Genomic DNA, 115343 nt, shown 5'->3' with positions numbered 1-115343 from the left:
ACGACGCACGCCACACAGACGATCCTCGCCGCGGGGGCGATCGACACCCCGCGTCTGCTGCAGCTGTCGGGCATCGGTGATCCCGCGCGCCTCGCGGCCGTCGGCATCCGCCCTCGCCACGACCTCCCGGGCGTCGGCGAGAACTTCCAGGACCACCCGCTGATCCTCGGCATGAACTTCCGCGCCCGCGCCGACCTCGGCCCCGTGATCGGCAACGGCGGCGGCACGATGGTGAACTGGCAGAGCTCGCAAGCGCGCGGACGCCCCGACCTCCACGCCGTGATCGCGCATGGCTCACGCGGCGACGACGCCCTCCACGCCGCGCACGACCTCTCCGGTGAGCGGGTGTTCGCGCTCGTGCCGGGGCTGTATCACTCGCGCAGCGTGGGGTGGGTGCGGGTGCGGTCGGCCGACCCCGACACGGCGCCCGAGATCCAGCCGAACTACCTCGCCGATCCGGCCGACCTGGCCGCGATGGTCGACGCCGTGGACGCCGTGCAGGATCTCGTCGCCACGTCCGCGTACGCCGAGCTCGCCGCGGGGCCGATCACGCCGGCGGCCGGGCTGTCGCGAGAGACGCAGGAGCGGTTCGTCCGCGAGAACGTGGGCACGTTCTTCCACTGCTCGGGCACGGCCCGCATCGGCGTCGACGAGCTCGCGGTCGTCGATCCGGGTCTGCGGGTCCGGGGGCTCGAGGGGTTGTGGGTCGCCGACGCTTCCGTCATGCCGACGATTCCCACGAGCAACACCCAGGCGCCGACGATCGCGATCGCCGAGCGTGCCGCCGAGCTCCTGCGCGCGGCCGGTCGCTGAGCGGCGGCGTGGGTCAGCGCTCGAGCAGCGCGTCCAGCGTCAGGAAGGCGGCACGGAACTCGGCTCGCAGCCGCTCCTTCTCGTCCTCGCCGCAGAACGCCATATCGATCCCGGCGAGGGCGATGCGCTTCGCATCCTCGGCGTCCAGGCCCAGGGCGGTCAGCCCTTCGCGATACTCGCGCCCGAGGTCGGTGCGGAAGAAGAGCGCGTCGTCGGTCGACACCGAGATCGGCAGACCGGCGTCGACCATCGCCCGGATGCGGTGGCTCTCATCCAGCGTCCACCCCGAGCAGATCGTCGTCGACCAGGGTGTCGTGGCGAAGCCGATGCCGCGCTCCTGTGCCAGGGCCAGGACGGCGGGGTCGTCGACGACGCGGTACCCGTGATCGAGGCGGTCGCACTCCAGCACCTCGATGGCCGCGCGCACATTCTCCGGGCTCGACGACGGCGTCTCCCCGACGTGTGCCGTGCGCCGCAGCCCCTGGGCGCCGGCCAGCGCGTATGCCTCCGCGAAGCGCAGGGGGTCCTCGGTGTTCTCGGGCGTCAGGTCGTCCTGGCCGATACCGACCACCTTCGGCCGCGGGTTCGCGATCATCTCTCGGACGAGCTCGACCGCTGCCTCGCCCGACTCGCGGCGGTTGATCGCCACGACCACACGGAAGCCGACGCCGAAGTCGCGTTCGGCGCGCGAGAGCCCCGCGATCACGGCGTCGATCACCTCGGCGTACGACAGAGGGGATGCGTGGTGCGCGAAGTACTGCGGGTTGACGTAGTACTCGCGGTAACGCAGGTTCCCGTCGCGCACCGCGTCTTCGACTCCTTCCCACGCCACCCGGGCGATGTCCTCGGGGGTGCGGAGGACCTCGTGGGCCACCCGCCAGCCGCGCAGGAAGTCCACGAGATCGTCGAAGTCGAACAACTTCTCGACGTCGTCGGTCCACAGCGGTACGCCGTATCGCCCGGCGAGCTCGTGGAGCGTGGACGCCCTCATGGTCGAGGTCAGGTGGCAGTGCAGCTCGGTCTTCGGCAGCAGGTGCAGGTAGTCGGGCAGCGAGATCACGCGTCGTCCTCTCTCGGGCGCACGGACGCACCCTGCTTCACCACCACGAGGCGGTACATCTCACCCGTTGCCGACCACCAGCGATGGGTGACACCGCCGGCGTAGTAGGCCGAATCGCCGACGCGCAGGTGCGTGCGCGCGCCGTCGAGCTCGAACACGACCTCGCCCTCGACGACGTACGCGAACTCGTCCTCTCCGTGCACGAAGGTCTCGCCCGGTTCGATGTTGGCGCCCTGCACCTCGAGCGGATGCAGCGGTCGCTCGCTGTGGACGAGCATTCGCGCGGCGCCCGCGCCGAACGACGCATCGACCGCTTCTTCGTCGCGACGATGCACCTCCACGGCCACGTCATCGGAGGCGGGGGCGTCCGAGGCGCCGATGAGCTCGATCGGGCTCGTCTGCAGAGCCACGGCGATCCGCCGTAGCGACGACAGGCTCGGGAGCGCGAGGCCGCGCTCGAGCTGGCTCAGGAACGGATGCGACAGAGCGGTGGCCTCCGCCAGTTGCACGAGCGTCATGGATCGCGCGTGACGGACCTGGCGGATGTAGGCGCCGAGCCGCTGATTGGCAGCCGCCTCGTCCGCCACGACCGCGGATGCGTGAGCGGAGGCCGACGTCACGGCGGTCAGCTCGCGAGTGCGACGCCGTGGGTGGCGGCATACTCGCGGACGGCGGTCACGTACGCATCCCGGCGAGAGGGGGACAGCCACGACGCCTCGAAGGAGTTGATGGCCAGCTGAGCCAGATCCGCCGCCTCCAGCCCCGCCTTCTCGGCCAGGGTCACGTAGTTCTCCGCCACGTACGCCCCGAAGTAGGCCGGGTCGTCGGAATTGACCATGACCCGGACGCCCTCGCGCAGGAGGCTGACGATCTCATCGGCCTTCATCTGGCTCGTCACGAACGAGTTCGACACCGGGCAGGTGGTGAACCCGAGGCCGCGCTCCTTGGCGAGGGCGACCAGAGCCGGATCCTCGACGATGTTCGTGCCGTGGTCGATGCGGTCCACGCCGATCTCCTCGATCACCGCGCGGATGTTCTCGATCGAGCCGACCTGGTCGATGTCGCAGTGCATCGTCAGAAGGAAACCTTCCGACTTGGCGCGGGCGAAGACGTCTGCGAACTTCGCCGGGGGGTTGTCGCGCTCGTCGGAGTCGAGCCCGACACCGATGATCCAGGCCTTGTAGGGGAGGGCCTCCATGAGCGTGGCCATGGCGTACTCGGCAGAGAAGTCGCGGAGGAAGCAGAGGATGAGCTCGGCCGAGATCCCCAGCTCCCGGCTCGCGCGCACCGCGGCCCGGCGGTACCCCGTGATCACGGTGTCGAACGGCACGCCCCGGCTCGTGTGCGCCTGCGGGTCGAAGAACATCTCGACGTGCACGACGCCCTGCTCTTTCGCCTTCTGCAGGTAGGCCCAGGCGAGGTCGTGGAAGTCCTCCGCGGTCTGCAGCACACGCATCGCCGGGTAGTAGACGGCGAGGAAGCTGGTCAGGTCGGTGAAGTCGTAGGTGGCCTTCACCTCGTCGACGGTCTTCTCCGCGAGCTCGATGCCGTTGCGGGCGGCGAGCTCGAACTTCAGCTCGGGCTCGAGCGTCCCCTCCAGGTGCAGGTGCAGCTCGGCCTTGGGAAGGCCGAAGGCGAAGGCGGTGATGTCGGTCATGGAGTACTCCGGGGAGGGGCGGGCGATGCCGCGCGGATGGGTCGGAAGAAGGTGAGGCGTGTTGCTGCCCCAGGCGTCAGGTACGAGCGGCCATGCCCATTCTCGTCAGCACGACGGACTCGAGGATCTGCACGAGGTTGTACAGCACGAGCGCCGTTCCCGTGACCAGGACGACCGCCGTCCACACCGCCGAGAACTGCGCACCGGCGATGTAACCGCCGACGGCTCCGCCGATGCCACCGCCCACCGCGAGCCATTCGGCGAGCAGAGCCCCCGTGATGGCGCCCGGCACCGAGATGCGCACCGCCGCGAAGAACTCCGGCAGCGAGTTGGGCAGGGCGACCTTGCGGAGGCGCGTCCAGGCGCCCCCGCCGTACACGGTGACGAGGTCGTTCATCTGCGGCGTCGCGGACTTCAAACCGAAGACGATGTTGACCAGCGCCGGGAAGAGCACGACGATGCCGCCGATGACGGCGACGGAGGCGAAATCGCGTCCGAAGATGAGGATGATGACGGGCGCCATCGCCACCAGCGGCACCGAGCGCAGGAGCATCGCGAGCGGCATGAGCGCGTGCTCGATGCCCTTGCTGAGCTGGAACCCGGTCGCCACGACGAGGGCCACGAGCAGCCCCGCACCGAAGCCGACGGCGGAGTGGCCGATGGTCACGCCGAGCTGGCCGAACAGCTGCGCGCGGTTGGCCTCGGCTGCGGGAACCGTGAACAGGAAGTTCCAGACGTCCAGCGGTCCCTTGCCCACGTACGTCGAGATGCCGAACAGGCTGAGCGCGCCCACCCAGATGACGATCACGGCGACGATCGTGAGGACGAACGTCAGCAGGCTCCGCCCCAGCGCCTGACGGGTTGCGCGGCGCGTGGCCCGCCGGATGTCGGCGGACAGATCGGAGCGGGGGGCCGCCGGAGCCGGCTCGGCCGCCGGCGGCGTCTTGAGGACGACGGTCATCGGATCGTTCCCTTCGACCAGGGCGCGACGGCCCGCGAGATCAGACCCAGCAGACCGTAACCGGCGAGGGCGACGGCACCCGAGACGAGGGCGATGTCCCACACGCGCGGCGCGTTGAGCGCCTGCTGCGCGGCGATCATCGCGGGACCGACCCCGACGGTGATCTTGCCGAAGAACTCGCCGAGAACGGCGCCGAGGAACGCCGCGGGCACGGCGATCTGCAGGGCGTTGAGAATCGCGGGCAGCGCCGCGATGAGACGAACCTTGCGCAACTGCGTGAGTCGGGAGCCGCCGTACACCGTGATGACGTCGAGGCTCGCCCGGTCGGCGGCTTTCAGGCCCAGGAGGGCGCCGACGACGGTCGTGAAGAAGCAGCTGAGGGCCGCGAGGAAGATCGCCGTCGTCGACGGCTGCCCGGGCTGGGGGAGAGGTGCGATGACGATGAGGAGCAGGCCCAGCGCGACGATCGGGATGCAGTACGTGATGATCGCGATCTGCATCACGACGCCCTCCAGGCGCGGCACGATGAGCACGAGCGCTGACAGGAGGAGAGCGAGACCGTTGCCCCACAGGTAGCCGGTGCCCGCCTCAGCGAGGGTGACGCTGAGGTTGCGGGCATAGAACTCCCACCCGGTCGCCCCGAACTCGAGGACGACCTGCAGCGGGGTCGGGATGGCCTGCACCCCGCCCGGTCCGACGTTCGAGAACACCGTCGCGGCGAGGATCCACCACAGCACGATGATCGCCACACCGCCGATGAGGCCGGTGACCCACGCCGGGAGGCGCACGTCTTCCCACTGGATGGCCCGGCCCTTGCGGACCTCAGTGGTCATCGGCGGCGGCGCCTCCCACGCCGAAGAGCAGTTCGGACGCCTGATCGACGTACGCGTGGAACTCGGGCGTGCGCATCATCTCGGGTGTCCGAGGCCGCGGGAGGTCGATCTGCATGACCTCCTTGATCCGGCCGGGCCGCGGGCTCATGACCGCGACCTGGTCGGAGAGGAAGATCGCCTCCGAGATGCCGTGGGTCACCAGCAGCGTCGTCGCGGGCTTCTCGGTCCAGATGCGCAACAGCTCGAGGTTGAGCTTCTGCCGGGTCATGTCGTCGAGCGCGCCGAAGGGCTCGTCGAACAGAAGGACCGAGGGCTTCATGATCAGCGAACGCGCGATCGACACGCGTTGGCGCATACCGCCCGACAGCTGAGCCGGTTTGGCCTTCTCGAAGCCCTTGAGCCCGACCAGCTCGATCATCTCGGCGACGTACGCCTTGTCGACCGGCTTGCCGGCGACCTCGAACGGCAGCTGGATGTTGGACTGGACGCTGCGCCACGGCAGCAGCGCGGAATCCTGGAACGCGATGCCCAGCTCATTGCCGCGACGCAGCTCCTTCGGGCTCTTGCCGTCCACCCGGGTCGTGCCGCTGGTGGGGTCCTCGAGCCCGGCGAGGATGCGCAGGATCGTGGACTTGCCGCACCCGGAGGGGCCGAGCAGGGCGAGAAACGTGCCCTTGTCGGTGTGGAGGTTCGCGTCTTGGAGCGCGACGACGCTCTTGCGTCCCACGCTGAAGACCTTGTTCAGGTCGGTGATCTGGAGGCCGGTGCCCAGGCTGTTCGCCTGGGCACCGGTCTGGAGAGCCGTATCGGTCACGATGGCTTCTTCCCGCGGGGTGGTCAGCCCGCGTAGTTCTTCAGGTCGGGGTTCTCTTCGTAGACCTGCTGCAGCAGGCTCAGGTCGAACAGCTGCGACGTCTCCAGGGTGAGACCCGCGTCGGCGAGGCTCTTCACGGTCGCCGCCTGCAGGTCGTCGCTGATGGAGAACAGGCCGTTCGCGGCCGTCTCGTCGGAGACGATCAGTTCGTTCTGCGCCTTCGCACCGGCGAGGGAGTTCTCGGGGTTGAGGTCGAGGTCCTTGCCGTACTGCTCGACGGCCAGGCGCGAGCCCTCCGCCGGGTCCTTGAGTGCGTCGGTCCAGCCGCGGATCTCGGCCGTGAGGAACGCCTTGAGCTTCGCGGGCTCGTTGGCGATCGTGTCGTCGGTCGCGACGAAGGTCTCGGCCACGAACGGCAGACCGTTGTCGGCGAACGGGAGGTTGCTCACTTCCAGGCCCTGCGACGCGACCGTGATGGACTCATTGGTCAGGTAGGCCATGAAGCCGTCGACCTCGCCGTTGACGAGCGGGGCCGGGTCGTACTGCACCGGCACGATCGTCAGCTCGCTCGGGTCGACCCCGTTGGCCTTGAGGAACGCGTTGAACAGCGACGTGTTGGAGTCCTGGATGCCGATCTTCTTGCCCTTGAGGTCGGCGACGGTGGTGATGTCGCCGCCGCTCTTGAGGGAGAGGATCGTGAACGGGTTCCGCTGGAAGGTGGAACCGATGATCTTCACCGGCGCACCTTCGGACGCCACGGCCGAGCCCACGGAGACGGCGTCGCTCAGCGCCACGTCGGCGCTGCCCGAGAGCAGCTCGGCGACGCCGGTGGAGGGACCGGGCACGAGGTTGACGCCGGAGAAGCCGGCGTCGGTGAAGTAGCCCTTGCTGTCGGCGAAGTACTCACCGGCGAATTCTTCGTTGAGGATCCAGCTGAGCTGCACGGTGAGGTCGCCGTAGCCGTCCACGGAAGCGTCGGCCGAACCGCCGCTCGAGGTGCTTCCTCCGCTGCAGGCGGTGAGGGCGAGGGCAGAGATCGCGACACCTGCGAAGGCCGCGACGACGCGCTGCGCGCGTCGAGAGGAAAGGAACGTCATCTGCTGTGTCTCCTGTGTGCTTGTGATGCGACATCGGGTGGGTGCGCGGCACCCAGACACTCGATGCCAACGCGCCTGACGCTACGCAATGTAGATTTCACGAACACTGGCGCGGATGTTTCGCGGCCGTTACACCCGTGCGATTCCGACCCGGATCGGCTTCGCCTCAACGGTGCGGGCGGTGACGGGACGACGCGGATGCCGCTTCCCGTGCGCCGTGCGCAGGATGCGGGCCCCTCCTCCCCGCTCCTCCTCTGCGCAGCACCATCCCCAGGGCGGGCTCCGGACGGCGGTGGTGTCGGTGCTCCGGGTTACCGTGGACGGGTGACTTCTTCCGGCGCCGCCCCCGAGCCCTTCGCCGACGCGCCGACCGAGCCGTTCGGCGGCTACGACGACCCCTATGCCGACGTGGAGTGGGACCCCGATCTGTTCGGTCCGCCGGACGACCTCGATGCCCCGCCGCCGCCGGTCGATCCGACCTCGGCGTTCGCCCGCGCCGCGGCGGCCACCGGCACGGCTCGCGAGCTCCCCGCCGTGCGCGACTTCACGGGCCGCGACCCGCGCGAGGTGCTCCACGAGGTCTACGGCTACGACGCCTTCCGCGGTGACCAGGCCGATATCGTGCAGCACGTCGTCGACGGGGGAGACGCCGTCGTCCTCATGCCCACCGGTGGGGGCAAGAGCGTCACGTACCAGGTGCCCGCGCTCGTGCGTCCGGGCACGGGACTGGTGGTCAGTCCGCTGATCGCCCTCATGCACGACCAGGTCGAAGCGCTCATCGCCAACGGTGTGCGGGCGGGCTACCTCAACTCCACCCAGGCTCCGGCCGAGCGTCAGGCCGTCGAGCAGGCCTACCTCGCCGGCGAGCTCGACCTCTTGTACGTCGCGCCCGAGCGCTTGAACGGCGCGCAGACCCTGGGGCTGCTCGCGCGAGGTCGCCTCAGCGTCATCGCGATCGACGAGGCGCACTGCGTGTCGCAGTGGGGCCACGACTTCCGTCCCGACTACCTGGCGCTCGGAGACCTCGCCGACCGGTTCCCCGGCGTGCCGCGCATGGCGCTCACCGCCACCGCGACCCCCGAGACCGCGAGAGAGATCGTCGAGCGCCTGCGACTGCGTGACGCCCGGGGGTTCGTCGCGAGCTTCGACCGCCCCAACATCCAGTACCGCATCGACGCCAAGGTCGACCCGCGCCGCCAGCTCGTGCAGTTCATCAAGGCACAGCCTGAGGGATCGGCCGGCATCGTCTACGCGCTGAGTCGCAAGAGCGTCGAGCAGATGGCGGCGTACCTCTGCACCCAGGGGCTCGACGCCCTGCCGTACCACGCGGGACTCGACGCGTCCGTCCGCGCCGCGAACCAGTCGCGGTTCCTCCGCGAAGACGGCGTGATCATGGTCGCCACGATCGCGTTCGGCATGGGGATCGACAAGCCCGACGTGCGTTTCGTCGCCCACATCGACCTGCCCAAGTCGGTCGAGGGGTACTACCAAGAGACGGGGCGCGCCGGACGCGATGGCGACCCCTCGGTCGTGTGGATGGCCTATGGCCTCGGCGATGTCGTGCAGCAACGCCGCATGATCGACCAGTCGCCCGGCGACCGCTCCTACAAGATGCGACTCGGTCAGCACCTCGACGCCATGCTCGCCCTCTGCGAGACGGTCGGATGCCGCCGGCAGAACCTCCTCGACTATTTCGGGCAGCGCTCCGAACCGTGTGGCAACTGCGACACGTGCCTCACCCCGCCCGAGACGTGGGACGGTCTGATCGCCGCGCAGAAGCTGCTCTCGACGATCGTTCGTCTGCAGCGCGAACGCGGTCAGGCGTTCGGGGCGGGGCACCTCATCGACATCCTGCGCGGCGCCAAGACCGAGCGCATCTCGCAGCAGGGACACGATCGCCTCAGCACGTACGGCCTGGGAGCCGACCTCTCCGACCAGGATTGGCGCAGCGTCATCCGTCAGCTCCTGGCGCGGGGCATCATCGTCGCGCAGGGCGACTACGGCACTCTCGCCCTCAGCGAGGCGTCGGCGGGCGTGCTGCGCGGCGAGACGCCCGTTCCGTTGCGACGCGATGTCCTGGGTCGCGCCGGTGGGGGCGGGAGCAGGCAGCGCACCTCGCGCACCGACGATGTCGCGCCCGCCGACCGCGACCTCTTCGAGGCGCTCCGTGCGTGGCGCGCCGAGAAGGCTCGCGAGCAAGGGGTGCCGGCGTACATCGTCTTCGGCGATGCAACGCTGCGCGCGATCGCCGCGGCGCGCCCCGCGGCCATCGACGATCTCGACGGCATCACCGGCATCGGCGCGAAGAAGCGCGAGGCGTACGGCGACGGCATCCTGACGGTTGTCGCCGCGAACTGACGCGTGCGTCCCGGTCCCGTCGACGGACTCAGCAGCCGGGGCTCGAGTCAGTGACCGGGGCTCGAAGGAGTGCTCCCGTGACTCGTCGCGTGAGCCGGCTGAGCCCGTTGAGGCCATCGGGCATGTTGCTGCGTGCCCTGCCGCGCGAGGTGGCTGAACCGCCGGTCGTCCTCGGCGGGGCGCACAGCCTCGGCACGGGAATGTTGACCACCCACAACGACCTCGCCGCCTGCCTCCCGGCACGATTGGCGATACTCCACAGGTCGTTTGCCGGTGCGTTGTGGGACTCCTACCGTGGAGGCATCCCTTTGCAACGTCGAAAGGTGCCGAAAATGACCGACGCCGCCGTCCGTCCCACCACGCCCGCCACGAGCACGCGCACGCCTGTCGGAGGTGCACCCGCCGCCCCGCACTCCGCGGCGGAGGCCTCCGAGGCGCGTATCGACATCGACCGGGTCACCGACCTGCTGCTCGGAACCTGGGGCGACACGCGCCGCCAGGCACGCGAGATGCTCAAAGACCCCGCCCTGTGGCGCGACGACAGCCTGGGGATGGACGCCCATCGCGAGCGCACGCTGAGCCAGCTGCACCTGCTCGTGCAGAACAAGGCCGTGCACCGCGCTTTCCCGAAGCGCTTCGGCGGTGAAGAGAACAACGGCGCCAACATCGCCGGCTTCGAGGAGCTCGTCGCCGCCGACCCGAGCCTCCAGATCAAGTCGGGCGTGCAGTGGGGTCTGTTCGGCTCCGCCGTCCTGCAGCTGGGCACCGCCGAGCACCACGAGAAGTGGCTGCCCGGCATCATGAGCCTCGAGATCCCCGGCGCGTTCGCGATGACCGAGACCGGCCACGGCTCCGACGTCGCCGCCATCGGCACCACGGCCACCTATGACCCCGAGACCGAGGAGTTCGTCATCCACACGCCCTTCCGGGGCGCGTGGAAGGACTACCTCGGCAACGCGGCGCTGCACGGCAAGGCGGCGACGGTGTTCGCGCAGCTCATCACCAACGGCGTCAACCACGGCGTGCACTGCTTCTACGTGCCCCTGCGCGACGACGAGGGCTCCTTCCTCCCCGGCATCGGCGGCGAAGACGACGGTCTCAAGGGAGGCCTGAACGGCATCGACAACGGTCGCCTGCACTTCGACCACGTCCGCGTCCCGCGCACCAACCTGCTCAACCGCTACGGCGACGTCGCCGCCGACGGAACGTACTCGAGCGACATCGCGAGCCCCGGCCGGCGCTTCTTCACGATGCTCGGCACCCTCGTGCAGGGCCGCGTCTCGCTCGACGGCGCCGCCGCCTGGGCCTCGGCCATCGGCCTGATCATCGCGATCACCTACGGCAACCAGCGCCGCCAGTTCGACTCGGGCAGCGGAACCCCCGAGGTCACGCTGCTCGACTACGGCAAGCACCAGCGCCGCCTGCTTCCGCGCCTGGCGACGACGTACGCCGAGATCTTCGCGCACGACGAGTTCCTGCAGAAGTTCGACGGCGTCTTCAGCGGCGCGCTCGACACCGACGCCGACCGCGAAGACCTCGAGACGCTCGCCGCAGCGCTCAAGCCGCTGTCGACCTGGCACGCCCTCGACACGCTCCAGGAAGCGCGCGAGGCGTGCGGTGGGCAAGGCTTCCTCTTCGAGAACCGCCTCGTGGGCCTGCGCGCCGACCTCGACATCTTCGTGACCTTCGAGGGCGACAACAACATCCTGCTGCAGCTCGTCGGCAAGCGCCTGCTCGCCGATTACGCCCGTCAGTTCAAGGGCAAGGATGCCAAGCAGCTCGCCGCCTTCGCGGTCGGGCAGACCGCCGGAAAGCTCTTCCACGGTGCAGGTCTCCGTCAACTCGGCCAGGCCGTGACCGACCTCGGGTCCACGGCCCGCTCGGTCGAGAGGGGTCTCCGCGCCGAGCAGCAGCACGAGCTGCTGGCGGGTCGCGTGCAGCAGATGATCGCCGACATCGCGGGGCGCTTGCGCCCGGCATCCAAGCTCTCCCGCGAAGATGCGGCCGCGCTCTTCAACGAGAACCAGGCCGAGCTGATCGAAGCGGCTCGCGCTCACGGCGAGCTGCTGCAGTGGGAGGCGTTCACCGACGCGCTCGCGCGCCTCACCGACCCCGGCACCCGGCAGGTCGTCACGTGGCTGCGAGACCTCTTCGGGCTGCAGCTCATCGAGAAGCACCTCGCGTGGCACCTGATCCACGGGCGCCTGTCGACCCAGCGTGCCGCTGCCGTGTCGAGCTACATCGATCGCCTGTGCGCGCGCCTTCGCCCGCACGCGCAGGACCTCGTGGATGCCTTCGGCTACGGGCCCGAGCACGTGCGCGCCTCGATCGCCAGCGGCGTCGAAGACGACCGTCAGAATGAGGCCGCGGCGTACTACGCCGAACTGCGCGCCTCGGGCAACGCGCCTGTGCCGGAGAAGAAGCCGGCGAAGTAGGCGCGCGCGGGCGGCGGCCGTGGGGGACCGCCGCTCGCGCGCTTCACACCCTGCCCGGCGCGGGGCACCAGAACAGGCGATCTGCCGAGAACAGGACGAATCCGTGAGGATTCCCCTGTTCCGGGCAGATCGCCTGTTCTCGTGACGGCGGCCGGCGTGCGCGCCCGAAGCTCTCCGCGGCAGCTCCCCATCGCAACGACCCACACCGACACGCGAGCGGGCCCGCCCCACCCCGGAGGGGGACGGGCCCGCGACGAGCATCAGCGCAGAGTGAAAGGCACCGTCGTGGCGTTGCCCGCCACGTCGTAGACGACGAGCGTGTTCTCGCCCGACACGGCTCCGAACACCCCGGGAGCGACGAAGTTCACGTCGGACCAGGTGTTGTCGACGAGGTCCTTCACGACCCCGTTGATGACCGCGCGGTCGATCTTGCCGGCGTCGTAGAGCTTGAAGCTCACCTTGTCGTAGGCCTCGGCAGTGCCCTGGGTGAACTCCGCCCCCTGCTTCACCGTGACCGTCGGGGCCGTGGTGTCGACGTCGCCGGCGGCGACCACGCGGACATCGTCGACGAACCCCGTGTTGTCGCCCTCGGTGGTGGTCGCCACGAACGAGATGGTGTGCTCGCCCTGCGTCACCGTGAACGGTGCCGTCTCGTAGTACTGATACGTGCCCCCGACGGGGATGTAGTGCCCGAGCGTCTCCCCGTCGACCTGCACGTCGAACTCCTGCTGGCCGCCGTAGCCGACACGGTTGGCCGCGGCGAACGTGATCGCGAAGGTCCCCGCCGGGAAGACGACCGTCTGGTCGATGCGGCTGGCGAGCCCCGAGTCGCTCTTCAGGTACGCCGTCCGCTCGCCCTGCGGGGCGGGTGAGGCCGGAACGAACACGCTGTTGTTGTGCTGGATGCCGGCGCGGGCGCTGAACGTCCAGCCGTTCACCATCGGGCCGTTGGCCGTCCCCCCGGTGGCGGGACGCTCGAACCCGGCGTTGAGGATGCTCACCAGCGGCGGCTCCTCCGACACGTCCGGGTTGACGAAGCAGCGGTTGTCGCCGCCCGGGTTCGGGTCGGAGCCGAACGACGCGACCGCGCAGTCCACGCCGTCGGTGAAGGTGCCGAACACGAACTGCCCGTCCGAGCCGAAGGCGACGTTCGCCTCGCCCTCGAAGGCGCACTCCCCGCCGTCGGCGTACTGGCAGAACGTGTATCCGTCGGGGGCGTTCTGCACGTCGCTCACTTTGTAGAGGCGGGAGGTCACGCCCGACGCGTCCGCGCCGGGAGCGATCGCGACGGCACGCAGGTACGTCGTCTTGAGCGCCTCCAGGAAGATCTGCCCGGTGTACGGGGTGGAGGATGCCGTGGGCTCGCTGCCGTCGGTCGTGTAGAAGATCTGCGCGTCGGGGGTGGCGCTCGTGATGGTCACGGCTTCGATCGACGGGTAGACGCCGCGTTCCAGGCTGAACACCGGGGCGTCCGTCACGCCGGGCGTGCTGGCCGGGGTGACCTCGACCTGGGCGACGCCGTATTCGCCGTTCGGGAGGGTCGCCCGCACCGCGACAGTGCGCTCGGTGGTCACCGACGGGGCCGTGAACAGGCCATTGGCGTCGATGCTGCCGTTGTCGGTGCCGACGACCGACCAGGTCGGCGTGCCGGTGCCGTCGATGACGTTCGCGCCGAGCTGCACCTGGCCTCCTCCGGCGACGGCCGTGCGGACGGGCGTCATCTCCACTTGTGTGGCCGCGGGGGCCGTGGTGTAGATCGCGTAGGTGTGCTCGTCGCCGATCTCGGTGTCGGTGAAGGAGTTGGCATCCGGGGTCAGCGTTCCGCTCGATGCCGGCAACAGGGCGTTCTCACCGGGCTGGGCGATCGCGTCCGTATAAGCGATGCGGGTGAAGGCGTCGGTGGCGTTCCCCCCTTCGAACTGCACGCGCACGTCTTTCGCGGAGCCCGACTGCGTCTCCACGAGCACGGTCAGCTCGCCGTCCGGCGCGCGGAAGGCGGTCGCGCGGACGTCGTCATCCGAGACCTCGGTACCGAGCACCGTGCTGTGCGTGGGCACGTAGCGCATGAGCGGGCCGGCCTCCGAGAACGCCGCCGTGGGTTCCAGACCCAGGATGAGCGAGTCCCACAGGTTGTACGAGCCGTTCGTGTCGCCCGCCGGGTCTCCGGTCATGACACCGTTGAGCTGCCAGATGAGGTTGGAGTGCACGCCGTCGTTGGCGCTGCGGATGATGTAGTTCGCGTAGCCGGTCTCCCAGACGCTCGTGCCCGGGTTGGTCCAGCCCATCTCGGAGAGGTTCAGCGGAGCATCGCCGATGACGGCTCGGCGCTGGGCGATGGCATCCCCCATCGCGTCGTACGACTCGCCGTACAGGTGGAACGAGTACTGATCGAACACGTCGCCCGCGTTCTCGGCCATGTACTGCGTCCAGGCGACGGCGTTGACCTCTTCGGGGCCCCAGATCTGCACGTCGTCGCGCAGGCCGTCGGCGGTCAGGCGGTCGCTCACCGCGCGAGCCATGTCGGCGTAGTAGGCCTTCTCGTCACCGGGGGCCCAGAAGTCCCAGCTCCCGTTCGGCTCGTTGTAAAACGTGAGGTGGTCGACGTTGTCGTAGCCGCGATCGAAGAGGTTCTTCAGCAGGGCCGATGCCGAAGCGCCGTACGCGGGCAGGTCGGCCGGCGCGGAGATGTAGGGGTCGGGGGCACCGGGGATCGTGAACCAGTCGTGGACGCGCGCGCCGACCTTCCACCCGAAGTTCAGCTCGACCTCGGTGCCCGCGTCGCGGAACGCGTCGAGGTAGCGGTAGAACGCGAGCATCTCGGGGCTCTCGAAGTCGTACTGTCCCTTTTCGAGTTCCATCCAGTCGATCTGGAACCAGATACGGGCGACCTTCGGCTGCAGGGTGTGGATGCGCTCGACGTCGACCTCCCAATCGGCGTCGTCGTAGCCGTACTTCGTCGTGCCCTCGAGCAGGCTCCAGGGGATGACGTTGACGCCCACGCCGAGGTAGTCCTCCTGCACGGTCTGGTCGAGGTGGACGGTGACGGTGCGCTGCTCGTCGGCCGCGGAGGCCGCCGTGGGAACGAGCAGGGCGGCGGCGACGACGCTCGTCGTCGCGGTCAGGGCGAGGGCGGTGCGCCGTCGTCTCATGAGTTCTCCTATCGCCGGTGATGGGAGGCGTCGCGGGGGATTCGAGGGACGAATCGGTAGTGAAGCTACGCCGGGGGTGACGTGAGTGACATTATGTGGCGTTCCTCCTCGGCGCAAGAGGCGGAACGGCGGGCTTCTTGCGGTCATCCGTCGGAATGTTCTGTAGTTGGGCTACCAAGAACCACTAATTTCAGTTACTTTACTTAAACCTCGCCAGACGGTGGGGAAGACGGTCCGGCACGGTGAAGTGCCGGGAGAGGAACGACGATGATCCTGCGTAGCTCTCGGCGAGGTCTGGCCCTCGTCGCTGCCCTCGGTGCGACCGCCATCGCCCTCAGCGGGTGCGTGTCACCCGGGGGCGACGAGAAGGGCATCTCGATCGCCACCGGTTCGCTGGGCGACATCACGAAGAACTTCAACCCGTTCTCGCCCAACGTGCTGCAACCCACCCTCGGAGCGATCTACGAGCCCCTGTTCTTCTACAACACGATCTCGGCGGGCGACCCGGAGCCGATGCTGGGCACGGAGTTCTCGTGGAACGACGACGCGACCCAGCTGACCATCGAGCTGCGCCCGGACGTCACGTGGAGCGACGGTGAGGCGTTCACCGCCGACGACGTCGTCTTCACCTACGACCTGCTGGCTCAGACCCCTGAGATCAACACGATCGGCTACGCCGGAGAGGCTGCGGCGGTCGACGACGACACCGTCACCGTGACCTTCCCCGAGCCCTCCCTGCCCATCGGCCCGGAGCTGATCGGCCGCACGGCCATCGTGCCCGAGCACCTGTGGAGCGGGTTCGACGACGTCGTCAACTTCGTCAACGACCAGCCCGTCGGCACCGGCCCCTTCACGCTCGCCAGCTTCACCCCGCAGAGCTACGTGCTCTCGCGGAACGAGTCCTACTGGCAGCCCGACAGGCCCCAGCTCGAAACCCTCCGTTACGTCTCGTTCGCGAGCGGCGACGCCGCGATCACGGCGATGACGAACGGCCAGCTCGACTGGAACACCGGTCTCGTCCCCAACTTCGCCGAGCAGGTCGAGAACGACCCGTACCTCGAGCAGATCAACACCCCCATCAACCAGACCACGTGGGTCGCGTGCGCCGAGGCCTCCCTCGGATGCTCGGGCCCGCAGACCGACCCCGCGGTACGACTGGCCATCAGCGCGGCGATCGACCGACAGGAGATCATCGACATCGCCTTCGAGGGCCTCGGCGGCGCGGTGTCTCCGGCCCTGCTGCTGCCCGAGCGCGACGCCGATCTCATCGCCCCCGACCTGACGGTGCAGACCCCGCCGAACGCCGACGTGGAGAAGGCCGCCAGCCTCCTCACGAGCGCCGGTTGGACACGCGGAAGCGACGGCTTCTTCGCCAAGGACGGTCAGAAGCTCAGCGTCACCGTGCAGGTGCCGCAGGAGTGGACCGACTACGTCACCGCGATCGAGGTGGCCTCGCAGCAACTCGCGTCCGCCGGTATCGACCTCCAGCCCGAGGCTCTGCCGGGAGCGCAGTGGAACGAGCGACGTTTCTCCGGCGATTTCCAGTTCACGATGGACGGCGTCTACCAGGGCCCGGCCCCCGACCCGTACTACATCTACGCGACGTACTTCACGACGGATGCCACGGCGCCGGTGGGCCAGCAGGCGCCCACGAGCTACTCGCGCTACTCCGACCCGGCGGTCGACGACCTCGTCGCCGCGGCCCGTGTCGAGCTCGACCCCGACAAGCGCAAAGCGACCTACTTCCAGATCCAGCGCGTCATCTCGCAGGCCATGCCCTACATCCCCGTGCTCGTCGTCCCCACGGTGACGTACTACAGCACACGCAACGCCACCGGGTGGCCGACCGAGGACGACCTGTACGCGTTCCCGGCATCCTGGTCGATCTGGAACCTCGGCGTCGTCACCGCCCGTCTCCAGCCGGCGGCCGCGCAGTGATCGGGTCTCGTCCGCGGGCGGGGCGCGGGGGTGAGAGCGGGTGAGGTACTACGGCCAGAAGCTCGCGTTCTACGCCATCGCCCTCTGGGCCGCGCTCACGTTGAACTTCTTCCTCCCGCGTCTGTTGCCCGGCAACCCCGTCGACATCATGCTCGCGAAGCTGGCGCAGAAAGGACCGGTGAGCCCCAGCGCGCGCCAGAGTCTGGAACTCCTGCTCGGCACGAACGACCACCGATCGCTGTGGGAGTCGTACCTGGGGTACCTGGGCAACGTCGTGCGGTTCGACTTCGGGCCCTCGATCACCTGCTTCCCCACTCCCGTGCAGGATGTCATCGGGCAGGCCCTGCCCTGGACGATCGTGCTCGTGGGGGTGTCCACTCTGCTGTCGTTCGTCTTCGGCGTGACGCTCGGCACCCTGGCGGGGTGGAAGCGCGGGGGGTGGCTCGACAACTTCATCCCCGTCACGACGATGCTCCAGGCGGTGCCGTACTTCTGGATGGCGATCCTGCTGGTGTACCTGCTCGCCGTGGTCTGGCGCATCTTCCCCGCGTTCGGCGGGTACGACATCTACACGACCTCCCCGGGGTGGACGTGGTCGTTCGTGTCGAGCGCGATCGTGCACGCGACGCTGCCGGCGGTCACCATCATCATCAGCTCAGTCGGCGGCTGGATGCTCGGCATGCGCAACATGATGGTCGCCACCCTCTCGGAGGACTACATCACCACGGCCGAAGCGAAGGGGCTGTCGCCCGTGCGGATCCGTCAGCGCTACGCGGCCCGCAACGCCGTGCTCCCTTCGGTGGCGGGGTTCGCCCTGTCGCTGGGCTTCGTCGTCTCGGGGTCGCTGGTCACCGAACAGGTGTTCTCGTACCCGGGGATCGGCTACTCGCTGCTCCAGGCGGTCAACAACAACGACTACGCCCTCATGCAGGGACTGTTCCTCGTCATCACCCTCGCCGTCCTCGGCGCCAATCTCGTCGTCGATCTGCTGTACGGGGTCATCGATCCCCGCACACGGGTCCGGAGGTAGCCATGTCTTCGCAATCCGTGACCGCCACCATCGCGCAGCTCTCGCCGCGTCGGCGCGGGCGCCGTCGTCTGGGCGGCAAGCTCGTCGCCGGCCTCTCGATCACCGGCGCGATCGTGGCGTTCGGTCTCATCGCGCCGCCCTTCGTGGGTGATCCGTTCCTGATCCGCCCGATCGGCATCACGCCCCCGAGCGGAGAGTTCTGGCTCGGCACGACGCAGAAGGGCCAGGACATCTTCGCCCAGCTGGCCGTCTCGACGACGAACTCCCTGCTGATCGGTGTGAGCGTCGGCATCCTGAGTCTCGTTCTCGCCGCGTTCTTCGGCATCGTGGGCGCCTACCTCGGGCGCTGGCTCGACGAGGGCTTCTCGCTGATCACCAACATCGCGCTGGTGATCCCGGGGCTACCACTCATCATCGTCATCTCCAGCTACGTCGAGGATCGCGGCCTCGCGGTCGTCGCGCTCATCCTCGCGTTCACCAGCTGGGCGGGTGGAGCACGCGTGCTGCGGGCGGTGACGCTCAGCCTGCGCAGCCGGGACTACGTCTCGGCGGCCCGCGTCGCGGGAGAGAAGTCGTGGCGCATCATCGCGGTGGAGATCCTGCCGAACCTCCTGCCGATCCTCGCCTCCTCGTTCGTGTTCGGAGTGGTCTCGGCGATCCTCGCCGAAGCGGGACTGTCGTACCTCGGGCTCGGCGTCTCGTCGGACTACACCTGGGGTCGCATGCTCTACGAGGCGCAGATGGGATCGGCGCTCCGCTCGGGAGCGTGGTGGTGGTTCGTGCCGCCGGGTCTGTTGATCGCTCTCCTCGGCGCGGCTCTATCGTTGATCAACTTCGCGCTCGACGAGATCGTGAACCCGAAGCTGCGGGCTCCGCGTCGTGTGCGTCCCGTGAAGGCCACCGCATGAGCGCCCCCGTGCTGCGCGTCGACGACCTGCGCATCGACTACCTGGCCGAGCCCGTCGTGCACGCCGTCCGCGGGGTGAGCTTCGACCTCGCCCGCGGCGAGATCCTCGGGATCGCGGGCGAATCGGGCTGTGGCAAGACCACGCTCGCGTACGGCATCACCCAGCTCCTGCGGCCGCCCGCGCAGCTCACCGGGGGCGAGGTGACCTTCCTCGCCGGGGGCGAGTCGATCCGCGTCGACCTGCTGCAGGGCTCCGCGCTGCGGGCCTTCCGGTGGGACCGCATCTCGATGGTGTTCCAGGGCGCGATGAACGCCCTCAACCCGGTGCTCCGGGTGCGCGCGCAACTGGATGACGTGCTGACCACGCACCGTCCGTCGATGACCGCCGCCGAGCGTCGCGCACGATGCGCCGCGCTGATGGACGTGGTCGGCGTTCCCGCCGAGCGGCTCGAAGCCTTCCCGCACGAGCTCTCGGGAGGGATGCGACAGCGCGTGATGATCGCGATGGCGCTCCTGCTGGATCCGCCGATCATGATCATGGACGAGCCGACCACGGCTCTCGACGTCGTGGTGCAGCGCGACATCCTGCGCGAGGTCACGCGGCTGCGCGACGAGCTCGGCTTCGCGGTGATCTTCATCACGCACGATCTCCCGCTGCTGCTCGAGGTGAGCGATCGCATCGCCATCATGCGCGCCGGCGAGATCGTCGAGCTTGCGCCGACCCGAGAGCTCTACGAGAACCCGCGTGAGGACTACACGCGCGAACTGCTCGCCGCCTTCCCGAGCCTCACCGGCGAGGGCTGGACGGGACGACACCCGGAGGAGACCTCATGAACGCCATCGAAGCGGTGGGTCTGACCAAGACCTACGGGAGCGGGCGGCACGCTGTGGCCGCCGTGAAGGGTGTCGACTTCGCCCTCTCGGCCGGGCGCACCGTCGCGCTGGTGGGCGAGAGCGGCAGCGGGAAGTCGACCGTGGCGAAGATGCTGCTGCAACTGGAACGTCCGACGTCGGGAGAGATCCTGCTCGACGGGCACCGACTGGGCACGCGGGGAACCGACCTCCGGCGGTTCCGGTCGCACGTGCAGATGGTGTTCCAAGACCCGTTCGCGTCACTGAACCCGTTCCACACGGTGCTGCATCACCTCGCGCGCCCGCTCGTGATCTCGGGACGTGCGCGGGGGCGCCGCGCGGTCGCCGAGGCCGCCGAGCACCTGCTCGAGCGGGTGCACCTGAGCCCCGGCGCCGACTTCCTCGCCCGTCGCCCGCACGAGCTGTCGGGCGGGCAACGCCAGCGCGTGGCGATCGCCCGCGCCCTCGCGCCCGGCCCGAGGGTGCTGATCGCCGACGAACCGGTGTCGATGCTCGACGTGTCCATTCGCCTGGGTGTTCTCCGCCTGCTCGCCGACATCCAGCGGCAGGAGGAACTGGCACTGCTGTACATCACGCACGACCTGGCGACGGCGCGGCACTTCTCCGACGAGATCCTCGTGATGTACCGCGGCGAGATCGTCGAGGCGGGCGCGGCCGACGACGTCATCCTGCGCCCCCAGCACCCGTACACGCAGCGGCTCGCGGAGGCCGCTCCCGACCCGCGGCGGCGCTTCGCGACACCGTCATGATCCGGCGGTCGCGGGTGCGACAGCCACGGCAGGGGGCGGAGTCGTCCGGACACGATCCGTGGTACTGCTACAGGGTGAGCCTCGACACCGTGCAGCCTCCGCCTCGCGTGAGCGGCGGCGGGCTCGGTGGCATCCGGGTCCGTCTCTCGCGGGACACGACGTCCGCGCGCTGCCCGGGCGGAAACCGATGACGGATGCCGATCGCGCGGCGACGCGGCCGCCCACCCGCAGTGTCGTGCTCGAGTTGATCCGTGCGGAGGGTCCCATCAGCCGCACCGAGCTCGCAGCCGCCACATCCCTGACGCCCGCATCGATGACCACCGTGGTGCGCGAACTGATCCGCGACGGTCTCGTGACGGAGGTCGGGCAGGACGCCCCCACGCGCGGCAAGCCCCGGACGCTGCTCGAGGCCCGCCCCGATGCGCGCTACGCGGTGGGCGTGCTGCTCGGCTTCGCCTCGACGTCGTATGTCGCGGTGAACCTCTGGGGCGAACTCGTCGCCCAGCGCGACGGTGCCGGGGCGGCGAACGATCCGCCCGCGACCGTGGTGCGTCGCGTCGCCGACGAGGTGCGCGAGCTCATCGCCGAACTCGACGTCGATCCCGCGATCGTCACGGGCGCGGGAGTCGTCGTGCCCGGACCGATCGACAGCGTGCGCGGTACCGCGGTGCAGCTGCCCGCCGAGCGGCCGTGGTCGGACTTCGGTCTGCGCGCCGCCCTGTCGGAGGCGATGGGGTTGCCCGTCGTGATGGAGAACGACGCGACCGCCGCAGCGGTGGGCGAGTACTACTCACGGGCGACCCGCGGCGAGGCCACCTTCGCGACGATCCACATGGGGATCGGCATCGGGGCCGGCATCGTGATCGGTGGGGAGCCGCTGCGGGGGGCGAGCGCGAACGCCGGCGAGATCGGGCACCTCTCGGTCGACTTCGACGGTCCACTGTGTCACTGCGGAAACCGTGGATGCCTCGAGCTCGTCGCAGCCCCCTTCGCCGTCGAGCTCGCCTACGCGCAGCGCACCGGCCGCTCGCTCGCCTGGGCGGAGGTGGTCGACGCCGCGTTGTCGGGGGCCGACACCGACGCCGTGGCCGTGCTCACGCGCGCCGCGGACGCCCTCGGCGTGGCGATCACGGGGCTCGTGAATCTGCTCGACGTCGGTCTCGTCGTCCTCACCGGCGACGGCTTCGGCGCTGCCGCGGAGTTCTTCGCCGCGCGGGCGCAGGAGAGTGTCGATCGGGCATTCTTCGCGCGGCGCACGCACCCCGTGCGCATCACGGTCTCGGCACGCCCCTCGGGAGCTGCGGCGCTCGGCGGGGCCGCCCTGGCCCTCCGCGCCGCGCTCGCCGGCTGAGGCGCGGTCGCGGCGGGGCGGGTCCGGGGCGTGCCGTCGTGCGGAGGTGGGCCGTGGCGCGCCGGTTCGGGATGCCGCGGGGCGGCGTGTCGGGGGTGGGGTCCGCGTGAGGGTCCGGGGTCGGTCTGCGGTCGTGCGGTTCTGGCCTGGCCGGGGTCGGCGGGGCGGGGCGTGCCGTCGTGCGGAGGTGGGCCGTGGCGCGCCGGTTCGGGATGCCGCGGGGCGGCGTGTCGGGGGCGGGGTCCGCGTGAGGGTCCGGGGTCGGTCGGTGGTCGTGCGGTTCTGGCCTGGCCGGGGTCGGCGGGGCGGGGCGTGCCGTCGTGCGGAGGCGGGCCGTGGCGCGCCGGTTCGGGATGCCGCGGGGCGGCGTGTCGGGGGCGGACTCCGCGTGACGGCACGGGGCCGCCGCACCCTGTGCGCGACGGCCCGGTGACGGCTCAGTCAGCTCGCGGCGACCGCCGCCGACGCCTCAGCCGACAGGGTGCGCACGGTCTCGGCATCCTTCGCCGTGAGGGCGGCGGCGGGGACCATCCACGAACCGCTTACCGCGAAGACGTTGCCGAGCGAGAGGTACTCGGCCGCGTTCGTCGCCGAGACGCCTCCCGACGGCAGGAACCGCACGTCGGGGAACGGACCGCCGAAGGCGCGGATCGCCGCGGGGCCACCCACGGGACCCGCGGGGAACAGCTTGAGGTGGTGGAGTCCCGCGGCGATCGCGCGCTGGATCTCGGTCGCCGTCGCCACCCCGGGGATGAACGGGATGCCGAGGGTCGCCGCGCGCTCGGCGACGGCATCGTCGAACCCGGGCGAGACGAGATACGTCGCCCCCGCGTCGACGGCCGCGTCGACCTGCGCGACCGTGGTCACCGTGCCGGCGCCCACCGCGAAGCCGGACCGCCCGGCCACCGCGCGGATCGCGTCGAGCGCGGCGGGCGTGCGCAGGGTGATCTCGGCGGTCGGGATGCCACCGGCGGCGAGCGCGTCGGCGAGGTCGGGCGCGAAGGATGCGTCGTCGAGGACGACGACGGGGACGATGCGGCTGCCGTGCAGCACGTCGACGCCGCTCATGCGTCCTGCGAGGTCGGGGCGACCACGATCTCGCGGAAGCTGACGTGCTGCGGGAGCTGGTACGCCGTGAGGATCGCGTGGGCGATGTCGTCGGGGACGAGTCCGCCGCCGATGCTCTGCTTGTACTCGCGGTAGCCGTCGAGCACGTCACCCTCGCCGGTGTTGCTGAGCAGGGCGGTGTCGACCATGCCCGGCGCGACGAGGAGCACGCGCACGCCGTGCGCGGCGTTCTCTCGGCGCAGACCCTCGGTCATCGCGTGGACCGCGTACTTCGTGCCGTTGTAGACGACGTGGTTCTCGTAGAGCTGCTTGCCGGCGATCGAGCCGATGTTGACGATCGTGCCGCGGCGGCGGCTCTGCATGCCGGGGAGGACCAGCTGGCTGTTCTTCACCAGCGCGACGCAGTTGACGTCGAACTGCTCCTGCACGAGGGCGGGATCCTGCTCAGCGACGGCCGACAGCGCCATGAGGCCCGCGTTGTTGACGAGGAGGTCGACCGGGCCGAAGCGCTCCTCGGCGCGCGCGATCGCCGCGGCCACCGCGGCGGTGTCGGTGACATCGGCCTCGGCGAGCTCGGCATCCGGAAGGTCGAGGGCCTGCATCGGGGCGAGGCGCCGCGCGATGAGCAGCAGGGGGTGTCCGGCGGCCGAGAAGGCGCGGGCGGTCGCGGCACCGATCCCGGAGCTGGCTCCGGTGATGACGACGAGGGGCAGGGCGGTCATGCGTTCTCCTGGGAGGGGGCGGATCGGGCGAAGAGCAGCGCGGCGTCGGCCGCGGCGGCGTAGCGGTCGCGGAGGGCGGCGTAGGCGCGCACTCCGTCGGGATCAGGGGTGAGACGCTCGACGACCTCGTGCGCGTCGTCGGCCGCGGCGAGCGAGGACCACACACCCGAGCCGGCGAACACGAGCGCCGCGGCGCCGAGGGTGGCGGCCTGCTGGTCGACGGTGGTGCGCAGCAGAGCCGTGTCGAGCACGTCGGCGTAGACACGGTTCCACACCGCCGAACGACTGCCGCCGCCGGAGATCAGCAGATCGGTGTCGGCCGGCAACCCGCTGAGGGAGCGGATGTGACGCAGGCTGCGGTCGAGCGCGAAGGCGATGCCCTCGATGCACGCGCGCACCAGATCTTCCGCCGCGGTGCCGAGTTCGATGCCGGTGAGCGTGCCCCGGACACCGCTCCCGCCCTCGAGCGGCGTGCCGCCCGCGAGCGTCGGGACGAGTACCGCCCCGCGAGCACCGCGCGGGCTCGCCGCAGCGGCGTCGATGAACGCTCCGATGTCGGCGCCGGGGCGCAGGACGTCGCGAAGCCACGTGAGGGTCGTGCCGCTGCTGAACGTCGAGAGCGCGCTGATGTACAGGCCCGGCACGGCGTGACGGAACACGTAAGGGCGCGTGGCGACGTCGAGGACGGGTGCGCTCGAGGCCACGGTCATCCAGCTCGACGACCCGAGGGCGGCGTAGATCCGGCCGTCGGTGGTCCCCCGCGACCCCAGCGCCATCGCCGCGTTGTCGACCGCCCCCGCGTGCACCGCGATCCCCGCGGGGAGGCCGAGCGCTTCGGCGGCCGCCGGACGGAGCGTTCCGACGATGTCGGCGGACTCGCGAGGCGTGGGCAGGAGCGAGCGGTCGAGCTCAGCCGCGTCGAGGATCGCGTCGTCGTAGTCGCCGCGGGTGAGGTCGTACGCGCCCGTCCCGGATGCCATGGAGTGGTCGGTCGCGATCTCCCCGGTGAGCCGGAGGGTGATCCAGTCCTTCGAGCCCAGCAGCGCGCGCGTGCGGGCCCACCCCTCGGGGTCCTCGGTGCGAAGCGTCTGCGCCTTGAACACCGGGTACAGCTGCGCGCCGAAGCCGTTCCCGGTGCGCAGGTACCACTCGTTCTCGTCGATACGGTCGAAGATCTCGCCCGTGCGACCGCGGGTGTCCGACCAGATCGGGGTGTCCCGGGTGACCAGCTCGCCGCCCGCGTCGACCTGTACGACGCCCAGGCTCTGCCCCGAAAGGGCGATGCCGATGACCGCGTCACGGACGTCGGCGACCTCGGCGATCACGGTGCGCGTGGCCGAGACCACGGCATCCCACCACTCCTCGGGCCGCTGTTCGGCACGACCGGGACCGGGATGCCGCGTCGGATACGACACGACCGTCTCGGCGATCGATCGACCGTCGGCCGACCAGAGCGACGCTTTGCAGCCCCCGGTGCCGAGGTCGAGAGCGAGAGCGAGGGGACCCATCGATCAGCGGGTGGCCAGCGCGAGTTCGCTCAACCGCTCGAACGAGGGGCCCGAGGTGGGGATATCGAGGTGGAACACCTCGGCGATGACCTGCGTCCAACCGTGCACGAAGTAGATCCAACCATCCTCGACCTGCAGGCGGCGCTCGGCGCTCTGCGCCCGCGCTTGATCCAGGAAGACGAGATCGCCGCGGTAGTTGAGGTCCCACGCGACGCCGTCGAGAGGGAAGACGGCGTCGTCGGGGAGCGGCGAGCCGGGCGCGTCTTTGCCGAGACCGGTGGCGTTGACGACGAGCGAACGCGGCGCGAGGTCGGCGAGCACGCGCGCGTTGTCCGCCGGGGTGGGGGTGAGGTGGTACTCGAAGAGCGTGTCGGTCGGCAGCGAGGCGTGGATCTCGCGCAGGTGGTCCAGGCGCGCGGCCGAGCGGTTGGTGACGATGACGCGTGCGGGACGATCGAGGCCGCGTTCCTGCCGCGAGAGGTACCAGCTGATCGCGATCGACGACCCGCCCGCCCCGAGACACAGAGCGTCGGCCGGGCCCTGCGACCAGAAGCCCGCGGGCAGGAACGCGTCGAGCGCGAGCCCGCTCGAGATCGGGTCCTTCGCGTGACAGATGAGCCGGCCGTCGCGCTTGGAGATGCAGCTGGTCTCACCCATCAGCGCGGCGAAGGCGTCGATCTCGTCGAAGAGATCGCGGCACGCGGCGAAGAGGTCGATCTTGTGCGTGGTCACCAGGGCACCGAGGCTCAGCGGGTCCTCCGCGATGAAGCGGACCACGGCGCGGTAGTCGTCGGCGGGCGCGTGCAGGGGCAGGTCGATGCCCTGGAGCACGGCATCCTCGAGTCCGAGGTGAGCGGCCCACCGGGGGAAGACGTGCTGGATGGAGGAACTTCCGGTCGTGACGCCGATGAAGTAGAGAGTGGGAACCGTCGCCGGGCGCAGCGTCGAGGCGGTCAGGGTGGGAAAGGTCATCGCGAGTCCTTCGTTGCAGCGACCGCGGCCAGCGCGGCGGTGGCGTTCATGCCGAATCGGGTGACGCCGAGTTCGGCCATCGTGCGGACGGTGTCGAGGTCGCGGATGCCGCCGGCAGCCTTGAGTGCCGCGCGACCGTCGGCTCGTTCGGCGATGAGGCGGATGTGCTCGATCGATGTCGGGACCCCCGACCAGCCGGTGCCGGTCTTGATCCACGGCACGCCCGCTTCGACCGCGGCGTCGACGCCGCGGCGGATGTCGTCGTCGTCGAGGCGTCCGACCTCGAGGATCGCGCGCAGCGGCACGCGGCCGTCGACGACCTCGACGATCGCCGCGAGCTCGTTCGTGACGTAGGCGTCGTCGCCGGAGCGCAGGCGTCCGATCGCGACGACGACGTCGAGCTCTTGCGCGCCGAGGGAGAGGAGTTCGGATGCCTCGGCCACCTTCGTCGCGGTCGTGGCACCGCCGCTCGGGAACGACACCGGCGAGCCCGCGAGGACGCTCGTTCCTTCGAGTCGTTCGCGCAGGTAACCCAGCCACTCGGGCAGGACGTGGGCGCTCACGAAACCGCCCGCGACCGCCTGCCGGACGAGCTCGTCGATGTCGGCGCGGGCGTGCTGCGCCTGGACGCAGCTGATGTCGATGTGCCGAGCGAGGTCGGCGAGGACGGGACCGGGATCAGCCACGGTAGCCTCCGTGATCGGGGTTCGGCCGGGTCGTCCAGGCATCGCCGTCGGCGACGACCAGCTGTTTCATCCCGCCGGCATCGGCGATGATGCCGTAGTCCTGGCCCGCCTCGGTCGCATAGGTGAAGAGCGTGACGAGCGTGTCGTCGCCGACGTTGACGCTGCGATGGATCCAGCCGCCGGGGACGTGCACGACCACCCCGGATGAGATCGGGAGGGCGCGGGAGTCTCCGTCGATCGACTCCAGCAGCATGACGCCGGACCCGGCGACGCCGTAGTAGAGCTCGGCGAACTCCGACTGCGCGTGCAGGTGCCCACGTGTCATCGCGAACTCGTCGCCGATGCGTCCGGGTTGCAGCACGCTGAGCCCGATCGTGAGGGCGCCTCGGCCCGTCTCGGGGGTGCTGCTCTCGACCCAGTACACCGGCTCCCCGGTGTCGCGGGAGACCGCCTCGGCGTAGGCCGCGTCGTCGCGGTAGACACCGGCGAGGTCGGGCAAGTGCTTCTCGTAACGCTCCGAACCTCCGTCGAGGAGGCCCCGGGCGAAATCGACGGTCATCCGGGCCGGTTCGGCCAGTCGTGCAGCGGCGCACATGAAGTCGTTCCCTTCGCCGACGACCGGGGTGCGTCGTCGTGAGTAGTAACACTACAGAATCCGGGCACGTTTCGACAATCCCGGCGGTTTCGACCGCGCTTCCGCGAGTCTGCGCGTAGTCCAGCTACTTCTCGCGCGGTGCGCGGGCCGGATCGGGGGGGCGAGCGGAGGAGATATGTCGAGCGGAGGGCGTGTGAGCGCTCCCTCCTCCTCCGCTCGCCGGATCTCCTCGCCCCTCGCCCCGCGCCCCGGCGCGCGCGTTCATGCCGGGGCCGGCAGCCGGGCATCCTTCGCCGTGCGTCGGCGCTCGGTCCTCGTCCCGGCCCGCCTGGGCTGAGCGGAGGAAAGAAGTCGAGCGGAGGGCGGGGGAGCGCTCCCTCCTCCTCCGCCCGCCAGATCTCCTCCCCCCGCGCCCCGGCGCGCGCGGCGGCCCTGCCCCGCGCGTGCTCGACGCTCGCGCCCCCGCGGCGCCCCCGGCTGGCGCGCGGCGCCGCGGCTCAGCGCCAGGTCAACCAGGCGGCGGGGTTGCGGCGGAGCACGGCGTCGGCGAGATCGTCGCCGCCCTCTCGGCGCAGGCGCGGCACGAAACGGTCCCCGAGGTACCGCAGCCCGGGCATGCCGCCGTAGGCGATGTAGCGAGTACGGCGGGCCACGTCGCCGCCGAGCAGGATGCGGTCCGTTCCTCCGGCCGCGGCGGTGGCGATCAGGCACGACAGCACGACGGCGTCGGGGTGCTCGCGCGCCCGGGCCGGACCGTCGTAGCCGAGGAACGCGCCCGTCGCCGCGAGCTCGGCGTGCAGGACAGGGTCGGGGTTGCGGTCGATGTGCGCCAGCGCCACGCGATCCGGTCGCACGCCCACGGCCCCGAGGGCCTCGAGCGCCTCGAACGCCGCCGTCCCGTGCTCGAGGTGGACCATCACCGGGGCGCCCGTGGCCTGGTGCGCGCGACCGATGGCCTCGATGGAGCGGGCGGCGATGGCATCCAGTCGCCAATAGCCCATCCCGGCCTTGAGGACGCCTGCGCGCACCGCGGGGTCACGGGGCTCGCCCGGTTCGGCGGCGCCGCGCTCCAGATCGTCTTCGAAGGCCGCCGCGAGCGCCTCGACGTCGGCGGATAAGAGGGGATGGCCCTCGCCGTAGTGCTCGCGCCGATGCAGCCCGGTGGTCAGCACGACCGTCACCCCGGTCGCCTCCGCGATGCGGCGCGCGGCCGCCGGGCGACGGCCGAGGCCGAGGGGCGTGGCATCCACGAGAGTTCGGAATCCGGATGCCGCGAACTGCCGGGTCTCTTCCGTGCTGGCCGCTTCGTCGTCGAGATCGTCGCCCGGGAGGAGCGGTGACACCTGGAACAGGTGCTCGTGGTAGTCGACGTTTCCGAGTGAATCCGGGGCGACGTCGCCGGTGACCGTCCGGACGTGGCCGGTCATGCGGGGATCGCGACCGGGTGTGCGGGGGCCTCGCCGCGCAGCAGCGCGACCATGTCGGTGGTGGCCATGCGGCCCATCCCGTCGACGCCCTCGCGCGTCTGGGCGCCGAGGTGCGCGGTGATGATCACGCGATCGGCGAGATCGTCGGCGAGAAGCGGCGAAGCGGCCTCGCCCACGTTCTCGATGGCCAGCGTGTCGGCGGCGTACGCCGCGACGCGGCCGCGGCGGGCCGCGCGCGCCACGGCATCCTCGTCGACGAGGTCGGCGCGGGCGGTGTTCACGAGCAGCACCGGGCGGTCGGCGGCGGCGAGCCAGCGCTCATCGATGACCTGTCGACCCCCTGGCGCATGTAGTGTCACGACATCGCAGCGGGTCGAGAGGGTCTCGGTGTCTGCGCGTTCCACGGTCTCGAAGAGCGGATCGCGGGCGTCGACCCAGGGGTCGGCACCGAGAACGGTCGCGCCGAAGGCGCGCAGTCGCTCGGTCACGAGGCGTCCGATCCGGCCGAGACCGACCACTCCGACCGTCAGGGCCGACAGCTCACGGGCCGGCTTTCCCGACCAGTCACCCGCGCGCACCCGACGGTCGGCGGCGGGAATTCCGCGCAGTGCCGTCAGCAGCAGGGCGAGCGTGTGCTCGGCCACCGCGGCGGAGTTCGCTCCCGGGGTGTTCGTGACCGGGATGCCGCGCGCCGCGGCGGCGGCCAGGTCGACGCTGTCGACGCCCACGCCGTACCGCGCGATGCCGCGGAGTCGCGGGGCCAGATCGAGATGCGCGGCGGTGACCGGGCCGGTGCCGGCGATCCACCCGTCGGCCTCGGCGAGAAGCGGCGCCAGCTCGGCCAGGTCGTGCGACGAACCGGCGCGCACGACGCGGTAACCGGCCTCGGCGAGGACCGTCTCGGGGTCGTACTCGCCCGACCCGAACGAGCGGGAGGTGACCAGCACGACCCCGGTCACGCGTCGCCCTCGGGGGTGTCGTTCTCGGCGTGACGCATCGCGGCGAGCTCGCTCTTCATGCGGCGCACGGCCGCTGTGTGCTCGGGGGAGCGGCGCAGGGCGACGCCGGTTGCGAGGATGTCGATGACGACGAGGCCGGCGAGACGGCTCGTCGACGGGGTGTAGACGTCGGTGTCTTCGAATGTCCGCACGACCAGGGGAATATCGGCCATCTCCGACAGGGGGCTGACGCGGCCGGTCAGCGAGATCACCGTTCCGCCGGCCTTGTGGGCGGCGTGGGCGACCGTAAGCGTCTGCTCGGTGTGCCCGGTGTTCGAGATCGCCACGGTGACGCTGCGCGGCCCCGACATCGTGGCGGCGATGAACTGCTGGTGGAAGTCCTCCGGCGCCTGGCAGGGCACGCCGAAGAGCGGGAACTTCTGCTGCGCGTCCTGCGCGATGATGCCGCTGGCGCCGAAGCCGATGAAGAGGATGTCGCTGGCATCCAGGATCGCTTCGATCGCGCGCTCGACGGCGGCGGGGGCGAGTGTGCGGCGCGCGCGGTCGAGGCTGGAGATGGTGTGGTCGAAGATCTTCTCGGCCACGTCGCCCGACGAGTCGGACGAGGTGATGGTCGAGTGGGTGACCGGAAGGCCGAGGGCCAGGGTCTGCGCCAGCTGGATCTTGAAGTCCTGGAAGCCCTCGCACCCGACCGAGCCGCAGAAGCGCATGACGGTGGGTTCGCTGACCTCGGCGGCTTCGGCGAGACCCGCCATCGTGTACTGCGCGGCGCCCACCGGATTGTCGAGGACGATCGCGGCGACGCGCTGTTCGGAGCGGCGCAGATGCGGCAGCTGACGGGTGATGCGCTCGAGAAGTGTGTCGGTGGACTCTTCGCTGGCCTGCTCGACGTCGAGGGTCATCGCGAGCTCCTTCCATGTAGTATGGCTACATCTTAGCCGATGCGGGCTCGCCCGCACAGCGCGAGCGCACAGGAGGACGACGATGTACCGACAACGGCTGGAACTCACCGATCGGGTGGCGGTGGTCACGGGAGGCTCCCGCGGCATCGGACTCGCGGTGGTCACCGCTCTCGAGGAGTTCGGCGCGACCGTCGTGATCGCGGACGTGCTCGATGAGGCCGGTACCGCGGCCGCGGCATCGTTCGAGGGCGGGCGCGTGTCGTATGTGCATCTCGACGTCACGGATGCCGCGGAGGTCGAGCGCGTCTTCGCCGACGTCGCGGCGCGTCTCGGTTCGGTCGACATCCTCGTCACCTCGGCCGGCATCGCCAACCACCAGCCCTCGCTGGAGCTCGAGCGCGAGACCTGGGATCGGGTGCTCGCCGTCAATGCGACGGGGACGTTCTGGTGCGCCCGCGAGGCCGCGCGCCACATGCAGGAGCGCGGCGGCTCGATCGTGGCGATCGGCTCGATGTCGGGTGAACTCGCCAACGCCCCGCAGCGTCAGGCCGCGTACAACGCCTCGAAGGGGGCCGTGCACCTCGCCGTGAAGTCGCTCGCGATCGAGTTCGCCGAACAGGGCATCCGCGTCAACGCCGTCGCCCCCGGCTACGTCGGCACCGAGCTGACCAAGGAGGGGGTTCCGAGCGACTGGTGGGACGACTGGGTGCGCCGCACCCCGATGGGCCGCCTCGGCGCTCCGGAAGAGATCGGTTCTCTCGTCGCGTTCCTCGCGTCGGACGCGGCGTCTTACATGACCGGCTCGGTCGTGCTGATCGACGGCGGCTACTCGGCCTGGTGAGGTGAGCCGCGCGGGCGCGCTGGCGCTGCTGTTGCTGCGCTCTCGCGCGCTGCCGCGAGCCACGCATAAACGCTGTTCGCGCGCATAAACGCGCTCTCCCCGTGTTTATGCGCGTGAATCGCGTTCATGGGTGAGCCGCCGCCCCGCCGTGCTCCGCTCCGCACCGCCGTCGCGCCGTCGCGATGCCCCGCCGTCCCGCCGTCGCGATGCCCCGCCGCCCCGCCGTCGCGCCGCCCCGCCGTCGCGCCGGCGCGTCGCGGGAGCGATCCCGCCCTCGTTGGACGACATCGCCGCGTGGCTCCGGGCCCACGCGCGGCCCTCGTCGTGAACACCAGGGCCCCGCGCCCCCGCTCTCAGCCCAGCGCCACCCGCACCTCGTGCCTCCCGGCCTCGATGCGGCGGCGGAGCCCCGGCAGCTCGATCTCGGCGCGCACGCCGATCGGCACCTCGCACGACAGCGCCACCTCGCCGTCCTCGACGCGCCACTGCACCGACAGCTCGCCGTACGGCGTGCGTACGGCAGCGGACGCCGACGACAGAGCGGTCCCGAGCACCTGCGGGGCGATGCGCGCCTCACGCCAGCCCGGCGCGACGGCCTCGAGTCCGGCGACGTCGGCGTAGAACCAGTCCTCGATCGTGCCGAGGAAGTAGTGTCCGCGCGAACGCGATTCTTCCTTCCAGTGCTCCCAGAGCGAGGTCGCGCCGTTCTCGACCCAGAAGCCCCAGCTCGGGAACGTCGTCTGCAGCGCGACCCCGACGGCGACGTCGGCGTGCCCGAAGCGGGTCAGCTGGGGCAGCAGGTGCTTGGTCGCCAGGGCCCCGGTCGACAGGTGGTGGCCGCGCTCGACGACGTCGGCGGCGAGGCGGTCGGCTGCGCGCCGGCGGTCGGCCTCGGGGAGGATGTCGAAGGCCAGGGCCAGCGCGGTGTGCGCCTGGCGGTAGCCGTCGTCGCCCCGGCCGCGGAGCTCGGCGGTCTCGGCATCCCAGAACTCCGCGAGGAATGCGGTGCGCGAGCGTGTGGCGCTGAGCTCCCACTCGCCCGGATCCTCGCCGAGGACCCGCGCCATCGCCGCCGCGGTGTCGCACATCGCGACGACGAAGGCGGTGGCCGCAACACGGGTGTCCTCGGGGGCGTTGCCGCCGCCCGGGTCGGTCTCGGGGCTCACCCAGTCGCCGAGGGTCGTGTCGAAGAGACCGTCGACGCCCCGGCTCAGCTCGAACCGCAGGTAGTCGCGCGCGTCGGGCCAGACGTCGGCGAGCACGCGCGCGTCGCCGCGCAGCCGATAGATGTCCCACGGCACCAGCAGCAGCGCGGAATGCCAGGTCGGCGCGGGCGTCCAGTCCATGCGCCACCCGCCGTGCGGGGCGATCACCTCCGGCGCTCCCTCCCCGTGCCGGGATGCCGCGACGTCGGCGACCCACTTGGCCAGCAGCTCGTGCGTGTCGAGGTTGAGCAGCATCATGCGGGCGCCGACCATGCCGTCCCCCGTCCACCCGTTCTTCTCGTACTTCGGGGTGTCGGTCGGAATGCCGTGCAGGTTGTTGAGGATCGTGCGCACCGTGAGCTCGTGCAGGGTGTTCAGCATCGGCGACGACGTCTCGAAGCGGCCCGTGCGCGCGGCGCGCGTGTGCACGACGCGCGCACGTAGCGTGGGCAGCTCTCGAGCTCGCACCTCGACGTGCTGGAACCCGTGCCAGGTGAATCGCGGATGCCACCGCAGTGGTCGATCCGAGAGCGTCACGCGATCCGTCTGGAACCGGCCGTCGAAGTACCCCTTCTCATCGTCCGAGTTCGGCGTGCCGTCGGCGCGGAGGCTCTCGCCGAAGCGCAGCTCGATCTCGGCGCCGGGGTCGGCTTCGGCCTCGATCTCGACCCATCCCGCGATCACGCGGGGGAACGACACGACCCAGCGGTCCTCACCGAGCGGCGACACCTGCGTCGGTTCGAGCAGCTCACCCTCCACGATCGGAGGCTGGCGCTGCACGACGGGGAGCCCGCGCGGCCCGTCGACCTCGCGGGCCACGCCCCATCCGGTGTCGTCGAACCCCGCGGTGCTCCACCCCGGTTGCTCGAGACGGGCGTCGTAGTCCTCGCCGGCATACAGATCGTCGAAGCGCGTGGGCCCGTCGGTGCTGCGCCACGCGGAGTCGCTCACGACCACGCGCTCGCCGCGGCTGTCGCGCAGGAGCAGCAGCACGCGCGTCGAGGGATCGGCGTGCCAGGGCGCCGTCTCCCAGTTCCACGTGTTGCGTCCGCGCATGCCGTAGAAGCCGCGGCCGAGTTCGACGCCGATCGCGTGGCGGCCGGGCGTCAGCCGGTCCGTGACGTCGATGACGGTGTACTGCGCGCTCACCTCGTAGTCGGTGAAGCCCGGTCCGAGCACGCTGTCGTCGGCGGGCGTGCCGTCGAGCTCGACACGGGCCAGACCCCCGGCCCCGACCACGAGGTACGCCTCGTCGGGGGCGGCATCCACGTCGAATTCCGTCCGCAGCAGGGGCGCGGCCGCGTCGTCCTCGGCGCCGCCGATGGAGGCCGCGCCGCGCCACTCGTCGTCGAGGACGCCCGTGACGAAGCTCCCCGTCGCGGCGGCGTCGCCGGCGGTCGTCGTGACGACGACGCTCCACGCGTATCGGCGGAGCGAGGCGAGGGGCGGGCCGTCGTACGCGACGTCGACACTCCGGTCCGATTCGACGGGACCGCTCTGCCAGATCGTGCCGACGGCGTCGCGCACGCTCACCCGGAAGGACAGCTGTCGCACGCCGTCGACGTCCGAGCGCAGGGTCCACCCGAATCGGGGCGCGCTAGACACCCCGACCGGGTCGAGGGCATGTTCGACGGTGAGGTCGCCGACGGCGATCACGCGGCGTCTCGCAGAGCGCGCAGCTCGGGGGCGTCGCCCCACCGGGCATCCAGCGCGGCGTCGACGGAGGGATGCTGGGCGAGGAAGGTCGCGAGGGCGACCGGGCGGTCCTGCGGACGCGTCTGCTTCTGGTTGATCTCGCCGAGCAGGCTCCACCGCCGGTCTCCGCGCTCCGTGGGCTCGGCGAACGCACCGGCGTAGGACGTGTAGTCGAACACCTCGACCGCGTCGCCGACCTGCACGACACCGAGACGGAAGTCGGCGCACATGAACCACGTCACGGTCTCTCCCGCGCGCGAGGCCTGCACGCCGCTGCCGCTCTGCTGCAGGAGGTAGGCGAGGTCTTCGTTGTCGGCGTGGTGGGCCCGCCACTCGTCCCCGAAGCGGCTGATCGTCGCCACCTCGAGATCGCTCCACCGCTCGCGCAGACCGCCGAGCCAGCCCGCCCAGGCGTCCAGCGTCGTGGGGTCGTGCGCGAGACCTCGGGCGACCTCGCTGATCTCGTAGTTGACCGTCAGCCATCCGAGGCCGTTGCGCGCGACGTTGCGCTCGTTCAGGTGGGCCTCGCTCGTGGCATCCAGTTCTCTCAGGGCGTCCGCGCGGGGAAGGCGGTGCAGGGTCTCGATCGGGCCGAGTCCGAGGCGGGAGTTGTACTCCGACGACATGCCGGCGGTGCGGGCGGCGACGAGGTCGACCGTCCAGCCGTCGAGCTGCACCGCGTCGATGCGGTCATCGCCGCGACCGGGCACGAGGAAGTGGCTGCGCGAGGGGTAATAGGGGTACGCGAGCGAGCCGTCGCCGTCTTGCAGATCGATGTCGAACTGGCTCCAGATGTTGCCCTGGACGGTCCGGATGCCGAGGTCGCGGGCTCCCGCGATGTTCGCGGCCGAGAGGAACCCGGCCACCAGCGCCGTGGTCGGCCGGTCGAAATGCGTGTGCAGCAGGTCGACCGCGTCGGAGATGTCGCGGGCGACCTCGTCGCGCGTGCCGTAGAGGTTGGCGAAGAATCCGCCGGGAACGAACGTGATGTCGTCGCCGTGCTCGGCGGCCAGGCGGGCGAGCGTGCGGCGAATGTCGCGGTAGCGCGGGGACTCGTCGGTGAGCGCACCCCACGACAGTGCCCACGTGAGGGAGGCGTCGGGCACGGCGCCGCGCACCGCGTCGGAGAAGCGCTCGACGAGGGCAGCGGAGTGAAGCTCGGTCTCGTCCTCCCAGAGGGAGGTGTCCCGTGTCGCCTCGATCTGGTGGCGACGCACGATGGTGTTGATGGTCAGTCGTCGGCCGAGCGGCGGGCGTGTATCCATGGGGCCTCACCCTATCGACGGACAGGCGTCGATGAGTAGTTCCACTAGCCGTTTCGGGCGAGTAAGTCGTCGTTACGCATTCGATATGGGCGAATGAACCGATTTTGTGTAGTCTTGCTACCGACAGTACGTCGCGCGGAATGGACCGCGCGGCGATCGACGGAGATAAGGGAGTGGCCATGACGAAGTGGCTGAGGCACACGGCGGTAGCGGCGGTCGCACTGACCACCGTAGGCGCGCTGAGCGGCTGTGCGGGAGGTTCCAGCGGCGGCCCGACCGAGCTCAGCTTCATGATGTGGGGCGACGGCGGTGACACGCAGACCGCGTACGAAGACGTCATCACCGCGTTCGAGGCCGCGAACCCCGACATCACGATCAACGCCGAGTTCTTCAACACGAACGACTACGACAACATCCTCAAGACCCGCCTGTCCGGCGGTGCCGGTCCCGACGTGTACGGCTTCGACCTCGGCAACATCGACACCTTCGTCGCCGACGGCTTCGCCGCCGATCTCTCCGACGGTGGCGAGAGCTACCTGTCGAAGCTCACCCCCGAGGCTGCCGCGGACAGCCAGCGCGCGGGCGGGACGTACAACCTGCCCATCTCGCTCTCGGGCAACGGCATCATCTACAACAAGGCGCTCTTCGAGAAGGCCGGTATCTCCGCCCCGCCCACGACGTACACCGAGCTCCTCGCCGACTCGAAGAAGCTGTCCGACGCCGGCGTCATCCCCTTCGCCATGAGCGCGCAGGACAACTGGTGGCCGCAGTTCATCGTCTACTACGCCCTCGCCGAGCACGGTGCGAACGAGGAGCTCGGCGCGCAGATGGCCGCGGGAGAGACGACCTTCTCCGAGAGCGAGGCGTGGGCCGAGTCGCTCGACGTCGTCCGCGATCTGACGCCCTACTACATGCCCAACCCGGTCGGCACGAGCCAGACGGCCGCACAGTCGGCGTTCCTCGGCGGGCAGGCGGCGATGTTCCCCGCGACGTGGATCCTCTCCGATGCCCGCGAGGCCGGCCTCGACCTCGGGTACATGAACTTCCCGACGGTCGATCAGCCGAGCAACGACCTGTGGGGCACCTACCAGGTGCGCTTCGGCGTCAACCCGAACAACGGCGACGCCAAGCTCGCCGCCTCGCACAAGTTCCTCGACTTCTTCCTGCAGGACGACACGTACAAGACGTTCCTCGACAAGGTGAAGCTCTTCCCCACGACCGAGGGTGTCGAGATCGGCGCCGACGTCGACCCGCTGTTCCCCGAGATGCAGGCGGCCTGGGAGGGCAAGACCTTCGTGGCGGCGTTCTCGCCGACCGACCCGAGCATCCAGGACGCCCTCCTGGTGGGACTGCAGAACATCATCAGCGGGCAGAAGGACACCCCGCAGGTCCTCGCGGACCTCGACGTGGCCCTCGAGCAGTACCGCGCCAACAACCGCTGAACACGCGAACCGCCCCGCCCCGCGATGACGCGCGGTGCGGGGCGGTTCCCTTTTCGGAAGGACATCCCCCATGCCCCGTTCCCTGCCCTTGACGGCCGCGGCCGCGACGGCACTGACCGCCCTCGCCCTGGCATCCCTGACCGCATGCCAGTCCGCCTCGAGCGAGACGACCACCCTCAGCTTCCTCATGTGGGGCGACGGCGGTGACACCCAGAAGGCCTACGAGAAGGTCATCGACGCCTTCGAGGCTGAGAATCCCGGCGTCACCGTCAACGCCGAGTTCGTGAACACCAACGATTACGACAACGTGCTCAAGACGCGTCTTTCCGGCGGTGCCGGCCCCGACGTCTACGGGTTCGACCCGAAGAACCTCACCGACTTCGTCCGCGACGGCTTCGCCGCCGACCTTTCGGGAGCCGACTTCTTCGCGCGTCTCGACGACGCCGCGGCGCAGGAGGCCCGTCGGGGAGCGGAGGGGGATGCCGCGTACTCCGTGCCGATCTCGCAGTCGGGCAACGGCATCATCTACAACACCGCGCTGTTCGAGAAAGCCGGCATCACGGAGGTGCCGCAGACGTACACCGAGCTGAAGGCCGCGGCCGAGAAGCTGTCGGCGGCCGGCATCACCCCGATCGCGATGAGCGCCCAGGACAGCTGGTGGCCACAGTTCATCGCGTACTACGCGATGGCTCAGCACGTCTTCCCCGACGACCCCGACGCGGTCGAGCAGCTGCTCGCGGGGGAGCGGACCTTCGCCGACACCCCCGGCTACGCCGAGGCGCTCGAGGTCGTGAAGGACCTCGTGCCGGCCTACATGCCCGACCCGCTCGGGACGAACCAGTCGGCCGCCAAGTCCGCCTTCCTGACGGGGCAGGCGGCGATGTTCCCGGCGACGTGGATCCTCTCCGACGCGCGGGCGGCCGGTGTGGAGCCCGGCTACATGAACTTCCCGACGCTCGACGCCGACGTCGCCGACATGTGGGGCAGCTATCTCGTCGCGTGGGGGATCAATCCGGGCAACGATCGCGTCGAGGCCGCCGAGAGCTTCATCGACTTCTTCTTCCAGGAAGAGGTGTACACCGATTTCCTCACCTCGGTGAAAGCGTTCCCGACCACGACGGGGATCGACGTCTCGGCGAACGACCCCCTCTTCCCCGACATGGTCGCGGCCTGGGAGGGGAAGACCTTCCGTCCCGTCGTGATCCCGGCGCACCCGCAGCTGCAGGAGACGCTCCTCGTGGGGATGCAGAACCTCATCGCGGGGCGAAGTGATGTCGACACGGTGATCGGAGAACTCGACGCGAGCCTCGCCGAGATCCGCGCCAACGCGGACTGACCGACGCCGACGACAGTCCGAGACGAGAGCCCCCGCCGGCGCGCCGGCGGGGGCTTCGACATGCCTTCTCGGTCCACTCGACGGTAGCGCGGCTACGCGATATCCGTCGATCGGGCCGGAATGAGGGTCTCGCATGGGCAGGACCGAGGATGCCATGTAGTATGGCTACACAACGAGACCAAGGATGTGCTTGTGACTCCGCTACTGACGATCGCCGACGATCGTGCCACCGTGTCATTCGACCCCGAGACGGGCGGCATCGCCCGCGTCGATGCCCCGGGGATGGCGCGCGAGGCCGCGACGCCGGCCTCTCTGTTCGTCCTCGAGGTCCCGCGCGGCGGCGACCGGACTGTCGTCGTCGAGACCTCCGCGCAGACGCTCACACGCGTCGAGCACGACGGCGATCACGCTCTGCGCCTGGTGTGGACGGACCCGGTGACGTCCGCGGGCGAACGGCTTTCGGGCGAGATCGCGGTGACCGCGCGGGTCGCCGACGGCGCGGTGCGCCTGGGGTTGTCGTTCCACCTCGACGAGGGCGGCGTCGAGGCCGTGCGCTTCCCGTCGCTGCGGGGCATCCGTCCCGCCGAAGGCTCCCTCGAGCTGCGCGGCGTGGACTACTCGACGGGCACGCGCGTCTCCCTCCTCCCGGTGTTCGACTCGAACGCGCCGTACTGGGGCACGACGTTCCCCGACTACGCGAGCGGCAACCTCCGCCCCGAGCTGGTCGGCACCCCGACCTCGCCCTTCGTCGTGCTCGCCGGAGACGCCGGCGGCCTCACGATCCAGCCGGCCGAACGCACGCTCGCCTTCATCGGGTGGCGCGCGAGCCTCGAGCCCGGCTTCTCCGACAGCCTCCTGCGCCGCGGGGGTGCGGATGCCGCCGTGACCCTCGACGCGATCCACTTCCCCGAGGGAGCGGGCATCGAGGCCGAGCTCCCCGAGATCGCCCTCGTCCCCTACGCGGGGGAGTGGCCGAACGGTCTCACCGCCTACCTGCCCACCCAGGACCCGACCCGGCGGAGCGCGGCACCCTGGCTGCAGGAACCGCGCTCGTGGCTGCAGGTGCAGGTGATGTCGACCGAGGGCGAACCTCGCTACGACTTCGACGACCTCGTCGACATCATCGAGGAGTGCGCCCGCGAGGGGATCGGCGCGATCCAGATCGTCGGGTGGAACGAGGGCGGTCAAGACGGTCTCGTGCCGCAGCACCGTCCCGCCGCCAAGCTCGGCGGTGAAGAAGGCCTGCGCCGCGCGCTCGCCCGGGCGCGCGAGCTCGACGTCGCCACCGTCCTGTACGTGAAGTAGGTCTGGGTCGAGAAGCCCGGTCCTCTGTGGGAAGAACTCGCACCGTTCGTCTCGCGCGACCCGAACGGTCAGCCCTACGCCCAGCCCGGCCCGGTGTACCACTCGTCGCGGAAGCGCTACGGCATCAACACCCCCTGGTACGTCCCGCTGTGCTTCGGCGTGGAGGAGCTGCGGCGACGCTTCGCCGACGAGGTCGCCGACATGGCGGAGTGGGGGGCCGATGGCATCCTGGCCGACGAGTCGCTCTATCACGGCCGCGCTCTGCTGTGCTTCGCCGACGATCACGGTCACCCCGTCGGCGCGAGCGCGTTCACGTGGGATGCCGCCTTCGTGGAGGACATCCGCGCGGGACTCGGCGACCGTGCCGACACGTTCGTCATCGCGGCCGAAGGCGCCTACGACGACCAGTTCGCGCACTACGACGTCTCGTACTTCCGCAGCGCCTCGCCGACCCACCGCCCCCTCGGGCGTCAGCTGCGCCCCGACGCCCGCATCGTGACCGCGCTGACGGGGTTCGACGACCGCTCGATGGTCGCGCAGTGTCTGCTGTACGGCTACGCGATGAGCCTCGAGCCGTACAACTTCAAGGGTCGACCGGGCGACATGCCGGCGACCGTGGCGCTCGCCCGACGGGCCGACGCCCTGCGCGACCGCCACCGCGACGTGCTCTGGAACGGGCGCATCCTCGTCGATCACGACGTCGTCGCCCACCGGCCCGACGGCTCGGTCCACGACCTCCTCACCGTGTGGGAGGGGGCCGACGGGACCCGTGCCGTCGTCGTGGCCACCTACGGCGACGAGACCCTGTCGCTTCACCTCACCGGCTCCGGTCTCGGCGCGGCCGAGATCGACGACCTCGACGGACACCGCGCTCGTGTCGTGGACGGGCGCATCGACGTGCCCGCCCGAAGCGTGATCGTCGTCACCTCCCTCTCTGACCCGATTGGATCGCTATGAGCAGCACACGCGTCGAGGACCCACGGGTCCTCGCCCTGGACGACCCCACCGCCACGCAGGCGGTCACGACGCGCTCGCTGAAGGCGCGCCTGTGGACCGGGCGTTCCACTGCGGGCAAGTTCTGGATCGCCGTCGCCCCCGCGCTGGTGCTCTACACCGTCTTCACGGTGTACCCCATGGGACAGGTGATCGTGGCGAGCTTCACCGACGCGCGGGGGTTCAACCGCGCGTGGGAGTTCGTCGGTGCCGACAACTTCGTGCGCATCTTCTCGGGCGACCCCGTGCTCATGGAGGCGATCGGGAACACCGCGATCTACGGGTTCTTCAAGATCATCGTCCAGACGATCCTGGCGTTCCTCATCGCCGTGCTCCTGCATCGCCAGCTCCGGCTCGGAAACATCTACCGCGCGATCTTCTTCGCCCCGATGGTCATCTCCCCCGTGGCGATCGTGTTCACGTGGAGCTTCATGTACGACCCCACCACGGGAACGTTCAACACGCTGCTGCGCAGCATCGGGCTCGGCGGGCTCGCACAGGACTGGCTCGGCAACTACGACCTCGCTCTGTACAGCGTCATCCTCGTCGACCTGTGGAGCGGTCTGGGCTTCAACGTCGTCATCTTCCTCGCGGGGCTGTCGACGATCCCCGGTGAGATCCTCGAGGCGGCCAAGGTCGACGGCGCGCGCGGGTGGAAGGCGATGCGCTTCATCACGATCCCGCTCATGATCCCCTCGATCGGACTCGTGCTCGTGCTGTCGATCAACGGCGCCCTGAGAGCGTTCGACACCGTCTACCTGATGACGCGGGGCGGGCCGGGCAACTCGACACAGCTGTTCATGACGCAGGTGTTCCAGGAGGGCTTGGTCAACAACAACTTCGGCTACGCCTCGGCCATGGCCGTGCTGGTGCTGATCGTGCTGATCGCGATCGCCGCCGTGCAGAACAGACTCAACAACCGCGTCGCTGCCGAGGAGGGCAACCGATGACCACGAGCACCAGCGCGAACCCGCGCTTCACGACGCGCTCCGCCCTGCGCTTCGCCCGTCGCATCCCGATCAATCTGCTGTTGATCGTGCTCAGCATCGCGATGATCTACCCGATCGTCATCATCGTCATCACCGCGTTCAAGCCGAACCTCGAGGTGCTGACCAACCCCACCGGGCTGCCGCAGGCGCCGACCTTCGACAACTTCGTCACCTCGTGGCAGGATGCCGGCTTCACCAACCTCTTCTTCAACTCGGTGCTGCTGACGGTCACGAGCATGACCGTGGCGACCTTCGTCGCGGCCCTCGCCTCCTACGCGATCGTGCGGCAGGCCACGAGGATCGGATCCGGGGTGTATCTCCTGCTGGCGGCCGGTATCTTCCTGCCGATGCAGCTCGCGCTGGTGCCGCAGTTCCGGGTGGTCCGCGACCTCGGCCTCATCAACAACTACGCCGGTGTGATCCTCATCTACATCGCCGGCGCGCTGCCCTTCGGCGTCTTCCTCATGGCGGCCTTCATGCGCCAGGTCCCGAAAGAGATCGTCGAGGCCGCGGTCATCGACGGCGCGGGATACTTCACCCTGTTCCGTCGCATCTTCCTGCCGCTCGCGCGTCCCGCGATCGCGACGTTCTGGGTCCTGCAGGGCGTGGGCGTCTGGAACGACTACCTCGTGCCGCAGCTGCTGCTCACCGATCCGTCGAAGCGCACGCTGACCACCGGCGTCCTCTACTTCAAAGCGCAGTACCTCGCGGACTGGGGCAACATCATGGCGGCCGTGCTCATCATGAGCCTGCCGATCCTGCTGCTGTTCGTCTTCGCGCAGCGCTTCTTCGTCAGCGGACTGTACGCCGGGGCGGTGAAGTGAGGGCATGACCTCGCTCGACGACCGCGAGCGGGTGCGATCGCTCGCCTCGCCGCTGTATGGCGACCGCTGGGTGCAGGAGCACGCGAGCCTCCCCGTCTCGTCTCCGGCGGCGTCGGGGACGAGCGGGGGGCCTCTCGCGACCGATCGCGACACGATCTCGCTCGACGGCGAGTGGCTGCTCGCCGGGGCGCCCGCGGGTCGCGAGTTCGCGATCGAGCGGTGGTTCGGTGGACAGGCCCCGCCCGCGCCCGTGGGGTGGCATCGCCCCGACACCGACCGCTCGACCTGGATTCCGGCCACGGTGCCGGGCACAGTGCAGGCCGCGCTCACCGCGGCGGGCGAGATCCCCGACCCGCTGCTCGACGACAACACCTACGTCGAGCTCACCGAGCACGGTGTTCCCCGCGAGTGGCCCTGGTACTTCCGGCGCACACGCGTCGAGGAGCAGCAGTGGTGGTACGCCCGGCGCATCGACGTCCCGGCCGACTGGCGCGGGCACCGAGTGCGCCTGACGTTCGACGGCGTCGACGACGCGGCATCCTTCTGGCTCAATGGTGAGCCGATCGCGCGGCACTCCGGCATCTACGGCGGGCCTGATATCGACGTGACGACGCTCCTCCGCGGAGACGGCACCGACGAGATCGTCGTGCGTCTCGACGCGCCGCCGCGCGACTGGCACGGGGTGCTCAAACCGTCTCCCGGGTGGGGCTGGCACTACGGCCACCTCATCTCGATCGGGATCTGGCGCGGGGTGCGGCTCGAACGCGTGCCCGACCTCGAGCTCGACGACCTGTTCGTCTCGACCGTCCACGCCGCCGACGACGACGCGCGCCTGCGCGTGCAGTGGGATCTGATCGCGCACACCGACAGCGGTCCCGCTCCGACCCGCGTGCGCGTGCTCGACCCCGAGGGCGAGGTCGTCGCCGACGTCACGGCGCAGGCCGTGGCATCCCGAGGCACGTCCCGGCACGCGATCGAGATCGACATCCCGGATGCCCGCCTGTGGTGGCCCTTCGGCTACGGCGCGCAGCCGCTGTACCGCGTCGAGGCGAGCGTCGACGGCTCCGCACGCTCGACGACCGTCGGCGTCCGCACCGTCGAGATGCGCCCGCTCCCCGAGGTGTCGGGCGACGACGTCTACGACTGGCAGTTCGTCGTCAACGGGCGGCCGCTCTTCCTCAAGGGCGCCAACTGGTGCTTCACCGACCCGATGGCCCGCCGCGGCTTCGAGATCGACCGGCACATCCTCGATCTCGTCGTGCGCGCGAACCTCCAGATGCTGCGGGCGTGGGGCGGCGGCACGATCGAGAGCGACGCCTTCTACGACGAATGCGACCGCCGCGGCATCCTCGTTCTGCAGGAGTTCCCGCTCTCGTTCGGCCTGGATGCCACCGGAGCCACCCTGGCGACCGTGGACGAGCAGGCGTCGCGCATCGTGCGGCGGCTGCGGTCGCACCCCTCGCTCGTGATGTGGGGCGGAGGCAACGAGAACCCCGACACGATCTCGGGCGACGATCTGCTCACCGTCATCGGCACGCGCGTGCGGCAGTACGACCCGACGCGGCCGTTCCACCGCACCGATCCCTGGGGAGGCAGCGAGCACTACTACGGCGTCTACCACGAAGGGCAGCCCGTCGAGGAGTACGCGACGCACGTGCCGCCGGTGTTCGGGGAGTATGGACTGTCGAGCCAGTGCGACCTCGACAGCATGGCGCGCTTCCTCGATCCGGCGCTCCTGGAGCAGTGGCCGCCGCCCCCGCACGGCGCGATCGTGCAGCACCAGGCGCAGTTCTCGCTCTTCGACCTGTTCAAACAGGCGCGGTACGCGCACTACGGTCCGCTCACCGACTGGGCGACCTTCGTGGAGTACTCCCAACTCGCGCAGGGCGACGCCCTCCGGTTCGCCTCCGAGCGCCTCCGCGCCCACGCCGGCACCCGTACCGCGGCGTACTGGTTCTACAAGGTCGGCGAGGTGTTCCCGGGTGCCTCCTGGGCGATCGTCGACTACTACGGGCGCGCGAAGCTGTCGTACTACCGCGCGCGGCAGTTCGGTGCGGCACGGTCGGCTTTCGCGGTGTACGACCGCACGTCGCTCGCCGCGGGCGAGGTGTTCTCCGCCGAGGTGCACGCGGCGAACGACACCCCCGACCCGCTGGCCGCCACCGTCACCGCCCGCCTCTACGACGCCCGGTTCCGCGTGATCGTCGAGCGCGAGGCATCCGTGGATCTGGATGCCGACGCCCACACGCTCGCCTTCACCCTCGAGGCCGAGGCCCCCGACGAGGGGCCGCTCGTACTGGCCGTGTACCTGCGCGGCGGGGACGGCAGCCGGATCTCCTCGGCCTGGTACGCGCTGAACGCCCAGCCGCGCAGCGCCGAGGTCGAAGCCCTCGAGGCCGAGCCGCTCGACAGCCTGACCGACCGGCCGATCGAGGAACTGCTCGAGCCGTACGCGACGGGGCCGGCGCCGCTGAAGGAGCAACCGCGCACGCGGCTGGAGGCCCGCATCGGCGACGGCGTGCTGCACGTGCGGAACGCCGGCGAGGTTCCGGCGCCGATCGTCGTCATCGACGGCTTCCCCACCGCCCCGGGGGCATGGCTCGACGACAACGCCTTCGGCCTCGAGGCGGGGGAGGAGCGTGACGTCGCTTTCTCCCTGGCGGGCGCCGACTGGCCCGACGCGCGCGTACGCGCCTGGAACGCGGATGCCGTGGCGGTGACGTCGTGACCGTGCCCCGCATCCTCGCCACGTGCGGCGGGTGGGCCGACGCGTCGTGGGGCGATGTGCGCTTCGGTCCCCTCCTGCGTTACGCGCTCGACCTCACCGGGGTCGAGGGCCGCCCGCGGGTCGTCTTCGTCAACACGGCCGGCGGCGACCAGCGCGTCGACGAGGGACGAGAGCTCGCCGCGGCGATGGCGGCGGGAGTGGATGCCGTGCACCTGCGCCTCTTCGGGCGAACCGCCGTCGACCTCGACGACGTCGTCGGCCCCGCGGATCTCGTGTGGGTGGGCGGCGGCAGCGTCGCGAACCTCCTGCCCGTGTGGCGGACGCACGGGCTCGATGCGGTGCTGCGCCGCGCGTGGGAGGGCGGGGCGGTGCTCGCGGGAACCTCGGCCGGCGCCCTGTGCTGGCACGAGGGAGGTCCGACGTCGGGATTCGGCGAGATCCGCACGATCACCGACGGCCTGGGCTTCATCCCCGGCTCGCTCGGGGTCCACTACGACTCACAGGTCGAGCGTCGCCCCGCTCTGCACACGGCCGTGGGTTCGGGGCAGTTGCCGGGCGGGTTCGGCCTCGACGAGGGCACCGGGGTGCTGTACGAGGAGGCGCGCGCGGTGGACTTCGTGACCGAACTGCCCGGGGGGCAGGTGCATCGTGTCGATCGTGTCGGCGACGGCGACGGCGACGGCGACGGCGTAGTCGAGGAGGCGGTGGCGACCCGCGCGCTGTGACGCGGCAGCCGCGGCGTCCTCAGAACAGCTGCCACGAGAACAGGGGATGCGCCCAGAACAGGGTGTCTGCGCGCGCGGCGGCCTGTTGCCGGGGCATCCCCTGTTCTGGTGACACCGTGCGGCGTTCGGGCTCGGCCGTGGCAGCCCGTGTCGGAGACCACCCGTAGCCTGTCGGCATGAGCGACCTCACGACCGGTTCCGACGGCATCGTCCGCTGTGCGTGGACCGGCGCCGATGCCGAGTACCAGCGCTATCACGACGAAGAGTGGGGCACCGCGCTGCACGGCGATCGCCCGCTGTTCGAGAAGATGAGCCTCGAGGGCTTCCAGGCGGGACTCGCGTGGATCACGATCCTGCGCAAACGCCCCCGCTTCCGCGAGGTGTTCCACGGGTTCGACCCGGCGGCGGTCGCCGCGTTCGGCCCTGATGACGTCGACCGGTTGCTTCAGGATGCCGGCATCATCCGCCATCGCGGAAAGATCGAGGCGGTGATCGGCAACGCCACCATCGTCGCCGACATGCCGGAGGGAGAACTCGACGCGCTGATGTGGTCGTTCGCTCCCGCGACGCACGAGCCGCCGACCTCGTTCGCCGAGGTGCCGGCGGTGACGCCCGAATCTACGGCGATGAGCAAGGAGCTGCGTCGCCGGGGGTTCCGCTTCGTCGGCCCGACCACGATGTACGCCCTCATGCAGTCCTCCGGCATGGTCGACGACCACGTCGCCGGGTGCTGGCGCGCGGCGGCCTGAGCCCGGCCGGGGTCGGCGTCGGCCCGGCGGCGGTCAGGCGCGCGATACGGCGCAGCCTGGCCGCTTCGGCGTGGCGAGAAGATCAGTCGGGCGGTGACGCGGCCTGCTGCGCCTCGAGCTCTCTCAGCCGACGCAGCTTCGACCAGGGGACGAAAGCGATCCAGGCGATCGATGCGATCGAGGCGCCCATGATCATCGAGGAGATGTCCATGGCTCGACGCTACGGAGCGTTCGGCGCGGGCACCTCCCTCGGACGACGGAGATGCGCCCCACCCGCTAGACTGATGGGCGGAGCTTTCGCTCCGCGCGTCGTCGAACGCACCGGCCCCCTCTCTCAGGGCCTTTGACCTTCACGGCGAACGGATGCGCCACCCGGCGCCTTCGCCCATGCGGCCGCAGCATCGCGGCATCCCGAACCGCCGTGTGCTTCCGCGCCGCGGCAGGAGTATTCATGACGTCCCAGACTTTCGCCGACCTCGGCGTGCCCGCCCCCCTCATCGACGTTCTCGCCACCCAGGGCAAGAACGAGCCCTTCCCGATCCAGGCCGACACCCTGCCCGACACGCTCGCCGGTCGCGACGTGCTCGGCCGCGGCAAGACCGGCTCGGGCAAGACCCTCGCCTTCTCGCTGCCGCTCGTCGCGCGGCTGGCCGCGAACACCGACCGCCGGCGGGGCCGCAAGCCCCGCGCGCTCGTGCTCGCCCCCACCCGTGAGCTCGCCAACCAGATCGACGAGGTCATCAAGCCCCTCGCACAGCCCTTCGGTCTGGTCACCACCACCGTCTACGGCGGTGTGAACCAGAAGCGTCAGGTCGACGCGCTGAACGCCGGCGTCGACATCCTCGTCGCGTGCCCCGGTCGCCTCGAAGATCTGATCGGTCAGGGCTTCGCGAACCTCGGCGACATCGAGATCACCGTCCTCGACGAGGCCGACCACATGGCCGACCTCGGCTTCCTCCCCGGCGTCACGCGCCTGCTCGCCCGCACGCCCGCCGACGGCCAGCGCCTGCTGTTCTCGGCCACGCTCGACAACGGCGTGGACAAGCTCGTCAAGCGTTTCCTCCGCAACGAGGTGCTGCACTCGGTCGACGAGGCGCACTCGCACGTCGCCGCGATGACCCACCACGTGTTCGCCCCGGTCGACGCGGATGCCAAGAAGGACCTCGTGCAGACGCTCGCCTCCGGCACCGCGCGCCGCATCCTCTTTATGCGCACCAAGCACCAGGCCAAGAAGCTCGCGAAGCAGCTGACCGCGTCGGGTATTCCCGCCGTCGACCTGCACGGCAACCTGTCGCAGCCGGCCCGCGACCGCAACCTCGCCGCCTTCGGCGACGGCCGCGCCAAGGTGCTCGTGGCCACCGACGTCGCCGCCCGCGGTGTGCACGTCGACGGTGTCGAGCTGGTCGTGCACGTCGACCCGCCCGTCGAGCACAAGGCGTACCTGCACCGCTCAGGCCGCACCGCCCGCGCGGGCTCGGCCGGCGACGTCGTGACGATCATGCTCCCCGAGCAGCGTCGCGACACCCTCGACATCCTGCGCAAGGCCAAGATCTCGGCGGCGCCGCAGCAGGTCACCTCGACCTCGCCCGAGGTCGTCGCCCTCGTCGGCGAGGTGGCCCCCTACGTCAAGCCCGAGCCGGTCGTCGCGCAGCCCCAGGGCGGCGGACGCTCGCAGGGCGCCAACGCCCAGCGCAAGCGCGCCGCGCGTGCCGAGGGGCAGCAGCCCTCCACCCGCTCGGGTGCGCAGGGCGGCGGCGGTCGTCGTCGCTCCGCGGGCGCTGCGGCGACGGATGCTCCGGCTGCCGGTCGCGCGGCCCAGGGCGGCCGCGGTGGCCAGCGCTCCGGCGCGGGTCGTGGTCAGGGCGGCACGCAGCGCACCGGTTCGGGCGCCGCGCGTCCGCAGGGTGCCGGGCGCTCGGCATCCGGTGCCCCCACGACCGGCATGGTCGTCGGTGCCCGTTCCCCGCGCACGAACCGTCGCGCCCAGGGCTGACCCTTTCTCCCGGTGCCCCCGCAGATCCGTCTGCGGGGGCACCGTCGTCCCTTCCTCGACCGGCGCCGGCGGGAGTCGTGCGGAGCCGTCCTGCGGAGCGCCGTCGCGACACGCCGGTTCGAGACCTCACGGCGCCAGTGGGTATTGCGCGGAGCCGTCTCGCGGGGTTGAGGTCCGACACGCCGGTTCAGGATGCCGCGGCAGCGGTGTTTCGGCCGGGACTCCGCGTGACGGTACCGGCGTTCTTTTCCGGCGCGGTGCTGCGGGGGATGCCGTGTGGAGCCGTCCCGCGGAGTTGAGGTCCGACACGCTGGTTCAGGATGCCGCGGCAGCGGTGTTTCGGCCGGGATTCCGCGTGACGGTACCGGCGTTCTTTTCCGGCGCGGTGCTGCGGTGGATGCCGTGCGGAGCCGTCCCGCGGAGTCGAGGTCCGACACGCCGGTTCGGGATGCTGCGGCAGCGGCGTTTCGGCCGGGACTCCGCGCGACGGCACGCTCACAAGGCCCGGACTCCGCGCCACGGCTCCCGCCCCCGCCCCGTCTCCCGCCCCCGCTACGGCTCCCGCCCCCGACTCCGCACGACGCCGCGCCGAAGAGCGTCCCCGACTCCGCACGACGGCTCGCCCGCGGCCGGCCGCGTCGCGGATGTCGGAGGTCTGCGCCACACTGGGGGTCGATCCCGAGGAGGCGCGCATGACCGACCCCGACGCCCACGCCGTCATCCGCGTGCGCGGCGCGCGCGAGAACAATCTGCGGAACGTCGACCTCGACATCCCCAAACGCCGGCTCACGGTGTTCACGGGGGTGAGCGGCTCGGGCAAGTCGTCTCTCGTCTTCGGCACCATCGCGGCCGAGTCGCAGCGACTCATCAACGAGACCTACCCGACGTTCGTGCAGCAGTTCATGGGGCAGCTCTCGCGGCCCGAGGTCGATGCGCTTGAGAACCTGAGCGCCACCATCCGGGTCGACCAGGAGCGCATGGCCGCCAACTCGCGCTCGACCGTGGGAACGGCCACCGACGTGCACGCGATGCTACGTGTGCTCTTCAGCCGCCTCGGGCAGCCCCACGTCGGCTCGTCGCAGGCGTTCTCGTTCAACGTCCCCTCCGTCTCGGGCGCCGGCGCGATCACGATCGCCACCGGGGCGCGAAAGGGTCAGAAGGAGCGCCGCTCGTTCGAGATCACCGGCGGCATGTGCCCGGAGTGCGAGGGTCTCGGCCAGGTGAGCGACATCGATCTCTCCCAGCTCCTCGACGAGAGCAAGTCGCTCAACGCCGGCGCGATCACGGTGCCGGGCTACACCGCCGACGGCTGGATGGTGCGGGTCTTCAGCGAGTCGGGCTTCTTCCCCGGAGACAAACCCGTGGCCCGGTTCACCGACCAAGAACGCCATGACCTGCTCTACAAGGAGCAGACGAAGGTCCGCATCGCGAACACGAACATGACCTACGAGGGACTCGTTCCCAAGGTCACCAAGAGCATGCTGCAGAAAGACCGCGACGCTCTGCAGCCGCACGTCCGGGCGTTCGTCGATCGCGCCGTCACGTTCGTCGCCTGCCCGGCGTGCGGGGGAACACGGCTGAACGACGGGGCCCGGTCGTCGCGTATCGGTGAGGTGAACATCGCGGATGCCGCGGCCATGCAGATCACCGATCTCGCGGCCTGGGTGCGCACGATCGACGATCCCTCCGTCGCCCCTCTCGTCCAGGGTTTGCGCGACACCCTGGACGCTTTCGTCCGCATCGGGCTCGGCTATCTCTCCCTCGACCGCGGCAGCGGCACTCTCTCCGGCGGGGAGGCGCAGCGGACGAAGATGATCCGCCACCTCGGATCCAGCCTCAGCGACATCACCTATGTGTTCGACGAGCCCACGGCCGGCCTTCACCCGCACGACATCCAGCGGATGAACGAGACGCTGTTGCAACTCCGCGACAAGGGAAACACCGTTCTCGTCGTCGAGCACAAACCGGAGGTCATCGACATCGCCGATCACGTCGTCGATCTCGGCCCCCGCGCGGGCCGCGAGGGCGGCACCGTGCAGTACGAGGGTGACGTGTCCGGCCTGCGCTCGTCCGAGACCCTCACGGGGCGCTTCCTCGATCACCGCGCCCACCTCAAGACCAGTGTGCGAGCGGCGATCGGGTCGCTGCCGATCCGCGGCGCCACACGGCACAATCTGCACGACGTCGACGTCGATGTCCCGCTCGGGGTCCTCACCGTCGTCACCGGCGTCGCCGGGTCGGGCAAGTCGTCATTGATCCACGGCTCCCTCCCCGCATTCGATGACGTCGTGGTCGTCGATCAGACGGCGATCAAGGGCTCACGCCGCAGCAGCCCCGCCACCTACACCGGCATCCTCGATGCCGTCCGCGCCGCGTTCGCGAAGGCGAACGGCGTCAAGCCCGCCCTCTTCAGCGCGAACTCCGAGGGGGCATGCGCCGCCTGCAAGGGGCTCGGGGTCATCGTCACCCAGCTCGGCTTCCAGTCCACCGTCGAGACGGAGTGCGAGTTGTGCGGGGGTAGTGGCTTCTCGGACGAGGTGCTGGAGTACACGCTCCACGGCAAGAACATCGCCGAGGTCCTCGCGATGTCGGTGTCGGAGGCGGCCGTGTTCCTCACCACCGGCCCTGCCGTCGCTGTTCTGGCGCGCCTCGTCGACGTCGGTCTCGGGTACGTCACGCTGGGGCAGGCTCTGAACACGCTGTCCGGAGGCGAGCGCCAGCGCCTCAAGCTGGCGATTTCGATGGCCGCCTCCGGGGCCGTCTACGTCCTCGACGAGCCGACCACGGGTCTGCATCTCGCCGACGTCGACAACCTTCTCGGGCTGCTCGACCGACTCGTGGATGCCGGCAACACGGTCGTCGTGATCGAGCACCACCAGGCGGTCATGGCGCACGCCGACTGGATCATCGACCTCGGTCCGGGCGCGGGTCACGACGGCGGACGCGTCGTGTTCGAGGGCACGCCCGCCGACCTCGTCGCCGCCCGCTCCACGCTCACCGGCGAGCACCTCGCCCGTTACGTCGGGGAGTGAACGGCGCGGCGGAAGAGGAGACCGACACGCAGCCGTCGCGACCGGCGTTTCGCCGTGTTGTGCAAGACGCCCCCGGCGCCCCCGGCGTCAGCCGTGCGTGCTGAGCGTCGCGTCGTGCAGATGGCGCTCGCCGTGCGACAGCACCTTCACGATCACGCCGCGCCGACGCAGGTCCGCGATCGCCCGCGTCTCGTCGTCGCGCGTGAGCCCGAGGGAGCGGGCGCTCGTCACGACGAGCACGTCGCCGCGCGTGAGCGTCCCGAAGAAGCGGTCGAGGCGAGCGGCCCACCCTTCGAGGGTCTCCGGGGCCGGATGACGGAACCCCTCGATGGGGACGCCGAATCTCGTGAGGTCATCGCGCTGCTGGACGACGCTCGGCATCCCGGGGCGGGAAACGACCAGGCCCACGAGACGGGAGCCGGCCGGGCGGGCGCGCCACCAGTCGCGGTCGCTCTGCAGCTCGGTGAAGCACTTCGGGCACTCGGCCGCGGTGTGCGCGACGGGCACGGGGCTGGTCCCGGCGGCATCCGCGGATGACGGCATCGTCGGGATCGGATCGCTCATGGAAACCTCCGCGTCCATTCTGCCGCACGCGGCCCCGATCCGTTCGCGATGAGGCGAACAGGACCGGGAACCCGGCGTGCATGCCGACGGAGAGACCGCGGCGCGGTGCTCAGTGCGCGGAGTACCCTCCGTCGACGAGGTGATAGCTGCCCGAGATGAACGACGCGGCGTCGCTCAGCAGGAACAGAGTCAGTGCGGCGACCTCGGCATCGGTGCCGAGGCGTCCGGCGGCGTGCTCCCCCTCGAGGTGCGTCAGGGCCTCGGGCGTGAGGCTCGAGCGCACCAGCGGCGTGTCGATGAAGCCCGGGCCGACCGCATTCGTCCGGACGCCCTGCGCGGTGTATTCGAGAGCGGCGACCTTGGTCAATCCGACCAGGGCGTGCTTGCTCGCGACGTAGGCCGCGTTCTGTGCGATGCCCACCGATCCGAGAACGGATGCCATGTTGACCACGGCCCCACCACCGGACGCGACGATCGCAGGCAGCTGGAACCGCAGACCGTAGAAGACGCCGTCGAGGTCGACGGCTCGCACACGATCCCAGGCGTCGATGTCGTAGTCGCCGATGTTCTGCGGTGCAGCGCCGATGCCGGCGTTGTTCACGGCGAGGTGCAGGGCGCCGTAGGTCGCCTTCGCGAACTCCACCGCCGCCTCGGAATCCTGCCACCTCGCGGTGTTCTGGGCGAACGCCTCGGCGGTGCCGCCGGCGTCCCGGATCTGTGCCACGACGGTGTCCGCGGCATCCTTGTTGATATCGGTGACGACCACCGACGCGCCCTCGGCGGCCAATTCGCGCGCGATCTCGGCGCCGATACCGCTTCCCGCGCCCGTGACCAGTGCGACCTTCTGGGTGAACCTGCTCATGATGGGATTCCTTTCCGCACGCGGTCCGCGCGGATCTCACCCGGACTTCATGCGCATGAATGAAAGCCACGAGGTCGGGAAGAGTATTCCCTCATTCGTTCTCGCCATCGTCGAGTCGCAACTCCAGGCTGAGCTGGTCGGCGTCGAGCTCGGCCAGCGCGTGGCGCAGTGCGGCGGTGCTGTACCGTCCGTCGCGCCCGACCCTGGCGAGCCGTCGTCTCATGGCTTCGATCGACGCCAGACGCAGCTCGAGCAGATCGCGCATGCGACCCGACGCGTCCTCGTCGGGTGGCTCCGTGATCCGCGCGCCGACGCGTTCGATGACGTCGTCGGGGAAGGCTTCCCCATCCCGTCGTCGGAGTGTGCCCGCCTGCAGTGCCGCGACCGAGGCCTCCCGCAGTTCCGTGTCGAGCGCGCGTTGTTCTTCCCTCGTCGGTCCCTCGCCGCCGTCGCCGGAGAGGCCGACGGCGCGGACGACGGCCGGGAGGGTCAGGCCCTGGACGACCAGGCTGAACAGCGCGACCAGGAACGCGACGAAGATCAGGAGCGAACGGTCCTCGACCCCTTCGCGGGGCAGCGTCTGCGCCGCGGCGAGCGTGACGACGCCGCGCATGCCCGCCCATACGATGATCGTGCCGTGTCGCCAGGCGAGGGGACTGTCGCGGTAGTAATCGAGGTCGGCCATCGTGCGCGAGATGCGGCCGCGCATCCAGCTGATGCGGCGAGCTGCGCGTGCGGGATCGTCGGCGCGTCGGCTCAGACTGTCGGGGTCGTTTCGGAACGCCTCCTCGAATCGGTCGAGGCGGTCGCGCGCCTCGTCGACGCGGCCTTGATGGCGTGCCATGTTCCGCCCGCGCCGCCCCTGGAGCCAGATGAGCCCGGAGACGTAGAGCGCGCGCACGACGAGGGCGATGCCGAGGGCCGACAGGGCCAGCCAGGTGCCGTGCCAGAGACCCTCGTTCTCGCCCAGGTTGCTCTGGACGATGTCCTTCAGCTCGAGACCGAAGACCAGGAAGACTCCGCCCTCCAGGATGAGCTCGATCGTGCGCCAGTTCAGGCGGTCGCTCATCCGCTGCTCCGGCGTGAACCGGCGGGTCGCGCCCTGGCCGGTCACGATCCCCGCCACGACCGCCGCCACCAGGCCCGAGCCGCCGAGATGTTCGGTGGGCAGGTACGCGATGAACGGCACCGTGAAACTGAGGGCCGTGTTCGCGGCCGAGTTGGTGACGCGTTCGCGCACGCGGAGGTTGACCCACCCGATCGCCGCGCCGATGAGGAGGGCCAGGATGACGCCCCACGCGAAGTTGCCGACTGCATCTCCGAAGGCGAATCCGGATGCCACGGCCGCCACCGCGGTGCGCAACAGCACCAGCGCGGTGGCGTCGTTCAGCAGGCTCTCGCCCTCCAGCATCGTCACGACGCGCGGTGCGATGCCCAGTCGTTTCGCGATCGAGGTCGCCACGGCATCCGTGGGGCTCAGGATCGCCCCCAGGGCGATGCCGAGAGCGAGACCGAGGCCCGGGATGACCGCCCAGAAGAACAGACCGAGCACCACGGAACTCAGCACGACCAGCACCACCGACAGCCCCGCGATCGGCACGAAGTCGCGGCGGAACTCGATGGCGGGAAGCTGCACGGCCGCCGAGTACAGCAGGGGCGGGAGCACCCCGACCAGGATGACCTCCGGGTCGAGCGCGAACGGCGGGAAGAACGGCAGGAGGCTCACGCCGAGGCCGAGGGCCATGAGGACGAGGGGTCCTGCCACGTTGAACTTCGGGGCGATCACCGTCACGAGGGCCACGACCACCACCCCGGCCACGACGAGGATGAGGGGATCGATCACCGTTCGAGGCTAGCCCCGGGTGTCAAGACGCGCTGACGAGAGACGTCGGAGTCGGCCGGGAATGTCAGGCGGAGCCCGCGTGCGCCGCGAGCTTGGCGAAGAAGTCCTCCAGAAGGTAGCGCGTGTCGACCTGTTCGCACACGCGGACGTGCCCGCCGGCTCTCGCGTCGGGTTCGGCCATGAGCGCGTCCGCCGTGAAGCGCGGGCGCGGGCGGCGTCGCCAGACAGCGCCGAACGGGTTGAGGGCGACGGCGATGGCGGGAGAATCCCCGAGCGAGCGGAAGTCGGCGGCGAAGCCGGGTTTGACCGCGTTGTACTCGAGGACGGTCTGGGCCAGGTACGCCCCGATCTCCCCGTGCGGGCGCACGCGACGGTCCAGTTCGGCCTGACCGACCCCGACGTGTGTGTAGACCGGCATCGGGATCTGCCAGAGGTCGATCTCGGAGGCGAAGACGACGTTGGCCGAGACGATGTCGTTGTTGAGGTTGTACTCGGGCCCGTAGACGGCCTCGATCCCGTCGTAGGGCGGGCCACCGATCCAGATCACCGTGACGTCGCGACGCGCGAAGTCCGGGTCGATGAGCAGCGCTGAGGCGACGTCGGTGAGCGGTCCGAGCACGCACACGGTGAGCGGGCCGTCGAGGCTCGCGGCGATGAGGAGATCGGATGCCGCCGACGGCAGGGCCGTCGTCTCGTCCTCCAGCGCACTGTCGGCGCCGTCTCGCACCACGACCCCTGATCGGTCGAGGAGGTCGAGGAGTCGGTCGACCTCGACCCGGCTCTTCTCCCGCGAGCCGGGCGACCCGAAGTGCGCCGGTGCGATCCCGACGACGTCGAGCACGGGGGAGAGGAGGGCGTGGACGATCGCGAATTGGTCGTCGGCTTCGTTGGCGGCGTCGGTGCTGATCACCACGCGTCGTTGCGTCTGCGACATGGAGCTCCTTTTTTCATGCCCTTTATTAACAGCTTGTAATTAGTGTCGCACAGTTGCTAACGTCGGTCCGGCCCAGCACGGGAGCTCAAGGAGGATGCCATGACGGGGACGCCCCGATGACCGTGACGACGGCGCCCCCGGCGGCGCGACGCACGACGACACCCCCCGCCCCGAAGCGCTCGCGCCGCCGCGGCATCGGCGTCCGCGCGCCGTGGTGGTTCCTGCTTCCGGCTCTCGCCGTCTACGCGCTGATCGTCGTGTGGCCGAGCCTGACCGGTGCCTTCTTCTCGGTCACCGATTGGAACGGTGTCTCCCCGGACTGGTCGTTCGTCGGCTTCGACAACTTCGTCTCGGTGATCGAGGGACGCCGGGGACTCACCGCTCTGACCAACACCCTCGTGCTCGCCTTCGTCGTGACGATCGTGCAGAACCTCGTCGGTCTGGCGCTCGCGCTCGGTCTGAACTCCCTCGTCAAGACGCGCGGCATCCTGAAGGTGATCTTCTTCGCCCCGGTCGTCCTCACCCCGCTCGTGGCCGGGTACATCTGGAGCTACCTGCTCGCGCCGTCGGGAGCGTTGAACGAGTTCCTCGGCGCCGTGGGTCTGTCCGCCCTGCAGCGCGACTGGCTGGGCGACCCGCAGACCGCCCTGCTCGCGGTCAGCGCCGAGATCGTCTGGCAGTTCTCGGGCTACTCGATGGTCATCTTCCTCGCGGGTCTGCAAGCCATTCCCGAAGAGGTGATGGAGGCGGCCACCATCGACGGGGCGGGACCATGGCGTCGCTTCGTCAGCGTGGTGCTGCCCCTGCTGAACGGCGCGGTCGTGATCAACGTCATGCTCTCCCTCATCGGCGGTCTGAAGCAGTTCGACCAGGTCGTCGCCATGACCGGCGGCGGCCCCGGCATCGCCACGGAGACCCTCTCGACGACGATCTACAAGAGCGCCTTCACCTCGGGCGACTACCCCGGATCGATCGCGCTCGCGGTCCTCATGACGCTGCTCATCGCCGTTCTCGCGGGAGTGCAGTACCGCCTGACCCTTCGGAAGGCGGACGCGTGAACCGCTACACCTGGCGCACCGGCGTGCGCGAAGCCGTGCTGATCGCGGTGGCCCTGATCTACCTCATCCCCATCGCGGCGCTCGTCAACGTCGCCTTCCGGCCCGCTGCATCGAGGGCCGGAGCGCTGACGCCGTCATGGCCGCCCACGTTCGACAACTTCAGTCAGGCATGGACGCAGGGTGCCCTCGGCCCCGCGCTGGTCAACAGCGTGATCGTCTCGGCGGTGAGCGTGCTCGGGGTGACCGTCATCTCGGCATTCGCCGCCTACCCGCTGGCCCGCGTGGGCCGCCGCTGGTCACGGTTCGCGTTCTACGGGTTCTTGGGCGGCCTGTTGCTCCCGGGCCAGCTGGCTCTCCTGCCGCTGTACACGACGATGCGCGATCTGGGGCTGCTCGGCGGGCTCCCGGCGCTGATCCTCATCAACATCGGCGGCCAGCTGCCGTTCTCGATCTTCCTGTACACGACGTTCCTGCGCGAGATGCCCCGCGACTATGAGGAGGCGGCGCTGCTCGACGGCTGCGGTCCCGTGCGGGCCTTCGTGACGGTGGTGTTCCCGATGCTGCGCGCCGTGACGGGCACCGTCGTGATCCTCAACTCGGTGTCGGTGTGGAACGAGTTCTTCAACCCGCTGCTCTACCTCTCGGGCAGCGGCAACACCACCGCCCCCGTGGCGATCTACAACTTCGTCGGCCAGTACGTCGCGCAGTGGCCCCTCGTGTTCGCGGGCCTGGTCATCACCACGATCCCCGTGCTGGTGCTCTACTTCGCGCTGCAGAAGTACATCATCAAAGGCTTCGCGGGCGGACTCAAGGGTTGAGCCGACGCGCAGATCCGAGGCCGCCGGCCTCGGCGCATCAAGGAGATGACATGAAAACACACCGCAGTGCTCTCGCCGTCGCCGCCCTCGTGGGCGCCACCGCTCTCGTGCTGAGCGGCTGCTCCACCGCCGTGGGCGGGGGTGCCGAAGACGAGAACGTGCTCACCTTCGCGTCGGGAAGCGAGGAGACGACGCAGCAACTCATCGACGGCTTCGAGGCGGCCAACCCCGGTGTCTCCGTCAAGGCGGAGTTCATCGAGTCGGATGCCTCGTACATCCAGCAACTGCGCACGCGCCTGTCCGGGGGCACAGCGCCCGACGTGTTCAAGGTATGGGCGGGAGGCGGCGGCACCATGGCGACGTGGAAGGTCGCCACCGACGGTCTGGTCGCCGAGCTCGACGACCAGCCGTGGGCCGCCGACGTCCCCGACAACGTGCGGTACGTCAGCAGCCTCGACGACAAGCTCTACGCCCTCCCCTCGAACCTCGGCGCGATCGGCGCGCTGTACAACGACCAGGCGCTCGCCGCGGTCGGAGCCACGGTTCCGCAGACGTGGACGCAAGTGCTCGATCTGTGCAAGACCGCCGCGGCGAACGGCAAGGTCGCGTACGCCCTCGGCAACAAGGACGCGTGGACGACGCAGCTCATCCCCTACGCCCTCACCGCGACTCTCGTCTACGGACCCGACCCCGGCTTCTCCGAGGACCAGGCGAACGGCTCGGCCACGTTCGCGGCGTCGAAGTGGAGCGACGCGCTCGACAAGACGAAGCAGATGATGGATGCCGGGTGTTTCAACGCCGGCCCCAACGGCACCAGCTACGACGCGCAGATGACCCTGCTCGGTCAGGGCGACGCCCTCGGTGCGGTCCAAGTGAGCCAGGCGATCTCGGCGGCTGAGCAGTATGCCGCCGACGGCGCGACCTTCTCGATGGCCCCGTTGCCGGCCACCGACGAGGCCGGGGCGCAGTACTACCCGACCGGTGTGGGAGTGTCGTTCGCGATCAACGCAAAGGCGAAGAACCCCGCGCTGGCGCAGAAGTTCCTCGCCTACGTGGCATCGCCCGCAGGTCAGAAGCTCTGGGCCGAGGTGTCGGGAAGCATGCCCGCCCTCCCCTCGGAGGAGCGCGAGCTGAGCCCGGTGCTCGAGGCGGTCGAGACTGCGCGCGACGCCGGCCTGACCACGCAGTACTACCCCGACCAGGTCTGGCCCACGACCGCGGTGCAGGACGGGCTGCTCGTCGACATGCAGCGGTTCTACAACGGTGAGATCACCGGTGCGACGGTGCTGGAGAACATGGACTCCGCCTACGCGGCATCCTGATCCGACGGCGAAGGGCGGTGTGGCGGACGAACCGCCGCACCGCCCTTCGCCGTCGGGCGTCAGCGAGCCCGGGCCGTGGACGCCCGCACGATGAGCTCGGGCGAGGGAGCCGTCGTCACCGGGTGAGGGTCGTGGCCGAGCTCCTGCAGGATCGCCGTCGCCGCGCGCTCTCCGAGGGCAGTGACGTCGCGGGCCATCGCGCTGAGGGCGGGGACCGTCGAGCGGCAGAGCACCGAGTCGTCCCAGGCCAGGAGTGAGAGGTCGCCCGGGACGTCGACGCCGCGGGAGGTGAGGGCGGTCGCCGCGGCAGCGGCCATGACGTCGTTGTCGAACACGATGGCCGTCGGCGGAGCGGGAGAGGCGAGCAGCCGGTCCACCGCCGCGACGCCCCCCGCGCCGCTGAAGTCGGCGACCTCGAGGGACGCGTCGATGCCCAGCCGCGCCGTCGCCGCCTCGAACGCGTCGGTTCGGCGGCGCGTGTGGGCGAGGACATCGGGGCCCGAGACTCGTCCCACCCGCGTGTGGCCGAGGTCGCGCAGATACTGCACAGCCGTCTGCATGGGCGCCTCATCGTCGACCCAGACGACCGCGTGGTCGGGGGCGTCGTTGGGGTGGGCGAGGGCGACATTGGCGAACCCGAGCCGATCGACGAGCTCGAGTCGGGGGTCGTGCTGCTCGACGATGTCGACCAGCACGACCCCCGCGACCCGTCCCGACTCCGCCCAGCGCTGATACGCGTCGAGTTCCTCGTCGAGGTCGGGGACGACCTGCAGCACGAAGGGCCGCCGATGCTCGGTCAGGACCTCTTCGAGCCCGCCCATGAAGTCGTTGTAGAACGCCTCGACGCCGAGCTGACGCACGGGGCGCCGCAGCACGAGACCGATGGAGCGACGCAGCGCGGAGGGGGGTGCGGGCACGACCATCATCGTCGCCAGTATCGCCTATCTCGCGAGGGCACGTGCGATCAGGTCGTTCGCCGTGCGCAGGACACCGGTACGCGTGAACGCCGACGGGTCGATCCCTGCGGGAGCGCTGACCCGGAACACGTGCTGCTCGCCCGCGGTCAGGGTGACCATTCCCGAATCCACGCGAGCGGTCGGGTCGACCAGATCCACGAGGAGAGTGGCATCCTTCACCAGCGTCCGTGCGGTCGCCGTGACCTCGTACCCGTCCGCGACGGCGCGCGCGTCGACCGATACGGCGTCCTCGAGGGCGAGGGCGGTGTCGTCCGCGAAGTAGTACAGACCCCGTTCGCCGGTGGGCGCCTGGGCGATGAGGACCTCGCGCGACGTGTCGACCGGCACCCCCAGGGTGGGCGCGATGGGGGCGCTCCAGGCGGAGCGCGCGGCGACGTGGACGTCGAGGAGGACGGATGCCAGAACGGTGCCGTCCAGACGTTCGCGGCGCAGGCTCACCTGGCCGGTGATCTCGTCGTCGCTGTCGTTGTGCAGGACCACGCGGAGCCCGTCGCCCTCGAGCGCGGGCTGCACCGTGAGCAGCCGGGGCGCCGAGACGCGGCGCAGCTCGTACCAGAGAGGCTTGCGGTGACGGTGACCGTCGACGGCCGCCCACGACACCACCGGCCAGCAGTCGTTCAGCTGCCAGACGATCCACCCGCGGTTCAGGGGGAACAGGGAACGGAACCATTCGATCCCGAACGAGACCGCGCGGGCCTGGTTCAGCTGCATCGTCCAGTGCCAGTCCGCGTAGTCGGTGGGAGCGGGCAGGTGGGCGCCGAGACCGCGCTCGAGCTTGTCGTTGCCCTCGTTCGCCTTCTGGTGCGCGAGCATCTCGCGGCCGAAGGGGCTTCGGGGCTCGTCGCGCACGACGCTCTCGAGCGTCGAGAAGGCCGGCGGCCCCTGGAAGCCGAACTCCGACACGAACCGCGGACGGTAGGCGCGGTACCCGTCGTAGTCGCGCGTGTTCCACACGTCCCAGATGTGCATCGTGCCGTGCGCGTCGTCGTTGGGGTGAACGTAGGGGCTGAACGAGAACGGGCTGCCGTCCGAGTAGAACGTCGTGGGAGCCAGCTCCGCCACGATGCGCGGGAAGAGGTCGCGGTAGTACCCCTCGCCCCAGGTCCGCCCGTTCAGGCGTGAGCGCCAGTTCCAGTCGACGTAGCCCCAGATGTTCTCGTTGCCGCCGTTCCAGATCACGAGGCTCGGGTGACCGGTGAGGCGCGTGACGGCCTCGCGCGCCTCCGCCTCGAACTCGTCCCACAGTTCGGCGTCCTCGGAGTACGCGGCGCAGGCCAGCAGGAAGTCCTGCCAGACGAGGACGCCCTCCCGGTCGCAGATGTCGTAGAAGTCGTCGCTCTCGTAGAGGCCGCCGCCCCAGACCCGCAGGAGGTTCAGCCCCGCGTCCGTGGCGTCCGCGATCGACGCCGCGAGGCTCTCGGGGGTGATGCGGGTGACGAAGACGTCGTCGGGGATCCAGTCGGCGCCGTGCACGTACACGTCGCGTCCGTTGATCCGCACGGAGAAGGGGCTGCCGTCGACGTCGGGCGCGATGTCGACCTCGACGTGGCGGAAGCCGATCGCGCGCGACCACCGCGTCGATTCGTCGGCGCCGTCGCCGACCCGGACCTCCAGGTCGTACAGGTGCGCCTCGCCGTACCCGCGGGGCCACCACGGCTCGGCATCCGGAACGTCGAGGTCGATGACGACCGGCTGGCCGGGGCGCGCCGCGACCGTGGTCGACGAGCCTGCGACGCTCACCTCGACGGTGGTGGAGTCGTCGCTGTCGCCCTGCCACTCGAGGTCGACGTGGGCGGTGAGATGAGGGATGCCATCGACAATGTCGACCACGGGGCGGACCGCGGCGATGCGGACGCCCGTCCACTCCTGCAGGCCCAGGGGGCGCCAGATGCCCGCGGTCGCGAAGTCGGGACCCCAATCCCAGCCGAAGTTGCACGCGCTCTTGCGGATGGCGTTGAACGGATGGGCGTACGAGTGGGGGCGCTCGCCGAGGACGCCCTCCCGCTCACGGGCGTAGCGAACGGGGGAGCGGAAGTCGACCTCGACGGTGTTCTCCCCCTCACGCAGCACGGCCGCGAGGTCGGCGCGGTAGGTGCGGTGCTGGTTCGCCGTCTCGAGGACGACCTCGCCGTTCACGCGCACCGTGGCCACGGTGTCCAGGCCCTGGGCGACGAGGTCGACCCGGGCGTCGTCGCGCGTCGGGGTCCACGAGAAGGTCGTGCGGTAGCGCCAATCCGACTCGCCGATCCACGCCAGCTCCGCCTCCTGCGCCCCGGGGAACGGGTCCGCCATGAGCCCCGCCGTGAGCAGATCGGTGTGCACCACGCCGGGCACGGTCGCGGGGATGCCCTCGTCGAGCGCCGCGTACGCGTCTGGGCGATCACCCCGAGCGAGGGTCAGGGTCCAGCCTGCGTCGAGGGGGTGGTGCATCAGCGTCGGTGTCCTTCCGGGAGAGGCCGTCGTCGTGGCCCACCCGTCGAAGACGGGGCGGCGGTAGAATCGAGTCGGCGGGGGCGTTATTCAACCTACTAAATTAAGCTTGTGAGGGAAAGTATGCCGGGAGAGACGACCGGCGTCTCCACACCCTCGCTGGTGCTGGACGTCATCCGCACGCGCGGGCCGATCAGCCGCATCGAGCTCGCCTCGGCCACGGGTCTCACCCCCGCGACGATGACGAACGCCGTGCGCCACCTCATCGACCAGCGGCTCGTCATGTCGGTGGGTCATAGCGAGTCCACGGGTGGCAAGCGTCGCGAGCTCCTCGACGTCAATCCGACGACGCGCTTCGGTCTGGGCGTGCAACTGGGGCCCGAGTCGGTCCAGGTCGTCGTGGCCAACCTCTGGGGAGCCGTCGCGGGCCGCATCGGCGTCGCCGGGGCGGCGGGCGCCGCGCCGGAGGAGATCGTCGCGTCGGTGGCGTCGGCCGTCGAGGAGCTGCTCGCAGCGACCTCGCTCGGTGACGGGCTCATCGAGGGGCTGTGCGTCGCGGTGCCCGGCCCGCACGACGACAGCGGGGCGATCGTCGACACCCCGAGCCTCGCCGCGCTGGAGGGCTTCGCTCTCCGCTCCGCCTTGGAGGCGGCGACGGGCGTCGATGTCCGCCTCGAGAACGCGGCCCTCCTGTCGGCCGCGGGCGAAGTGTGGACCGGCGCCGCCGCGGACTCGCGCGCCCTCGCCGTCATCCATCTCGATGGAGAGATCGGTGCGGGCATCGTCGTCGACGGGCGCCTCCTCCGCGGCTCCCGCGGGCGCGCGGGCGACATCCGGCACGTGCCGATCGACCCCGCGGGGCCCGTGTGTCGCTGCGGACAGCGCGGCTGCCTCGCCGTCACGGGGACGCCGGAAGCGATCGCGGCGCGGTACCGCGACGAGACGGGCACCGCCTTGACCGCCGGGCGCATCGCCGCGCGGGTCGCCACGGATCCGCGTGCCGCCCGAGTGGTCGACGATGCGGTCGCCGCCTTCGGCCGAGGGGTCGTCGCGCTCGCCGATGCTCTCGACCTCGACCGTCTCGTCCTCTCCGGGCGCGGCTACGGCCGCCTGCTCGACCGCTACGTCGACGGGGTGCGCGATCACGCCCGTGCCCTCGGCCGCACGCACCTGACCGTGGCGGTGTCGGCCAACCAGCGCGACGCGGGGGCGGTCGCCGCCGCCGGCGCCGTGCTGCGCGACCACATCGACGCCCGCTGACCCTGGTCCGCGCCGCCCCACCTCCGCGCCGGTGCACCGCAGCCGCGCCGCGCCGCGCCTCCGCACCTCCGCCGCACCTCCGCACCGCGCCTGCCGACGTCGAGTGTCCGAGAACCGCCGCTATCGAGCGCGTCTCCTGGATACTCGACGAACGGGCCCCGCGGGGCAGGTCGTGCGGGCTCAGCCCTCCCCGCGCAGCTCGGCACGCAGGGCCTCGGCGACCGCGCCCATGCCGGCGACGACCTCGGCGAAGCTCGTCGACAGCGGCGACAGACCGATGCGGAGGCCTCCGGGATCCCGATAGTCGGGCAGCACATCGTTCGCCCACAGCCGCGCGGTGACCGCCCGCATCGCGGGGTGCGAGAGGGTGACGTGCCCGCCCCGCTCGGCCGCGGCGCGCGGTGACGCGACGCGCACATCGAGGGGAGCCAGGATGCCATCACTCACGCGCAGGGCGAACTCGGTGAGAGCGATCGACTTCGCCCGGACGGCAGCGATCCCCGCCGTCTCGAGGAGGTCGAGGGTGTCTTGCATCGCGATCATCCCGAGGATGGGCGGTGTCCCCGAGAGGAAGCGTCGCATGCCCTCGGCAGGGCGATACGTCGGTCCCATCGAGAACACGTCCGCCGCGCCCATCCACCCCTGCACGGGCTGAGTCAGCGTCGCGTGCCGCGCGGCGACGTACGCGAAGGCCGGCGACCCGGGGCCGCCGTTGAGGTATTTGTAGGTGCATCCGACGGCGAGGTCGGCACCCCAGGCGTCGAGCTCGACCGGCACCGACCCGGCGGAGTGGCAGAGGTCCCACAGCACGAGCGCCCCGGCATCCTGTGCGATGCGGGTCAGCACCGGCCCGTCCGCCAGGAACCCCGAGCGATACGACACGTGGCTGAGCAGGACGACCGCGGTCCGTGGCCCGACGGCGGAGCGCAGGAGGTCGGCGTCGACGCCGCGGGTGGTGTCGACCTCTACCCACACGACCCGTGCGCCGCGCTCCGCGGCTATGCCCTCGACGAGGTAGCGATCGGTGGGGAAGTCATCGCGCCCGACGACGATCTCCGTGCGCGCAGGATCCGTGGCCATTCGGGTATCGAGGGCGGCGCGCAGGAGCTTGTAGAGCAGCACCGTGGTCGAGTCGCCGATCACCGTCTGCCCCGCCGCCGCACCCAGGGTCAGCGCGCCGATGCGGTCGCCGATGGCGAAGGGCAGCTGCATCCACTTCTCGTCCCAGCCGCGGATGAGGCGTCCGCCCCACTCCTCCGTGACGAAGCGCACGAGACGCTCGGCCGTCGCGCGGGGCGGACGCCCCAGGGAGTTGCCGTCGAAGTAGATCAGCGGCGACTCGGCGTCGACGAAGGCATCGCGATGATGCGCCAGCGTGTCCGCGGCGTCGAGGGCAGCGGCTTCGGACGCGAAGGCGGCCGTCGGGTCGATCGACACAGGTGTTCTCCTCACCGCGCAGCCCGCGGTCGAGAGGGGCCTCTCTCGAGGGCACCCTCTCGGCGTCAGATCAGCGACAGCTCGCGGAGCTTGGCCTCGACGTCGGCGTTGCTGGGCTCGACGTGGTGGCTCGAGTCGGGGTAGACCACGACGGGGATGCTCGTGCGGCCCGAGATCTCCTTCGCCACATCAGCGGCGGCGGGGTCGGCCACGAGGTCGACGTACTCGTACGCAATACCGAGGTCGTCGAGCTGCTTCTTCGTGCGGATGCAGTCGCGGCACCAGTCGGCGCCGAACATGCGGATGGAGGCGTCAGAGGACATGACTCCAGGGTACGCCGCCCGGCGGTACCCCCGGCGTTCGGGGCTCAGGCGGCGAGTTCGTCCTCGAGAGGCTCCCGCATCGCCGACACCGCCGCGGCCGGGGCCTTCTTGGGCGCGTAGACGACGAGCGCGTGGAACACGAAGCGGATGACGAAGGCGGCGATCAGCGTCAGAGCCGCGGCGAGCACGCTCTGGATGTGCGCCTGGCTGACGAGTACCCAGATGACCGGGATGCGCACGATCGCCTCGATGCCGTTGAACGTGAACGACTTGATGAACCGGTGGCGCATGAGCCCGGACTCTTGACGCATGTCGGCGAAGACCAGGTACTCCAGCGCGAGGAAGTTCGCGACGATCGTCAGCACGCTCGCGATGACCGCGGCGACGAGGTACTGCACGCCGACCGCCTGCAGCGCCCACATGATCGCGAGGTTGGCCAGCGCGCCGAGGCCGCCGACGACGGCGAACGCCGACATGCGCCCGAAGCGGAGCATGGTGAGCTGCGTCAGGAAGCGCATCCCCTGGCTGAACGACGCCTTGCTCTCGCCCGCGAAGCGGGGGGCGAAATCGAAGGGGACCTCGGCGACGCGCATCTGCTTGCGCGCCAGGATCTCGAGGAGGATCTTGAAGCCGCGGGGGCGCAGCTCGTCGACGTCGAGCGACCGGCGGTCGATGAGGAAGAAGCCCGTCATCGGGTCGGAGCAGTTGTGCAGCTTCTTCGGGAACATCGCCTTGGTCAGCATCGTCGATGCCCGCGACACCATCGTGCGAACCGCGTTGGCGAGACCGTCCGAGGTGCCGCCGTCGACGTAGCGCGACGCGACGACCACGTCGGCGTCGCCGACCTCGGCGCGCGCGAGCAGGTCGGCGATGACCTCGGGCGGGTGTTGCAGGTCACCGTCCATGACGACGCAGAAATCGGATGCCGCGGCGCGGATGCCCTCGACCACCGCTCCGCCGAGGCCGCCCAGCGGCTCGTCGCGGTGGATGAGGCGGACCGGGACCGGCGCGTTCGCGGCGACCGAGCGGATCACGTCGGGGGTGTCGTCGGTGGAATCGTCGACGAAGATGATCTCGATGGCACGACCGGGAAGCGCTGCCGCCGTACGTCGAACGAGTTCGGCGACGTTCGGACCTTCGTTGAAGGTCGGAACGATGACGGAAAGGATCATGGGCGCTCGCGTTTCGAAAGTGAAGCCAGAAGTACACAGCGTAGACCGGCCGACGCGTGCTCAACTTGGTATTGTGGATCAGTTACCTGGGAGGAAGCAGGTGTTCATCTCGCTTCCCGAGTGGTGAAGCCCGCTCCGTGACAGGCCCCGGTCGTGTGACGACGGCCCGCGCTCAGCCGATCTCGGCTTTGAGGTCGTCGACCGTCATTCCGTAGTTCATCCGGATGACGGGCAGAGCGAGCTTGTCGGTGCCGATGCGCACGTACCCCGGCTCGATGGTGCGCCCCAGCTCGAAGCCCGCCCTGCGTACGCCCTCTTTCGTGGTGTCGTTGTAGTGGCCGAACGGGTAGGCGACGACCTCTTTGGCGCCGAGGATCTGCGCCGACTGCTCGAGGTCGGCGGCGATGGTGTCGGCGTCGTCGTTGACCATGCGGCCCTTGCCGTTGTCTCCCGCGCGGTGCATGTCGTGCGTGTGCGAGCGCTGGAGGACGAAGCGGTTGGGGGTCGGCTCGGTCCGCGCCGAGGTGATCACGAACGACGTCGTCAGCAGGTTGCGCTTGTCGACGATCGGGGCGGCGAGCTCGAGCCACGTGCTGTCGGCGTCGTCGTCGGTGATGATCACCGAGTGCTTCGGCAGGAACACCTTCCCGTCGATGAACGCGCTCAGCTCGTCCCACGTGGGCAGGTAGAAGCCGCCCTCCTGGATGTACGCCATCTGCGCGTCGAAGTCGCCGATGTAGGCGTAGTTCAGCCGCAGCCAGTTGTCTTCACCCTCCGGCTTGGTCGTGAACTGGTGGTACATCAGGATCGGGATGCCGGCATCCTCCGCCGCGTTCGCGTCGGGGGTGGTCCATCCGGCGTAGAGCGTCTTCTCCTGAGCCGTGCACGAGACGAGATCCGCCCCGTTCACGCGGGCCGGAAGTGCCATCGCCGTGGCGTCCGCGGCCGTCTCGTACCACCCGGCGAAGACGCGGCCCTCCGCCTGGGGGATCGGGAGCGCGGCGTAGAGCACGTCCTGCGTCTGCAACTGGGGATCGAGGGCGATCCCGTCGCCCGCGAAGGTCACCGCGCAGGCCTTCGGGTCGGTGGTCGACGCCAGCAGTGTCTCGGCCGGGGTCTTCGGCGTCGGCGTGGGCGTCGGTGTGTCTTCGACGGTCGGGGCCGACGTGCCGTCCGCCGTGGGGGCGGAGGAGCCGCGGGTGAGCGCGAACGCGGTCACACCCCCGGCGATGAGCACGATCGCCAGCGTCGCGACGAGGGTGCGGCGAAGACGCACGCGCCGGGAGGCGCGACGTCGGTGTTGGGCGCGGGTCGTGCTCATGATCCCCCCGGGTCAAGTGCGATCGGCAGCGATCATCGTGATCCTAGCCGGACGATTCGCGCATTCTCTGGCCGCTACGCGGTGCGGTCACGAAGCGACGCGCGATGATGGAGGGATGATTCGCATCGGCATCGTCGGCACCAGCAGCATCTCCGAACGTTTCGCCGAGGCGGTCGGCGTCGTGGAGGGCGTCGAGGTGAGTCGCGTGGCGTCGCGCGACGAGGGGCGTGCGCGCGCCTTCGCCGACACGATCGGGGCCGCGGGCACCGCGATCGGCCTCGATGAGCTGCTCGCCGCCGACGACGTCGACGCCGTCTACCTGGCCAGCCCCAACTCGGCGCACGCCGCCCAAGCACAGGCGGCCGTGGATGCCGGCATCCCGGTGCTCGTCGAGAAACCGGCGACGCTGACGGCTCCGCAGTGGGAGGAGCTCGTGGCGCGAGCAGGCGCGCGCGGCGTGGTGGTGCTCGAGGCGATGCGCTCCGCGTACGACCCCGGTGTGGCCGCGGTCGCCGAGCTGCTGCCCCGCCTCGGCCGTGTGCGACGCGTCTCGCTGCGCTACGAGAAGAGATCCGCGCGGTACGACCATGTATTGGCGGGGGAGCAGACGAACATCTTCGACCCCGCGATGGGCGGCAGCGCGCTGCGCGACCTGGGCGTCTACCCGCTGCACGCTCTCATCCAGCTCTTCGGGGTGCCCCGAGCGGTCCAGGGGGTGCGTATCGGGATCGCGTCCGGAACCGATGGCTTGGGGAGCGCCCTGGCCGCGTACGACGGGTTCGTCGCCGACATCGCCTGGTCGAAGATCACCGACAGCTCGCTGCCGAGCGAGATCCAGGGCGAGGACGCGACGGTACGGATCGACGCGATCGACGCTCCCCGCCTGCTCGAGCTGACGCCGCACGGCGCAGACGCAGAGACTTTCCACGTCGAGGCTCCGGCGAACGTCATGGTCGGCGAGGTCGTGCGTCTGCGCGACGCGATCCTCGGCGCCGACATCTCCGCCGATCACGATCGCACCACCGCCACCCTGCGTATCGTCGACGCCCTGCTCGCCGAGCCATTGCGCTGACCCCGACTCCTTCGCCCCCTCGTTCACCCGTTGTTCCCTCGATCGCGGTAGGACGGATCGATGCGCAGATCCGGCACGCCGTGGGAGGTCTTCCGCGCGTTCCTGCGACTCGGTCTGACCTCGTTCGGCGGCCCGATCGCCCACCTCGGGTACTTCCGCGACGACCTCGTGGTCCGACGGAAGTGGATGGACGATCGCGCGTACGCCGACCTGGTGGCCCTATGCCAGTTCCTGCCGGGCCCCGCGTCGAGCCAGGTCGGCTTCGCGATGGGGCTGCAGCGCGCGGGCTTCGTCGGCGCGATCGCGGCCTTCCTCGCGTTCACCCTTCCCTCGGCGGTGCTCCTGGTCGCCTTCGCGGGCGGGGCGATGGTGTTCGCAGGCCCGATCGGCGCCGGGATCCTCGAGGGGCTCACGATCGTCGCCGTCGCGATCGTGGCGCAGGCGGTGCGGGGCATGGCCCGCACGCTGACCCCCGACGCACCACGGGCCGGGATCGCGCTCGCCGCGGCGGCGCTCGCCCTCCTCGCACCCGGCGCGCTCGGTCAGCTCGGCGCCCTCGCCGTGGGTGTCGCCGCGGGACTCGTCCTCCTGCGGGGTGTGGCAGAGGGCCCCTCCTCACCGCTGCCCTCATTCGGCGTGCCCCGCGCGGTGGCGATCGGATGCCTCGCCCTCGCGGTCGCTGGCCTGGCCGGTCTTCCGGTCCTCGCCGTCGTGAGCGGCTCGGGCGGCGTCGCACTCGCCGACGCGTTCTTCCGCTCGGGTGCGCTCGTCTTCGGCGGCGGGCACGTCGTGCTCCCGCTGCTGCAGGCCGAGATCGTGCAGACGGGATGGGTCTCACCCGAGGCCTTCCTCGCCGGGTACGGGGCGGCGCAGGCGGTCCCCGGACCCCTGTTCACGTTCGCGGCCTATCTCGGAGCGGTGTCGTCGGTGGGACCCGGAGGCATCGGGGGAGCCGTCATCGCCCTCGTGGCGATCTTCCTCCCCGGGTTCCTCGTGCTGGTCGGGGTACTTCCGTTCTGGGATGCCGTGCGCGAGAGGCCCCTCGTGCGCGCGGCGATGCGCGGGGCGAACGCCGCCGTCGTGGGCATCCTGGGAGCTGCCCTCTATACGCCGGTGTTCACGACGGCGGTGACCGGTCCCGCCTCTTTCCTCCTTGCGCTGCTCGGGTTCGTGCTGCTCACGCGGTTCCGTGTGCCGGCGTGGGCCGTCGTTCTAGTGGGTGCCGTCGGCGGGGTGGGGATCGGTCTCCTCGATTGAGGGGAGATTCTCGGTCCCACCATTCGTGACACCGCGTCCCAACGGTGCCAGGATGGGCGCACGCCGCCCGGTTTCGAAGGAGAAGTCCGTGTTCCAGAGCCCGTACCCCCGAATCGACGTCCCCGACGTGAGCATCTACGACGACCTCTTCGGCTCGCTCGAGGCCGCCGATCTCGACCGCATCGCGCTCATCAACTCGGCGACGGGAGCGGAGACCACCTATGGCGCGCTGCGCGCTCAGGTCGACGCGTTCGCGGGCGCCCTCGCCGCACGCGGCGTCGACACCGAGACCGTGGTGGCCCTGCTCTGCCCCAACGTGCCGGCGTTCGCGACGGTGTTCCACGGCATCCTGCGTCTGGGGGCGGTGGTCACGACGATCAACTCGCTCTACACGGCGCACGAGATCGAGAACCAGCTTCGGGATGCCGAGGCCACCTGGCTCGTGACCGTCTCGCCGCTGCTCGGGCCCGCGGCCGAGGCCGCCCGCGCGGTCGGCATCCCCGACGAGCGCATCATCGTCCTCGACGGAGCCGAGGGGCACCTCGACCTCCGGACGCTGCTGTCGGAGGGGCAGACTCCGCCGGAGGTCACCTTCGACCCGTCGACGCACGTGGCGGTGCTGCCGTACTCGTCAGGCACGACCGGCAATCCCAAGGGCGTCATGCTCACGCACCGGAACCTCGTCGCGAACGTGCACCAGTGCCGTGAGGTCATCGAACTCCACCGCGACGACCGGGTGCTCGCCGTGCTGCCGTTCTTCCACATCTACGGCATGACCGTGCTGCTGAACCTTGCCCTCCGGCAGCGCGCGACCCTCGTCACGATGCCGCGGTTCGACCTCGCCGAGTTCCTGCGCAGCGTCCAGGATCACCGGTGCACGTTCCTCTTCATCGCGCCGCCGATCGCCGTGGCGCTGGCGAAGCATCCGATGGTCGACGAGTTCGACACGTCGACGGTCCGTACGGTGTTCTCGGGGGCCGCGCCGCTCGACGGGGAGACCGCCGAGGCGGCCGCTCGTCGCCTCGACGCCCGCATCCTGCAGGGCTACGGCATGAGCGAGTTGAGCCCCGTCTCGCACGCCGTTCCCGCAGACCGCACCGACATGCCCGCCAGTTCGGTCGGCGTGCTCCTGCCGAACGTCGACGCGAAGCTCGTCGACCCCGAGACCGGCGCGGAGATCGAGGCGCACGGCGACGACGGACTCACCGTCCCGGGCGAGATCTGGGTCCGCGGTCCGAACGTGATGCTCGGCTACCTGGGCCGACCCGATGCGACCGAGGAGACCCTGGACGCCGACGGCTTCCTGCATACCGGCGACATCGGCGTGCACCACGAGAGCGGGTACTTCTCGATCGTCGACCGGCTGAAGGAGCTCATCAAGTACAAGGGCTACCAGATCGCCCCCGCCGAGCTGGAGGCGCTTCTGCTGTCGCATCCGAGGATCATGGATGCCGCCGTCATCGGCGTCGATGACGACGACAAGCAGGAGATCCCCAAGGCGTTCGTGGTGGCGGCGCCGGGCTCGGGACTGACCGCCGACGACGTGATGGCGTTCGTCGCCGCCGAGGTCGCGCCGCACAAGAAGGTGCGTCGCGTGGAGTTCATCGACGCGATCCCGAAGTCGACCTCGGGCAAGATCCTGCGGAAAGACCTGCGCGCCCGCGAGCGCGCGTGACGCTGCGCCGGTGAGGGGGACATCGAGCAGCGTTCCGAAGGCGCCGTGCCGTATCTTCGGCCTCGGGCACGCCAATGCTCGGGTGAGAGGGGACCTCCATGGCCTGGTTCGCGAAACGCACGCCGAAACCGCACGGCAACGACCGCATCGCGTGGATGACGGCGACGGCACAGCGTCTGTTCGCGGAGCGGGGCATCGAGACGACGATCTCGCACGGAGACACCGACCTCGACGTCACGCTGATCGCCATCGACGGCCAGCGCTACTTTCTGCGCAACCTTCTGGCCGCCACCCGCGATGCGTCGCCCCGGGAGGCCGAGCAGATGGCGCGGGCGCACGTCGAGTCGCTCGCGGCCGACGCGACAGGACACGACGTTTCACGCCTGAGCGCCGAGGAGGTGCGGCAGAGAATCCGCACGCGCCTCCTCTCGAACCGCGATCTCCGCCCCGATGAGCCGCGTTTCGACTACGCCCGTCCGTTCGCCGACGGACTCGTCGTCGCCCTCTGCATCGATCTGCCGCACACGGTGCAGACCCTGGGTGACTCAGCCGTTGCCGACCTCGCTCTCGACATCGATGAGCTCTATGAGCAGGGGCAACGGAACACCGATCTCGAGCCGATCGACGAGCACGACACTCTGCCGGGGGGAGTGCAGATCTTCGCGGGCGCGTCCCTGTTCATCGCCTCCAAAGCCGTCCACCTCCCGGCCGTCATCGCCGCGCCGCCTCAGGGCATCGTCTTCGCCGTCCCCCACCGGAACATGTTGTTGGCTGTTCCTCTGACGGATGCCGACGCGATCACCGGGGTGCAGCACCTCGTCGGCATCACCGAGCGTGTTCTGGGTGACGCGGTGCCCGGCGGGCCCGTGTCATCCGATCTGTTCTTCGCGCGGGATGGTCGGGTCAGCCGGATCACGGAGACGGATGCCGCGGGCACCCCGCACATCGTCGTGGAAGGCGACTTCCACCAGGCGCTCGAGGAACTGGTTGCGCGCGACGACGGAGCCCTGAGCTGACGACGGCGGTCGCCGCAACAGCATTGCGGCGACCGCCGGGTCGTGGTCGAGCGAACGGCTTCTCCCGCCCGCTTCGTGGTTACGGCGCGAGCAGGGCACCCGTCTGGACGGCGGATTCCTCCGCGCGCTTCTCCTCGTCGTCGCGGCCGCGACGCTCGTCGGCGGCCTCCTGCAGTGCGGACTTCGCCCGCAGCGGCGGCGTGCGGAAGAACAGCGAGAGCACGAAGGCGAGGAGCACGACGGACATCGCGACCCAGTACACGCTCACGGCCGACGAGTTGAACCCGACGAGGAACGGCTTGGTCAGGCGCGCGTCCGCTCCGACCAGGAACGAGGTGTCGTCGAGGGTGGAGTCACCGATCGAGGTGTTCTCGTCTCCGGCGGAGAACTGCTCCTGGAGGTTCGTGGCGACCGTGTCGACGAAAGCGGCGCGCTGAGACGCGTCGGAGAAGTCGAGCGAGACGGTCCCGTCCGCCGCGATACGCGCGACCGGGATCTGCTGCTGGATCTGCGTCGTCGCGGCGGCGATCGCCTGCGTGACGGCCGCCTGGGTCGCCTGCGCCTGCGCTGCCGCCGGGATCGCGCCCGCCGCGACCTGGGCCGCGACCGCTTGGGTCGCGGCATCCGTCGCCTGCTGCACGCCCTGCTGCACCTGCTGGGTCACGGCGTCGGTGGTGCGCGTGACGATCGGGGTGTAGATCGACGACATGATCTTCTCGTTCGCCGGAGCCGACGCCACGGTGGGGTCGAAGGCCGCGTCGAGCGCGTCGGTCAGGGTGGTGCGGTCGCTGAACGAGCCGATGATGTTCGTCGGCATGAGCGTGAACAGCAGCGACAGCAGCACCGCCGTGCCCAGGGTTCCACCGATCTGGCGGAAGAACGTCGAGCCGCTGGTGGCCACGCCCATGTCGCGCAGGCCCACGGAGTTCTGGCTCGCGATGGTGAGCGTCTGCATCAGCTGGCCGAGACCCAGGCCGATCACGAGCATCGCGATCGCGACGTGCCAGTACGGGCTGTCGTACTTCAAGAACGTCAGCAGGAAGAAGCCGACCGACATCAGCAACGTGCCGAGAATCGGGAACATGCGGTACCGGCCGGTGCGCGCGATGATCTGCCCGCTGCCGATCGACGCGATCATGAGGCCGAGGATCATCGGCAGCATCTCGAGCCCGCTCTGCGTGGGGGAAGAACCCAGCACGAGCTGCAGGTACAGCGGGAGCGTCAGCATCGCGCCGAACATGCCGAAGCCGACCAGCACACCGATGACGGTCGCCATCGAGAAGGTCGGCGAACGGAACAGCTTCAGCGGGATGAGCGCGTCGTCCTTCATGTAGGTCTCGGCGATGACGAAGGCCAGGATGCCGAGAGCCCCGACGATGTAGCAAGCGAGGGCGATCGGCGAGCCCCAGCCCCATTCGCGGCCCTGCTCGGCGACCAGGAGCAGGGGGACCAGCGCGACGATGACCGTGGTCGCGCCCCACCAGTCGATGCGCACCGAGTGGCGCGGCTGCTTCGGAATGTGGAGGAAGCGCCACACGATCGCGAGCGCCACGATGCCGATCGGCACGTTGATGAGGAACACCCAGCGCCAGCCGGTGATGAAGAGGATCTCGCTGGCACCGGCGAAGACGCCGCCGACGAGCGGTCCGATGACGCTGGAGATGCCGAAGACCGCGAGGAAGTACCCCTGGTACTTCGCGCGTTCCCGCGGCGCGAGGATGTCGCCCATGATCGCGAGCGGCATCGACATGAGACCCCCGGCACCGAGGCCCTGGATCGCGCGGAACGCGGCCAGCTCGACCATCGAGGTCGAGAAGCTCGCGAGGATCGAGCCGATGATGAAGATGAGGATCGCGATGAGGAAGAGCGGGCGCCGACCGAAGATGTCGGAGAGCTTGCCGTAGATGGGCGTCGAGATCGTCGAGACGATCAGGTACGCCGTGGTGACCCACGCCTGCAGGCTGAGGCCCTGCAGGTCGTCGCCGATGGTGCGGATCGAGGTGCCGACGACCGTCTGGTCGAGGGCGGACAGGAACATGCCGGCCATGAGGCCGAAGATGACGAACATGATCATGCGGTGCGTCATGACCGTGTCGGTCGCCCCCGTTCGGGGAGCGTGCGCGCGGCGGCTGCGGGTGATGTCTGACATCGGGGCCTCTTCGTGAGAAGGCCTGGCGGACGGCTAACGGCTCGGTCGGGCGCCAGGTGTTTGCTAAAAGTCAACAAAGTGTAGCGCTGTCTGAGCGGGTACGTGACCAGGTCTCCTGTTCGGAGGCTCGCGAGAACAGGGGATCGCGTCGAAACAGGGCGAATCTCGGACCCGGCGGCCTGTTCACGGCGAATGCCCTGTTCTCAGCGCGCCTTCGCGGCGAGAGACCCGCTGCGGATGACTGGCTGATTCTGTGGGGAAGAAGTGCTGCCTGAATGCGGGCAAGGCGGCGGCCCTGGACTGTTCCCGGGCCGCCGTGGCCGGTTGTTCACCACAAGGGGAGAACGTCTACTTCGCGCGGGGAGATCTCGTTGTGCCGTAGTACACCGAACTCCATAGGAGGAAGCCGGCGAAGAGCACCCAGCCCACCCAGGCCGGGATCATCTGAGCGACAGCGAGCGCCATGCATGCAAACCCCAGAAGCGTGAGTGCGACGAGTCCGAAGCGGAAGATCCTTTTCGTCATGGTCCGAATCCTGTTCGTATCTGCGTTCAGCCTGCCGACTCAGGGGCAGTGAACTGTGCCTCGGGGTTCGATGAAGGGGTTCCACGAGGGAAGGAACGCTGGGGGAATCAGGTATGCCACCGCTCCGACACAGTTGCCCTGGCCATAGGCGACGGCGGCCGTCCCGCCTGTGATGCCGGCTCCCGCGGCGCAAGCCACACCGGCCCACGGGCCCCCAAGCGCCGTGCAGCCCGCAGTGAACGCCGTGATTCCGGAGGGTGCCCCGTTCGCGAGGTCACGGGTTTCGCTTCTGTTGAGGTAGACCGAGCACCAGCCGACGCCGCATTCCGTCGTCGGGTCGGCCGTCACGGGGAATGCGGCTCCTTCGAGTTCGACCTTCTGAGTAATGATGTTGCGCGAGACGGTGTAGGAGGTCTCGAGGCTCTGCCCGTTGGCATCCTTCGCCCAGGGGGCGCTGATCTTGTTCATCCAGGTGTCGTCGGCAGCCGAGACGGTGACTGATCCGTCATCGTTCAAGGTCAGCCGTGTCGACGCATCACCGACGGTGAAGTCGTATGCATCGGGAGCGGTGCTGTCCTTGATGACGACGAAGCTCGCGTTGGCGCCGACGCTCGACAGTCCCGTCACGAATCCGTACGAGGTCGAGTCCTGCACCGTTGCACCCACCCGATCCACGTACCGAGCGGTGGCGTCCGTCACCGGATTGATCTCGACGCGCTCAGGCGACGGCTCGCCCGGTTCGACCGTCGTGCGCCGAAGGGGGGTGGGCTGCTGGGCCTCTTGCGTGACGTGCGGAAAAGCTCCTGCCTGGCCGAGGAGGCCCTGCGATTCGACGACGCTGAGCGTGTCTACGGACTCGCCCCCGGCGAAGGCCGGCGCAGACGGGAGTGTCACGGCTAGCAGCACCGCGGCAACACCGGCTGTCATTCGCGGGTGACCTCGCAGCGGGGCGCGGGTTGAGACTTTCGTTGTCATTGAGTGCTCCAATCGGGGGAATGGAAGCGTGGCCTGGTCACCGCGCCACTTCGACCCTGTCCCCGCCCTGAGCCAGCCTGCAGTTGCGCCCCAGCTCGCGCGGGCGGGTGAGTCTTGTCGCGCCATGTCGGTATCTGCGGAGTCTTCGTCGTCATAGACGGAAGAGGATTGTCGAGCCCGACCTCGCCCTGGCCGACGTATCCCGTCGAATGCCGAGGGCCAGCCCGCAGAATCGGATCGAGGTAGAAGCGACCGTGAAGGTCGGTGCGGCGTCGCGCGAGCGATTGTGCGCACCGTCGTTTCGGCTGGCAGGAGTGCCGTGCGATTTCGCCCGCACCGTCGCCCGGAAGATTTGTTGGGGAGCGTTGCGCGCTGCCACGAGGACGGGGGTGCCGCGGCACCCGGGCGATCGGAGTCGAAGCGGCTCGTTCCCTCGCATGTCCTGTTCTCGCCGCACCGGGACGCCTGCGAAGGGCGGCAGGCGCCCAGGTCGCGCTGGTCCCCGTTCTCCGTGCCTCGCTGAAGAGGTCGGCCTCTTCGGCCGCGGCGACTTGCTGTCCGCGTCAGCGAACCAATGGGACCTAGGAAGACCCCGGCGGGTTCAGGCGCCGTCGACGTAAGAGGCTGCCAGTGCTCTGCTTCGGATGGCGGTGAGCAGGTCTGTCATCACTGCTCGGATGAAAGCCCTACCCGCCGAAGGGTCGACCCGGTCCCCGTGAGAGGTAGAACGGGCGTTCCTGCAGAAAGTGCTTGACGGCTGAATATAGCAGTAAGCACACAGTGCATAATGGTGAGATGCAGTCCTTTGATGGCCAGATGCGCCGGATTCACGACCACCTCTACGCCAGTGCCAACATCAGGCTCCCGGAGGACTTGCAGGCCGAAGTCGCGAAGGTCATCCAGACTCTCACGTGGCTGGCGGTCATTGAGGATGCCCCAGCCCACGATCCAAAAACACTTGGTCTTGCCCTCGGTGGTGATCAGAATGCCGCTGCCCTGATCGCGAACGAGCTGCGTCAGGCATTCACCGCATACAACGGCGCGATGCGACGTTACCCGCGCCAGGATGGCGCATTGAAACTTGACAATCTCAGCTTGGCGTTCATCGCTGCGTCGCTGGCGTCGATCGATATGAGCGACGCGGCTCGCGACTGGCTCGGCGACGCCCTCGAGGTCTTCCGCTCCACGGCCGCGAAGCGGTTGGGCGGTCAGTTCTTCACCGACCAGCGGGTAACTACTCTCGCAATGGACCTTCTCCAATTTGATCCGATAGAGGACGACCTCGTCGACATCTGCGCCGGCACGGGAGGATTCCTGATCGCTGGGGCACGCCGCGCCCAGCTGCGCGGTGCGACGGAAGCCCCGAGGCTGATTGGCGTCGAGATCGATTCGAGTCTTGCTCACCTGGCCAACAGCACGATCCAGCACATGGCCAATTTCCCGGCGGATGCAGTCTTCAACGCTGATTCCTTCCGTCCTCCCTCCCAGTGGCCCCTCAGTCTCCGCAAGGCGCTTGTCCCCGGGACGCACAGGAAGCTCGCGACAAACCCGCCCTTCGGGCAGAAAATCACGATCAAGGACTCGTCCATCCTCGAGCGCTACGAGCTGGGGCATGTCTGGTCGAAGGGCTCAGAGAACTGGACGAAGAGTAGTCGCACGAGTCCGACTCCGCCGGACATCTTGTTCCTTGAGCGGAACGTTGACCTGGCCATTCCTGGCGAGGGGCGGCTCGCAATCGTTCTTCCTTACCAAATTCTGTCAGGGCCGAAACTCGGATATGTCCGGGAGTGGATTCTCCGTAACAACCGCGTCGTGGCCGTCGTCGATCTTCCCGACGACACTTTCCAACCGTGGACGGGTACCAAGACTGCACTGCTGGTGCTGGAACGGCGAGAGACCCCCCTGCCCTCTTGGGCTCAAGAGGACTACCCGGTATTTATGGCGGTGTCTCGGCAAATCGGCCACGATCGGAGAGGAAATCCGATCCTTGGAGAGGACGGTCGGGTCGTGTGTGATCTACCGGACGTTGCTGAGGCGTTCGAAGTATTCATCGACGGTGGAGATCCCTCGACTGAGTACTCCGAAGCGTTCTCCGTCTCATCATCGCGAATAGATTGGGCGTCAGATCTGCGTCTGAACGCGGCCTATTACGAGCCGACGAGTTCGGAAACGATTCGGCTCGTCCAGGAGGTGGGCGAGGACGCTGACGTTGAGATCGCGACGATTGGATCAGTTTCTAAGCGCATCTTCTTCCCCGGCAGATTCAAACGTAACTACGTGGCGGAATCCGACACTTCGGTGCCCTTCTTGGGCGGGACTAACGTAACTCAGCTCTTGCCAACGAATCGAAAGTTCGTCTCGTCCACTGATCCGAGGATCGAGGAGTTGCGGGTGGAAGCCGGCTGGATTCTCGTCACGCGAAGCGGATCAACAGGGATCGTGTCTAGCGTTCCGGCGGCGTGGAACGGGTACGCCATGTCTGAACACGTCATCCGCATCGAGGTCGACGAGGAGAAGATCCCCGCCGCATACGTCGAGGCCTACCTGCGAAGCGAAATGGGCCAAGGCCTGCTAGCCCAGGGCATTTTTGGCAGCGTGATCGATGAGATCACTCCGGAACATATTGCCGCACTGCCGTTACCGGTGCCGAAGAATAAGCAAACCTTGATTGAGATTGCGTCGATCCAGGCGGCTGCGAATGAGCACAGAAACGCATCGATCCTAAGCTTCTGGAACGCTCGTTCGACTTTCGAGGAACGCGTTGGACGGCAGTTCATCGGCCTGAGGAAAGATGCCGATCTCAGCCTGTCGGCTGATGATGTCGTCAATAAGGGCCAGAAACTCGTCGAACTTTAGGTCGTTCTGCAGGGTGTTCGACCGCTCCAGCATCAGGAATGTGTTCTCGGGCTCGTGACGACCCCCGCGGGCCAATGGCACGAAGTGACCGGATGTTACCATTCTCGGCACTTTCAGGAAGGCTGAGAAGCTGAACTCCCGACGCATGATGGGGTCTAAGTAGGCGCCCGGTGCGATTTCGTGGTTGAGAAGCCAGTGGAAGGCAGAGCGGAACGGCAGATGGTCAACACTCGGCGCCTCCGCGAACGAGAGAGATTGCAGAAAGTACTTGATCTCCACCAGCTGTGCGTCCCGTTTTGTCGCGAAGTACTTATGGTCAGAAGGAAGGGACCATCGGTTAGCGCGATTTCCGTCAGCTGCGTTCTGCGGTCGGCCGGGCCCGATAGATGAGAAGACGGCAGTCGGAGCGGACCGACGCCCTGAGTCTCGGAATTTTCGAACGATTGTTTCAGCCTTGGCCTTCGGGTAGCCAGCCGCGGCCATCACGCCGCGAAAAAGCCGTGGCATACGTTCCATCACTGCATCGACGTCGAGGTCGCTCATCGAAGGGCCAAGAGCCCCAAGCCCGCTTACTTCGTCCAGCAGGCTGGCGAGTGGATCAGGAATTGAGGAAGTCAACGCGGGCTCGCATTCATGGACGAATTATAGCGAGTGGTGCGTCTGATATTTAGATGGCCGAACGCCTCGCGCGGCGCTGAGGAGTGCATACGAACGGGCATGGCGAATACGCGTAAAGCCCTCACCCGGCCACGTGAAGCTCGAGAAGCTGACCTCGGGTGAGATTGAGGCTGCGGTGGCGGTCTGGTCAGGCAGCGCGTCAACGAAAACCGACGCTCTCGCTGTTCTCAGTCGACTTCTCGACGGAGCGGTACGGTCTCGCGTGGTCGCTATGAACCCAGCGCGTCTCGTTCGCAGGCCTCGCGGCGATGCTTCGAGAAGCCTCCGCTCGCGCGCCCTGACCGCGGCGGAGGTTCCCTTTCTGCTCGATGCGATCAAGAGCGGGAGTTATCGCCGCTACATCGCTGGCCCCGTCTACACCGGGATGCGTGCCAATGAGGCGACCGCCCTTCGGGTCGAGGATGTGGACCTGGCTAGGAGGACCATTCACGTCCGCCGCTCGTTCACTGTCGGGAACGACGGGAAGATGCTCGCGGTGACGCCCAAGAGCCACAAAGAACGGGCTGTGCCGATTCCCGCCGCACTCGTGCTTCATCTTCAAGCCGCCCGTGCGGGTAAGGCTCGAGAAGATCTGGTGTTGACCGGACCTCGAGGTGGCCGGCTCAACGCTTCCAACGTGCGTAGAGCGATCGATTGGAGCGAGCTGAGAACTCGACTGAACCGGGCTGGCCTTCGCATTCATGACCTGCGCCACACTCTTGCAACCTTGCTGTTCGATGCGGGTGCTGCAGCGAATGATGTGCAGGCCATCCTCGGGCACTCGAGCATGCAGATGACCGAGCGATACAGTCACGCGCGTTCCGACGTTGCCCAGCGTGCGGCAGCTGCTATTGACTCCTTGTTTGAATGAGATCGCAAGGATCTACTCGGCTCGGAAGGAGACCCAGTGATGATCCACTATGACGAGGTAACGACAGCAAGACATCTTCGGCCGCCAACTTCAGGCCCATCACACGTGCGAGCCAGCGGTTATGCCGTGGAGATCGACCAGCGCTGGTTCTGGTTCCCCGCCATCGAAACCGCATACGTCTTCGCACGTGCCGGTCGAATGGCTCTCGGGGTCACTGTCATGAACATCGTGGAGGCATCCACTGAGACGAAGTTTGATCACGCGCTTGGTCGAGATGTCTCCGTGCTGACGCTCTTGGAGGGCGGAGGCGTTAGCGCCGACTCAGTAGAGGACCAGAACCTGGTGCGTCGCTTCGTTGAAGGAATCGACTCGAACAGCTCCTACTGGCCGGAGAAGCCATGACTGAAGCGAGCGGCGCGTCGTCGGCACCGCACAACAGGGTGTCTCCCTACGCTGCTGCGCAGCCGTACGCGGACGGGCAGCTGTCGAGAGATGTGTTGGTTGAGGTGGTCAGTTCGTGGACGTACGCATCTCATGAGGCACGAACGAGTGGCCTCCATGACGACCTGCTCAACTTCGTCCCGGTTCGTTCGACGAGGTGCAGGCGGCGTACGTCGAGGGACTCATAGATGCGCCGATCTACGAAGCCGCTCTGGGGGCGCTCCGGGCGCAGGTTCTGGCCGCTCCTCAAACGTCCCGGCCCATTCCCGGCCCCGCCTGTGCCGACGAGTGACGCAAGAAGGCAAAGAAAAAGGCCCCTTCCCAGTAGAAGCCTGAGAAAGGGCCAGTGGCTCCGACGGGCGTCGATCCCGTGACCTCACGATTTTCAGTCGTGCGCTCTACCAACTGAGCTACAGAGCCTCGCGGCACCATGGATGCCGCGACCGAAACGAAAGGCCCTCCGAAAAGGGCCCGTCGCTCAGAGCGACCCTGACGGGACTTGAACCCGCGACCTCCGCCGTGACAGGGCGGCACGCTAACCAACTGCGCTACAGGGCCATGCGTATTTAGTTGTTCTCCCGGAAAGTGACCCCAACGGGATTCGAACCCGTGCTACCGCCGTGAAAGGGCGGCGTCCTAGGCCGCTAAACGATGGGGCCGGATGAGCCTGGAACCTTGCGATTCCATCCTCGCTTGCCGACGACCGAGCCTACTTCACAATCTGCGAGATTGCGAATCGAGGGCGTGGCGTCCGTGCCGGAGGCGGTTCGAGGGCGGAAGATGGGCCGCGACAGCGGGAACTCGCCCTGTTGCTCCTGTGACTCGTGTTGCTACTGTGTTCCGAGTTGCGAACCGGTGAGATGAGGTATTCCCGTGACGCTCGAGCGCCCCGAAGATCCCGATGACTGCGGTTGCGCGCCCTCACCCGGTGAGCGGCGCCGCCTGTGGCCGTCCCTCGACCGTCGGAGCGCGCTGAAGCTGGGTGCTCTCGGTGCCGTAGCGGTCGGCGCGTTCGGAGCGACCGTGCCGTCGTTCGGGTCTCCCGCGTACGCCGCGGACTACCCCTCGTGGGACGACGTCGAAGCAGCCCGGGCAAACGAGGCTGCCAAGGCCGCCGAGATCACACGCATCCAGGGCCTCATCCAGCAGCTCCAGTCCGAGGTCGCGCGCACGCAGGCCGAGGTGGTCGCCCGCTCCGACGAGTACTACGCCGCGCAGCAGGCCTACTTCGACGCGGACTACCGCGCCCAGCAGATCCAGGCGCAGGCCGACGCCGAGGCGCAGAAAGCGACCGACGCTGCGACCAAGGCCGGCAAGGTCGCCGCGCAGTTGTACCGCTCCGGTGGAGACGACACGTCGCTCGACCTGTTCTTCTCCGGCTCCGCCGCGACCGCCGACGACCTGCTCGCCAAGCTCGGCACGATGGACAAGCTCGTCGACCGCAACCGGTCGGTGTACGCGGCTGCCGTCACGGCGCGCGACAATGCGAAGAACCTGAGCAACCAGGCCAACGACGCCCGCGCCGAGCGCGACCGCCTGCAGAAGATCGCTCAAGAGAAGATGGTCGCCGCGCAGCAGGCTGCGGATGCCGCTCAGGCGGCCCTCGCCGCGCAGCAGACGAACCAGGCGACCCTCGAGGCGCAGCTCGCCGCCCTTCAGGACACCACGGCCAAGACCGTCGCCGACTACCAGGCCGGTGTCGAAGCCGAGCGCAAGGCCCGCGAAGAGCGCGAGCGCAAGGCCCGTGAAGAGGCCGAGGCCCGTGATCGCGCGGAGCGCGAGCGCCGCGAGCAGGAGCAGCGCGACCGCGAGGCCAACAACAACAGCGGCGGTGGCGGCGGCGGCGATGACAGCGGCGGCGGCGGGGGCGGCGGCGACAACGGAGGCGGCGGGGGAGGCCCCGGCGGCTGGTCGCGCCCCTCGTGGGCCGGCACGACCTCGGGCTACGGCCCGCGCTCGAGCCAGTGCAACGGCAGCTATTGCGCCAGCTCGTGGCACCTCGGTCTCGACTTCGGCGCCGGATGCTGGTCGCCGATCTACGCGGCGTTCGACGGCCGCGTGAGCTACGCCGGATACAACGGCGGCTACGGCAACTACATCCGCATCGAGCACCCCGACGGCTCGGCGACGGGGTACGCCCACATCGTCAACGGCGGTATCTACGTCTCGAACGGCCAGTGGGTCAACTCGGGCCAGCAGATCGCGGCCGCCGGCCAGACCGGAAACTCCTTCGGCTGCCACCTCCACTTCGAGGTCTACCCGCCGTGGGGCGGGACGACCGACCCGGCGCCCTGGCTGCGCTGGCGCGGCATCGACGTCTGATCTCGGCTCGGACACGAAAGAACCCCCGGTCTCGGACCGGGGGTTCTTTCGTGTGTCCTGACGGCGTCAGAGCGTGTTGGGAGCCTCGCCCGAACCCTGCGTCTTGGTCTGCGCATCGTGCTCGTCGAAGCGCGTGAACGCCTCGCCCACGAGGCGCTCGGCTTCGGCGGCATCCGCCCACTCGTCGACCTTGACCCACTTGTTGGGCTCGAGGTCCTTGTAGTGCTCGAAGAAGTGCGTGATCTCCTTCTTGGTCCACTCGTCGATGTCGCCGACGTCCTGGATGTGGTCCCAGCGCGGGTCCTTCGCGAGCACGGCTACGACCTTGTCGTCGCCGCCGGCTTCGTCGCTCATCTTGAGCACGCCGACGGGGCGCACCTTGGCCAGGATGCCGGGGTGCAGCTCGCGGTCGAGCAGCACGAGCACGTCGAGCGGGTCGCCGTCTTCGCCGAGGGTGTTCTCGAAGAAGCCGTAGTTGGCGGGGTAACCGAACACCGTGTAGAGGATGCGGTCGAGGTAGACGCGGCCGGTGCCGTGGTCGACCTCGTACTTCACGCGGCTGCCGCGGGGGATCTCGATGACGGCGTCGTACGCGCCCATACTCGTGCTCCTTAGATCTGTGGATTTCCGCGCCCAGCCTAGTCGGGAGCGCCTCCAGCCCCACACGGTGCCCCGCTAGCGTGGACATATGCAACAGCGCCCGGGTCTCGATCCGTCCGTCGCCGAGATCCGCCGGGCGGTGCGCCGTGCCCTCACCGGCGTCGAGGGCACGGTCGTCGTCGCGTTGTCGGGCGGCCCGGATTCCCTTGCGCTCGCGGCCGCGACCGCCTTCGAAGCGCCGCGCGCCGGCATCCGGGCCCAGGCCGTCGTGATCGACCACGCCCTTCAGGGCGGATCGGATGCCGTGGCCGCCGCCGCTGCCGAGAAGGCGCGCGCTCTCGGGCTCGACGCGCGGGTCGTCACGGTCGAGGTCGGCTCCGACGATGGGCCCGAGGCCGCCGCACGCGATGCGCGGTACGCCGGCCTCGCGCAGGCGGCGGCGGAGGCGGGCGCCGACGCCGTGCTGCTCGGTCACACTCTCGATGACCAGGCCGAGACCGTGCTTCTGGGCCTCGCCCGAGGAGCCGGCGCGATGAGCCTCGCGGGCATGGCGCCGGAGCGGCGGGATGCCACCGGTCTCACGTGGCTGCGCCCGCTCCTGGCCGTGCGGCGGCGGACGACGGTCGCGGCCTGCGCGGCCGAGGGGCTCGAGCCGTGGACCGACCCGCACAACGCCGACCCGGCGTACACGCGCGTGCGCGTGCGCGAGAGAGTGCTGCCGGTGCTCGAGGCCGAGCTCGGGCCCGGGGTCGCGGAGGCGCTCGCGCGCACGGCGGAGCAGCTGCGTGAAGACGCCGCGGCTTTCCAGGACATGATCGACGAGACGATCGAAGACATCGTCGAGCACGCCGAGGCCGGCATCTCCGTGTCGGTCGCCGCCCTCGCTGCGAACCCCGCCGCGCTGCGCAACCGCATCGTCCGCTACGTCGTGGAGAGCGAGTTCGGCGTCTCGCTCACGCGCACCCAGACCCTCGAAGTCGCGCGGCTCGCGACCGACTGGCGAGGCCAAGGCCCCATCGATCTGCCCGGATGCCTCGCGCGCCGCGTCGGTGGACGGATCGAGGTCGTCGCGCGGGCGGCATCCTGAATCGTCCGACGTAGACTTCTCGAATGCGCGCGGCCGACATTTCCGACGACATCAGCGAAGTCCTCCTCACCGAGGAGCAGATCCACGAGAAGCTCGCCGAATTGGCGCAGCAGGTCGTCGTCGACTACGAGGGCGAAGACGTCGTCCTGGTGGGCGTGCTCAAAGGCGCGGTCATGGTCATGGCCGATTTCGCGCGGCACCTGCCCCGGCACATCACCATGGACTGGATGGCCGTGTCGTCATACGGGGCGAGCACGCGTTCGAGCGGTGTCGTGCAGATCCGCAAAGACCTCGACACCGACATCACCGGCAAGCACGTGCTGATCGTCGAGGACATCATCGACTCGGGGCTGACCCTGAGCTGGCTGCTCGAGAACTTCGCCTCCCGCGGTGCGGAGTCCGTCGAGGTCCTGGCACTCCTGCGCAAGCCGGATGCCATGAAGGTGCAGGTCGACTGCCGGTACGTGGGCTTCGACATCCCCAACGACTTCGTCATCGGGTACGGCCTCGACTACTCCGAGAAGTACCGCAACCTGCGCGACGTCGCCGTGCTGGCACCTCACGTCTACTCCTGACGACGCCGCGGATCGCGACGCGGGGGCGTGGCATCCGGATTCCCGCGTACGCCCACGACGAACGCACAGTCTTGGCATAGCGAGCGCGCGTTACCCTGATCCCACCGCTTTTCTCCGGAGCGGATCACGAAAGGGCTGGGCTCGCCCACCATGGATTTCAAGAAGATCACGCGCAACCCGATCATCTACGTTCTGCTGGTCGGTCTGCTTCTGGTCATCGGTTTCTCGCTCATCTCGAACCTGAGCGGCGCTCGTCAGATCTCCACCAAGGAGGGTCTCGACCTGCTCAAGGGCGGAACCGTCTCGCAGGTCGTGACCAACGACCCCGATCAGCGCGTCGATCTCACGCTCTCGCAACCCTTCGAGGGCGCGAACGACGTGCAGTTCTACTACAGCCAGGCCCGCGCGAACGAGGTCGCGAGTGCGATCGACTCCGCTGCTCCCGCCGACGGCTTCAACGACGTCGTCCCCAAGCCCAGCTGGTTCGACGGCTTCCTCGGGCTCATGCTCCCGCTCGTGCTGCTCGGTCTGCTCTTCTGGTGGCTGCTCTCCAGCGCCCAGGGCGGCGGCAGCAAGGTCATGCAGTTCGGCAAGTCCCGAGCGAAGCTCGTGACGAAGGAGACGCCGACCGTCACCTTCCAAGACGTCGCGGGCTCTGACGAGGCGATCGAGGAGCTCGACGAGATCAAGGAGTTCTTGAAGGACCCGAAGAAGTTCGAAGAGGTCGGCGCGCGCATTCCGAAGGGCGTGCTGCTGTACGGCCCTCCCGGAACCGGTAAGACCCTGCTCGCCCGCGCCGTCGCCGGTGAGGCCGGAGTGCCCTTCTACTCGATCTCGGGCTCGGACTTCGTCGAGATGTTCGTCGGTGTCGGTGCCAGCCGCGTCCGCGACCTCTTCAATCAGGCCAAGGAGAGCTCCCCGGCCATCATCTTCATCGACGAGATCGACGCCGTCGGCCGTCACCGCGGCGCCGGCATGGGCGGCGGTCACGACGAGCGCGAGCAGACGCTGAACCAGATGCTGGTGGAGATGGACGGCTTCGACCCGAAGGTCAACGTCATCGTCATCGCGGCGACCAACCGCCCCGACATCCTCGACCCCGCCCTGCTGCGCCCGGGCCGCTTCGACCGTCAGATCGGTGTCGACGCCCCCGACCTCAAGGGCCGTCAGCGCATCCTCGAGGTGCACGGCCGCGGCAAGCCGCTGTCGGACTCGGTCGACCTCGAGGTCGTCGCGCGCAAGACGCCCGGCTTCACCGGCGCCGACCTCGCGAACGTCCTCAACGAGGCGGCGCTGCTGACCGCGCGATCCAACGCGCAGCTCATCGACAACCGTGCGCTCGACGAGGCCATCGACCGTGTCATCGCCGGTCCCCAGCGCCGCACCCGCGTGATGAAGGACAAGGAGAAGCTCATCACCGCGTACCACGAGGGTGGTCACGCCCTCGCGGCGGCGGCGATGAACCACACCGACCCCGTCACGAAGGTCACGATCCTCCCCCGCGGCAAGGCGCTGGGCTACACGATGGTGCTGCCGCTCGACGACAAGTACTCCGTCACCCGCAACGAGCTGCAGGACCAGCTGACCTACGCCATGGGCGGCCGCGTCGCCGAGGAGATCGTGTTCCACGACCCCACCACCGGCGCGTCGAACGACATCGAGAAGGCGACGAGCATCGCCCGCAAGATGGTCACCGAGTACGGCATGACCAACGATGTCGGCCCGGTCAAGCTCGGCTCCTCGTCGGGCGAGGTCTTCATGGGCCGCGACATGGGACACGGCCGGGACTTCTCCGAGCGCATCGCCGAGCGCGTCGACGCCCAGGTGCGCGCGCTCATCGAGCAGGCGCACAACGAGGCCTACGAGGTCATCAACGCCAACCGCGACGTGCTCGACCGCCTCGCTCTCGAACTCCTCGAGAAGGAGACGCTCGACCACCTCGAGCTCGCCGAGATCTTCAAAGACGTCAAGCGCCTCCCGCCGCGTCCGCAGTGGCTGTCGTCCGGCGACCGCCCGGTCTCGACGCTGCCCCCCGTCGATGTGCCCCGTCGTCCCGCCCCGGCCGGAGTCGCCGCCTCCGTCGAGTCCGAGTCCCAGACCGCGACGCAGGCGCAGCGCCGCCCGAGCGGACAGACGCGACCGGCCACGGCGTAAGGCCCCGTGGCCGTCGACCGGGAGCGCGTCGCCGCGCTCGTACGCGAGTTGCTGGAGGCGATCGGGGAAGACCCCGATCGCCCCGGCCTCCGGCAGACGCCGACCCGCGTGGCCGACTCGTGGAGCGAGTTCTTCGGCGGAGTGGGCCAGGATGCCGGCGCCCCCCTGCAGCACACCATCTCGGTGAGCCGCGGCCCGGCACCCGACACCCTGCCGTCCGGAGCCGTGATGCTGCGTGACATCGCCTTCCGATCGATGTGCGAGCACCACCTCCTGCCCTTCCGCGGGCGTGCGCACGTCGCGTATCTGCCGGGCGAGGAAGTCGTGGGCCTCGGCGCTCTGCCGCGCGTGATCGACATCCTCGCCGCCCGCCCCCAGGTGCAGGAACGCCTCGGCGAGCAGATCGCCGACACCGTGGCATCCGCCCTCGACGCCCGTGGTGTGCTCGTCGTCCTCGACGCCGCCCACGAGTGCGTGACCATGCGCGGCGGGCGCCAACCCGATGCATCGACCGTGACCATCGCCGCGCGCGGTGCGTACACCGAGCCCGTCGCCCGCGCCGAGCTCGTCGCCCTGATCGGGGCGCGGGCGTGACCCTGCTCATGGCGATCGTGAACGTGACCCCGGACTCGTTCAGCGACGGGGGACGGTACCTCGATCCCGACGTCGCCATCGCCCACGCCCGGACCCTTCGCGCGCAGGGGGCCGACATCCTCGACATCGGGGGAGAGTCCACGCGGCCCGGTGCAGAGCGGGTCGCGCCGCGCGTCGAGCAGGAACGCGTGCTCCCGGTCATCGAGGCGCTGGCATCCGAGGGGGTCGCCGTCAGCGTCGACACGATGAACGCGTCGACCGCCCGGGCCGCCGTCGACGCCGGCGCGCGCATCGTCAACGACGTGTCCGGAGGACTCGCCGACCCCGAGATGCTGGCCGCCGTCGCCGGAACCGACGCCGAGATCGCCCTCGGGCACTGGCGCGGGCCGTCTGCCGAGATGTACGCCCGCGCCGACTACGCCGATGTGTCTCGGGAAGTGGCCGACGAACTCGCCGCGCGCGTGGCAGCGGCTCACACCGCGGGCATCGCCGTCGACCGGATCATCGTCGATCCGGGCATCGGCTTCGGTAAGCGCGGCACGCAGAACTGGCAGGTGCTGCACGCGATCCCCGATTTCGTCGCGCTCGGCGCCCGCGTGCTCATCGGCACGAGCCGCAAGCGCTTCCTCGCCGACGTGCTCGGCGAGGACGCCGACCTCGCCCGCCGCGACCTCGCCACCGCCGTGACGAGTGCTCTCGCGGCACGCTCGGGCGCATGGGCCGTGCGCGTGCATGATGTTCCGACGACCCGCGACGCGCTCGCCGTCGCCCGCGCCTGGGAGGCCTGATGGATGCCGTTGACGAGATCACCCTCACGGGGGTGCGCGCCTTCGGGTATCACGGGGTGTACGCCGACGAGAAGCGTGACGGGCAGGAGTTCGTCGTCGACGTGACCCTGCGGCTGCCGTTGCGCATCGCCGCTGTCACGGACGACGTGAGCGACACCGTGCACTACGGAGAGCTCGCCGAACGCATCGTCGAGATCGTCGAGGGCGAGCCGGCCGACCTGCTCGAGACGGTCGCCCAACGTATCGCCGACGACGTCCTCGCCGACCCGCGGATCGAGGCGGTCGTGGTCACCGTGCACAAGCCCGGCGCTCCGATCACCGTGCCCTTCGGCGACGTCGCCGTGACGATCCGTCGGCAGCGCTCATGAGCGTGCGATTGGCGCACGGCATCGGCGACGGACCTCGCGACACCGAGGTGCCGGCCGTCGTGGCCCTCGGCGCGAATCTGGGGGATCGTGCGGAGACGCTCACGGCCGCGGTCGCCGCCCTGCGCGCGCTGCCGCTCACCACCGACGTGCATGTCTCGGACCCCCTCGAGACGGTCGCGGTGACGCTCCACGGCGAGGACGCCGACGCCCCGCGCTATCTTAACGCGATCGCGTTGATGAAGACGCGACTCGCGCCGACGACCCTGCTGCGTGAACTGCACCGCATCGAGGCCGATCACGGACGCGTGCGCCGTGAGCGATGGGGCGATCGCACGCTCGATCTCGACCTCATCGCTTACGCCGACGAGCGCATCGACGACGAGCATCTGACCGTGCCGCACCCGCGGGCGCACGAGCGGGAGTTCGTGCTCGCGCCGTGGCTCGAGATCGATCCGGATGCCGAGATCCCCGGTCGCGGCCGTGTCGATGCCCTTCTGGCGCAGTTGCGCGGAGGTGGCCGATGAAGCGGACGGGCGCGGGGATCCTCATCATCGCGGCGGTCATCGGGGCCGTCTGCGGATTCATCCTCGACACCGGTCTCGCGGCGATGGGCCGGGCGACGTTCACTCCCGCGGCGAGCCTGCCCACGATCCTCGTCTTGCTCGGTGTGGTGATCGTCGTTCTCGCGGTGCCCATCGCCCGCGCCACCCGGGGCCGCGCGGCCCGGCGGATCGACCCGTTCCGGGCCCTGCGCATCGCCATGCTGGCAAAGGCGTCGTCGCTCGTCGGTGCCGCCGCAACGGGCTTCGGCCTCGGCTTGCTGTCGTTCCTCCTCACCCGCCCGGTGACTCCCTCGGTAGGCTCGATGGGATCGATCATCGCGACGGTCGCGTGCGGAGTCGTCCTCGTCGTCGCGGGTCTCGTGGCCGAGCAGCTCTGCACCATCCGGAAGGACGACGATGACGAACACCCCGGACTCCCCGGAGCGGACGCCGCTCCCCGCTGAGCCGGAAGCGGGTGAGCGTGTCGACGGAGCCACCTCCGTGCCGCCTCGCGAGGAGTCGCCGGTCGAGGAGCCTGCGCGGGGGGTTGTTGTTCCTGATGCGGAGGTGCATGGCGGCGATGCTTTCCAGGCGCCGGCTCGCGGCGAGGACGCTCGCGAGGCCGAGATGCGCGGCGACGATGGGCAGCGGGAGTCGTCGCCGGAGGTGCTCGACGTCGACACGTACAGCAGGATCCTCGAACCCCGCGCGGCGGGTCGCCTCCCGCTCGGCGACGGGACGTGGCATCAACTGGCTCGCGCCTATGTCGGGGTGCAGCTGATCTCGCAGGGGGCCGTCTTCGTGATCGTCCTCGCGATCGCCATCGTCCTGCAGTCCGTCCTCCACGTGCCGTGGCCCTGGATCCCGGCCGGAATCCTGCTCGTGATCACCGGAGTGGGACTGCTCATCACTCCGCGCCAGGCGCGGTCGTTCGGCTACCAGCTCCGGCGCGACGACCTCGTCTTCCGCCGCGGCATCCTCTGGCAGCGTGTGGTCGCCGTGCCGTACGGACGCATGCAGCTCGTCGACATCACGCACGGCCCCCTCGACCGCGGCTTCGGTATCGCGCAGCTCAAGCTCGTCACCGCGGCGGCGTCGACCGGGGTCACGATCCCCGGCCTCACGCAGGCCGCCGCCGAGCAGCTGCGCGACACCCTGATCGCCGTCGCCGAGACCCGCCGGACGGGACTGTGACCGATCCCACGCCGCCGCCCGCGGTGCCGCCCGCAGTGCCGCCGGGTCGCGTCGCCACCCGCTCGCCGATGAGCGACGGCGAGTGGCATCGCCTGCACCCGCTGACGCCGCTCCTTCGCGGAGGGCTGTTCCTGCTCGTCCTGATCGGCGTGATCGTCGCGAATCTCCGTGAGCGGCTGTTCGAGATCTTCCTACCGATATTCACCGACCTGCCTCCCGGAGTCGTGCCGCCGGACCCGGTCGACTTCCTCTTCGCGAACAACCTCCTGCTCATCGCAGCCGGTGCTGCCGTGGTCGTCCTCCTGATCTTGCTCGGAGCCTTCCGCCTGTCGTGGAGGTTCCACACGCTGCGCATCGGCGACGACGTGGAAGTGCGGTCGGGGGTTCTCTTCCGGACCCATCGACGCGCTCCCCTCGACCGCGTGCAGGGGGTCAACCTGACCCGGCCGATGCTCGCCCGCCTGCTCGGGCTGGCGCAACTCGAGGTGGTGGGGGCGGGACTGGATGCCAACGTCAAGCTCGAGTACCTCTCCGCGAAGGACGCGGACGCCCTCCGCAGCGACATTCTGAGGCTGGCCTCCGGGCGTCGTCTCGCCGAGGCGGGGCCGCGCGCGGCAGCCGCGGGCTCCTTCGTTCGCGCGACGGCGGACGCCGTGGGGGCGGGAGTGCAGGGGCTGGTCGATGGCGAGGATTTCTCCGACGCCGAGCCGGAGAGCATCGTCCGCATCCCGCTGGGTCGGCTGGTGGCCTCACGTGTCCTCAGCGGGTCGACGCTGTGGCTGCTCGGCCTGGTGGCGGCGATCGTGGTCGCCGCGTCGATCTCGACGGTCTGGCTGCTGTTCACCGTGGTTCCCACGTTCCTGGCGTACGGGGCGTACTACGTGCGCTCGGTGGCGCGGGGCCTGCGCTACTCGATCGCGCCGACGCCCGACGGCGTCCGCCTGACGTTCGGGCTCTTCACGACGATCAGCGAGGTGGTGCCGCCGGGGCGCGTACACGCGATCGAGGTGCGCCAGCCACTGATGTGGCGCCCCTTCGGCTGGTGGGCCGTGTCGGTAAACCGTCTGTCGGGCCGATCGGCGACCGACTCCAGCACCGATCAGTTCGCGGCCGTGTTGCCGGTGGGCACGCGCGACGACGTGGAGAGGGTGCTTCGCATCCTCGCACCCGCCCTCCCCTCCGACGAGTGGAGCTTCGTGTTCCGCGACGGCATCCTGGGTCCGGTCGAGGGCGACCCCTATGTCACGACGCCGCGTCGCGCTCGGGTGCTCCGGCCCCTGTCGTGGCGGCGCAACGGCGCGCTGCTGACCGCGGACGCGCTGTTCCTGCGCCGGGGATGGCTCTGGCGCTCTCTCTCGGTGCTTCCGCTGGCGCGACTGCAGTCGATCGGGCTGCACCAGGGCCCTCTGGCCCGCGCGACCCGCACCGCGCGACTAGCGGCGCACGTGATCGCGGGGACGGTGCAGACCTCGGTGGGAGTCCTCGATCGGGACGACGCCCTGGCGCTGATGGAGAACACCGCGCGAGCGACCGTCGAGGCCGCGGCGCAGGACAGGACACACAGGTGGGCGGGATGAGCGGAACACGTGACGGGCGCCTCGGCGTCGGAATCATCGGCGCGGGACGCGTCGGTCCCGTGATCGGCGCGGCTCTGGCAGGCGCCGGGCACGCGCTGACGGGGATCACGTCCGGATCGGACGACGACCGCGTCGAGGCCATCCTTCCGGGGCTGCCGGTACTCTCTCCCGAGGAAGTCGTCCGGCGAAGCGAGCTCGTCGTCGTCGCCGTTCCCCACGACCAGTTGCCGGGGCTCGTGGCCGGCCTCGCCGACCTCGGGGCGTGGCAGCCGGGACAGCTCGTGCTGCACACCGACCCGGCGTACGGAGCGGGAGTTCTCGCGCCCGCCGTCGCGCGAGGAGCGATTCCGCTGGCCATCCATCCGGCGATCACGTTCACCGGAGCGTCTTCCCTCGACCTGCACCAGCTCGCCCAGGGGTACGCGGCGGTCACCGCACCCGCACCCGTCCTCCCGATCGCCCAGGCGCTCGCCGTCGAACTCGGGTGCGAACCGGTGGTCGTCGCGGAAGCCGACCGCGGCGTGTATGCCGAGGCCATCGCGACGGCGACGGAGTTCTCACGCTCGATCGTGCAGCAGTCCGCGGCGCTGTTGTCGAAGGTCGGAGTCCAGAACACCGGTGCGTATCTCTCCGCGCTCGTGCGATCCAGCGTCGACCAGGCGCTCGCCGCCGGCGCGGGGAGCGGCGGGGACGGGCTGAGCGCGAACGATACGATCAACGGATGATCCGCACCATCGACGATCTGCGCTCTCGCCTGGCGAGTGTCCGCAGCGCCGAACCCTCCGAACGTGCGGCCCGTGTCGCTCTCGTCTCCACACTCGGTGCCCTGCACGAGGGACACACCGACCTCATCCGCGAGGCACGCCGGAACGCCGACGTCGTCGTCGTGTCGACCTTCGTCAATCCGCTGCGTTTCCGCACCGCCGAGGAGACCGCGGCCTACCCGCGGTCGCCGGAGGCGGATGCCGATCTGCTCGCCGACCTGGGAGTCGACATCGTCTTGGCTCCGACGGCCGCGGAGTTCCTGCCCGCGGGAACCGCGACGACGCGTGTGGCCGCGGGCGACCTCGGATTCCGATACGAGGGGCGCACCCGCCCGTTCTACTTCGACGGCGTGCTGACCGTCGAGGCGAAGCTCTTCCACCTCGTTCGCCCGGACGTGGCGGTCTATGGCGAACGTGACCTGCAGCGCGTGTTCCTCGTCCAGCGCATGATCCGTGATCTCGATTTCTCGATCGACGCGATCACGGTGCCCACCGTGCGCGCCGACGACGGCCTGCCGATCTCGAGCCGAGTGGCGCTCCTCGACGATGCCGACCGCCGTGCCGCGGCGAAGCTTCCGCAGGCGCTCGAGGCCGCGGCATCCAACGCCGATCTCGGTGTCGACGCCTGCATCGCGGCGGCCCAGTCGTCGCTCATGGGGGAGCAGCGCATCGCTCTGGAGTACCTCACCGTCGTCGACCCGGCGACCTTCCTCCCGGTGGAGGAGGGCCACCGCGGCCGCGCACTGGCCTTGATCGCGGCCACCGTCGGTGGACACCGCTTCATCGACAACGCGGAGATCTCGCTGCGCTGAGGGACGCCGGTCACGGCCCCGCGGAACTCGGGGGCGGGAACGACACGTCTTCTCGTGTCCCGCACGCGGACGGTGTGGCGCGCGCGCGATCGTCCCCGCCCCGAAGCCGGCACGAGGGCGGTGTCGCGCTCGGGCCGCGGGCCACGGGCACCGCGCGCCCGCCGAATAGACTGGGACAGACCCCGAGGAGCCTTCACGATGACCGACGCGCCCGCGAACGACGCCGCCGAGCCCACCGAAGACGACGTCTTCGAGCAGAAGGCCGTTCGCCTCGGCAAGCGCGAACGGCTCCTGGCCGAACGCACCGATGCCGCAGGCGGACCGTATCCCGTGGTCGTGCCCGTGACCGACACGATCCCCGCGCTGCGCGAGCGTTTCGGCGACCTGGAGGCCGGAGCGGAGACCGGTGTGACCGCGGGCGTCGCCGGCCGTGTGGTGTTCAGCCGCAACACGGGCAAGCTCTGCTTCGCGTCGCTGCAGGCGGGCGACGGCAGCCGCATCCAGGCGATGGTGTCGCTCGCCGCGGTCGGCGAAGAGTCCCTGCAGGCGTGGAAGGAACTCGTCGACCTGGGCGACCACGTGTTCGTCTCGGGTGAGGTCATCTCGAGCCGCCGCGGTGAGCTGTCGATCATGGTCTCGCAGTGGCGGATCGCCGCGAAGGCTGTGCTGCCGCTGCCCAACCTGCACAGCGAGCTCAGCGAAGAGAGCCGCGTGCGCAGCCGCTTCCTCGATCTCATCGTGCGCGACCGTGCCCGTGAGACGGTGCTCGCGCGCGCCAAGGTGAACGCGAGCCTTCGAGCCACCTTCACCGAGCGCGACTTCGTCGAGGTCGAGACGCCCATGCTGCAGGTGCAGCACGGCGGCGCCAGCGCCCGCCCGTTCGTGACCCACTCCAACGCCTTCGACGCCGAGCTGTTCCTGCGCATCGCGCCCGAGCTGTACCTCAAGCGTGCGGTGGTCGGCGGCATCGACCGTGTGTACGAGATCAACCGCAACTTCCGCAACGAGGGCGCCGACTCGACGCACAGCCCCGAGTTCGCGATGCTCGAGGCCTACCAGGCCTACACCGACTACAACGGCATCGCCGATCTGACGCAGACGCTCATCCAGAACGCCGCGGTGGCGGTCGCTGGGTCGACCACCGTGACCTGGGCCGACGGCACCGAGTACGACCTCGGGGGCGACTGGGATCGCGTCTCGATGTACGACTCGCTGTCGGAGACCTCGGGTCGGTCGATCACCCCGCAGACCTCGCTCGAGGAGCTCCGCGCGCTCGGCGCGGAGGCCGGAGTGGAGGCCCCGGCCCATGAGACCCATGGCAAGTGGGTCGAGGAGCTGTGGGAGCACTTCGTCAAGGGTGGCCTCACGCGTCCGACCTTCGTCATGGACTTCCCCGTCGACACCAGCCCGCTGGTGCGCGAGCACCGCTCGATCCCCGGCGTCGTGGAGAAGTGGGACCTCTACGTGCGTGGCTTCGAGCTGGCGACGGGCTACTCCGAGCTCGTCGACCCCGTCATCCAGCGTGAGCGCTTCGTCGAACAGGCGACGCTCGCTGCTCGCGGCGACGTCGAGGCGATGTCGATCGACGAGGAGTTCTTGCGCGCCCTCGAGCACGGCATGCCTCCCACCGGTGGAATGGGCATGGGTATCGACCGCCTGCTCATGGCGATCACCGGCCTCGGCATCCGTGAGACCATCCTCTTCCCCCTCGTGAAGTAGCACCGCGCTCCTCAGTGCGGCTTCCGCTCGAACAGCCACTCGGGAAGCCGCCCGTGGCCGGCGAGCGTGAGGACGATGCCCGCGAGTCCGTGCTCGGGCTCGATCGCCAGGGCGGTCTCGGCGTAGAACGCTGCGTGGCTCGAGCGGCCGGACGCCCACGCGAGCCACGCGCACGCGGCGAGAGCGCCCGGACGATGGTCGCGCGGTACGGTCGCGGCGACCTGGCGGCAGCGATCCAGCGCCAGGAGGAGGCGGTCGGGATCCGGGCGAGCCCCCTCTCCCCGCATGGGGCGGGCAACGTCTTCGGGATACCCCTGGCCATCGGGAAAGTGCGTCTGCGCGTGGAACGCGGCGTCCCCGGCCGCGATGTCGCCGACCCACTGCATGAGGGCGACATCGCGGAGCAGCGGCCGGTCGAGCGCGAAAGCGAGAGCCGCGAGCCGCCGTCGTCCGTGGGGGCCGGTCAACGGCTCCAGTGCCGCCTCGAAGAGGGCGGGTGGGTCGATGAGGTCGTCGAGGAGGGCCTCGGCGGTGCGCCGTCGCGCCACGCTCAGGCCGTCCTGTTCCGAGGGGACGCCCAGAAGGCGATCGGCGTCTTCGAGCGCGCGTCCGACGCGTTCTTTGTCGGCGAGGCTGACGGCGGGCAGTGCCGCTGCGGCGAGGTGATCGTGCTCGGGGGAGGCGTCGGGCAGATCCGGCCCCGCGGCGGTGATCTCGTCGCGCAGGTGCGCGCCCCCGACCGCGGCATCGAGGTAGCTCGCCCACCCGTCGGCGCCCACGACGAGGGCGTCGATCACGTGCAGTCCACAGATGTGCGCGCGAGAGAGGATCGCGTCGGCCAGGGCCCGATGGGGCAGGGCGTCGTCGTCTCGCACGGCGTCGTCGGTGTAGAGGACCGCGGTCACGGCATCCGTCATCGGCACCTTGCAGGCCATGCCGATCAGGGTGGACGCGATGCTGTCGAGGTCGGGGTTGTCGTCAGAGGGGAGGTCGACCCGCAGCGCGGCGAGCGAGCGGGAGTTCGCGAAAGGGATCAGGACGAGACTGCGTCTCGGGGCGCATTCGAGCAGACGCGGTACGAGGGCCAGGAGGGCGAGGGGAGAAGAGACGCGGATGGTCGTGGACATGGCGACGAGCGTCGCGGAATCGTCCCGCGGGCAGGGGCCGGGGAGAGCGAAATGGGGAGAGATCGAACATCTTCCCCGCTGTGCAGCAGGAGTGCCCTGGCCGTGCGCGGCGGCAGGGCGGGTATCCTCGAGGGATGGAGAGTTCCTGGCTGCCGGTGCTGTGGGCGATTCTGCCGACCATCGTCGTGTCAGTGACGTTCTTCCTCATCCTGCGCGGTGCGATCCGCATGGACCGCACGGAGCGCAAGGCGTACGCGCGCATCGAGGCGCAGGAGCGCGCGAAGCGCGGTCTTCCTCCCACGACCGGTGACAGCGCCGTCGGCTGACCGCGTTCCCGTCGCGTGTCGGGGGTAGTCACTACGCTGAGGGGACAACCCGCCCAGGAGGATACGTGATCGACGCCACGTTCGAAGCGAGCTGGCTCGTCATCGCACTCTTCGTCATCGACCTTGTCGTGCGCGTCGCGGCGATCATCATCGTCCCGCGCAACCGCCGCCCCACCGCGGCGATGGCGTGGCTGCTCGCGATCTACTTCATCCCCTTCGTGGGCGTGTTCCTGTTCCTGCTCATCGGCAACCCGCGTCTGCCGCGCAAACGCCGTCGCAAGCAGGCCGCGATCAACGAGTACATCCACGACACGAGCGCATCGCTCGAGTTCGGCACGCTGCGACCCAACGCCCCGCACTGGTTCCGCGCCCTCGTGCAGCTCAACCGCAATCTGGGTGCCATGCCGATCGCGGGAGACAACGCGGCGACGCTCATCGCCGACTACCAGCAGAGCCTGGACGCCATGGCCGACGCGATCCGTCGGGCCACGCGCTACGTGCACGTCGAGTTCTACATCCTCCAGTCCGACGACTCGACCGACAACTTCTTCCGCGCGCTCGAAGAGGCCGCCGAGCGCGGCGTGGTCGTCCGCGTTCTGCTGGACCACTGGGCCAACCGGGGCAAGCCGTTCTACCGACGGACCCTGCGGCGCCTCGACGCGATGGGGGCGCACTGGCACCTCATGCTGCCGGTCCAGCCGCTGCGCGGCCGGTGGCAGCGCCCCGATCTGCGCAACCACCGCAAGCTCCTCGTGATCGACGGAGACGTCGCCTACATGGGGTCGCAGAACGTCACCGACTCGTCCTACAACCTCCGCAAGAACATCCGCCGGGGGCTGCACTGGGTGGACCTCATGGTGCGGGTCGAGGGACCGGTCGTGGCGAGCATCAACGCCGTGTTCCTCTCCGACTGGTACAGCGAGACCGACGAGACCCTCGCTGATGAGATCGACCTCTTCAGCGTCACGACCGGGCCGGGCGATCTCGACTGCCAGATCGTGCCCTCGGGGCCTGGGTTCGACTTCCAGAACAACCTCAAGCTGTTCTTGGGCCTGCTCTTCGCGGCCCGCGAGCGCATCATCATCGTCAGCCCCTACTTCGTCCCCGACGAGGCGCTGCTGCTCGCGATCACGACCGCGTGCCAGCGCGGGGTGCACGTGGAGCTGTTCGTCTCCGAGGAGGGCGATCAGGCGATGGTGTACCACGCGCAGCGCAGCTACTACGAGGCGCTCCTGCGCGCGGGTGTCGTGATCTGGATGTATCGCAAACCGTTCATCCTGCACAGCAAGAGCGTCACGATCGACGACGAGGTCGCCGTGATCGGCTCGAGCAACATGGACATGCGCTCGTTCGGTCTGAACCTCGAGGTGTCGATGCTGGTTCGCGGCGAAGAGTTCGTCCGCGACATGCGCGCCGTCGAAGACGTTTACCGCACGCTCAGCCGTGAACTGACGATCGAGGAGTGGCGCCGGCAGCCCCTGCGCTCGACGATCCTCGACAACCTGGCCCGCCTGACGTCGGCGCTGCAGTAGCCCGATTCCGGTATTCGCCGGTGGCATCCAGGATTCTCGGTCACGATAGGGCGACGACAACTCGCCGCCCCGGAGGTCTCATGTCTCGTCGTCTCTCGCTCCTCGGGCTCCTCGGAGCCGGTCTCATCGTCATCGGTGCCGCCACCGGATGCGCAACCGGCGCGTCGTCCGCCCCGACCTCGTCGGCACCGACGGTGGATCCGGATGCCACGACGCCCGCCGCGTCCGAGGTCGAGGCCGCCTGGCTCAACGGCGGCCGCTCGATCGCTCTCGTCACGCTCGGGAGCTCGTCGTGCGCGCCCCGCATCACGGACGAGCCGACCCTCGCCGAGGGCGTTCTCACCGTCACGCTGGTCGACCCTGCCGGCGTGACCTGCACGAGAGACATGGCTCCCCGCGCGACGTACGTGCCCCTGCCGGCCGGCACGGATTCGACGCAGCCCCTGGAGATCTCCGTGACCGGTGCGGTGACGGGAACGGGGACGCTGTCCGCTCTCGCAACCGCCGAGCCGCCCGCCGATTTCACGTCCAGTGCCGGGTGGGTGAACGACTCTCTCGTCGCGATCTTGACCTTCGGGAGCTCGAGTTGCGTCCCCGTCGTCGAGACGGTCTCCGCGCAGGCCGGCGCCATCGCGGTCGGCTTCGCGACACCGCCCGCCGACCAGGTGTGCACCCTCGACATCGCGCCGCAGGTGAGCCTCGCGGACGTCACCGGTATCGGCGGACCCGAGGTGACGAGCCTCGTCCTGTCGGGCGGCGGCGTCACGGCCGAGGGACCGGTGCCGGTTCTCGGGACCCGCTGATCTTCTCCGGCGGTCAGCGCTCGATGACGAGCAGGTCGCCGACTTCGCAGTCCAGGGCCCTGCAGATCGCCGAGAGGGTCGAGTAGCGGATCGCCCGTGCGCGATCGTTCTTCAGCACCGAGAGGTTCACCACCGAGACGCCGACGATCTCGCTCAGGCGGGTGAGCGTCATCCCCCGCGACTCGAGGAGTTCGTCCAGTCGGCAGTGGATGCCGGTGGGGCCGTCTTCCGCGGCGGGACTCATACGAGACCCTCCGTGTCGCGCTGCAGGCGCGTGCCGTAGGTGAACACGACCGACAGGGCGAGCACTCCCACTCCGACCAACGTCCATGCCGGGTCGAACGAGAATCCGATGACGAAGACGTCGCCCGCGAAGGGGTTGAGCTCGTCGGCCGCCATCATGCGCCCGAGACCTCCGAGCCCCGCGGACAGCATGCCGCCCAGAAGCAGGGCGCACCCCGCGACCTGCGTGGCGAGGATGAGCGCGCGATGGAAGGGGCGTCGCCACATCAGCAGGAGGAAGAAGAGAACCACAGCGCTGACGGTGAGAAGGGTCGTGAGAGCGCCGAAGGCGGCACCGAGGACGAGGAGGAGGCGCGTCTGCGAGCTGAGTCCGGAGGCGACCACGCGCGCCGATTCGTAGTTCGCGGAGACGATCGTCGCGCCTTCGGCCGAAGGGGATCGGGGCACCTGTGCGTCGGTGAGCAGGCTGATCGCTCCCTCGCCCCCGGCGAGGTCGACGGCCGCGCGGATCGCGGGGAGCGCCAAGGCGAAGCCCATCACCAGTCCGGCGGCGACGAACAGCAGCACGGTGCCGCGCTCCATGCGGGCGGAGACCCAGGACGGACTCGTCATCACACGAGTCCTTCCGTGTCGCGCTGGAGGCGGTCTCCCACGGCGAACACCGTGCCCGCGAGTCCCGCGACGAAGGCGATGCCGATGAGGGACGGCACATCGATCAGCTGGACGGCGCCGCGGTCGAACGTGCGCTCCGAGAGCCACGCGACCGCGCCGTTCGCGACCATGTTGTGGAAGAACGGCACACCGGCGACGCCCACGAGTGTGACGATGCCCGCCGCGGAGACCAGGGCGGTGTTGCGGCGGCTGAAGATGCGTCCGCGCAGGATGTCCGCCGTCAGGAGGAGCAGAAGGGCCACCACGGTGACGACGACGGCGGCGAACAGGCCTTCCGCGATGAAGAGGGCCCAGAGCGACGCCGGCGGCAGGGCGGGTGCGGTGATGACGCCTTCCGTGAGCTCGACGGCGACGGGGGTGCCGTTCGGGCCGATCGGCGCCTGCGCGACCGTGTCGAGGAACGGCGCGCGGACGCGGACGTTCTGGTTGGGCGAGGCCGCCGCGATGTTCGCGATGCTGCGGACGACCGCCCAGATCGCGATCGCGACGCCGGCCACGGCGAAGAACCAGAACGACGTCGTGTCGCCACGGGAGAGGACCCGGGAGGTCGGGCGGGGGGAGGTCATGACGGCTCCTTATCGATGATCGTTGTTATCGGTTGTCGATACGGTAACGACTATCGATAGGTTCCGCAAGAGTGACCGCACCGGCGGTATGCCCACGGCGAACACGGGTCCGTGGCATCCGGCCGCTGGTTACTCTCGATGTACGGCGCGCGGAGGCGTGCCTGTCAGCCCATTTCTGGAGGGACTGAGAGATGTTCGAGAGATTCACCGACCGTGCCCGTCGTGTGGTCGTCCTCGCCCAAGAAGAGGCGAAGATGCTCAACCACAACTACATCGGGACGGAGCACATCCTGCTCGGCCTGATCCACGAGGGCGAGGGTGTCGCTGCCAAGGCGCTCGAGTCGCTCGGCATCTCGCTCGACGCCGTGCGAGAGCAGGTGCAGGACATCATCGGCCAGGGGCAGCAGCAGCCGACCGGCCACATCCCCTTCACGCCCCGGGCGAAGAAGGTCCTCGAGCTGTCGCTGCGCGAAGCCCTGCAGCTCGGTCACAACTACATCGGCACCGAGCACATCCTGCTCGGCCTGATCCGCGAGGGCGAGGGCGTCGCCGCACAGGTGCTCGTCAAGCTCGGCGCCGACCTCAACAAGGTGCGCCAGCAGGTCATCCAGCTGCTCTCGGGCTACCAGGGCAAGGAGCCCGCGGGTGTCGCCACCGGCGCCGGCGAGCAGCAGTCCTCGGGCGCGCAGGGCGGCTCGGCCGTGCTCGACCAGTTCGGTCGCAACCTCACACAGGCCGCGCGCGACAACAAGCTCGACCCCGTCATCGGGCGCGAGAAAGAGATCGAGCGCGTCATGCAGATCCTGTCGCGCCGCTCCAAGAACAACCCCGTCCTCATCGGTGAGCCCGGCGTCGGAAAGACGGCGGTCGTCGAGGGTCTCGCCCAGGCCATCGTCAAGGGTGATGTGCCCGAGACGCTGAAGGACAAGCAGGTCTACTCGCTCGACCTCGGCTCGCTCATCGCCGGTTCCCGGTACCGCGGTGACTTCGAGGAGCGCCTGAAGAAGGTCACCAAGGAGATCCGCACGCGCGGCGACATCATTGTCTTCATCGACGAGATCCACACCCTCGTGGGTGCCGGTGCCGCCGAGGGCGCGATCGACGCCGCGTCGATCCTGAAGCCCCTCCTCGCCCGCGGTGAGCTCCAGACCATCGGCGCCACCACGCTGGATGAGTACCGTAAGCACTTCGAGAAGGATGCCGCGCTCGAGCGCCGCTTCCAGCCGATCCAGGTGGCCGAGCCGAGCCTGCCCCACGCGATCAACATCCTGAAGGGCCTGCGCGACCGCTACGAGGCCCACCACAAGGTGCAGATCACCGACGGCGCGATCGTGGCCGCGGCGAACCTCGCCGACCGCTACATCAGCGACCGGTTCCTGCCCGACAAGGCCATCGACCTGATCGACGAGGCCGGCGCGCGCCTCCGCCTGTCGATCCTGTCGTCGCCGCCGGAGCTGCGCGAGTTCGACGAGAAGATCGCCAAGGTCCGCGAGCAGAAGGAGCAGGCCTCCGAGGAGCAGGACTTCGAGAAGGCCGCGTCGCTCCGCGACGAGGAGAAGTCCCTCCTCGCCGAGCGTCTGCGCCTCGAGAAGCAGTGGCGCTCGGGTGATGTCGCCTCCCACGCGGTGGTCGACGAGGGTCTGATCGCCGAGGTGCTCGCCCAGGCGACCGGCATCCCGGTGTTCAAGCTCACCGAGGAGGAGTCCAGCCGCCTCATGTTCATGGAGAAGGCCCTGCACCAGCGGGTCATCGGCCAGGAAGAGGCGATCGCGGCTCTGTCGCGCACGATCCGTCGTCAGCGCGCGGGCCTCAAAGACCCCAAGCGTCCCTCGGGCTCGTTCATCTTCGCCGGCCCCACGGGCGTCGGAAAGACCGAGCTGGCCAAGGCGCTCGCCGAGTTCCTCTTCGACGACGAGGGCGCGCTGATCTCGCTCGACATGTCGGAGTTCGGTGAGAAGCACACCGTCTCGCGTCTGTTCGGTGCCCCTCCCGGATTCGTCGGATTCGAAGAGGGTGGCCAGCTCACCGAGAAGGTGCGCCGCAAGCCGTTCTCGGTCGTGCTCTTCGACGAGATCGAGAAGGCCCACCCCGACATCTTCAACTCGCTGCTGCAGATCCTCGAAGAAGGTCGCCTGACCGACGGTCAGGGCCGCGTCATCGACTTCAAGAACACGGTGATCATCATGACGACGAACCTCGGTTCGTCGGCGATCGCCGGTGGACCCGTGGGCTTCCAGGTCGAGGGCAGCGCACAGACGTCGTACGAGCGGATGAAGGGCAAGGTCGACGAAGAGCTCAAGCGCCACTTCAAGCCCGAGTTCCTCAACCGCGTCGACGACGTCATCGTCTTCCCGCAGCTGAACAAGGACGAACTCCGTCAGATCGTCGGCCTGTTCGTCAAGCGCCTCGCCGACCGTCTGCTCGACCGTGACATGACGGTGGAGCTTTCGGACGACGCGAAGGACAAGCTGATCGAGATCGGGTTCGACCCGACACTCGGTGCGCGTCCCCTGCGCCGTGCCATGCAGCGTGAGGTCGAGGACCGCCTCAGCGAGAAGATCCTGCATGGGGAGCTCGAGTCGGGCGACCACGTGAAGGTCGGCGTCGAGAACGGGCAGTTCACCTTCGACACCGCCCCGCGCGGTGAGAAGGTCGCGATCGGTGTCGGAACGGCCGGCGAGATCGCCGCGACCCCCGACACGCTCGCCGGTAACTGACGCTTCCACACACGAGGGCCCGGATGCCATGGCATCCGGGCCCTCGTCGTACGCTGGGACGGTGACCTCCTCCGCGCCGTTCGTCGTCCGCCCCGCCGGAACCGCCGACGTCCGACGCATCCATGACCTGCTCGAGCCGTTCGTGCAGAAGCGCATCCTGCTCGGCAAGGACCTGGTCGTGCTCTACGGCTCGGTGCAGCAGTTCGTCGTGGCGGAAGCCGACGGCGTCGTCATCGGCTGCGGAGCCCTGCACGTGATGTGGGAGGACCTCGGCGAGATCCGCACGCTCATCGTGCACGACGACTGGCTGCACCACGGTGTCGGCCGTGCGATCGTGGAGACGCTCGAGCAGCGCGCGCGAGAGCTCGGTGTGTCTCGCCTGTTCTGCCTCACCTTCGAGGTCGATTTCTTCACCCGACGTGGCTTCGCCGAGATCGGCGAGCAGGTCGTCGACCCCGATGTCTACTCGCAGCTCGTCCGCAGCCCCGACGAGGGTGTCGCCGAGTTCCTCGATCTCGCGCACGTGAAGCCCAACACCCTGGGCAACACGCGAATGCTCAAACACCTGTGAGTGCGCACATCCGCGCGCGCCTCTGAGCGCGCCGTGAGGTGAGGGCACAGCGTCGCCGCATACCCTGGAACGATGACCGATGCCCCCCGAAGGCGGAGGCAGTCCCCGGCGGTCTACCGTCGTCGCCGTCTTGCCGCCGCGCTCCTCGCGCTGCTCGTGATCGGCCTCGTCGTGTGGCTCGTCGCGGCTCCGCCCTGGCGCACCGCGCCCTCCTCCGACACCGCGCCCGCGCCCGTCACCTCTGCGTCGGCGCCGTCGAGCGCACCGTCGGACGCGGCGCCCACCGAGGCCGCCGCCTCGCCGGAGCCGAGTCCGACCCCGAGCGAGGCGAGCGGCCCGACCGAGTGCACTCCCGCCGACATCACCGTCGAAGCCCTCTCGGACAAAGCCGAATATGGGCAGGGCGAGAACCCGCAACTGTCGATCCGGCTCACGAACAGCGGCGCCACCCCCTGCACCATGAACGTGGGAACCAGTGCCCAGTCGTTCACCGTGACGAGCGGTTCCGACGTGTGGTGGCGCTCGACGGACTGCCAGTCCGAGCCGAGCGACATGGAGGTCACCCTCGCCGCGGGGCAGACCGTGACCAGCTCCGCGCCCCTGACGTGGGATCGGACGCGTTCCTCCGTCGGTTCGTGCGACAGTGAGCGTCCCTTCGCCCCCGGCGGCGGTGCGACGTACCACCTCAGCGTCTCGATCGGCGGCATCCCGTCCACGGGGACGGCGTCGTTCATCCTCCAGTGACCCGCTGATACGAACACGGGGAGAGGGGCGGATGCCATGGCATCCGCCCCTCTCCCCGTCTCTCAGGAGCGGGTGTCGCCGAAGACCTCACCCTCCATGGCGTCGTACCCCTCCTTCTGCGGGTCGCCGTGCAGGCCGCCGGAAAGGGCGTACTCCTCCTCGGGGGAGAGCACGAGGCGGTGGCGGCCGTAGACGGCGAAGGCGATGAAGATGACCGCGTAGACGACGATGATGGCCACGATCGCCAGCAGGTACGCGGAGTTCAGCAGCAGACCGAAGAACACCACGGCGGCGATGATCGCCGCGGAGTAGGCGCCGAACAGACCCCACGGGCTCTTGTAGGGGCGGACGGCGTTCGGGAACTTCTTGCGGAGCACGATGAAGGCGACCATCTGCAGGAAGTACGCCAGCACAGCACCCCAGACGGCGATGTTCAGCACGATGGCACCCGCGGGGCTGGCGTCTCCGCCAGCAGCCTGGACGATGACCAACGAGAGGAAGCCGAGCACCGCGCCGAAGACCAGCGCGACCCACGGCGTCTTGCGGGCGCCCGTGAGCGAGAGCCACCGCGGGTAGTAGCCGGCGCGCGAGAGCGAGTACATGTTGCGGCCGTAGGCGAACATGATGCCCATCAGGGATGCCAGAAGGCCGATGAGCGCGAGCAGCGACAGCAGAGCTGCCGCCTGATCGCCGACGATGGCGCGGAACCCGTCGAGGAGCGGTTCGACCGAGGTGCCGGTCGCATCCGCGCCGAGGACGCCGGTGTTCAGGAAGAGCACGATCAGACCCGTGACGATGAGCGTGCCGCGGGCCCAGAGACCGGCCCGCGGGATGTCGCGCGCGGGATCGTGCGACTCTTCGGCCGCGAGCGGCAGCTCTTCGATACCCAGGAAGAACCACATCGCGAAGGGGAGGGCGAGCAGGATCGAGCCGACGCCGAAGGGCAGGAACTCCGACTGGCCCGGGTCGGGCGTCTGGTTCCAGAGGGACCCCCAATCGAAAGCCCCACTGGCCAGCGCCATGATGCCGAAGACCACGATGATGCCGATCGAGATGATCGACACGACGATGGCGAAACCGAACGAGATGTTGGCCCCCGCCGCGTTGAGCGCGATGAACAGGGCGTAGAGGATGATCCACCACACGAACGACGGCAGGCTCACGCCGGTGAGAAGTTCGAGGGCGGAGTCGGCGTACTGGCCCGAGAAGTAGACGACAACGGCGGTGGTGGCGACGTACTCGATCGTCTCGGCGAGGCCCGTGGCCAGGCCGCCCCACGGGCCCATCGCCGAGCGGGCGAACGAGTACGCGCCGCCCGTGTGCGGCATCGCGGCGGCCATCTCGCCGATCGAGAAGGTGAGGCCGTAGTACATGATCACGAGGATCACGAAGGCGATGAGCATGCCGCCGAACCCGGCGAAGCCGATGCCGAAGTTCCACCCGGAGAAGTCGCCCGAGATGACCGCGGCGACCGCGAGACCCCACAGGCCCCAGACGCCGGCCGAGCGTTTCAACGTGCGTTTCTCGAAGTACGTGGAATCCGTCGCGGTATAGGTGGCGCCGGCGACCTTTTTGCGGGAACTGCTCGAGGTGGACATGGGACCTCCAGAGGAATGAGGGCAGGCGGACGGGCTCGCCTTGCGGGAAATCATGGCCTTCTATTGGTCGACCTGTCTACCTTTGGCGTGTAAGTTCCTCGTTACGGCTTCCGCACGGGAAGGCGACGAGCGAGCGAGAGGGAGACCATGGCGGGCAATCTCACCACCGCAGAACTGGATGCCGCGATCGACAGCGGCGAGATCGACACGGTCGTCGTCGCGTTCCCCGACGCGCAGGGGCGCCTCGTCGGCAAGCGCGTCGCCGCACGGTTCTGGCGCGACGAGGTGCTGCCGCACGGCGCCGAGGCCTGCAACTACCTGCTCTCGGTCGACGTCGACCTCAACACCGTCGACGGCTACGCGATGTCGAGCTGGGACACGGGGTACGGCGACATGCTGCTCGTCCCCGACCTCGAGACGCTCCGACGCATCCCGTGGCAGCCGGGCACGGCGCTCGTCGTGGCCGACCTCGCATGGGAAGACCGCGCGCATGTCGCGCAGTCGCCGCGTGGCATCCTGAACGCGCAGCGTGCGCGCCTCGCCGAACGGGGTCTGACCGCCTACGCGGGGACCGAGCTGGAGTTCATCGTCTTCGACGACTCGTTCCGAGAAGCCTGGGCCAAGGGCTATACGGGGCTCCACGCCTCGACCGATTACAACGTCGACTACAACCTGCTGGCCACGACACGGCTCGAGCCGCTGCTGCGCGACATCCGCCTCGGCATGGACGGGGCGGGCATGTACTGCGAGGGGGTCAAGGGGGAGTGCAATCTCGGCCAGCAGGAGATCGCGTTCCGTTACGCCGAAGCTCTCGAGACGGCCGACAACCACACGATCTACAAGAACGGCGCGAAAGAGATCGCCGACCGGCACGGCAAGTCGCTGACCTTCATGGCGAAGTTCAACGAGCGCGAGGGCAACAGCTGCCACATCCATCTCTCGGTTCGGGGCGACGACGGCGCCGCCGTCATGGCGGGCGACGGCGAGCACGGCTTCAGCCCGCTGATGGAGCACTGGATCGCCGGCATCCTGGCGACCCTCCGCGAGTTCACGCTGCTGTACGCCCCGACGATCAACTCCTACAAGCGTTTCGCCCTCGGCTCCTTCGCACCGACCGGCATCGCCTGGGGCGTCGACAACCGCACGTGCGCTTTGCGCGTGGTCGGTCGCGGCTCCTCCCTCCGGGTCGAGAACCGCGTTCCCGGGGGAGACGTGAACCCCTACCTCGCGATCTCCGCGATCATCGCGGGCGGTCTCCACGGCATCGAGAACGAACTCGAGCTGCCGGCGCCGCTCACGGGCAACGCCTACACCTCGGGCGTCGACACCCTGCCGACGACCCTGCGCGAGGCGGCGCGGCTCTTCTCCGAGTCGACGATCGCCCGCGCCGCCTTCGGCGACGACGTCGTCGAGCACTACCTCAACCAGGCGCGCATCGAGGTCGAGGCCTTCGACGCCGCCGTGACCGATTGGGAGCGGGTGCGTGGTTTCGAGCGCCTCTGATCCGACCCGAACCCCTGTTCTGGGGCTCACCACGTACCTCGAGCGCGCGAAGCAGGGGGTGTGGGATGTCCGAGCGTCGTTCCTGCCGCAGCAGTACTTCGACTCCGTCACCGCCTCGGGTGCCACGGCCGTGCTGCTGCCTCCGCAGCCGCGTCCGGAGCAGGCCGCCGCGGCCGTGCTCGACGGCCTCGACGGACTCATCCTGACGGGCGGCCTCGACGTGCAGCCCGAGCTCTATGGGGCCGAGCGGCACCCGCTCACCGACCCTGCTCGCGCCGACCGCGACGCGTGGGAACTCGCCCTTCTCGCCGGGGCGCGGGAGCGCGGCATCCCGGTCTTCGGCATCTGCCGAGGCCTGCAGCTGATCAACGTCGCCCTCGGCGGCACTCTGCACCAGCACCTGCCCGAGGCCCTCGGCACCGAGCGCTACCGAATCGGCGGGGGCGTCTTCGCCGAGAACGTGGTGGAGGTGGATGCCGGAACCCGGCTCGCCGGTCTCGTCGGGGCCGGTCCTCTCACCGTGCACAGCTACCACCATCAGGGCGTCGACCGGGTGGGTGAGGGCCTGACCGTCACCGCCCGCACCGACGACGGACTCGTCCAGGCCGTCGAAACCGACGGCGACGACTATCTCGTCGCCGTGCAGTGGCATCCCGAGGAGAACGCCGAGGACCGACGCCTCTTCCTCGGGCTGGTCGCCGCCGCGGCGCGCTACCGGGCGGCGCGTTCCTCCGAGCAGCAGGGAGTTCCCGCATGAGCACCTTCACCGTCATCGACCCCTCCACCGGGTCGCCCATCACCACGCTGGAGCGTGCCGAGATCGATCAGGTGGATGCCGTCGTCGCCGACGCCGTGCGCGCGCAGCGCTCCTGGGCAGCGCTCGCCCCCGTCGCCCGGGCCGACGCCCTGCGCGCCTTCGCGCGGGTCGTCGAGGGGCACGTCGAGGAGCTCGCCCAGCTCGAGGTGAAGAACTCGGGCCACCCGATCGGCTCGGCACGGTGGGAGGCGCAGCACGTCGCCCAGGTGCTGAATTACTACGCGGGTGCTCCGGAACGCCTGATCGGCTCGCAGATCCCCGTTGCCGGCGGTCTCGATGTGACCTATCACGAGCCGTACGGCGTGGTCGGCATCATCGTGCCGTGGAACTTCCCCATGACGATCGCCGCGTGGGGCTTCGCCCCCGCGCTCGCCGCGGGTAACGCCGTCGTGCTCAAGCCCGCGGAACTCACCCCGCTGACGGCGATCCGTCTCGGCGAGCTCGCCCTCGAGGCGGGCTTGCCCGAAGGGCTGTTCCGCGTGGTCGTGGGGTCGGGCTCGGTCGTGGGGCAACGCTTCGTGTCACACCCCGACGTGCACAAGGTCGTCTTCACCGGATCCACCGAGGTGGGTACCGAGGTCGCCGCGGGCTGCGCGCGGATGCTCAAGCCCGTGACCCTCGAACTCGGCGGCAAGAGCGCGAACATCGTCTTCGCCGACGCCGACCTCGAGAAGGCCGCCGCCGGGGTGCCCGGCTCGGTGTTCGACAACGCGGGGCAGGACTGCTGCGCCCGCAGCCGCCTCCTCGTGCAGCGGAGCGTCTTCGACCGGTTCCTCGAGTTGCTCGAACCCGCCGTGGCCGCGTGGAGAGTCGGCGACCCGACGAGCGAGGACACCCAGATGGGGCCGCTGATCTCGGCATCCCACCGCTCCACCGTGCGGGGCTTCCTCGATGGTGTCGACGTGGCGTTCCGCGGTTCGGCGCCCGAGGGCGACGGCTTCTGGTTCGCGCCCGCCGTCGTGATCGCGCAGCCGGGCGACCGCATCGCGCGCGACGAGGTGTTCGGCCCCGTGCTCGCAGTGATGCCGTTCGACGACGAAGCGGATGCCATTCGCCTGGCCAACGACACCGCATACGGTCTCGCGGGCTCGATCTGGACGGAGAATTTGGGGCGTGGCATCCGGGTCTCCCGCGGGGTGCGCAGCGGCGTGCTGTCAGTGAACTCGCACTCGTCGGTGCGGTACGCCACCCCGTTCGGCGGCATGAAGGCCTCCGGTCTCGGTCGAGAACTGGGCCCGGATGCCGCCGAGCACTTCACCGAGGTGAAGAACGTGTTCTACGCCACCGAGTGACCCCCGCCCTGACCCCGACCCGCACACGTAGAAGGAACCACAGCTCATGACCATCGACCTCACCCAGCGTCTGCGTGACCGCGTCGCCATCGTCACCGGAGGCGCCAGCGGCATCGGTCTCGCCACCGCCCGCCGCTTCGCCGCCGAGGGGGCCCGCGTGGTGATCGCAGATCTCGACGAGACCACCGGAGCGGCCGCGGCGGCCTCCGTCGACGGTGTCTTCCGGCAGGTGAACGTCGCCGACGAGGCATCCGTCGACGCCCTCTTCGACGGCGTCGCCGCCGACCTCGGCAGCGTCGACATCGCCTTCAACAACGCCGGGATCTCGCCCGCCGACGACGACTCGATCGAGACGACCGAACTGCCCGCGTGGGACAAGGTGCAGGACGTCAACCTCAAGAGCGTCTACCTCTGCTCGCGCGCAGCGTTGCGGCACATGGTTCCCGCAGGCAGGGGCTCGATCATCAACACGGCCTCGTTCGTCGCGCTGCTGGGCTCGGCCACCTCGCAGATCTCGTACACCGCATCGAAGGGCGGCGTGCTCGCGATGACCCGCGAGCTCGGCGTGCAGTTCGCGCGGCAGGGCATCCGCGTCAACGCCCTCTGCCCGGGACCGGTGAACACCCCGCTCCTTCAGGAACTGTTCGCCAAAGACCCCGAGCGCGCGCAGCGCCGTCTCGTGCACGTGCCGATGGGACGGTTCGCGGAGCCGGAGGAGATGGCTGCGGCCGTGGCCTTCCTGGCATCCGACGACGCATCGTTCATCACCGCGACGGCCTTCGTCGTCGACGGCGGGATCACGAACGCGTACGTCACTCCGCTGTGAGCCGGCGACGTTCGTGCCGCGGCCTTCGCTGTTGCGCGACCCTGCGGCGGCGGGCCGTGACAGGCTGAGATGGTGACCGACGCGCCTCTCGACGACCTGCGCCGGGCCGTGTACCGGCCCGTGCGCAGCGGGAACGCGCTCGAAGACACCACGGCGCGGATCGTGCAGACAGTGCGTCTCGGCCTCGTCGCCCCGGGGGAGTCGCTGCCGGCGGAGCGCGAGCTCGCCGCGCTCTACGGCGTGAGCCGCGACACGGTGCGCGAGGCGATCCGCGAGCTCGCTGACGCGGGCTGGCTCGAGACACGGCGCGGGCGTTACGGCGGGACGTTCGTGGTCGACCCCGTTCCGCGGGCCGTCGCTCCCGCGGCGGTCGACGCCGTCGAACTCGACGACGTCGTCGCGCTGCGCGGTGTCCTCGAGCCCGGAGCCGCGTGGGCGGCGGCGGGCCGGTCGCTGTCGGCGGACGAACGCGACGTGCTCTGGGCCCGGCACGAGGCGGCGGCGCGGGCGGATGGAGCGGACTACCGCCGCCTCGACACGCTGCTGCACCTCACGATCGCGGAGGTCGCCGGCATCCCCTCTCTCGTGCCCCTCGTGGCGGAGAACCGCGCGCGCATCAATGCCTGGCTCGACACCTTTCCGCTGCTGCCGCGCAACATCGACCACTCCACGTCGCAGCACGCCGCGATCGTGTCGGCGATCCTCGCCGGGAGACCGGATGCCGCCCACGCGGCGATGCGCGACCACCTCGCCGGGTCGGAGGCGCTGCTGCGAGGCTTCCTCGCGTAGCTGAGGCTGAGGCTGAGGCTGAGGCTTGGGCTTGGGCTTGGGCTTGGGCTTGGGCTTGGGCTTGGGCTTGGGCTTGGGCTGGGGCTGGGGCTGGGGCTGGGGCTGGGGCTGGGGCTGGAGCTGGGGCTGGGACTTGGGCTGGGGCTGGGGCTTGGGCTTGGGTTGCGGTTTGGGTGTGGCTGCGGCTGCGAGGGGAGGAGAAGCAGCGAAGGGAGGACGCACGCGTGGGTTCGGGTCCTCCGCTGGGCAGTTCTCCTCCGGTGGGCGTCGGTGCGGGGCCGCGGATAGGCTCGGAGGATGGCCGCGGGCAAGAAACGCAAGGGGAAGAAGGTCGCCGTGGAGTTCAAGAACACCGCCCTGACCGACGCGCTGCAGACGCAGGACATGGCAGCGATCGCGTTCGCCCTGCGCCACGGACCCACCGTCGTTCCGCTCATGCGCGCCGGCGACGCCGACAACCCGCTCGACATGGGCGAGGTCTGGACCTACCGCGACCCGAACACGGGCCAGCTCGCGCTGCTGCTCTTCAGCGACGCGGCGCACAAGCCGGAGACCCTCCCGCCGCACGTCGCGCTGCAGTCCCCGCAGTGGTTGCGGACGTTCCTGGGGATGCATGAGGAAGAACTGACGGCGGTGTTCATCGACATCGCGGGGCCTCATCCGATTCAAGCCAGTCCGGCCGACCTCATCGCGGCGCTCGACGCCTGAGCGCCGGCCCGGAAGGTTTGCCGGTTCGGTGTCCAGAACACCCGGAACGCGCGAGAAATCGTCCGGGTGTTGTGGACACTCAACGGGGCGACGGGTCCGCGAGCGGCATTCCGCGCCGGCGCGGCGATGGCGGCGCCGGCGCGGCGATGGCGAGGTGGGGCGGGTGGGGCGCGCAGCGGCGGGGAGGAGACGCCCCTGCGTGTGCCGCGCTCCGGAGGTGCCGCTCTCCGGAGGTGTCGGGCAGAACACGGTCGCGCTGGGGGGCGTTCTGCGGGACGCTTCGCGGGACTCCGGAGCGCGGGACGCGGCCCGGTGATTCGGCGAGGGGGTGGGTCCGGCTTGGGGTGCACGCTGTCCCGCGCGTGGTCGCGGCTCCGGAGGGCGGGACGCGGCGATAGCTCGCGGGTGAATCACCGAAGTCGCGCGGGTGAGGCGAGAATGCGAGACTCGGGGGCATGGAGTACGTGATCACCGCGGCCGTGTGCGCCGCCGGACTCGTCATCCCCGTGGTGCTCGGCATGACGTCGCCGCACCGTCGCCGGCGGTCAGCTCCTCCCGGCCGCTGAACACCGGACGCGCCACGACACCCTGACGCTCCCTCGAAAATCGCGGCCCCGCCCGCCCGTCGTCCCCTCAGGGCGGAGGTCTCGTCGGAGTCTCGGCCCCGTCGTCGCTGATCCCGGCGGTCGTCTCGGCCCGGCCGAACCAGCGGTCAAGCCGGCTGTTCGGGCGTTCTCAGAATCCCGGTTCGCTGTCGTCGCGCGGCATGCCTCGCACCTGCAGCTCGTTCAGGGCCTGGGCGAGTTTGCGCGATGAGGCGTCGAGGACCGTGTGATACCCGAGGCGCTTGGCCTCGGACGCCCGCTGCGCGGCCTGGGTGACGTTGCGGATCTCTCCGGTCAACGTCAATTCGCCGATCGCCGCCAGCCGCTTCGACACCTTGCGGTTCTTCACGGCGTTGGCGACCGCGATCGCGATCGCCAGGTCGGCGGCGGGCTCGACGAGGCGGACGCCGCCGACGGTCGAGACGTACACGTCGCGATCGGACAGCGTCAGCCCCATGCGGCTCTCGAGGACCGCGAGCACCATGGCGACGCGCGACGAATCGACGCCGTTGACGATTCGACGCGGATTTGGTGCGGTCTGCCGCACGGCAAGAGCCTGGATCTCGACCGGCAGCGCGCGCCGACCCTCCATCGCGATCGTCACGCAGGTGCCCGGTTCGGGCTCGCCGTGTCCGAGGAACAGGGCACTCGGGTCGGCGACCTCGGCGATGCCGGTGCCGGTCATGTCGAAGCAGCCGACCTCGTCGGTCGGCCCGAAGCGGTTCTTGAGCGCGCGCACGAAGCGCAGCGACGTCTGCCGGTCGCCCTCGAAGTGGCAGACGACGTCGACGAGGTGCTCGAGGATGCGGGGGCCGGCGATCGAGCCGTCTTTCGTCACGTGACCGACGAGGATGATCGGCAGCCCGCGTTCTTTCGCAACGCGGATGAGGGCGGATGCCACCTCTCGCACCTGCGCGGGCTGACCCGCCGCCCCGTCGCTGTGGGCGGAGGAGATCGTCTGCACCGAGTCGACGATGAGCAGCCCCGGCTCGACCTGGTCGACGTGG

Annotated in this window: 99 protein-coding genes and 3 tRNA genes (2 of these 102 running past the window's edge); 58 read left to right on the top strand and 44 right to left on the bottom strand. The window is 69.5% G+C overall.

Annotated features, from left to right (window positions below; translation table 11 throughout):
• Positions 1-813, top strand: partial view of an FAD-dependent oxidoreductase gene (locus PIR02_03695; GenBank protein ID WZH37770.1) — the 3' portion only. Its footprint begins 756 nt before the window's first position; only the last 813 of its 1569 coding nucleotides appear in the window; its start codon lies off the left edge, out of view; its stop codon occupies positions 811-813.
• Between the two features lie 13 nt (positions 814-826).
• Here the strand turns inward: PIR02_03695 and add (PIR02_03690) are convergent, their stop codons facing one another.
• The 7 genes from add (PIR02_03690) to PIR02_03660 form a co-directional block, all read right to left on the bottom strand.
• Positions 827-1873: an adenosine deaminase gene (add, locus tag PIR02_03690; protein ID WZH37769.1), complete on the bottom strand. Its 1047-nt coding sequence runs from the start codon at positions 1871-1873 to the stop codon at positions 827-829.
• Positions 1870-2493 carry a cupin domain-containing protein gene (locus tag PIR02_03685; GenBank protein WZH37768.1) on the bottom strand — a complete coding sequence of 208 codons (624 nt, stop codon included), beginning with the start codon at positions 2491-2493 and terminating at the stop codon, positions 1870-1872. The genes add (PIR02_03690) and PIR02_03685 overlap by 4 nt, the downstream gene beginning before the upstream one ends.
• A gap of 5 nt (positions 2494-2498) precedes the next feature.
• Positions 2499-3530: an adenosine deaminase gene (gene add / locus PIR02_03680; protein WZH37767.1), complete on the bottom strand. Its 1032-nt coding sequence runs from the start codon at positions 3528-3530 to the stop codon at positions 2499-2501.
• Positions 3531-3606: 76 nt separating this feature from the next.
• Entirely contained in the window at positions 3607-4491 is an 885-nt protein-coding gene (locus PIR02_03675; protein ID WZH37766.1) for an ABC transporter permease subunit, read from the bottom strand.
• Entirely contained in the window at positions 4488-5324 is an 837-nt protein-coding gene (locus PIR02_03670) for an ABC transporter permease subunit (GenBank protein WZH37765.1), read from the bottom strand. Before PIR02_03670 ends, PIR02_03675 begins: the two co-directional genes overlap by 4 nt.
• Positions 5314-6138: an ABC transporter ATP-binding protein gene (locus PIR02_03665; GenBank protein WZH37764.1), complete on the bottom strand. Its 825-nt coding sequence runs from the start codon at positions 6136-6138 to the stop codon at positions 5314-5316. Before PIR02_03665 ends, PIR02_03670 begins: the two co-directional genes overlap by 11 nt.
• Before the next feature lie 23 nt (positions 6139-6161).
• Positions 6162-7235, bottom strand: coding sequence for an ABC transporter substrate-binding protein (locus PIR02_03660; GenBank protein WZH37763.1), 1074 nt, complete (start codon positions 7233-7235; stop codon positions 6162-6164).
• Between the two features lie 408 nt (positions 7236-7643).
• Here PIR02_03660 and recQ point away from each other — a divergent pair, with 408 nt between their 5' ends.
• Positions 7644-9593 (top strand): DNA helicase RecQ, encoded by a 1950-nt coding sequence (gene recQ, locus PIR02_03655; protein WZH39076.1) that lies wholly within the window; start codon positions 7644-7646, stop codon positions 9591-9593.
• Between the two features lie 332 nt (positions 9594-9925).
• Positions 9926-12028, top strand: a complete 2103-nt coding sequence (locus PIR02_03650; GenBank protein ID WZH37762.1) for an acyl-CoA dehydrogenase — start codon at positions 9926-9928, stop codon at positions 12026-12028.
• A gap of 260 nt (positions 12029-12288) precedes the next feature.
• Here PIR02_03650 and PIR02_03645 read toward each other — a convergent pair whose 3' ends face one another.
• On the bottom strand, positions 12289-15177 hold the full coding sequence (locus tag PIR02_03645) for a chitobiase/beta-hexosaminidase C-terminal domain-containing protein (protein WZH37761.1): 2889 nt from the start codon (positions 15175-15177) through the stop codon (positions 12289-12291).
• A gap of 267 nt (positions 15178-15444) precedes the next feature.
• Between PIR02_03645 and PIR02_03640 the strand changes: the two genes are divergently transcribed.
• The 6 genes from PIR02_03640 (at position 15445) to PIR02_03615 (ending at position 22025) form a co-directional block, all read left to right on the top strand.
• Positions 15445-17115, top strand: coding sequence for an ABC transporter substrate-binding protein (locus PIR02_03640; GenBank protein WZH37760.1), 1671 nt, complete (start codon positions 15445-15447; stop codon positions 17113-17115).
• Between the two features lie 40 nt (positions 17116-17155).
• Positions 17156-18145, top strand: a complete 990-nt coding sequence (locus tag PIR02_03635) for an ABC transporter permease (protein ID WZH37759.1) — start codon at positions 17156-17158, stop codon at positions 18143-18145.
• A 2-nt stretch (positions 18146-18147) separates the two neighbouring features.
• Complete coding sequence (locus tag PIR02_03630; GenBank protein WZH37758.1) at positions 18148-19053, top strand: ABC transporter permease; 906 nt, start codon at positions 18148-18150, stop codon at positions 19051-19053.
• Positions 19050-19886, top strand: coding sequence for an ABC transporter ATP-binding protein (locus PIR02_03625; protein ID WZH37757.1), 837 nt, complete (start codon positions 19050-19052; stop codon positions 19884-19886). Before PIR02_03630 ends, PIR02_03625 begins: the two co-directional genes overlap by 4 nt.
• Complete coding sequence (locus tag PIR02_03620) at positions 19883-20674, top strand: ATP-binding cassette domain-containing protein (protein WZH37756.1); 792 nt, start codon at positions 19883-19885, stop codon at positions 20672-20674. Before PIR02_03625 ends, PIR02_03620 begins: the two co-directional genes overlap by 4 nt.
• Positions 20675-20861: 187 nt before the next feature.
• Entirely contained in the window at positions 20862-22025 is a 1164-nt protein-coding gene (locus PIR02_03615; GenBank protein ID WZH37755.1) for an ROK family transcriptional regulator, read from the top strand.
• Positions 22026-22466: 441 nt separating this feature from the next.
• Here PIR02_03615 and eda read toward each other — a convergent pair whose 3' ends face one another.
• The 9 genes from eda to PIR02_03570 all read right to left on the bottom strand — a co-directional run bounded on the left by eda (position 22467) and on the right by PIR02_03570 (position 30864).
• Positions 22467-23093, bottom strand: coding sequence for a bifunctional 4-hydroxy-2-oxoglutarate aldolase/2-dehydro-3-deoxy-phosphogluconate aldolase (gene eda, locus PIR02_03610; GenBank protein ID WZH37754.1), 627 nt, complete (start codon positions 23091-23093; stop codon positions 22467-22469).
• On the bottom strand, positions 23090-23815 hold the full coding sequence (locus PIR02_03605; GenBank protein ID WZH37753.1) for an SDR family oxidoreductase: 726 nt from the start codon (positions 23813-23815) through the stop codon (positions 23090-23092). The genes eda and PIR02_03605 overlap by 4 nt, the downstream gene beginning before the upstream one ends.
• Complete coding sequence (locus PIR02_03600; protein WZH37752.1) at positions 23812-25323, bottom strand: FGGY family carbohydrate kinase; 1512 nt, start codon at positions 25321-25323, stop codon at positions 23812-23814. Before PIR02_03600 ends, PIR02_03605 begins: the two co-directional genes overlap by 4 nt.
• Before the next feature lie 3 nt (positions 25324-25326).
• Positions 25327-26295, bottom strand: a complete 969-nt coding sequence (locus PIR02_03595) for a shikimate dehydrogenase (protein ID WZH37751.1) — start codon at positions 26293-26295, stop codon at positions 25327-25329.
• Positions 26292-26981, bottom strand: a complete 690-nt coding sequence (gene deoC / locus PIR02_03590) for a deoxyribose-phosphate aldolase (GenBank protein ID WZH37750.1) — start codon at positions 26979-26981, stop codon at positions 26292-26294. The genes PIR02_03595 and deoC overlap by 4 nt, the downstream gene beginning before the upstream one ends.
• Positions 26974-27576 carry a glucose-6-phosphate isomerase family protein gene (locus tag PIR02_03585; GenBank protein WZH37749.1) on the bottom strand — a complete coding sequence of 201 codons (603 nt, stop codon included), beginning with the start codon at positions 27574-27576 and terminating at the stop codon, positions 26974-26976. Before PIR02_03585 ends, deoC begins: the two co-directional genes overlap by 8 nt.
• A gap of 497 nt (positions 27577-28073) precedes the next feature.
• On the bottom strand, positions 28074-29003 hold the full coding sequence (locus PIR02_03580) for an aryldialkylphosphatase (GenBank protein ID WZH37748.1): 930 nt from the start codon (positions 29001-29003) through the stop codon (positions 28074-28076).
• Positions 29000-29962, bottom strand: a complete 963-nt coding sequence (locus tag PIR02_03575; GenBank protein ID WZH37747.1) for an NAD(P)-dependent oxidoreductase — start codon at positions 29960-29962, stop codon at positions 29000-29002. The genes PIR02_03580 and PIR02_03575 overlap by 4 nt, the downstream gene beginning before the upstream one ends.
• Entirely contained in the window at positions 29959-30864 is a 906-nt protein-coding gene (locus PIR02_03570) for an SIS domain-containing protein (GenBank protein ID WZH37746.1), read from the bottom strand. The genes PIR02_03575 and PIR02_03570 overlap by 4 nt, the downstream gene beginning before the upstream one ends.
• An 82-nt stretch (positions 30865-30946) precedes the next feature.
• On the opposite strand from PIR02_03570, the gene PIR02_03565 reads away from it, so the two are divergent.
• Positions 30947-31705, top strand: a complete 759-nt coding sequence (locus PIR02_03565; protein WZH37745.1) for an SDR family oxidoreductase — start codon at positions 30947-30949, stop codon at positions 31703-31705.
• Positions 31706-32058: 353 nt separating this feature from the next.
• Here PIR02_03565 and PIR02_03560 read toward each other — a convergent pair whose 3' ends face one another.
• The gene (locus tag PIR02_03560) at positions 32059-34566 is read right to left on the bottom strand and encodes a family 78 glycoside hydrolase catalytic domain (GenBank protein WZH37744.1); all 2508 of its coding nucleotides are present in this window, start codon (positions 34564-34566) and stop codon (positions 32059-32061) included.
• A complete protein-coding gene (locus PIR02_03555; protein ID WZH37743.1) occupies positions 34563-35870 on the bottom strand; it encodes a DUF3863 domain-containing protein in 1308 nt (435 codons plus the stop codon). Before PIR02_03555 ends, PIR02_03560 begins: the two co-directional genes overlap by 4 nt.
• Positions 35871-36049: 179 nt before the next feature.
• On the opposite strand from PIR02_03555, the gene PIR02_03550 reads away from it, so the two are divergent.
• The 8 genes from PIR02_03550 (at position 36050) to PIR02_03515 (ending at position 46212) form a co-directional block, all read left to right on the top strand.
• Positions 36050-37312 (top strand): extracellular solute-binding protein, encoded by a 1263-nt coding sequence (locus PIR02_03550; protein WZH37742.1) that lies wholly within the window; start codon positions 36050-36052, stop codon positions 37310-37312.
• Positions 37313-37382: 70 nt separating this feature from the next.
• Positions 37383-38648, top strand: a complete 1266-nt coding sequence (locus PIR02_03545) for an ABC transporter substrate-binding protein (GenBank protein WZH37741.1) — start codon at positions 37383-37385, stop codon at positions 38646-38648.
• 192 nt (positions 38649-38840) lie between these two features.
• Complete coding sequence (locus PIR02_03540) at positions 38841-39953, top strand: hypothetical protein (protein ID WZH37740.1); 1113 nt, start codon at positions 38841-38843, stop codon at positions 39951-39953.
• Positions 39954-40046: 93 nt separating this feature from the next.
• The gene (locus PIR02_03535; GenBank protein WZH37739.1) at positions 40047-40910 is read left to right on the top strand and encodes a hypothetical protein; all 864 of its coding nucleotides are present in this window, start codon (positions 40047-40049) and stop codon (positions 40908-40910) included.
• Positions 40907-41896, top strand: a complete 990-nt coding sequence (locus PIR02_03530) for a sugar ABC transporter permease (GenBank protein WZH37738.1) — start codon at positions 40907-40909, stop codon at positions 41894-41896. Before PIR02_03535 ends, PIR02_03530 begins: the two co-directional genes overlap by 4 nt.
• Complete coding sequence (locus PIR02_03525) at positions 41893-42759, top strand: carbohydrate ABC transporter permease (protein ID WZH37737.1); 867 nt, start codon at positions 41893-41895, stop codon at positions 42757-42759. The genes PIR02_03530 and PIR02_03525 overlap by 4 nt, the downstream gene beginning before the upstream one ends.
• A gap of 4 nt (positions 42760-42763) precedes the next feature.
• Entirely contained in the window at positions 42764-45487 is a 2724-nt protein-coding gene (locus PIR02_03520; protein WZH37736.1) for a glycoside hydrolase family 2 TIM barrel-domain containing protein, read from the top strand.
• Positions 45484-46212 (top strand): Type 1 glutamine amidotransferase-like domain-containing protein, encoded by a 729-nt coding sequence (locus PIR02_03515; protein ID WZH37735.1) that lies wholly within the window; start codon positions 45484-45486, stop codon positions 46210-46212. The genes PIR02_03520 and PIR02_03515 overlap by 4 nt, the downstream gene beginning before the upstream one ends.
• Positions 46213-46231: 19 nt before the next feature.
• Here PIR02_03515 and PIR02_03510 read toward each other — a convergent pair whose 3' ends face one another.
• Entirely contained in the window at positions 46232-46390 is a 159-nt protein-coding gene (locus PIR02_03510) for a hypothetical protein (protein ID WZH37734.1), read from the bottom strand.
• Between PIR02_03510 and PIR02_03505 the strand changes: the two genes are divergently transcribed.
• Positions 46389-46961, top strand: coding sequence for a DNA-3-methyladenine glycosylase I (locus PIR02_03505; protein WZH37733.1), 573 nt, complete (start codon positions 46389-46391; stop codon positions 46959-46961). The genes PIR02_03510 and PIR02_03505 overlap by 2 nt on opposite strands.
• Positions 46962-47043: 82 nt before the next feature.
• On the opposite strand, the gene PIR02_03500 is transcribed toward PIR02_03505, so the two are convergent.
• Positions 47044-47172 carry a hypothetical protein gene (locus PIR02_03500; protein WZH37732.1) on the bottom strand — a complete coding sequence of 43 codons (129 nt, stop codon included), beginning with the start codon at positions 47170-47172 and terminating at the stop codon, positions 47044-47046.
• A gap of 240 nt (positions 47173-47412) precedes the next feature.
• On the opposite strand from PIR02_03500, the gene PIR02_03495 reads away from it, so the two are divergent.
• Both PIR02_03495 and PIR02_03490 read left to right on the top strand, forming a co-directional pair.
• Positions 47413-48954: a DEAD/DEAH box helicase gene (locus PIR02_03495; protein WZH37731.1), complete on the top strand. Its 1542-nt coding sequence runs from the start codon at positions 47413-47415 to the stop codon at positions 48952-48954.
• A 692-nt stretch (positions 48955-49646) separates the two neighbouring features.
• On the top strand, positions 49647-51986 hold the full coding sequence (locus tag PIR02_03490; GenBank protein WZH37730.1) for an excinuclease ABC subunit UvrA: 2340 nt from the start codon (positions 49647-49649) through the stop codon (positions 51984-51986).
• Between the two features lie 87 nt (positions 51987-52073).
• Here the strand turns inward: PIR02_03490 and PIR02_03485 are convergent, their stop codons facing one another.
• The 4 genes from PIR02_03485 to PIR02_03470 all read right to left on the bottom strand — a co-directional run bounded on the left by PIR02_03485 (position 52074) and on the right by PIR02_03470 (position 56189).
• Entirely contained in the window at positions 52074-52550 is a 477-nt protein-coding gene (locus tag PIR02_03485; GenBank protein WZH37729.1) for a dehydrogenase, read from the bottom strand.
• 109 nt (positions 52551-52659) lie between these two features.
• The gene (locus PIR02_03480) at positions 52660-53412 is read right to left on the bottom strand and encodes an SDR family oxidoreductase (GenBank protein WZH37728.1); all 753 of its coding nucleotides are present in this window, start codon (positions 53410-53412) and stop codon (positions 52660-52662) included.
• Positions 53413-53503: 91 nt separating this feature from the next.
• On the bottom strand, positions 53504-55255 hold the full coding sequence (locus PIR02_03475) for a sodium:proton antiporter (GenBank protein ID WZH37727.1): 1752 nt from the start codon (positions 55253-55255) through the stop codon (positions 53504-53506).
• 64 nt (positions 55256-55319) lie between these two features.
• Positions 55320-56189, bottom strand: a complete 870-nt coding sequence (locus tag PIR02_03470) for a nucleoside hydrolase (GenBank protein WZH37726.1) — start codon at positions 56187-56189, stop codon at positions 55320-55322.
• Positions 56190-56305: 116 nt separating this feature from the next.
• Between PIR02_03470 and PIR02_03465 the strand changes: the two genes are divergently transcribed.
• The 3 genes from PIR02_03465 to PIR02_03455 are packed head-to-tail and all read left to right on the top strand — an operon-like array spanning position 56306 to position 59387.
• A complete protein-coding gene (locus PIR02_03465) occupies positions 56306-57247 on the top strand; it encodes a sugar ABC transporter permease (protein WZH37725.1) in 942 nt (313 codons plus the stop codon).
• Positions 57244-58065, top strand: a complete 822-nt coding sequence (locus PIR02_03460; GenBank protein ID WZH37724.1) for a carbohydrate ABC transporter permease — start codon at positions 57244-57246, stop codon at positions 58063-58065. The genes PIR02_03465 and PIR02_03460 overlap by 4 nt, the downstream gene beginning before the upstream one ends.
• 50 nt (positions 58066-58115) lie before the next feature.
• On the top strand, positions 58116-59387 hold the full coding sequence (locus tag PIR02_03455) for an ABC transporter substrate-binding protein (protein ID WZH37723.1): 1272 nt from the start codon (positions 58116-58118) through the stop codon (positions 59385-59387).
• Positions 59388-59446: 59 nt separating this feature from the next.
• On the opposite strand, the gene PIR02_03450 is transcribed toward PIR02_03455, so the two are convergent.
• Positions 59447-60304: a substrate-binding domain-containing protein gene (locus PIR02_03450; protein ID WZH37722.1), complete on the bottom strand. Its 858-nt coding sequence runs from the start codon at positions 60302-60304 to the stop codon at positions 59447-59449.
• Positions 60305-60328: 24 nt separating this feature from the next.
• Positions 60329-62794, bottom strand: a complete 2466-nt coding sequence (locus PIR02_03445) for a glycoside hydrolase family 2 protein (protein WZH37721.1) — start codon at positions 62792-62794, stop codon at positions 60329-60331.
• 111 nt (positions 62795-62905) lie between these two features.
• Here PIR02_03445 and PIR02_03440 point away from each other — a divergent pair, with 111 nt between their 5' ends.
• Positions 62906-64054: an ROK family transcriptional regulator gene (locus PIR02_03440; GenBank protein WZH37720.1), complete on the top strand. Its 1149-nt coding sequence runs from the start codon at positions 62906-62908 to the stop codon at positions 64052-64054.
• 180 nt (positions 64055-64234) lie between these two features.
• Here PIR02_03440 and PIR02_03435 read toward each other — a convergent pair whose 3' ends face one another.
• From PIR02_03435 to cwsA, 4 genes are all read right to left on the bottom strand, one after another.
• A complete protein-coding gene (locus PIR02_03435) occupies positions 64235-65491 on the bottom strand; it encodes an aminotransferase class V-fold PLP-dependent enzyme (GenBank protein ID WZH37719.1) in 1257 nt (418 codons plus the stop codon).
• Between the two features lie 65 nt (positions 65492-65556).
• Complete coding sequence (locus PIR02_03430; GenBank protein ID WZH37718.1) at positions 65557-65814, bottom strand: glutaredoxin domain-containing protein; 258 nt, start codon at positions 65812-65814, stop codon at positions 65557-65559.
• A 44-nt stretch (positions 65815-65858) separates the two neighbouring features.
• Complete coding sequence (locus tag PIR02_03425) at positions 65859-66986, bottom strand: glycosyltransferase family 2 protein (GenBank protein ID WZH37717.1); 1128 nt, start codon at positions 66984-66986, stop codon at positions 65859-65861.
• Between the two features lie 172 nt (positions 66987-67158).
• Positions 67159-68307 carry a cell wall synthesis protein CwsA gene (gene cwsA / locus PIR02_03420; GenBank protein WZH37716.1) on the bottom strand — a complete coding sequence of 383 codons (1149 nt, stop codon included), beginning with the start codon at positions 68305-68307 and terminating at the stop codon, positions 67159-67161.
• Positions 68308-68422: 115 nt separating this feature from the next.
• Between cwsA and PIR02_03415 the strand changes: the two genes are divergently transcribed.
• From PIR02_03415 to PIR02_03400, 4 genes are all read left to right on the top strand, one after another.
• On the top strand, positions 68423-69379 hold the full coding sequence (locus PIR02_03415; GenBank protein WZH37715.1) for a Gfo/Idh/MocA family oxidoreductase: 957 nt from the start codon (positions 68423-68425) through the stop codon (positions 69377-69379).
• A gap of 60 nt (positions 69380-69439) precedes the next feature.
• The gene (chrA, locus tag PIR02_03410; protein ID WZH37714.1) at positions 69440-70636 is read left to right on the top strand and encodes a chromate efflux transporter; all 1197 of its coding nucleotides are present in this window, start codon (positions 69440-69442) and stop codon (positions 70634-70636) included.
• Between the two features lie 88 nt (positions 70637-70724).
• On the top strand, positions 70725-72311 hold the full coding sequence (locus tag PIR02_03405) for an AMP-binding protein (protein ID WZH37713.1): 1587 nt from the start codon (positions 70725-70727) through the stop codon (positions 72309-72311).
• Positions 72312-72409: 98 nt separating this feature from the next.
• Positions 72410-73327: a hypothetical protein gene (locus PIR02_03400; protein WZH37712.1), complete on the top strand. Its 918-nt coding sequence runs from the start codon at positions 72410-72412 to the stop codon at positions 73325-73327.
• Positions 73328-73406: 79 nt separating this feature from the next.
• Here the strand turns inward: PIR02_03400 and PIR02_03395 are convergent, their stop codons facing one another.
• From PIR02_03395 to PIR02_03385, 3 genes are all read right to left on the bottom strand, one after another.
• Positions 73407-75413 carry an MDR family MFS transporter gene (locus tag PIR02_03395; protein ID WZH39075.1) on the bottom strand — a complete coding sequence of 669 codons (2007 nt, stop codon included), beginning with the start codon at positions 75411-75413 and terminating at the stop codon, positions 73407-73409.
• A gap of 411 nt (positions 75414-75824) precedes the next feature.
• Positions 75825-76001, bottom strand: coding sequence for a hypothetical protein (locus PIR02_03390; protein WZH37711.1), 177 nt, complete (start codon positions 75999-76001; stop codon positions 75825-75827).
• Between the two features lie 39 nt (positions 76002-76040).
• A complete protein-coding gene (locus PIR02_03385; GenBank protein WZH37710.1) occupies positions 76041-76928 on the bottom strand; it encodes a hypothetical protein in 888 nt (295 codons plus the stop codon).
• An 843-nt stretch (positions 76929-77771) separates the two neighbouring features.
• Between PIR02_03385 and PIR02_03380 the strand changes: the two genes are divergently transcribed.
• From PIR02_03380 to PIR02_03370, 3 genes are all read left to right on the top strand, one after another.
• Complete coding sequence (locus PIR02_03380) at positions 77772-79832, top strand: N-6 DNA methylase (GenBank protein ID WZH37709.1); 2061 nt, start codon at positions 77772-77774, stop codon at positions 79830-79832.
• A gap of 751 nt (positions 79833-80583) precedes the next feature.
• Entirely contained in the window at positions 80584-81360 is a 777-nt protein-coding gene (locus PIR02_03375) for a site-specific integrase (GenBank protein WZH37708.1), read from the top strand.
• 126 nt (positions 81361-81486) lie between these two features.
• Positions 81487-81762 (top strand): hypothetical protein, encoded by a 276-nt coding sequence (locus PIR02_03370; protein WZH37707.1) that lies wholly within the window; start codon positions 81487-81489, stop codon positions 81760-81762.
• A gap of 386 nt (positions 81763-82148) precedes the next feature.
• On the opposite strand, the gene PIR02_03365 is transcribed toward PIR02_03370, so the two are convergent.
• The 3 genes from PIR02_03365 to PIR02_03355 all read right to left on the bottom strand — a co-directional run bounded on the left by PIR02_03365 (position 82149) and on the right by PIR02_03355 (position 82460).
• Positions 82149-82221 (bottom strand) — tRNA-Phe (locus PIR02_03365).
• Between the two features lie 64 nt (positions 82222-82285).
• Positions 82286-82359: transfer RNA gene (locus tag PIR02_03360), tRNA-Asp, on the bottom strand.
• A 28-nt stretch (positions 82360-82387) separates the two neighbouring features.
• Positions 82388-82460, bottom strand: a tRNA-Glu gene (locus PIR02_03355).
• 214 nt (positions 82461-82674) lie between these two features.
• On the opposite strand from PIR02_03355, the gene PIR02_03350 reads away from it, so the two are divergent.
• Complete coding sequence (locus PIR02_03350; GenBank protein WZH37706.1) at positions 82675-84123, top strand: M23 family metallopeptidase; 1449 nt, start codon at positions 82675-82677, stop codon at positions 84121-84123.
• A gap of 66 nt (positions 84124-84189) precedes the next feature.
• Here the strand turns inward: PIR02_03350 and PIR02_03345 are convergent, their stop codons facing one another.
• Entirely contained in the window at positions 84190-84723 is a 534-nt protein-coding gene (locus PIR02_03345) for an inorganic diphosphatase (protein WZH37705.1), read from the bottom strand.
• An 88-nt stretch (positions 84724-84811) separates the two neighbouring features.
• On the opposite strand from PIR02_03345, the gene tilS reads away from it, so the two are divergent.
• From tilS to lysS, 13 genes are all read left to right on the top strand, one after another.
• Positions 84812-85810, top strand: a complete 999-nt coding sequence (gene tilS, locus PIR02_03340) for a tRNA lysidine(34) synthetase TilS (protein ID WZH37704.1) — start codon at positions 84812-84814, stop codon at positions 85808-85810.
• Between the two features lie 23 nt (positions 85811-85833).
• Positions 85834-86385: a hypoxanthine phosphoribosyltransferase gene (gene hpt, locus PIR02_03335; GenBank protein WZH37703.1), complete on the top strand. Its 552-nt coding sequence runs from the start codon at positions 85834-85836 to the stop codon at positions 86383-86385.
• Positions 86386-86535: 150 nt separating this feature from the next.
• Positions 86536-88539: an ATP-dependent zinc metalloprotease FtsH gene (gene ftsH / locus PIR02_03330; protein WZH37702.1), complete on the top strand. Its 2004-nt coding sequence runs from the start codon at positions 86536-86538 to the stop codon at positions 88537-88539.
• Positions 88540-88545: 6 nt separating this feature from the next.
• Positions 88546-89133, top strand: a complete 588-nt coding sequence (locus PIR02_03325; protein ID WZH37701.1) for a GTP cyclohydrolase I — start codon at positions 88546-88548, stop codon at positions 89131-89133.
• The gene (gene folP / locus PIR02_03320) at positions 89130-89921 is read left to right on the top strand and encodes a dihydropteroate synthase (protein ID WZH37700.1); all 792 of its coding nucleotides are present in this window, start codon (positions 89130-89132) and stop codon (positions 89919-89921) included. The genes PIR02_03325 and folP overlap by 4 nt, the downstream gene beginning before the upstream one ends.
• Positions 89921-90289 (top strand): dihydroneopterin aldolase, encoded by a 369-nt coding sequence (gene folB, locus PIR02_03315; GenBank protein ID WZH37699.1) that lies wholly within the window; start codon positions 89921-89923, stop codon positions 90287-90289. The genes folP and folB overlap by 1 nt, the downstream gene beginning before the upstream one ends.
• Positions 90286-90813 (top strand): 2-amino-4-hydroxy-6-hydroxymethyldihydropteridine diphosphokinase, encoded by a 528-nt coding sequence (folK, locus tag PIR02_03310; GenBank protein WZH37698.1) that lies wholly within the window; start codon positions 90286-90288, stop codon positions 90811-90813. The genes folB and folK overlap by 4 nt, the downstream gene beginning before the upstream one ends.
• Complete coding sequence (locus PIR02_03305; protein WZH37697.1) at positions 90810-91295, top strand: DUF3180 family protein; 486 nt, start codon at positions 90810-90812, stop codon at positions 91293-91295. The genes folK and PIR02_03305 overlap by 4 nt, the downstream gene beginning before the upstream one ends.
• A gap of 163 nt (positions 91296-91458) precedes the next feature.
• Positions 91459-92025, top strand: coding sequence for a PH domain-containing protein (locus PIR02_03300; GenBank protein WZH39074.1), 567 nt, complete (start codon positions 91459-91461; stop codon positions 92023-92025).
• Positions 92022-93602, top strand: a complete 1581-nt coding sequence (locus PIR02_03295) for a PH domain-containing protein (GenBank protein ID WZH37696.1) — start codon at positions 92022-92024, stop codon at positions 93600-93602. Before PIR02_03300 ends, PIR02_03295 begins: the two co-directional genes overlap by 4 nt.
• Positions 93599-94327 (top strand): DUF2520 domain-containing protein, encoded by a 729-nt coding sequence (locus tag PIR02_03290; GenBank protein WZH37695.1) that lies wholly within the window; start codon positions 93599-93601, stop codon positions 94325-94327. Before PIR02_03295 ends, PIR02_03290 begins: the two co-directional genes overlap by 4 nt.
• Complete coding sequence (panC, locus tag PIR02_03285) at positions 94324-95178, top strand: pantoate--beta-alanine ligase (protein WZH37694.1); 855 nt, start codon at positions 94324-94326, stop codon at positions 95176-95178. Before PIR02_03290 ends, panC begins: the two co-directional genes overlap by 4 nt.
• A gap of 198 nt (positions 95179-95376) precedes the next feature.
• Positions 95377-96897: a lysine--tRNA ligase gene (gene lysS, locus PIR02_03280; GenBank protein WZH37693.1), complete on the top strand. Its 1521-nt coding sequence runs from the start codon at positions 95377-95379 to the stop codon at positions 96895-96897.
• 11 nt (positions 96898-96908) lie between these two features.
• Here the strand turns inward: lysS and PIR02_03275 are convergent, their stop codons facing one another.
• A complete protein-coding gene (locus tag PIR02_03275) occupies positions 96909-98024 on the bottom strand; it encodes a DUF4192 family protein (GenBank protein WZH37692.1) in 1116 nt (371 codons plus the stop codon).
• Between the two features lie 134 nt (positions 98025-98158).
• Here PIR02_03275 and PIR02_03270 point away from each other — a divergent pair, with 134 nt between their 5' ends.
• The 3 genes from PIR02_03270 to PIR02_03260 all read left to right on the top strand — a co-directional run bounded on the left by PIR02_03270 (position 98159) and on the right by PIR02_03260 (position 100685).
• Positions 98159-98350 carry a hypothetical protein gene (locus PIR02_03270; protein WZH37691.1) on the top strand — a complete coding sequence of 64 codons (192 nt, stop codon included), beginning with the start codon at positions 98159-98161 and terminating at the stop codon, positions 98348-98350.
• Positions 98351-98415: 65 nt separating this feature from the next.
• Entirely contained in the window at positions 98416-99882 is a 1467-nt protein-coding gene (gene cls, locus PIR02_03265; GenBank protein WZH37690.1) for a cardiolipin synthase, read from the top strand.
• Between the two features lie 80 nt (positions 99883-99962).
• Complete coding sequence (locus PIR02_03260; GenBank protein WZH37689.1) at positions 99963-100685, top strand: hypothetical protein; 723 nt, start codon at positions 99963-99965, stop codon at positions 100683-100685.
• A gap of 13 nt (positions 100686-100698) precedes the next feature.
• On the opposite strand, the gene PIR02_03255 is transcribed toward PIR02_03260, so the two are convergent.
• Genes PIR02_03255 through PIR02_03245 form a run of 3 tightly spaced genes read right to left on the bottom strand, consistent with a single transcriptional unit; the run spans position 100699 to position 102166 of the window.
• Positions 100699-100929, bottom strand: coding sequence for a helix-turn-helix domain-containing protein (locus PIR02_03255; GenBank protein WZH37688.1), 231 nt, complete (start codon positions 100927-100929; stop codon positions 100699-100701).
• Positions 100926-101540 carry a hypothetical protein gene (locus tag PIR02_03250; GenBank protein ID WZH37687.1) on the bottom strand — a complete coding sequence of 205 codons (615 nt, stop codon included), beginning with the start codon at positions 101538-101540 and terminating at the stop codon, positions 100926-100928. Before PIR02_03250 ends, PIR02_03255 begins: the two co-directional genes overlap by 4 nt.
• Entirely contained in the window at positions 101540-102166 is a 627-nt protein-coding gene (locus tag PIR02_03245; protein WZH37686.1) for a hypothetical protein, read from the bottom strand. The genes PIR02_03250 and PIR02_03245 overlap by 1 nt, the downstream gene beginning before the upstream one ends.
• 191 nt (positions 102167-102357) lie before the next feature.
• On the opposite strand from PIR02_03245, the gene PIR02_03240 reads away from it, so the two are divergent.
• The 3 genes from PIR02_03240 (at position 102358) to PIR02_03230 (ending at position 106198) form a co-directional block, all read left to right on the top strand.
• Entirely contained in the window at positions 102358-104883 is a 2526-nt protein-coding gene (locus tag PIR02_03240; GenBank protein ID WZH37685.1) for an ATP-dependent Clp protease ATP-binding subunit, read from the top strand.
• Positions 104884-104944: 61 nt separating this feature from the next.
• Positions 104945-105454 (top strand): amino-acid N-acetyltransferase, encoded by a 510-nt coding sequence (locus tag PIR02_03235; protein ID WZH37684.1) that lies wholly within the window; start codon positions 104945-104947, stop codon positions 105452-105454.
• 72 nt (positions 105455-105526) lie between these two features.
• The gene (locus PIR02_03230) at positions 105527-106198 is read left to right on the top strand and encodes a hypothetical protein (protein ID WZH37683.1); all 672 of its coding nucleotides are present in this window, start codon (positions 105527-105529) and stop codon (positions 106196-106198) included.
• A 62-nt stretch (positions 106199-106260) separates the two neighbouring features.
• Here PIR02_03230 and PIR02_03225 read toward each other — a convergent pair whose 3' ends face one another.
• Positions 106261-107796 carry an amino acid permease gene (locus tag PIR02_03225; protein ID WZH37682.1) on the bottom strand — a complete coding sequence of 512 codons (1536 nt, stop codon included), beginning with the start codon at positions 107794-107796 and terminating at the stop codon, positions 106261-106263.
• Positions 107797-107943: 147 nt separating this feature from the next.
• Between PIR02_03225 and PIR02_03220 the strand changes: the two genes are divergently transcribed.
• The 6 genes from PIR02_03220 to PIR02_03195 all read left to right on the top strand — a co-directional run bounded on the left by PIR02_03220 (position 107944) and on the right by PIR02_03195 (position 113731).
• The gene (locus PIR02_03220) at positions 107944-109299 is read left to right on the top strand and encodes a glutamine synthetase family protein (protein ID WZH37681.1); all 1356 of its coding nucleotides are present in this window, start codon (positions 107944-107946) and stop codon (positions 109297-109299) included.
• Positions 109280-110056, top strand: a complete 777-nt coding sequence (locus tag PIR02_03215) for a gamma-glutamyl-gamma-aminobutyrate hydrolase family protein (GenBank protein ID WZH37680.1) — start codon at positions 109280-109282, stop codon at positions 110054-110056. Before PIR02_03220 ends, PIR02_03215 begins: the two co-directional genes overlap by 20 nt.
• Positions 110053-111408: an aldehyde dehydrogenase family protein gene (locus tag PIR02_03210; GenBank protein WZH37679.1), complete on the top strand. Its 1356-nt coding sequence runs from the start codon at positions 110053-110055 to the stop codon at positions 111406-111408. Before PIR02_03215 ends, PIR02_03210 begins: the two co-directional genes overlap by 4 nt.
• Before the next feature lie 46 nt (positions 111409-111454).
• A complete protein-coding gene (locus tag PIR02_03205; GenBank protein WZH37678.1) occupies positions 111455-112234 on the top strand; it encodes a 3-oxoacyl-ACP reductase in 780 nt (259 codons plus the stop codon).
• Positions 112235-112306: 72 nt separating this feature from the next.
• The gene (locus PIR02_03200; protein WZH37677.1) at positions 112307-113023 is read left to right on the top strand and encodes a GntR family transcriptional regulator; all 717 of its coding nucleotides are present in this window, start codon (positions 112307-112309) and stop codon (positions 113021-113023) included.
• Positions 113024-113320: 297 nt separating this feature from the next.
• Entirely contained in the window at positions 113321-113731 is a 411-nt protein-coding gene (locus PIR02_03195; protein ID WZH37676.1) for a dehydrogenase, read from the top strand.
• A 735-nt stretch (positions 113732-114466) separates the two neighbouring features.
• Here the strand turns inward: PIR02_03195 and radA are convergent.
• Positions 114467-115343, bottom strand: the 3' portion of a protein-coding gene (gene radA, locus PIR02_03190; protein ID WZH37675.1) for a DNA repair protein RadA. 491 nt of this gene lie beyond the right edge of the window; only the last 877 of its 1368 coding nucleotides appear in the window; the start codon falls outside the window, past its right edge; it ends in the stop codon at positions 114467-114469.

Origin of the sequence: Microbacterium enclense, assembly GCA_038182865.1 — a bacterium.
Classification (GTDB): domain Bacteria; phylum Actinomycetota; class Actinomycetes; order Actinomycetales; family Microbacteriaceae; genus Microbacterium; species Microbacterium enclense_B.
Note: the sequence above shows the minus strand (reverse complement) of the source record. Positions and strands in the feature narration are given on the sequence as shown.

What these genes read in the sequence shown, in the direction of transcription:
- add (WZH37767.1), bottom strand. Translation starts at nt 3,530, where the DNA reads ATGACCGACATCACCGCCTTCGCCTTCGGCCTTCCCAAGGCCGAGCTG.
- PIR02_03675 (WZH37766.1), bottom strand. Translation starts at nt 4,491, where the DNA reads ATGACCGTCGTCCTCAAGACGCCGCCGGCGGCCGAGCCGGCTCCGGCG.
- PIR02_03670 (WZH37765.1), bottom strand. Translation starts at nt 5,324, where the DNA reads ATGACCACTGAGGTCCGCAAGGGCCGGGCCATCCAGTGGGAAGACGTG.
- PIR02_03660 (WZH37763.1), bottom strand. Translation starts at nt 7,235, where the DNA reads ATGACGTTCCTTTCCTCTCGACGCGCGCAGCGCGTCGTCGCGGCCTTC.
- PIR02_03650 (WZH37762.1), top strand. Translation starts at nt 9,926, where the DNA reads ATGACCGACGCCGCCGTCCGTCCCACCACGCCCGCCACGAGCACGCGC.
- PIR02_03645 (WZH37761.1), bottom strand. Translation starts at nt 15,177, where the DNA reads ATGAGACGACGGCGCACCGCCCTCGCCCTGACCGCGACGACGAGCGTC.
- PIR02_03640 (WZH37760.1), top strand. Translation starts at nt 15,445, where the DNA reads ATGATCCTGCGTAGCTCTCGGCGAGGTCTGGCCCTCGTCGCTGCCCTC.
- PIR02_03630 (WZH37758.1), top strand. Translation starts at nt 18,148, where the DNA reads ATGTCTTCGCAATCCGTGACCGCCACCATCGCGCAGCTCTCGCCGCGT.
- PIR02_03625 (WZH37757.1), top strand. Translation starts at nt 19,050, where the DNA reads ATGAGCGCCCCCGTGCTGCGCGTCGACGACCTGCGCATCGACTACCTG.
- PIR02_03620 (WZH37756.1), top strand. Translation starts at nt 19,883, where the DNA reads ATGAACGCCATCGAAGCGGTGGGTCTGACCAAGACCTACGGGAGCGGG.
- PIR02_03615 (WZH37755.1), top strand. Translation starts at nt 20,862, where the DNA reads ATGACGGATGCCGATCGCGCGGCGACGCGGCCGCCCACCCGCAGTGTC.
- eda (WZH37754.1), bottom strand. Translation starts at nt 23,093, where the DNA reads ATGAGCGGCGTCGACGTGCTGCACGGCAGCCGCATCGTCCCCGTCGTC.
- PIR02_03605 (WZH37753.1), bottom strand. Translation starts at nt 23,815, where the DNA reads ATGACCGCCCTGCCCCTCGTCGTCATCACCGGAGCCAGCTCCGGGATC.
- PIR02_03600 (WZH37752.1), bottom strand. Translation starts at nt 25,323, where the DNA reads ATGGGTCCCCTCGCTCTCGCTCTCGACCTCGGCACCGGGGGCTGCAAA.
- PIR02_03595 (WZH37751.1), bottom strand. Translation starts at nt 26,295, where the DNA reads ATGACCTTTCCCACCCTGACCGCCTCGACGCTGCGCCCGGCGACGGTT.
- PIR02_03585 (WZH37749.1), bottom strand. Translation starts at nt 27,576, where the DNA reads ATGTGCGCCGCTGCACGACTGGCCGAACCGGCCCGGATGACCGTCGAT.
- PIR02_03580 (WZH37748.1), bottom strand. Translation starts at nt 29,003, where the DNA reads ATGACCGGCCACGTCCGGACGGTCACCGGCGACGTCGCCCCGGATTCA.
- PIR02_03570 (WZH37746.1), bottom strand. Translation starts at nt 30,864, where the DNA reads ATGACCCTCGACGTCGAGCAGGCCAGCGAAGAGTCCACCGACACACTT.
- PIR02_03565 (WZH37745.1), top strand. Translation starts at nt 30,947, where the DNA reads ATGTACCGACAACGGCTGGAACTCACCGATCGGGTGGCGGTGGTCACG.
- PIR02_03555 (WZH37743.1), bottom strand. Translation starts at nt 35,870, where the DNA reads ATGGATACACGCCCGCCGCTCGGCCGACGACTGACCATCAACACCATC.
- PIR02_03550 (WZH37742.1), top strand. Translation starts at nt 36,050, where the DNA reads ATGACGAAGTGGCTGAGGCACACGGCGGTAGCGGCGGTCGCACTGACC.
- PIR02_03545 (WZH37741.1), top strand. Translation starts at nt 37,383, where the DNA reads ATGCCCCGTTCCCTGCCCTTGACGGCCGCGGCCGCGACGGCACTGACC.
- PIR02_03530 (WZH37738.1), top strand. Translation starts at nt 40,907, where the DNA reads ATGAGCAGCACACGCGTCGAGGACCCACGGGTCCTCGCCCTGGACGAC.
- PIR02_03525 (WZH37737.1), top strand. Translation starts at nt 41,893, where the DNA reads ATGACCACGAGCACCAGCGCGAACCCGCGCTTCACGACGCGCTCCGCC.
- PIR02_03520 (WZH37736.1), top strand. Translation starts at nt 42,764, where the DNA reads ATGACCTCGCTCGACGACCGCGAGCGGGTGCGATCGCTCGCCTCGCCG.
- PIR02_03505 (WZH37733.1), top strand. Translation starts at nt 46,389, where the DNA reads ATGAGCGACCTCACGACCGGTTCCGACGGCATCGTCCGCTGTGCGTGG.
- PIR02_03510 (WZH37734.1), bottom strand. Translation starts at nt 46,390, where the DNA reads ATGCCGACAGGCTACGGGTGGTCTCCGACACGGGCTGCCACGGCCGAG.
- PIR02_03500 (WZH37732.1), bottom strand. Translation starts at nt 47,172, where the DNA reads ATGGACATCTCCTCGATGATCATGGGCGCCTCGATCGCATCGATCGCC.
- PIR02_03495 (WZH37731.1), top strand. Translation starts at nt 47,413, where the DNA reads ATGACGTCCCAGACTTTCGCCGACCTCGGCGTGCCCGCCCCCCTCATC.
- PIR02_03490 (WZH37730.1), top strand. Translation starts at nt 49,647, where the DNA reads ATGACCGACCCCGACGCCCACGCCGTCATCCGCGTGCGCGGCGCGCGC.
- PIR02_03485 (WZH37729.1), bottom strand. Translation starts at nt 52,550, where the DNA reads ATGAGCGATCCGATCCCGACGATGCCGTCATCCGCGGATGCCGCCGGG.
- PIR02_03480 (WZH37728.1), bottom strand. Translation starts at nt 53,412, where the DNA reads ATGAGCAGGTTCACCCAGAAGGTCGCACTGGTCACGGGCGCGGGAAGC.
- PIR02_03470 (WZH37726.1), bottom strand. Translation starts at nt 56,189, where the DNA reads ATGTCGCAGACGCAACGACGCGTGGTGATCAGCACCGACGCCGCCAAC.
- PIR02_03465 (WZH37725.1), top strand. Translation starts at nt 56,306, where the DNA reads ATGACCGTGACGACGGCGCCCCCGGCGGCGCGACGCACGACGACACCC.
- PIR02_03455 (WZH37723.1), top strand. Translation starts at nt 58,116, where the DNA reads ATGAAAACACACCGCAGTGCTCTCGCCGTCGCCGCCCTCGTGGGCGCC.
- PIR02_03445 (WZH37721.1), bottom strand. Translation starts at nt 62,794, where the DNA reads ATGCACCACCCCCTCGACGCAGGCTGGACCCTGACCCTCGCTCGGGGT.
- PIR02_03430 (WZH37718.1), bottom strand. Translation starts at nt 65,814, where the DNA reads ATGTCCTCTGACGCCTCCATCCGCATGTTCGGCGCCGACTGGTGCCGC.
- PIR02_03425 (WZH37717.1), bottom strand. Translation starts at nt 66,986, where the DNA reads ATGATCCTTTCCGTCATCGTTCCGACCTTCAACGAAGGTCCGAACGTC.
- cwsA (WZH37716.1), bottom strand. Translation starts at nt 68,307, where the DNA reads ATGAGCACGACCCGCGCCCAACACCGACGTCGCGCCTCCCGGCGCGTG.
- PIR02_03415 (WZH37715.1), top strand. Translation starts at nt 68,423, where the DNA reads ATGATTCGCATCGGCATCGTCGGCACCAGCAGCATCTCCGAACGTTTC.
- chrA (WZH37714.1), top strand. Translation starts at nt 69,440, where the DNA reads ATGCGCAGATCCGGCACGCCGTGGGAGGTCTTCCGCGCGTTCCTGCGA.
- PIR02_03400 (WZH37712.1), top strand. Translation starts at nt 72,410, where the DNA reads ATGGCCTGGTTCGCGAAACGCACGCCGAAACCGCACGGCAACGACCGC.
- PIR02_03395 (WZH39075.1), bottom strand. Translation starts at nt 75,413, where the DNA reads ATGACGCACCGCATGATCATGTTCGTCATCTTCGGCCTCATGGCCGGC.
- PIR02_03390 (WZH37711.1), bottom strand. Translation starts at nt 76,001, where the DNA reads ATGACGAAAAGGATCTTCCGCTTCGGACTCGTCGCACTCACGCTTCTG.
- PIR02_03385 (WZH37710.1), bottom strand. Translation starts at nt 76,928, where the DNA reads ATGACAGCCGGTGTTGCCGCGGTGCTGCTAGCCGTGACACTCCCGTCT.
- PIR02_03380 (WZH37709.1), top strand. Translation starts at nt 77,772, where the DNA reads ATGCAGTCCTTTGATGGCCAGATGCGCCGGATTCACGACCACCTCTAC.
- PIR02_03345 (WZH37705.1), bottom strand. Translation starts at nt 84,723, where the DNA reads ATGGGCGCGTACGACGCCGTCATCGAGATCCCCCGCGGCAGCCGCGTG.
- tilS (WZH37704.1), top strand. Translation starts at nt 84,812, where the DNA reads ATGCAACAGCGCCCGGGTCTCGATCCGTCCGTCGCCGAGATCCGCCGG.
- hpt (WZH37703.1), top strand. Translation starts at nt 85,834, where the DNA reads ATGCGCGCGGCCGACATTTCCGACGACATCAGCGAAGTCCTCCTCACC.
- ftsH (WZH37702.1), top strand. Translation starts at nt 86,536, where the DNA reads ATGGATTTCAAGAAGATCACGCGCAACCCGATCATCTACGTTCTGCTG.
- folB (WZH37699.1), top strand. Translation starts at nt 89,921, where the DNA reads ATGGATGCCGTTGACGAGATCACCCTCACGGGGGTGCGCGCCTTCGGG.
- folK (WZH37698.1), top strand. Translation starts at nt 90,286, where the DNA reads ATGAGCGTGCGATTGGCGCACGGCATCGGCGACGGACCTCGCGACACC.
- PIR02_03305 (WZH37697.1), top strand. Translation starts at nt 90,810, where the DNA reads ATGAAGCGGACGGGCGCGGGGATCCTCATCATCGCGGCGGTCATCGGG.
- PIR02_03300 (WZH39074.1), top strand. Translation starts at nt 91,459, where the DNA reads ATGCGCGGCGACGATGGGCAGCGGGAGTCGTCGCCGGAGGTGCTCGAC.
- PIR02_03290 (WZH37695.1), top strand. Translation starts at nt 93,599, where the DNA reads ATGAGCGGAACACGTGACGGGCGCCTCGGCGTCGGAATCATCGGCGCG.
- panC (WZH37694.1), top strand. Translation starts at nt 94,324, where the DNA reads ATGATCCGCACCATCGACGATCTGCGCTCTCGCCTGGCGAGTGTCCGC.
- lysS (WZH37693.1), top strand. Translation starts at nt 95,377, where the DNA reads ATGACCGACGCGCCCGCGAACGACGCCGCCGAGCCCACCGAAGACGAC.
- PIR02_03275 (WZH37692.1), bottom strand. Translation starts at nt 98,024, where the DNA reads ATGTCCACGACCATCCGCGTCTCTTCTCCCCTCGCCCTCCTGGCCCTC.
- PIR02_03270 (WZH37691.1), top strand. Translation starts at nt 98,159, where the DNA reads ATGGAGAGTTCCTGGCTGCCGGTGCTGTGGGCGATTCTGCCGACCATC.
- PIR02_03260 (WZH37689.1), top strand. Translation starts at nt 99,963, where the DNA reads ATGTCTCGTCGTCTCTCGCTCCTCGGGCTCCTCGGAGCCGGTCTCATC.
- PIR02_03255 (WZH37688.1), bottom strand. Translation starts at nt 100,929, where the DNA reads ATGAGTCCCGCCGCGGAAGACGGCCCCACCGGCATCCACTGCCGACTG.
- PIR02_03250 (WZH37687.1), bottom strand. Translation starts at nt 101,540, where the DNA reads ATGACGAGTCCGTCCTGGGTCTCCGCCCGCATGGAGCGCGGCACCGTG.
- PIR02_03245 (WZH37686.1), bottom strand. Translation starts at nt 102,166, where the DNA reads ATGACCTCCCCCCGCCCGACCTCCCGGGTCCTCTCCCGTGGCGACACG.
- PIR02_03240 (WZH37685.1), top strand. Translation starts at nt 102,358, where the DNA reads ATGTTCGAGAGATTCACCGACCGTGCCCGTCGTGTGGTCGTCCTCGCC.
- PIR02_03230 (WZH37683.1), top strand. Translation starts at nt 105,527, where the DNA reads ATGACCGATGCCCCCCGAAGGCGGAGGCAGTCCCCGGCGGTCTACCGT.
- PIR02_03225 (WZH37682.1), bottom strand. Translation starts at nt 107,796, where the DNA reads ATGTCCACCTCGAGCAGTTCCCGCAAAAAGGTCGCCGGCGCCACCTAT.
- PIR02_03220 (WZH37681.1), top strand. Translation starts at nt 107,944, where the DNA reads ATGGCGGGCAATCTCACCACCGCAGAACTGGATGCCGCGATCGACAGC.
- PIR02_03210 (WZH37679.1), top strand. Translation starts at nt 110,053, where the DNA reads ATGAGCACCTTCACCGTCATCGACCCCTCCACCGGGTCGCCCATCACC.
- PIR02_03205 (WZH37678.1), top strand. Translation starts at nt 111,455, where the DNA reads ATGACCATCGACCTCACCCAGCGTCTGCGTGACCGCGTCGCCATCGTC.
- PIR02_03195 (WZH37676.1), top strand. Translation starts at nt 113,321, where the DNA reads ATGGCCGCGGGCAAGAAACGCAAGGGGAAGAAGGTCGCCGTGGAGTTC.